The 115,343-nt window shown below is 34.9% G+C and carries 114 protein-coding genes and 3 tRNA genes (1 of these 117 running past the window's edge); 53 read left to right on the forward strand and 64 right to left on the reverse strand.

Going from position 1 to position 115,343, the window contains the following annotated elements:
* The first annotated feature begins 242 nt into the window (after nt 1–242).
* Nucleotides 243–1,211, forward strand: coding sequence for an IS110 family RNA-guided transposase (locus NAT50_RS00005; RefSeq protein WP_250590212.1), 969 nt, complete (start codon nt 243–245; stop codon nt 1,209–1,211).
* A 137-nt stretch (nt 1,212–1,348) separates the two neighbouring features.
* Here NAT50_RS00005 and NAT50_RS00010 read toward each other — a convergent pair whose 3' ends face one another.
* Nucleotides 1,349–2,269 carry a glycerophosphodiester phosphodiesterase family protein gene (locus NAT50_RS00010; protein WP_250590214.1) on the reverse strand — a complete coding sequence of 307 codons (921 nt, stop codon included), beginning with the start codon at nt 2,267–2,269 and terminating at the stop codon, nt 1,349–1,351.
* Between the two features lie 137 nt (nt 2,270–2,406).
* Entirely contained in the window at nt 2,407–2,961 is a 555-nt protein-coding gene (locus tag NAT50_RS00015) for a hypothetical protein (protein WP_250590216.1), read from the reverse strand.
* Between the two features lie 338 nt (nt 2,962–3,299).
* On the opposite strand from NAT50_RS00015, the gene NAT50_RS00020 reads away from it, so the two are divergent.
* The 4 genes from NAT50_RS00020 to NAT50_RS00035 all read left to right on the forward strand — a co-directional run bounded on the left by NAT50_RS00020 (nt 3,300) and on the right by NAT50_RS00035 (nt 9,514).
* Nucleotides 3,300–3,704: a hypothetical protein gene (locus NAT50_RS00020; RefSeq protein WP_250590218.1), complete on the forward strand. Its 405-nt coding sequence runs from the start codon at nt 3,300–3,302 to the stop codon at nt 3,702–3,704.
* Nucleotides 3,705–3,793: 89 nt separating this feature from the next.
* Nucleotides 3,794–4,882, forward strand: a complete 1,089-nt coding sequence (locus NAT50_RS00025; protein WP_250590220.1) for an efflux RND transporter periplasmic adaptor subunit — start codon at nt 3,794–3,796, stop codon at nt 4,880–4,882.
* Nucleotides 4,883–4,902: 20 nt separating this feature from the next.
* Nucleotides 4,903–8,091, forward strand: a complete 3,189-nt coding sequence (locus NAT50_RS00030) for an efflux RND transporter permease subunit (protein ID WP_250590222.1) — start codon at nt 4,903–4,905, stop codon at nt 8,089–8,091.
* Nucleotides 8,078–9,514 carry a TolC family protein gene (locus tag NAT50_RS00035; protein WP_250590224.1) on the forward strand — a complete coding sequence of 479 codons (1,437 nt, stop codon included), beginning with the start codon at nt 8,078–8,080 and terminating at the stop codon, nt 9,512–9,514. The genes NAT50_RS00030 and NAT50_RS00035 overlap by 14 nt, the downstream gene beginning before the upstream one ends.
* Nucleotides 9,515–9,645: 131 nt before the next feature.
* Here NAT50_RS00035 and NAT50_RS00040 read toward each other — a convergent pair whose 3' ends face one another.
* Nucleotides 9,646–9,894 carry an endonuclease V gene (locus NAT50_RS00040; RefSeq protein ID WP_250590226.1) on the reverse strand — a complete coding sequence of 83 codons (249 nt, stop codon included), beginning with the start codon at nt 9,892–9,894 and terminating at the stop codon, nt 9,646–9,648.
* 610 nt (nt 9,895–10,504) lie between these two features.
* Here NAT50_RS00040 and NAT50_RS00045 point away from each other — a divergent pair.
* From NAT50_RS00045 to NAT50_RS00055, 3 genes are all read left to right on the forward strand, one after another.
* Nucleotides 10,505–10,768: a hypothetical protein gene (locus tag NAT50_RS00045; protein ID WP_250590228.1), complete on the forward strand. Its 264-nt coding sequence runs from the start codon at nt 10,505–10,507 to the stop codon at nt 10,766–10,768.
* Between the two features lie 64 nt (nt 10,769–10,832).
* Nucleotides 10,833–11,627, forward strand: coding sequence for a GLPGLI family protein (locus tag NAT50_RS00050; protein ID WP_250590230.1), 795 nt, complete (start codon nt 10,833–10,835; stop codon nt 11,625–11,627).
* 69 nt (nt 11,628–11,696) lie between these two features.
* Nucleotides 11,697–14,309, forward strand: coding sequence for a carboxypeptidase-like regulatory domain-containing protein (locus NAT50_RS00055; protein ID WP_250590232.1), 2,613 nt, complete (start codon nt 11,697–11,699; stop codon nt 14,307–14,309).
* 9 nt (nt 14,310–14,318) lie between these two features.
* Here NAT50_RS00055 and NAT50_RS00060 read toward each other — a convergent pair whose 3' ends face one another.
* From NAT50_RS00060 to NAT50_RS00075, 4 genes are all read right to left on the reverse strand, one after another.
* Nucleotides 14,319–15,002, reverse strand: coding sequence for a response regulator transcription factor (locus NAT50_RS00060; protein WP_250590234.1), 684 nt, complete (start codon nt 15,000–15,002; stop codon nt 14,319–14,321).
* Nucleotides 14,995–16,368, reverse strand: a complete 1,374-nt coding sequence (locus NAT50_RS00065; RefSeq protein WP_250590236.1) for a sensor histidine kinase — start codon at nt 16,366–16,368, stop codon at nt 14,995–14,997. The genes NAT50_RS00060 and NAT50_RS00065 overlap by 8 nt, the downstream gene beginning before the upstream one ends.
* Before the next feature lie 292 nt (nt 16,369–16,660).
* Nucleotides 16,661–17,053, reverse strand: coding sequence for a hypothetical protein (locus NAT50_RS00070; protein WP_250590238.1), 393 nt, complete (start codon nt 17,051–17,053; stop codon nt 16,661–16,663).
* Nucleotides 17,054–17,441: 388 nt separating this feature from the next.
* Nucleotides 17,442–18,116, reverse strand: a complete 675-nt coding sequence (locus NAT50_RS00075; RefSeq protein WP_250590240.1) for a hypothetical protein — start codon at nt 18,114–18,116, stop codon at nt 17,442–17,444.
* 498 nt (nt 18,117–18,614) lie between these two features.
* On the opposite strand from NAT50_RS00075, the gene NAT50_RS00080 reads away from it, so the two are divergent.
* The 8 genes from NAT50_RS00080 to NAT50_RS00115 all read left to right on the forward strand — a co-directional run bounded on the left by NAT50_RS00080 (nt 18,615) and on the right by NAT50_RS00115 (nt 26,673).
* Nucleotides 18,615–20,093, forward strand: coding sequence for an amino acid permease (locus NAT50_RS00080; protein WP_250590242.1), 1,479 nt, complete (start codon nt 18,615–18,617; stop codon nt 20,091–20,093).
* The gene (locus NAT50_RS00085; RefSeq protein WP_250590244.1) at nt 20,093–21,220 is read left to right on the forward strand and encodes a methionine aminotransferase; all 1,128 of its coding nucleotides are present in this window, start codon (nt 20,093–20,095) and stop codon (nt 21,218–21,220) included. The genes NAT50_RS00080 and NAT50_RS00085 overlap by 1 nt, the downstream gene beginning before the upstream one ends.
* A gap of 174 nt (nt 21,221–21,394) precedes the next feature.
* Complete coding sequence (locus NAT50_RS00090; RefSeq protein ID WP_250590246.1) at nt 21,395–22,159, forward strand: ParA family protein; 765 nt, start codon at nt 21,395–21,397, stop codon at nt 22,157–22,159.
* Nucleotides 22,160–22,174: 15 nt separating this feature from the next.
* A complete protein-coding gene (locus NAT50_RS00095) occupies nt 22,175–23,074 on the forward strand; it encodes a ParB/RepB/Spo0J family partition protein (protein ID WP_250590248.1) in 900 nt (299 codons plus the stop codon).
* Nucleotides 23,074–23,631: a DUF5683 domain-containing protein gene (locus NAT50_RS00100; RefSeq protein WP_250590250.1), complete on the forward strand. Its 558-nt coding sequence runs from the start codon at nt 23,074–23,076 to the stop codon at nt 23,629–23,631. The genes NAT50_RS00095 and NAT50_RS00100 overlap by 1 nt, the downstream gene beginning before the upstream one ends.
* 6 nt (nt 23,632–23,637) lie before the next feature.
* Nucleotides 23,638–24,339, forward strand: coding sequence for a 4-hydroxy-tetrahydrodipicolinate reductase (gene dapB / locus NAT50_RS00105; protein ID WP_250590252.1), 702 nt, complete (start codon nt 23,638–23,640; stop codon nt 24,337–24,339).
* 91 nt (nt 24,340–24,430) lie between these two features.
* Complete coding sequence (gene lepB, locus NAT50_RS00110) at nt 24,431–25,996, forward strand: signal peptidase I (protein WP_250590254.1); 1,566 nt, start codon at nt 24,431–24,433, stop codon at nt 25,994–25,996.
* A gap of 62 nt (nt 25,997–26,058) precedes the next feature.
* Entirely contained in the window at nt 26,059–26,673 is a 615-nt protein-coding gene (locus NAT50_RS00115) for a WbqC family protein (RefSeq protein ID WP_250590255.1), read from the forward strand.
* A gap of 31 nt (nt 26,674–26,704) precedes the next feature.
* On the opposite strand, the gene NAT50_RS00120 is transcribed toward NAT50_RS00115, so the two are convergent.
* The 7 genes from NAT50_RS00120 to NAT50_RS00150 all read right to left on the reverse strand — a co-directional run bounded on the left by NAT50_RS00120 (nt 26,705) and on the right by NAT50_RS00150 (nt 34,286).
* Nucleotides 26,705–27,757, reverse strand: coding sequence for an endonuclease/exonuclease/phosphatase family protein (locus NAT50_RS00120; protein ID WP_250590257.1), 1,053 nt, complete (start codon nt 27,755–27,757; stop codon nt 26,705–26,707).
* Between the two features lie 56 nt (nt 27,758–27,813).
* A complete protein-coding gene (locus tag NAT50_RS00125; RefSeq protein ID WP_250590259.1) occupies nt 27,814–28,698 on the reverse strand; it encodes a rhomboid family intramembrane serine protease in 885 nt (294 codons plus the stop codon).
* 46 nt (nt 28,699–28,744) lie between these two features.
* Nucleotides 28,745–29,557 (reverse strand): rhomboid family intramembrane serine protease, encoded by an 813-nt coding sequence (locus NAT50_RS00130; protein ID WP_250590261.1) that lies wholly within the window; start codon nt 29,555–29,557, stop codon nt 28,745–28,747.
* Entirely contained in the window at nt 29,554–31,410 is a 1,857-nt protein-coding gene (gene mutL / locus NAT50_RS00135; RefSeq protein WP_250590263.1) for a DNA mismatch repair endonuclease MutL, read from the reverse strand. Before mutL ends, NAT50_RS00130 begins: the two co-directional genes overlap by 4 nt.
* A 121-nt stretch (nt 31,411–31,531) precedes the next feature.
* The gene (locus NAT50_RS00140; protein ID WP_250590265.1) at nt 31,532–32,377 is read right to left on the reverse strand and encodes an alpha/beta fold hydrolase; all 846 of its coding nucleotides are present in this window, start codon (nt 32,375–32,377) and stop codon (nt 31,532–31,534) included.
* 34 nt (nt 32,378–32,411) lie between these two features.
* A complete protein-coding gene (locus NAT50_RS00145; RefSeq protein ID WP_250590267.1) occupies nt 32,412–33,188 on the reverse strand; it encodes a zinc ribbon domain-containing protein in 777 nt (258 codons plus the stop codon).
* 3 nt (nt 33,189–33,191) lie between these two features.
* Nucleotides 33,192–34,286 (reverse strand): Nif3-like dinuclear metal center hexameric protein, encoded by a 1,095-nt coding sequence (locus tag NAT50_RS00150; protein WP_250590269.1) that lies wholly within the window; start codon nt 34,284–34,286, stop codon nt 33,192–33,194.
* Nucleotides 34,287–34,364: 78 nt separating this feature from the next.
* Between NAT50_RS00150 and lpxK the strand changes: the two genes are divergently transcribed.
* Nucleotides 34,365–35,396, forward strand: coding sequence for a tetraacyldisaccharide 4'-kinase (gene lpxK, locus NAT50_RS00155; RefSeq protein ID WP_250590271.1), 1,032 nt, complete (start codon nt 34,365–34,367; stop codon nt 35,394–35,396).
* Nucleotides 35,368–36,180, forward strand: coding sequence for a purine-nucleoside phosphorylase (locus tag NAT50_RS00160; RefSeq protein WP_250590273.1), 813 nt, complete (start codon nt 35,368–35,370; stop codon nt 36,178–36,180). Before lpxK ends, NAT50_RS00160 begins: the two co-directional genes overlap by 29 nt.
* On the opposite strand, the gene NAT50_RS00165 is transcribed toward NAT50_RS00160, so the two are convergent.
* From NAT50_RS00165 to recF, 12 genes are all read right to left on the reverse strand, one after another.
* Entirely contained in the window at nt 36,177–38,372 is a 2,196-nt protein-coding gene (locus tag NAT50_RS00165; protein ID WP_250590275.1) for a tetratricopeptide repeat-containing hybrid sensor histidine kinase/response regulator, read from the reverse strand. The two genes, NAT50_RS00160 and NAT50_RS00165, sit on opposite strands and share 4 nt — an antisense overlap.
* 34 nt (nt 38,373–38,406) lie before the next feature.
* A complete protein-coding gene (gap, locus tag NAT50_RS00170; RefSeq protein WP_250590277.1) occupies nt 38,407–39,408 on the reverse strand; it encodes a type I glyceraldehyde-3-phosphate dehydrogenase in 1,002 nt (333 codons plus the stop codon).
* On the reverse strand, nt 39,401–40,270 hold the full coding sequence (locus NAT50_RS00175) for a cation diffusion facilitator family transporter (RefSeq protein WP_250590279.1): 870 nt from the start codon (nt 40,268–40,270) through the stop codon (nt 39,401–39,403). The genes gap and NAT50_RS00175 overlap by 8 nt, the downstream gene beginning before the upstream one ends.
* A gap of 14 nt (nt 40,271–40,284) precedes the next feature.
* Entirely contained in the window at nt 40,285–41,157 is an 873-nt protein-coding gene (gene lipA, locus NAT50_RS00180) for a lipoyl synthase (protein WP_250590281.1), read from the reverse strand.
* Nucleotides 41,158–41,290: 133 nt separating this feature from the next.
* Nucleotides 41,291–42,112, reverse strand: coding sequence for an energy transducer TonB (locus NAT50_RS00185; protein ID WP_250590283.1), 822 nt, complete (start codon nt 42,110–42,112; stop codon nt 41,291–41,293).
* A gap of 288 nt (nt 42,113–42,400) precedes the next feature.
* Nucleotides 42,401–42,949 carry an RNA polymerase sigma factor gene (locus NAT50_RS00190; RefSeq protein WP_250590285.1) on the reverse strand — a complete coding sequence of 183 codons (549 nt, stop codon included), beginning with the start codon at nt 42,947–42,949 and terminating at the stop codon, nt 42,401–42,403.
* Complete coding sequence (locus tag NAT50_RS00195) at nt 42,940–44,052, reverse strand: glycosyltransferase (protein ID WP_250590287.1); 1,113 nt, start codon at nt 44,050–44,052, stop codon at nt 42,940–42,942. The genes NAT50_RS00190 and NAT50_RS00195 overlap by 10 nt, the downstream gene beginning before the upstream one ends.
* Nucleotides 44,053–44,113: 61 nt before the next feature.
* Nucleotides 44,114–44,731 (reverse strand): FMN-binding negative transcriptional regulator, encoded by a 618-nt coding sequence (locus NAT50_RS00200; RefSeq protein ID WP_250590289.1) that lies wholly within the window; start codon nt 44,729–44,731, stop codon nt 44,114–44,116.
* A gap of 75 nt (nt 44,732–44,806) precedes the next feature.
* Nucleotides 44,807–45,820 carry a UDP-N-acetylmuramate dehydrogenase gene (gene murB / locus NAT50_RS00205; protein ID WP_250590291.1) on the reverse strand — a complete coding sequence of 338 codons (1,014 nt, stop codon included), beginning with the start codon at nt 45,818–45,820 and terminating at the stop codon, nt 44,807–44,809.
* 81 nt (nt 45,821–45,901) lie between these two features.
* On the reverse strand, nt 45,902–46,576 hold the full coding sequence (locus NAT50_RS00210) for a DUF2461 domain-containing protein (RefSeq protein ID WP_250590293.1): 675 nt from the start codon (nt 46,574–46,576) through the stop codon (nt 45,902–45,904).
* Nucleotides 46,577–47,272, reverse strand: a complete 696-nt coding sequence (gene trxA / locus NAT50_RS00215; RefSeq protein WP_250590295.1) for a thioredoxin — start codon at nt 47,270–47,272, stop codon at nt 46,577–46,579. It lies immediately after the preceding gene.
* 29 nt (nt 47,273–47,301) lie between these two features.
* A complete protein-coding gene (gene recF, locus NAT50_RS00220; RefSeq protein WP_250590297.1) occupies nt 47,302–48,381 on the reverse strand; it encodes a DNA replication/repair protein RecF in 1,080 nt (359 codons plus the stop codon).
* Nucleotides 48,382–48,511: 130 nt separating this feature from the next.
* On the opposite strand from recF, the gene NAT50_RS00225 reads away from it, so the two are divergent.
* The 3 genes from NAT50_RS00225 to rluF are packed head-to-tail and all read left to right on the forward strand — an operon-like array spanning nt 48,512 to nt 50,655.
* On the forward strand, nt 48,512–49,303 hold the full coding sequence (locus NAT50_RS00225) for a tetratricopeptide repeat protein (RefSeq protein ID WP_250590299.1): 792 nt from the start codon (nt 48,512–48,514) through the stop codon (nt 49,301–49,303).
* A 56-nt stretch (nt 49,304–49,359) separates the two neighbouring features.
* Nucleotides 49,360–49,848 carry a 6,7-dimethyl-8-ribityllumazine synthase gene (gene ribH, locus NAT50_RS00230; protein WP_250590301.1) on the forward strand — a complete coding sequence of 163 codons (489 nt, stop codon included), beginning with the start codon at nt 49,360–49,362 and terminating at the stop codon, nt 49,846–49,848.
* 42 nt (nt 49,849–49,890) lie between these two features.
* Entirely contained in the window at nt 49,891–50,655 is a 765-nt protein-coding gene (gene rluF, locus NAT50_RS00235) for a 23S rRNA pseudouridine(2604) synthase RluF (RefSeq protein WP_250590303.1), read from the forward strand.
* 92 nt (nt 50,656–50,747) lie between these two features.
* On the opposite strand, the gene NAT50_RS00240 is transcribed toward rluF, so the two are convergent.
* The 8 genes from NAT50_RS00240 to rpmH all read right to left on the reverse strand — a co-directional run bounded on the left by NAT50_RS00240 (nt 50,748) and on the right by rpmH (nt 56,580).
* Nucleotides 50,748–50,821 (reverse strand) — tRNA-Thr (locus NAT50_RS00240).
* Nucleotides 50,822–50,851: 30 nt separating this feature from the next.
* Nucleotides 50,852–50,925: transfer RNA gene (locus NAT50_RS00245), tRNA-Thr, on the reverse strand.
* 80 nt (nt 50,926–51,005) lie between these two features.
* Entirely contained in the window at nt 51,006–51,272 is a 267-nt protein-coding gene (locus NAT50_RS00250; RefSeq protein WP_250590305.1) for a hypothetical protein, read from the reverse strand.
* A gap of 50 nt (nt 51,273–51,322) precedes the next feature.
* Nucleotides 51,323–52,294, reverse strand: a complete 972-nt coding sequence (locus tag NAT50_RS00255; RefSeq protein ID WP_250590307.1) for a type I phosphomannose isomerase catalytic subunit — start codon at nt 52,292–52,294, stop codon at nt 51,323–51,325.
* 56 nt (nt 52,295–52,350) lie between these two features.
* The gene (locus NAT50_RS00260; protein WP_250590309.1) at nt 52,351–52,761 is read right to left on the reverse strand and encodes a 6-pyruvoyl trahydropterin synthase family protein; all 411 of its coding nucleotides are present in this window, start codon (nt 52,759–52,761) and stop codon (nt 52,351–52,353) included.
* Complete coding sequence (gene idi / locus NAT50_RS00265) at nt 52,758–53,285, reverse strand: isopentenyl-diphosphate Delta-isomerase (RefSeq protein ID WP_250590311.1); 528 nt, start codon at nt 53,283–53,285, stop codon at nt 52,758–52,760. The genes NAT50_RS00260 and idi overlap by 4 nt, the downstream gene beginning before the upstream one ends.
* Nucleotides 53,286–53,412: 127 nt before the next feature.
* Nucleotides 53,413–56,265, reverse strand: a complete 2,853-nt coding sequence (gene carB, locus NAT50_RS00270) for a carbamoyl-phosphate synthase large subunit (RefSeq protein ID WP_250590312.1) — start codon at nt 56,263–56,265, stop codon at nt 53,413–53,415.
* Nucleotides 56,266–56,418: 153 nt separating this feature from the next.
* Nucleotides 56,419–56,580 (reverse strand): 50S ribosomal protein L34, encoded by a 162-nt coding sequence (gene rpmH / locus NAT50_RS00275; protein WP_026979292.1) that lies wholly within the window; start codon nt 56,578–56,580, stop codon nt 56,419–56,421.
* Between the two features lie 157 nt (nt 56,581–56,737).
* Here rpmH and NAT50_RS00280 point away from each other — a divergent pair, with 157 nt between their 5' ends.
* Nucleotides 56,738–57,253, forward strand: coding sequence for a DUF2892 domain-containing protein (locus NAT50_RS00280; protein WP_250590314.1), 516 nt, complete (start codon nt 56,738–56,740; stop codon nt 57,251–57,253).
* 153 nt (nt 57,254–57,406) lie between these two features.
* Nucleotides 57,407–58,105 (forward strand): TlpA family protein disulfide reductase, encoded by a 699-nt coding sequence (locus tag NAT50_RS00285; protein WP_250590316.1) that lies wholly within the window; start codon nt 57,407–57,409, stop codon nt 58,103–58,105.
* On the opposite strand, the gene NAT50_RS00290 is transcribed toward NAT50_RS00285, so the two are convergent.
* From NAT50_RS00290 to NAT50_RS00300, 3 genes are read right to left on the reverse strand one after another with little or no spacing between them, the layout of a single operon-like run.
* Nucleotides 58,102–58,473 carry a sulfite exporter TauE/SafE family protein gene (locus NAT50_RS00290; protein ID WP_250591384.1) on the reverse strand — a complete coding sequence of 124 codons (372 nt, stop codon included), beginning with the start codon at nt 58,471–58,473 and terminating at the stop codon, nt 58,102–58,104. The genes NAT50_RS00285 and NAT50_RS00290 overlap by 4 nt on opposite strands.
* Before the next feature lie 11 nt (nt 58,474–58,484).
* Nucleotides 58,485–59,330 (reverse strand): lytic transglycosylase domain-containing protein, encoded by an 846-nt coding sequence (locus NAT50_RS00295; protein WP_250590318.1) that lies wholly within the window; start codon nt 59,328–59,330, stop codon nt 58,485–58,487.
* A 2-nt stretch (nt 59,331–59,332) separates the two neighbouring features.
* On the reverse strand, nt 59,333–60,007 hold the full coding sequence (locus NAT50_RS00300) for an alpha/beta hydrolase (RefSeq protein ID WP_250590320.1): 675 nt from the start codon (nt 60,005–60,007) through the stop codon (nt 59,333–59,335).
* A gap of 133 nt (nt 60,008–60,140) precedes the next feature.
* On the opposite strand from NAT50_RS00300, the gene NAT50_RS00305 reads away from it, so the two are divergent.
* Complete coding sequence (locus NAT50_RS00305) at nt 60,141–60,425, forward strand: GNAT family N-acetyltransferase (RefSeq protein WP_250590322.1); 285 nt, start codon at nt 60,141–60,143, stop codon at nt 60,423–60,425.
* A gap of 61 nt (nt 60,426–60,486) precedes the next feature.
* Nucleotides 60,487–60,825 carry a hypothetical protein gene (locus NAT50_RS00310; RefSeq protein WP_250590324.1) on the forward strand — a complete coding sequence of 113 codons (339 nt, stop codon included), beginning with the start codon at nt 60,487–60,489 and terminating at the stop codon, nt 60,823–60,825.
* Nucleotides 60,826–60,883: 58 nt separating this feature from the next.
* On the opposite strand, the gene mtaB is transcribed toward NAT50_RS00310, so the two are convergent.
* The gene (mtaB, locus tag NAT50_RS00315; protein ID WP_250590326.1) at nt 60,884–62,212 is read right to left on the reverse strand and encodes a tRNA (N(6)-L-threonylcarbamoyladenosine(37)-C(2))-methylthiotransferase MtaB; all 1,329 of its coding nucleotides are present in this window, start codon (nt 62,210–62,212) and stop codon (nt 60,884–60,886) included.
* Between the two features lie 516 nt (nt 62,213–62,728).
* On the opposite strand from mtaB, the gene NAT50_RS00320 reads away from it, so the two are divergent.
* Both NAT50_RS00320 and NAT50_RS00325 read left to right on the forward strand, forming a co-directional pair.
* Complete coding sequence (locus tag NAT50_RS00320) at nt 62,729–64,003, forward strand: HTTM domain-containing protein (protein ID WP_250590328.1); 1,275 nt, start codon at nt 62,729–62,731, stop codon at nt 64,001–64,003.
* A 3-nt stretch (nt 64,004–64,006) separates the two neighbouring features.
* Nucleotides 64,007–65,716, forward strand: coding sequence for a DVUA0089 family protein (locus NAT50_RS00325; RefSeq protein ID WP_250590330.1), 1,710 nt, complete (start codon nt 64,007–64,009; stop codon nt 65,714–65,716).
* A 71-nt stretch (nt 65,717–65,787) separates the two neighbouring features.
* On the opposite strand, the gene NAT50_RS00330 is transcribed toward NAT50_RS00325, so the two are convergent.
* Nucleotides 65,788–66,960, reverse strand: coding sequence for a GlmU family protein (locus NAT50_RS00330; protein ID WP_250590332.1), 1,173 nt, complete (start codon nt 66,958–66,960; stop codon nt 65,788–65,790).
* 136 nt (nt 66,961–67,096) lie between these two features.
* Nucleotides 67,097–67,348: a type B 50S ribosomal protein L31 gene (locus NAT50_RS00335; RefSeq protein ID WP_250590334.1), complete on the reverse strand. Its 252-nt coding sequence runs from the start codon at nt 67,346–67,348 to the stop codon at nt 67,097–67,099.
* Nucleotides 67,349–67,571: 223 nt separating this feature from the next.
* Between NAT50_RS00335 and NAT50_RS00340 the strand changes: the two genes are divergently transcribed.
* From NAT50_RS00340 to NAT50_RS00360, 5 genes are all read left to right on the forward strand, one after another.
* Nucleotides 67,572–68,090 carry a DUF4199 domain-containing protein gene (locus NAT50_RS00340; protein WP_250590336.1) on the forward strand — a complete coding sequence of 173 codons (519 nt, stop codon included), beginning with the start codon at nt 67,572–67,574 and terminating at the stop codon, nt 68,088–68,090.
* On the forward strand, nt 68,091–69,050 hold the full coding sequence (locus NAT50_RS00345) for a glycosyltransferase family 2 protein (protein WP_250590338.1): 960 nt from the start codon (nt 68,091–68,093) through the stop codon (nt 69,048–69,050).
* 21 nt (nt 69,051–69,071) lie between these two features.
* Nucleotides 69,072–70,799, forward strand: coding sequence for a phospho-sugar mutase (locus tag NAT50_RS00350; protein WP_250590340.1), 1,728 nt, complete (start codon nt 69,072–69,074; stop codon nt 70,797–70,799).
* Complete coding sequence (locus NAT50_RS00355) at nt 70,799–72,631, forward strand: ABC transporter ATP-binding protein (protein WP_250590342.1); 1,833 nt, start codon at nt 70,799–70,801, stop codon at nt 72,629–72,631. Before NAT50_RS00350 ends, NAT50_RS00355 begins: the two co-directional genes overlap by 1 nt.
* A 65-nt stretch (nt 72,632–72,696) precedes the next feature.
* Nucleotides 72,697–73,398 (forward strand): hypothetical protein, encoded by a 702-nt coding sequence (locus NAT50_RS00360; RefSeq protein ID WP_250590344.1) that lies wholly within the window; start codon nt 72,697–72,699, stop codon nt 73,396–73,398.
* Nucleotide 73,399: 1 nt separating this feature from the next.
* Here NAT50_RS00360 and NAT50_RS00365 read toward each other — a convergent pair whose 3' ends face one another.
* Genes NAT50_RS00365 through NAT50_RS12330 form a run of 3 tightly spaced genes read right to left on the reverse strand, consistent with a single transcriptional unit; the run spans nt 73,400 to nt 78,298 of the window.
* Nucleotides 73,400–74,104 (reverse strand): hypothetical protein, encoded by a 705-nt coding sequence (locus NAT50_RS00365; protein ID WP_250590346.1) that lies wholly within the window; start codon nt 74,102–74,104, stop codon nt 73,400–73,402.
* Nucleotides 74,105–74,143: 39 nt separating this feature from the next.
* On the reverse strand, nt 74,144–76,603 hold the full coding sequence (locus NAT50_RS00370; RefSeq protein WP_250590348.1) for a TonB-dependent receptor: 2,460 nt from the start codon (nt 76,601–76,603) through the stop codon (nt 74,144–74,146).
* 3 nt (nt 76,604–76,606) lie between these two features.
* Nucleotides 76,607–78,298, reverse strand: a complete 1,692-nt coding sequence (locus NAT50_RS12330; protein ID WP_317236663.1) for a M23 family metallopeptidase — start codon at nt 78,296–78,298, stop codon at nt 76,607–76,609.
* A 187-nt stretch (nt 78,299–78,485) separates the two neighbouring features.
* Between NAT50_RS12330 and NAT50_RS00380 the strand changes: the two genes are divergently transcribed.
* From NAT50_RS00380 to rny, 3 genes are all read left to right on the forward strand, one after another.
* Nucleotides 78,486–78,776 carry a hypothetical protein gene (locus NAT50_RS00380; RefSeq protein ID WP_250590350.1) on the forward strand — a complete coding sequence of 97 codons (291 nt, stop codon included), beginning with the start codon at nt 78,486–78,488 and terminating at the stop codon, nt 78,774–78,776.
* 8 nt (nt 78,777–78,784) lie between these two features.
* On the forward strand, nt 78,785–79,081 hold the full coding sequence (locus NAT50_RS00385; protein WP_250590352.1) for a cell division protein ZapA: 297 nt from the start codon (nt 78,785–78,787) through the stop codon (nt 79,079–79,081).
* 206 nt (nt 79,082–79,287) lie between these two features.
* Nucleotides 79,288–80,850 (forward strand): ribonuclease Y, encoded by a 1,563-nt coding sequence (rny, locus tag NAT50_RS00390; protein WP_250590354.1) that lies wholly within the window; start codon nt 79,288–79,290, stop codon nt 80,848–80,850.
* Between the two features lie 474 nt (nt 80,851–81,324).
* On the opposite strand, the gene NAT50_RS00395 is transcribed toward rny, so the two are convergent.
* Nucleotides 81,325–81,398, reverse strand: a tRNA-Met gene (locus tag NAT50_RS00395).
* Nucleotides 81,399–81,547: 149 nt separating this feature from the next.
* Between NAT50_RS00395 and NAT50_RS00400 the strand changes: the two genes are divergently transcribed.
* Together NAT50_RS00400 and NAT50_RS00405 are read left to right on the forward strand one after the other, a co-directional pair.
* On the forward strand, nt 81,548–81,940 hold the full coding sequence (locus NAT50_RS00400) for an START-like domain-containing protein (RefSeq protein ID WP_250590356.1): 393 nt from the start codon (nt 81,548–81,550) through the stop codon (nt 81,938–81,940).
* Nucleotides 81,941–82,003: 63 nt separating this feature from the next.
* On the forward strand, nt 82,004–82,813 hold the full coding sequence (locus tag NAT50_RS00405; protein WP_250590358.1) for an aminotransferase class IV: 810 nt from the start codon (nt 82,004–82,006) through the stop codon (nt 82,811–82,813).
* Here the strand turns inward: NAT50_RS00405 and NAT50_RS00410 are convergent.
* The 5 genes from NAT50_RS00410 to NAT50_RS00430 form a co-directional block, all read right to left on the reverse strand.
* Nucleotides 82,810–83,370: a YqgE/AlgH family protein gene (locus NAT50_RS00410; RefSeq protein WP_250590360.1), complete on the reverse strand. Its 561-nt coding sequence runs from the start codon at nt 83,368–83,370 to the stop codon at nt 82,810–82,812. The two genes, NAT50_RS00405 and NAT50_RS00410, sit on opposite strands and share 4 nt — an antisense overlap.
* A 117-nt stretch (nt 83,371–83,487) precedes the next feature.
* On the reverse strand, nt 83,488–83,763 hold the full coding sequence (locus tag NAT50_RS00415) for an HU family DNA-binding protein (RefSeq protein WP_250590362.1): 276 nt from the start codon (nt 83,761–83,763) through the stop codon (nt 83,488–83,490).
* A 180-nt stretch (nt 83,764–83,943) separates the two neighbouring features.
* Nucleotides 83,944–84,894 carry a methionyl-tRNA formyltransferase gene (fmt, locus tag NAT50_RS00420; RefSeq protein WP_250590364.1) on the reverse strand — a complete coding sequence of 317 codons (951 nt, stop codon included), beginning with the start codon at nt 84,892–84,894 and terminating at the stop codon, nt 83,944–83,946.
* The gene (locus NAT50_RS00425) at nt 84,894–86,792 is read right to left on the reverse strand and encodes a RecQ family ATP-dependent DNA helicase (protein WP_250590366.1); all 1,899 of its coding nucleotides are present in this window, start codon (nt 86,790–86,792) and stop codon (nt 84,894–84,896) included. Before NAT50_RS00425 ends, fmt begins: the two co-directional genes overlap by 1 nt.
* Nucleotides 86,793–86,864: 72 nt before the next feature.
* Complete coding sequence (locus NAT50_RS00430) at nt 86,865–87,407, reverse strand: AAA family ATPase (protein ID WP_250590368.1); 543 nt, start codon at nt 87,405–87,407, stop codon at nt 86,865–86,867.
* A 137-nt stretch (nt 87,408–87,544) separates the two neighbouring features.
* Between NAT50_RS00430 and NAT50_RS00435 the strand changes: the two genes are divergently transcribed.
* The 4 genes from NAT50_RS00435 (at nt 87,545) to NAT50_RS00450 (ending at nt 90,770) form a co-directional block, all read left to right on the forward strand.
* Nucleotides 87,545–87,832 (forward strand): DUF493 family protein, encoded by a 288-nt coding sequence (locus NAT50_RS00435; RefSeq protein ID WP_250590370.1) that lies wholly within the window; start codon nt 87,545–87,547, stop codon nt 87,830–87,832.
* On the forward strand, nt 87,833–88,543 hold the full coding sequence (locus NAT50_RS00440) for a DUF4290 domain-containing protein (protein ID WP_250590372.1): 711 nt from the start codon (nt 87,833–87,835) through the stop codon (nt 88,541–88,543). It abuts the gene before it with no gap.
* 59 nt (nt 88,544–88,602) lie between these two features.
* A complete protein-coding gene (murA, locus tag NAT50_RS00445) occupies nt 88,603–89,913 on the forward strand; it encodes a UDP-N-acetylglucosamine 1-carboxyvinyltransferase (RefSeq protein ID WP_250590373.1) in 1,311 nt (436 codons plus the stop codon).
* Between the two features lie 86 nt (nt 89,914–89,999).
* Complete coding sequence (locus NAT50_RS00450) at nt 90,000–90,770, forward strand: sulfite exporter TauE/SafE family protein (RefSeq protein ID WP_250590389.1); 771 nt, start codon at nt 90,000–90,002, stop codon at nt 90,768–90,770.
* On the opposite strand, the gene aroQ is transcribed toward NAT50_RS00450, so the two are convergent.
* Entirely contained in the window at nt 90,767–91,180 is a 414-nt protein-coding gene (aroQ, locus tag NAT50_RS00455; RefSeq protein ID WP_250590392.1) for a type II 3-dehydroquinate dehydratase, read from the reverse strand. The genes NAT50_RS00450 and aroQ overlap by 4 nt on opposite strands.
* Nucleotides 91,181–91,252: 72 nt before the next feature.
* Nucleotides 91,253–91,792 carry a porin family protein gene (locus NAT50_RS00460; RefSeq protein ID WP_250590394.1) on the reverse strand — a complete coding sequence of 180 codons (540 nt, stop codon included), beginning with the start codon at nt 91,790–91,792 and terminating at the stop codon, nt 91,253–91,255.
* 291 nt (nt 91,793–92,083) lie between these two features.
* On the opposite strand from NAT50_RS00460, the gene NAT50_RS00465 reads away from it, so the two are divergent.
* The 3 genes from NAT50_RS00465 to xerD all read left to right on the forward strand — a co-directional run bounded on the left by NAT50_RS00465 (nt 92,084) and on the right by xerD (nt 94,461).
* Complete coding sequence (locus tag NAT50_RS00465) at nt 92,084–92,674, forward strand: porin family protein (RefSeq protein WP_250590396.1); 591 nt, start codon at nt 92,084–92,086, stop codon at nt 92,672–92,674.
* Nucleotides 92,675–92,855: 181 nt separating this feature from the next.
* A complete protein-coding gene (locus tag NAT50_RS00470) occupies nt 92,856–93,482 on the forward strand; it encodes an outer membrane protein (protein WP_250590398.1) in 627 nt (208 codons plus the stop codon).
* Nucleotides 93,483–93,558: 76 nt separating this feature from the next.
* A complete protein-coding gene (gene xerD / locus NAT50_RS00475) occupies nt 93,559–94,461 on the forward strand; it encodes a site-specific tyrosine recombinase XerD (RefSeq protein ID WP_250590400.1) in 903 nt (300 codons plus the stop codon).
* 45 nt (nt 94,462–94,506) lie between these two features.
* Here xerD and hisS read toward each other — a convergent pair whose 3' ends face one another.
* Complete coding sequence (gene hisS / locus NAT50_RS00480; protein ID WP_250590401.1) at nt 94,507–95,931, reverse strand: histidine--tRNA ligase; 1,425 nt, start codon at nt 95,929–95,931, stop codon at nt 94,507–94,509.
* A 255-nt stretch (nt 95,932–96,186) separates the two neighbouring features.
* On the opposite strand from hisS, the gene NAT50_RS00485 reads away from it, so the two are divergent.
* Nucleotides 96,187–97,428 carry an ABC transporter permease gene (locus NAT50_RS00485; protein ID WP_250590403.1) on the forward strand — a complete coding sequence of 414 codons (1,242 nt, stop codon included), beginning with the start codon at nt 96,187–96,189 and terminating at the stop codon, nt 97,426–97,428.
* 139 nt (nt 97,429–97,567) lie between these two features.
* Here NAT50_RS00485 and prmC read toward each other — a convergent pair whose 3' ends face one another.
* Nucleotides 97,568–98,422, reverse strand: a complete 855-nt coding sequence (gene prmC / locus NAT50_RS00490) for a peptide chain release factor N(5)-glutamine methyltransferase (protein ID WP_250590405.1) — start codon at nt 98,420–98,422, stop codon at nt 97,568–97,570.
* A 1-nt stretch (nt 98,423) separates the two neighbouring features.
* Nucleotides 98,424–98,909: a GNAT family N-acetyltransferase gene (locus tag NAT50_RS00495; protein ID WP_250590407.1), complete on the reverse strand. Its 486-nt coding sequence runs from the start codon at nt 98,907–98,909 to the stop codon at nt 98,424–98,426.
* 28 nt (nt 98,910–98,937) lie between these two features.
* Here NAT50_RS00495 and ribD point away from each other — a divergent pair, with 28 nt between their 5' ends.
* Genes ribD through NAT50_RS00510 form a run of 3 tightly spaced genes read left to right on the forward strand, consistent with a single transcriptional unit; the run spans nt 98,938 to nt 101,189 of the window.
* Nucleotides 98,938–99,942, forward strand: a complete 1,005-nt coding sequence (ribD, locus tag NAT50_RS00500) for a bifunctional diaminohydroxyphosphoribosylaminopyrimidine deaminase/5-amino-6-(5-phosphoribosylamino)uracil reductase RibD (RefSeq protein ID WP_250591386.1) — start codon at nt 98,938–98,940, stop codon at nt 99,940–99,942.
* Nucleotides 99,939–100,547: an HAD family hydrolase gene (locus NAT50_RS00505; RefSeq protein WP_250590409.1), complete on the forward strand. Its 609-nt coding sequence runs from the start codon at nt 99,939–99,941 to the stop codon at nt 100,545–100,547. Before ribD ends, NAT50_RS00505 begins: the two co-directional genes overlap by 4 nt.
* Nucleotides 100,548–100,589: 42 nt before the next feature.
* Nucleotides 100,590–101,189: an IMPACT family protein gene (locus tag NAT50_RS00510; protein ID WP_250590411.1), complete on the forward strand. Its 600-nt coding sequence runs from the start codon at nt 100,590–100,592 to the stop codon at nt 101,187–101,189.
* Here NAT50_RS00510 and NAT50_RS00515 read toward each other — a convergent pair.
* Complete coding sequence (locus tag NAT50_RS00515) at nt 101,186–101,587, reverse strand: acyl-CoA thioesterase (protein WP_250590413.1); 402 nt, start codon at nt 101,585–101,587, stop codon at nt 101,186–101,188. The genes NAT50_RS00510 and NAT50_RS00515 overlap by 4 nt on opposite strands.
* A gap of 199 nt (nt 101,588–101,786) precedes the next feature.
* Between NAT50_RS00515 and dnaA the strand changes: the two genes are divergently transcribed.
* The 3 genes from dnaA to NAT50_RS00530 are packed head-to-tail and all read left to right on the forward strand — an operon-like array spanning nt 101,787 to nt 104,401.
* The gene (gene dnaA, locus NAT50_RS00520) at nt 101,787–103,214 is read left to right on the forward strand and encodes a chromosomal replication initiator protein DnaA (RefSeq protein WP_250590415.1); all 1,428 of its coding nucleotides are present in this window, start codon (nt 101,787–101,789) and stop codon (nt 103,212–103,214) included.
* Nucleotides 103,214–103,672, forward strand: a complete 459-nt coding sequence (locus NAT50_RS00525; RefSeq protein ID WP_250590417.1) for a low molecular weight protein-tyrosine-phosphatase — start codon at nt 103,214–103,216, stop codon at nt 103,670–103,672. Before dnaA ends, NAT50_RS00525 begins: the two co-directional genes overlap by 1 nt.
* A gap of 3 nt (nt 103,673–103,675) precedes the next feature.
* Complete coding sequence (locus tag NAT50_RS00530) at nt 103,676–104,401, forward strand: SAM-dependent methyltransferase (RefSeq protein WP_250590419.1); 726 nt, start codon at nt 103,676–103,678, stop codon at nt 104,399–104,401.
* On the opposite strand, the gene NAT50_RS00535 is transcribed toward NAT50_RS00530, so the two are convergent.
* From NAT50_RS00535 to dapF, 5 genes are all read right to left on the reverse strand, one after another.
* Nucleotides 104,398–105,042 (reverse strand): peptidoglycan-binding protein LysM, encoded by a 645-nt coding sequence (locus NAT50_RS00535; RefSeq protein ID WP_250590421.1) that lies wholly within the window; start codon nt 105,040–105,042, stop codon nt 104,398–104,400. The two genes, NAT50_RS00530 and NAT50_RS00535, sit on opposite strands and share 4 nt — an antisense overlap.
* Nucleotides 105,043–105,161: 119 nt before the next feature.
* Nucleotides 105,162–105,995: a DUF2279 domain-containing protein gene (locus NAT50_RS00540; RefSeq protein WP_317236664.1), complete on the reverse strand. Its 834-nt coding sequence runs from the start codon at nt 105,993–105,995 to the stop codon at nt 105,162–105,164.
* Between the two features lie 79 nt (nt 105,996–106,074).
* Nucleotides 106,075–107,100, reverse strand: a complete 1,026-nt coding sequence (mltG, locus tag NAT50_RS00545; protein WP_250590423.1) for an endolytic transglycosylase MltG — start codon at nt 107,098–107,100, stop codon at nt 106,075–106,077.
* A gap of 10 nt (nt 107,101–107,110) precedes the next feature.
* The gene (locus tag NAT50_RS00550) at nt 107,111–107,644 is read right to left on the reverse strand and encodes a GNAT family N-acetyltransferase (RefSeq protein ID WP_250590425.1); all 534 of its coding nucleotides are present in this window, start codon (nt 107,642–107,644) and stop codon (nt 107,111–107,113) included.
* Nucleotides 107,645–107,662: 18 nt separating this feature from the next.
* The gene (gene dapF / locus NAT50_RS00555) at nt 107,663–108,445 is read right to left on the reverse strand and encodes a diaminopimelate epimerase (protein ID WP_250590427.1); all 783 of its coding nucleotides are present in this window, start codon (nt 108,443–108,445) and stop codon (nt 107,663–107,665) included.
* Nucleotides 108,446–108,670: 225 nt separating this feature from the next.
* Between dapF and NAT50_RS00560 the strand changes: the two genes are divergently transcribed.
* Nucleotides 108,671–110,062: a Do family serine endopeptidase gene (locus tag NAT50_RS00560; protein ID WP_250591390.1), complete on the forward strand. Its 1,392-nt coding sequence runs from the start codon at nt 108,671–108,673 to the stop codon at nt 110,060–110,062.
* 142 nt (nt 110,063–110,204) lie between these two features.
* Entirely contained in the window at nt 110,205–111,653 is a 1,449-nt protein-coding gene (locus NAT50_RS00565) for a glyceraldehyde-3-phosphate dehydrogenase (RefSeq protein WP_250590429.1), read from the forward strand.
* A 120-nt stretch (nt 111,654–111,773) separates the two neighbouring features.
* Here NAT50_RS00565 and NAT50_RS00570 read toward each other — a convergent pair whose 3' ends face one another.
* From NAT50_RS00570 to ffh, 4 genes are all read right to left on the reverse strand, one after another.
* Complete coding sequence (locus tag NAT50_RS00570) at nt 111,774–112,955, reverse strand: peptidoglycan endopeptidase (RefSeq protein ID WP_250590431.1); 1,182 nt, start codon at nt 112,953–112,955, stop codon at nt 111,774–111,776.
* Nucleotides 112,956–113,044: 89 nt separating this feature from the next.
* Complete coding sequence (locus NAT50_RS00575; protein ID WP_250590433.1) at nt 113,045–113,536, reverse strand: GNAT family N-acetyltransferase; 492 nt, start codon at nt 113,534–113,536, stop codon at nt 113,045–113,047.
* Nucleotides 113,537–114,418 carry a bifunctional 5,10-methylenetetrahydrofolate dehydrogenase/5,10-methenyltetrahydrofolate cyclohydrolase gene (locus NAT50_RS00580; RefSeq protein WP_250590435.1) on the reverse strand — a complete coding sequence of 294 codons (882 nt, stop codon included), beginning with the start codon at nt 114,416–114,418 and terminating at the stop codon, nt 113,537–113,539.
* A gap of 78 nt (nt 114,419–114,496) precedes the next feature.
* Nucleotides 114,497–115,343 carry the 3' portion of a signal recognition particle protein gene (gene ffh, locus NAT50_RS00585; protein WP_250590437.1) on the reverse strand. It continues 500 nt past the right edge of the window, so only the last 847 of its 1,347 coding nucleotides appear in the window; its start codon lies beyond the right edge, outside the window; it ends in the stop codon at nt 114,497–114,499.

The raw sequence follows: 115,343 nt of genomic DNA on the forward strand, positions 1-115,343 counted from the left end.
TTGTCATCCTATGTTTGTAAAAGGAAGTTCTTTGAAAATTTTATAAATTTATTTCAACAGAAGAAAGAGAAAGATAAAAGCTAAATTTTGTCATTGGTCAATTAAGACTGTTCAGCATGCTAGTTCCTTTCTCTCTCTGCTTTTGAACTTGGACAGTTCATTGGTCACAAAGACCGCATTTAGGATTGATAAGTCTCAAGCAGATTTCTTCCGTTTACTTTAATTTCCTTAAAAACAAATGTATGAAAAAAAGTAACAATTATGTTGGAATTGACATTTCAAAATTAACTTTTGATGTAGCTATTTCTAGTTCTGAAGACAAGTATAAGCATTTAAAATTTGCTAACAATCATGAAGGTTTTATGATGTTTTTAGAACATTTAAACGCCTCTGAATCAATTTGTATAATGGAAGCTAGTGGTCCATATTATTTAAAATTAGCCACTTTTTTGTCAGAGCAAGCAATAGATGTTTGTGTTGTAAATCCATTAATAATTAGAAGATTTTCTCAGATGCGAATGAGTAGAGCAAAGACAGATAAAAAAGACGCTATGCTTATTGCAGAATATGGAAAAACAGAAAAACCTGATTTATGGCAACCAGAAGCAGCCTATGTTTTAGAGCTTAAACAGATGCAAGCCTATTTAGAGCAATTAAATAAAAACAAAACAGCATTTACAGTTCAAAAAGAAGCTTTTAATCAAAACCCTATTAAAAGTGAAACACTTGATAAAAGTATTAATTCTGTTATAGAAACGATAGATCAAGAAATAAAGCAAATCGAGAAAAGAATGGAGTTAATAATAAAAACTCATCATCAAGAAATGTTTGATCAACTAAAAAGTATACCAGGAATGGGCAGTAAAACATCTTTACTTTTAATTGTGATATCTGGAGGCTTTAGTAAGTTTAATAATCACAAGCAACTTGCTTCGTATATTGGAATATCGCCCAGAATATTTGAATCAGGAACAAGTGTTAAAGGGAAATCTAAAATTTGTAAAATGGGTATGAGTAAAATTAGAGTTTTACTTTACATGTGCGCTTGGTCAGCAAAAAGATGCAATGAAACTTGCAAAGCATTATATGATAGATTGGTAGAAAAAGGAAAATCAAAAAAGCTTGCATTAATTGCAGTTGTAAACAAATTATTAAAACAAGCTTTTGCGATTGCAACAAAAAAAGAATATTATTCAGTGAAAATTAACTAAAATAAATTTGGAAATAAACACAGTTCATGCTGAACTCGTTTAACTTCGTTGAATCTTCGATTTCAGCATCTAGAAATAAAAAAACACCAACAGCAATGTTGGTGTTTTTCTTTTTTTTGGATATACTTCAAACTATATTACTTTCTAACTTTCTTAATAAAAGAAGATCTCAATTTATTTTTCTTGATGTAAAGATGCATCTGTTGGGCAACTTCCACTGGACGATCACTGGAAATAATCATAACTCCAGAATTTACAATATCTAAATAAACCTTATCCCCATTAGCCACAGCACTTTTATCGATATTCCCCATGGTTCCAGAGATACAAGTAATCCCTTTACTTTTCATATACTCCATAGTTTCTGGTTTTGGAAACGATGTACCCACAAAAGCAATCATGTTTTCAGCTTTTACGCCCATGCTTTCTAAACGTTCTACATCTTCTTTCCCTCTGGCCGAAACAGAAACCAAGAAATCAGGAGCCAAATGAGCCACTTCAGCCGCTTGATTAGCATTATAAGTGATAATAATCGAATAATTCTCTGCTTTATTCTTTCTCACAGCATCAACAACCAACTTAAAAGGAACGCCTCGCTTCACATCGAGGGTATAAACGACCTTCCCTTTCCCCCATTGTAAAATCGCATCCAACGTTTCTATTTTATATGAAGTAACATTCGCTTGATTGTCTTTCAACGTAAACTGTTGCAATTCCTGAAAAGTATAATTGTTAATATTTCCAGTTCCTGTCGTAGTTCTATCAAGGGTGTTGTCATGCATCATCACCAAAACAGAATCTTTAGTCATGGCAATATCCGTTTCAATGATGGCAGGATTGTATCGAATAGTATTGGCAAAAGTAGCAATACAATTTTCCGGAAAATGAGTAGTGGGACCTCCACGATGCGCACTTACAATAGGATAAAAATTCTCCTTAGAACGGAAAAAAGATTTAAAATCACTATTCTTCTTAAAATGGATTACATGAAATTTTTCTTGCCCAAAAACCAAAACCACTTGCACTAAAGCCACTAAAACAAAAAACTTCTTTCTCAAAACAGTTTAATTTAAAAATTTATGTCGTAAAAATACAAAATAGAATCCACGTCGTTTTTATTAACAACGATTCATACCGAATAAATCCTTGAAATGCGTTCTAAAGATTTTTTAACCGAGACTTGACAGTTATAAAATTAAATCTCTTCCACTGCCATGACACCTTCTAAAAAATCAATCCCTTTTACTTCTTCAAAAAAGTCGATTTCGGTTTCGTGAGGCAAAAAATCAGAAATAATGCGAACAATACAATCCTGAGGCTTTTTCAAATACATGAAGGTGTAATCTTCCATATTAACCACCGTTTTTTCGGCTAAATCGGTGGTTCGTACAAACTTATCGGAAGTCAAAGAAGACAAACACGGTAAGTTCAATCGAGGCGCATTGATAATCGGTTTGCCATTTTCAAACAAGCCGCCTTCATAACCGTAAAGGGAAGCATGGGTAATTTCGATAGGTTTTCCCAATTGTAAATAATCCGGTAAATGAGACGCTTTCCCTACAACTGCCGCAAAGCCCATCAATACACAAACAGCATGTTCGGGTAATTGCATCATCGCTTTTGCGGTACTTTCGCGTCCAATACCGGAAACGATGACTTCGTAAGTATGTTTTTTATTAGTTATTTTGGCAAGAGCTTCCAAAACTTTCTCTCGCTCAATCTCCATTGGGGTAAGGATAATGATGTTCAAAATGTTTTTGGGGCAAAGATAATTATTTACCCAACGCGCTAATCCTAAAAATCATAGTCTAAAACCCTTTAATACTTCCTCTCCTATTCTCTTATCTTGTTAATGGAATACGATTCATAAACATTAGCGCTTTTTCAGATGATTTTCATCTTAAATAAAACACACCTCTACCTCAAGCTATCATACTACAATACAAACACATAGCTACAAAATAACTTTATAAAATACAATTACCCCCAGATAAGATTAATCTAAATAGCTTTGAGATCAATTCATTTAACTTATTTTTTAAATTTCTAAGTCTATTTTTATTTAGCTTTGCATCGATGAAAAAACTGATGACCAAATATCATTTGTTGTTTTTTACTTTCTTTGTGTTAAGTTTTCCTTTTTGGGCAAACGCTATACGAATTGAAGGGGCTAATCCTATTTCATCCTCTGCATCAAATCCACAAGAGTATGTTCTTCCTCAAAAAATCAATAAGGAATTACTTACTGTAAAATCCATCTTCAATTCTGACTTACAACAAAACAAAGCGGACATTTCAGAAACAGAAATTGAAGAGGTTGATGTTCAGAGAATATCCTTTCCTTATTCTGATACATTTTATTCTGAGTACCTCAACACTCATTTCTTAAAGAATAATACAAACAATCAGAAGGAACTAAAAGCAGGAATTTATAACAATTTCCTAGCTTCAATTCTACCCATACACATTCTCAATTGCGTTTATAGAATTTGATTTTTTAAAATTTTCAAGCTACAAAATAGTTAATCTTCATTAACTACAATTTTCTATTGATCATTTTTAAAAAATTTCATTCTATTATCATGGCAAAAAAGATTTTTATGCTTTTGAGCTTAATTAGTACTTGGTTACTAATAAGTTGTAATTCACACAAAGAAGAAACGGAAGAAAAAGCAAAGTATTTGGTTTCTAACCCAATAAAAACCGACACGCTGGTGGAGCGTAAATATGTTTGTCAAATTCATTCCATAAAACATATCGAACTTAGGGCATTAGAACAAGGATATCTACAAAAAATATTTGTAGACGAAGGACAAAAAGTGACTCAGGGTCAACTGATGTTCAAAATCATGCCAAATGTTTATCAATCAGAATTGTTAAAAGCAAAAGCGGAAGCTAGCGCTAGCAATATTGAATACCAAAACACAAAAACGTTAGCAGAGAAAAATGTAGTCTCTAAAAACGAATTGGCAATTGCTAAAGCAAAACTTGACAAAGCATATGCTGAAGTAAAACTAGCTCAAACCCATTTAGACTTTACCAACATCAAAGCACCATTTACAGGAATCATAGATCACTTTCACGCAAGAGAAGGAAGTCTATTAGAAGAAGGCGAACTACTAACAACCTTATCCGACAATTCCAAAATGTGGGTTTATTTTAATGTTCCTGAAGCGGAGTATTTAAACTATATGACTAAAAAGTCTAAAAATGAAATGCTTAAAGTCAACTTAGAAATGGCTAATGGAGCCATTTTCAAACAGGAAGGAATTGTTGAAACCATTGAAGGGGAATTTAACAACGAAACGGGAAATATTGCCTTTAGAGCCACTTTTAACAATCCCGAAAGAATATTACGACACGGTGAAACGGGAAATATTATTGTGAAAAACGCTTATAAAAATGCTATTCTAATACCACAAAAAGCAACTTTTGAGGTACTAGAAAAAAAATATGTTTTCATTGTCGACAAAAACAATATCGTAAGACAAAAAGAAATTACAGTCGCAAAAGAAGAAATCCCTTATCTATTCATAGTAACTAAAGGATTAGCAGCAACAGATAGAATTCTATTAGACGGTTTACGCAAGGTAAAAGAGGGTCAAAAAATCGAAATTGACTATCAGAACCCTAAAAAAGTATTCTCAACATTACAGGTGGAGGCCGAATAATAACATAAAAAACACATCGTATGTTTAAGAGTTTTATCAAAAGACCAGTAATGGCGATTGTAGTATCGCTCATTATAGTATTTCTAGGGTTACTATCTATCAAAACCCTACCCATATCACAGTTCCCCGAAATTGCGCCACCAAGGGTAATTGTTACTTTAGCCTATCCAGGAGCCAGCGCCGATGTATTGGTAAAATCGGCTTTAATTCCGCTAGAACGCTCAATCAATGGGGTTCCTGGCATGAAGTATATGGTTTCTGACGCAACTAGTGCCGGTGAAGCGACCATCCAGATTGTATTTGAACTCGGTACCGACCCTAACCAGGCGGTGGTTAACGTTAAAAACCGTGTGGACAAGGTCATTAACAACCTCCCCCATTTAGTACAACTAGAAGGGGTTATTGTAAACGTGGTGCAACCCAGTATGTTAATGTACATTAATCTTTATAGCAATGACAAAAATTCTGATGAGAAGTTTTTGTACAACTATGCCAATGTCAATATCATACCTGAAATACAACGTATCAATGGTATATCGCAAGCGCAAATTTTAGGAAACAGAAACTATGCCATGCGTGTATGGTTAAACCCTGATAGAATGCGTGCTTACAAAATTTCTGTAGATGAAATTATGAAAGCCATGGCAGAACAAAGTATTATCGGTAGACCGGGTAGATTAGGACAAGCAACAGGGATAAAAGCACAAGCTTTAGAATATGTTTTAATTTATCAAGGACGTTATAATAAACCCGAACAATATGAAGACATCATTATTCGCGCCAATGCTGAAGGTGAAATCATCAAATTAAAAGATGTCGGGAAAGTCCAATTTGGTAGTGAATTCTTCGACATTTACTCAAATAAAGACGGGCATCCTTCTGCCGCCATTCAATTAAAACAGGTCTACGGAAGTAATGCCAGTGAGGTTATTGAACAGGTAAAACACAAAATGGAAGAACTAAAAGGTTCTTTCCCTCCTGGAATGAAATATGAAGTGAGTTATGACGTATCAACCTTCCTTGATGCCTCAATAGAAAAGGTGATTCATACTTTAGGAGAAGCCTTTGTGCTGGTAGCTATCGTTGTGTTTATTTTCCTTGGAGATTGGAGATCAACTTTAATTCCAATTATTGCAGTACCTATTTCATTAATTGGGGCCTTCATTTTCATAAAGATGTTTGGCTTAACGATCAATTTAATTACGCTATTCGCATTAGTATTAGCAATTGGAGTGGTCGTCGATGATGCCATAGTCGTCGTGGAAGCCGTCCATCTTAAAATGGAGGAAGACCATATTGGCCCATACAAAGCGGTACAACGAGTATTAGGTGAAATTGGTGGTGCTGTTGTTGCTATCACCTTATTAATGACCTCGGTTTTCGTTCCAGTCGCATTCATGTCAGGACCCGTAGGAGTGTTTTACCGACAGTTCTCCATTACCATGGCGTCTTCAATCGTATTATCCGGAATAGTCGCATTAACACTAACACCTGTATTGTGCGCCATGATTTTGAAAAACAATCACGGAAAACCTAGAAAAAAATCACCCATCAACATATTTATTGATGCGTTTAATAGAGGATTTGAAAAACTAACGGGGCGATACACAAATATTTTAACGAAGATTGTAGATAGACGAGTAGTAACATTCTTGGTTTTAGGTGGTTTTGCCTTAGGGACTGTTTTTGTCAATGAAACATTACCTGCGGGCTTCATTCCCAGTGAAGACCAAGGGATGATTTATGCCATTATTCAAACACCTCCGGGTTCTACATTAGAAAACACGAATGCGGTGGCTCGTAAATTACAAGCATTGACTAAAAAAGTAGAAGGCATTCAATCAGTATCTTCGCTAGCAGGATATGAAGTCTTAACAGAAGGAAGGGGTTCCAACGCAGGTACGTGTTTAATCAACTTAAAGCCTTGGGAAGAAAGAGAACATTCCGTTCACGAAATCATTGAAGAACTAGAAAAAGAATCCAAAGATTTTGGTGCTGTAATTGAATTCTTTGAACCACCAGCAGTGCCTGGTTATGGGGCTGCCGGAGGTTTATCCTTGCGTTTATTAGACAAGACAAACGGCGAGAATTACCATGAATTCGACAAAATCAATAAAGATTTCATGAACGAATTGGGCAAACGCAAAGAACTCACAGGATTGTTTACTTTCTACGCAGCCAATTATCCTCAATACGAAATCATTATTGACAATCAAGCGGCCATGCAAAAAGGAGTCTCTATAGGTAATGCTATGGAAAATCTAAACATTCTCATTGGTAGTACCTACGAACAAGGTTTCATTCGATTCAATAATTTCTTCAAAGTATATGTACAATCGGGTCCTGAATTCAGAAGATACGCAAGTGATTTACTGAATTATTACGTAAAAAATGATAAAGGCGAAATGGTACCTTATTCGGCTTTTATGACCTTGAAAAAACGTCAAGGCCCCAATGAGATTACGCGTTATAATTTATACAATTCAGCTGCGATTAGAGCGGTTCCAGCCAACGGATACACAACAGGAGAAGCGATTAAAGCGATACAAGAAGTAGCCGAAAAAAAATTACCTCATGGATATGATGTAGATTGGGAAGGTTTGTCTTTTGATGAAGCCCGAAGAGGAAATGAAGGAATCATCATTTTTGGTATCGTATTAATTTTCGTGTATTTCGTATTAGCTGCACAATATGAAAGTTTCATTTTACCATTGGCTGTGGTGCTATCCCTACCTGCAGGAATTTTTGGAACATTCTTATTACTTAAATTATTTGGATTGGCGAATGATATCTACGCTCAGGTAGGTTTAGTAATGTTAGTAGGTCTACTGGGTAAAAATGCCGTATTGATTGTCGAATATGCCGTCCAGAAGACGCAGCAAGGCATGTCAATACTAGAGGCAGCCATTGAAGGTGCTAAGGTTCGTTTTCGCCCTATTCTAATGACATCCTTTGCCTTTATTGCGGGGCTTATTCCTTTAGTAAAAGCTACAGGAGCTGGAGCAATTGGTAACAGAACCATTGGTACCTCAGCTTTAGGAGGAATGTTGTTTGGAACCATTTTCGGGGTATTATTAATTCCAGGCTTGTATTACATTTTTGGTAAAATGGCAGAAGGCAGAAAATTAATCAAACACGAAGATTTCAAACCATTAACGGAAGAGTATAATTATAGTGGTAAAGAAAAAGAGAAAAATGAACAGAAATAATGTATTAAAAGGTGTAATCGCAAGTGGCATGATACTCATCATGCACTCTTGCGGTGTACCAAAAGTTACGACTCAAGAGAGCAAGGTGAAGCTACCTGCTACTTATACCAATTCATCAAATGGTGAGGCGAGTACTGGAAAAATAAAATGGAAAGATTTTTTCGAAGACCAATATTTGCAACAACTCATAGACTCTGCATTGGTAAACAACAAAGAATTAAACATTTTGATGCAAAAAGTAACTATGGCTCAAAATGAAATTCAAACTAGAAAAGGGGAATATTTACCCACTTTAAACCTTAATGCTGGAGCTGACCTTGACAAAGTAGGAGAATTTACAAGAAATGGTGCCGTGGAAGAAAATCTTCCTATTAAAGAAGATACTAAATTTCCAGAGCCATTTACGAACTACAAATTCGGACTTTACAGTACTTGGGAAATAGACGTATGGAAAAAGTTGCGCAATGCTAAAAAAGCAGCGGTAATGGAATACATGGCTTCCCAAGAAGGTAAAAACTATCTAGTGACCAATTTAGTGGCCGAAATCGCTGCATCCTATTACGAATTAGTTGCTCTGGATAATCAATTAAAAAATATTGAGCAAAATATTGAAATTCAAAAGAATGCTCTACAAGTGGTAAAACTTTTAAAAGAATCGGCAAGAACAACGCAATTAGCCGTAAAACGTTTTGAAGCTGAAGTACAAAAAAATCAGAGTGAAATCTACAACATCAAACAAGAAATTGTGGTGGCTGAAAATAAAATTAACTTTTTAGTCGGTAGGACAGCCCAACCCGTGCTAAGAAGTGCTGATAATTTCATGAACACACAACCTAAAGTGATAAGTGTGGGGCTCCCTGCTGATTTGTTAGAAAACAGACCTGATATTAAAAAAGCCCAATTAGAATTAGAATCGGCAAAACTGAATGTCAAAGTAGCAAAAGCTAACTTTTATCCATCATTGGGTTTAAAAGCAGGTATAGGCTATGAAGCGTTCAAACCGCAATTTTTACTCAATTCGCCAGAATCATTATTGTATTCATTAGCGGGCGAGGCTTTGATGCCATTAATTAACAGAAATGGGATTAAAGCCCAATATAAAAACGCTTCGGCCAAACAAATTCAGGCAGTGTATGAATACGAACAAACCATTTTAAATGCCTATACCGAAGTCGTGAACCAATTATCCAATATTGATAATTTGGATCAATCTTTCAAACTGAAGAACGACCAAGTGACGGCCCTGAATGAGTCCATTGTCATTGCCAATCAATTATTTCAATCGGCCAGAGCGGATTATATGGAGATTTTATTAACACAACGTGATGCTTTAGAAGCTAAAACCGCTTTAATAGACACCAAAGAAAAACAGTTCTTAGCGGTAATCCATTTATACAAAGCATTGGGAGGCGGTTGGAATTAAATCTAACAATATCTCAGGGTTAGTTTTTTTTATTTTTTTTTGTTTGAAAAGGGTTGTCTCGAAAATGAGACAACCTTTTTTCGTTGTACATTATAAAAAGCCTAAAAATATATAGGAGGAGTTCACAAAACCTAATCGTTAATTTTAGTAATAGTATCCAATACTTTCAAGATAGATGGAATCCGAAAATCCCCATGCATATTTTGCAAATGAGTAACAGCCACAGCTCTTTCCATTCCTAGAACTGAAACATATAAAGGCTTATTACTATCACCTCGATACAAAGCCTCCACCGTTGACTTGTTACTATGAAATGTATTTTTAGCAACACCTATAACAGGGATTTTCTTTCCTAACAATTCCCATACATAACCGCCCAAACCATAGTGTAACGAATCCCACTGCTGGCGCGAGCGTCTCGCTCGTATAAAAATCAGTTCGTATCAATTTCTAAAGTAGGATCATTATCATTTCGATAATTTGTGCATTATTATATTTCCTACTCATAGATTAAATGTAGCTATTTTTTAATATATCCTAAAACTAAATGCTATTAAAATATTTTGTTTTACAAATTGGTAAAAGTAAGATCCTCACGCCACTATGGCACAGAATGCAATGCTGCGCTAACGATATCGCTTAGATTTTGTTTACGCATATCTAGGCGATCAGGTTTTTTTCTTTACTACTTTTCGGTATATTTATAAACGTCAGTAATAAAAAACCACCACTGACAGAAAGTCGGCAGAACGTTAGGCACAAGGTTGAAAAAAACCAACGCTCAAAACAGGCACAAAAAAAAACAAAAGAGCCTGTGCTGCCAACGCGGACACCAAAATCAAACCACCCAAAACACTACGACCGACTTCCTCTTTTTGGGATTTTTTCCCCGTCAATTAACACTTCTTAACACTAAATAACACTCGTTAACAGTTTTTTAATTTTTATATGCTTTGTTTTGAAGCATTATTAATCACAAATATCTAACCAATGAAAAAATTAGTTTTTCTTTCAGTATTCGGACTAATGTCCGTTGGGGCTTTCGCCTCAAATGGGGAAGAAGCTCTAAAACTTCCTGAAGCCAACGTAGAAACCATCGAAAACAGATTAGAAACTGTAGACTCAAAAACAGTAGATAGTGCTGTAAAAGCTCAAATTACAGTAAACTGTGAAGATGGCTCTTCTTACATTGTAAGTTGTGACACTTGCACCACTTCTCAGCTTATAAATATTGCAATAGCTTTGTGTAGCTAAAACTACATACCCGTCTCGGCTTTACCGAGACGGGTTTTATTAAATTAAAAACAATTACGACACTATGAGATTTTTGATAATTTTCTACTTTTTTGCTTCAATTTCAGTTTGTAATGCCCAAAGTCAGGGCATTGTTTATTATGGGCATATAGAAAGTCCCGGCAAAGGCGGTCCAGCAGGACTTGATTTCAACGCTTATTTAGCTTTTAACAAAGAAGCATCTTACTATGTAACGGCCAAAGATTCGCTTGAAAACCAATCTGAATTGGAAAAACAACAAACTAAAGAAGTAAACGGAAAAACCGAAATTTATCTGGGTAAACACACTTTACCACAAGGCAAACAAGTGTACTACAATCGGCAAAAAGACAGCCTTTGGTGGAATAAAAAATATAAGGAACCCGTTTACGGACGTGAAAAAAGAGAAAAAATAAACTGGAAACTAGAAACTGAAACTAAAACTTTTGGTGGACTTACCTGCCATAAAGCCACAGGATTTTTCAGGGGGAAAACCTATACGGCTTGGTATACAAAAAAAATACCATTGCCCTACGGGCCGTGGAAACTTCAAGGGCTTCCGGGACTAATTCTTGAAGCCTACGACGAGAAAAAGGAAATGTACCTTTATTTTAAATCGGTTGAATATCCTACTCAACTCAATTTAACAGTGGGGTCAATCGTTAAACCCAAAGAAGATCATAAATACAATTGGATTTCAATTGACGAATATAAAGAACTGCTTGAAAAAATAGTGGAAAAGAACAAAACCAAAGCTATATTGATTGCCAAACAAATTGGGAGCAATGTAGAGGTAAATTCAGGTGGTGTTGAGACGCTTAGCGTAGAGTTGTTTAACTAATTTTTAAATTATTTTAGATTGGTCAAAAACCCCATATAAGAGTGAGGCCTCATTTTTTACAGCTACTTTATGAAATCCATTTTGCTCCTTATTTTTCTTTTTATATCGGCCGGCAATTATGCTCAAACTATTGCTGTTTCGGGCTTAACAACCAATAACCAACTGCAACCGATTGAAAGTGTTGTTGTAATAGCCAAAAGCGAAGAAAATGAAGCATTGGGTTACAGCTACAGCAATGAAAAAGGATTTTATAAAATAGAATTTGAATTGGGCAATAGGCGATCGTTTTTGCTTGAAGTTTCAAGCTTAGGATATGCTACCATTGAAAGGAAAGTTAGCGTTGAGGACCAAACTACCACCTACAATATCAACTTTAAAATGGAAGAACAGACAAAATACCTGAAAGAAGTTGTTGTAAAAGCGCATCAAAAAATTAAAGTAAATGCCGACACTACTTTTATTCGGGTTTCGCAATACACCACCAAAACCGAGCAAACAGTTGAAGATGTGCTGAAACGGTTGCCCGGAATAGAGGTTTTACCTGATGGCAGTATAAAAGCTCACGGAAAACCTATTGAAAATCTTTTGGTAGAAGGAGAAAACATATTGGATAAAAACTATAAAATCCTTTCCAAAAATTTAGATGCAAAAACACTGGAGGAAGTCCAAATTTTGGACAACTACGAAGAAAATCCCATTTTCAAGAGTCTTTCCAATTCAGAAAAAGTAGCCATAAATCTAAAGTTGAAAAGTGATTTTAAAAACATCTGGTTTGGGAATGTTTCAGTGGGCTACGGACTTGAAAACCGCTACCAATCTGCATTAACTTTGGGCTTGTTGAAAAAACGTATAAAGTTATTGGAGTTCAGCAACATAAACAATACGGGGAACAAGGCGACCAACTTCTTACAAAACGAGAATATTGTGATTGATTTATCGCAAATGTTTCAAAAAATAGAGAAAAAGCCTTTTTCAATTTTTTCAATAGATAAACAAGAAGAAAACGTTTTCAATTCCCGAAGTATTTTCAATACATCAATGCTTCATTCACTTGGGTTATCTTCAAAAGTAAACGACAAATTGACTGTTAGGGGGTCTGCAAGCTTCATTTCGGACAAAACAGAACAAGATTATCAAGCCATAACCCAATACATTACAGGGGGAAACACCACAACTTTTTCGGAAATAAGCAATTACGAAAACAAGAACAGGATTGGTGCTACGGAATTGGAACTTAAATACGCTCCAAACGCTAAAAATTACATTGTAAATACTACGAAATACAACCGAAATCCTCATAATACAATCAATGGCATAATGTTGAGCAATGTGGACGTTTCACAAGAAAACGATGCTTTCTCAGAAACGTTTTATAACCATTTGGAACACACACACCTTTTAACAAACAACTCCACATTGTACAACTACTTGTATGCTGGATATGGTATTTCGCACGAAAATGCCGAAATATCACATCCTTTATTGAACGATTTGTTGGAAACGGAAAACATAGAGCCGTTTTTTCAAGATGTCAATAACAAATTCAATTATTACGGCCTGCAAAGTACAATGCTAACCAAGCGGAACAAATGGGAAAACCAACTGAAATTTCACGCCCATTTTGAAAATGAAAATGCATCGAGCCGGCTTTTTACAGAAAATGAAAATAGCTTTGACGACTATATGAATAATTTGAAAATCGACAACAATTTTCTCTCGATTTCAGAAGCATTAAAATTAAAACTGAAACAGAACAATTATATAAAAGGAAGCCTTACGTTCACACAAAATTGGTTCAACAATAATGATTATTTACTGAAAAACGCTTCGCTTACGTTTAGGCAAAAACTGAATGATATAGGTGTAATTAGATTAAGCTATAACTATAAAGAAGATTTACCCAAAACCCAAATGCTCTTATCGGGTTTTGCATTAAACTCATACCAAGATTTTGTAAGCGGTACAAATGAGATAGTAAAACTGAAAAACTCTGTTTTATCATTTAATTACAGTCTTTATAACGATGTTAAAGGGTTTTCCATAAACAGTTCTGTGCTTCATACTATTACCCATTCGGGCTATGCACCAAACACTTACACTAACAGCAATTTTATTTTTAACGGTTTAATGTCATACGCAGGAGGAGAAAATACGCTGGCCAATGCAAGCCTGACCAACTATTTCAGTACGTTGAAAATAGCCACCAAATGGGAAACCGACCAAAGTTTTATTCAGTCGCCCTTTTCGGTCAATAAATCTGAAATTACCAATCTTAAAAACTACTCGGGAAGCTATGCTTTTTCTGCAAGTTCTTACTTTAAAAAATGGTTTAATTTTTCTGGTGGTGTTTCGTATCGTTTTTCATCTTCAAAAGTGGAAGGCAATTTGAATTCTTTTGAAGCCAAAAAAGCTTTTTTGGATTTCAACTTAAAAATTTCGGAATCGTTAAAAGCTACCGTAAACAACGAATATTACATACTGGACAACGAGAATTACACTTTTTTAAATGCAACTATTAACTACGAACCCAAAAAGAGCAGGTGGTCTGGAACGCTTTATTTCAACAACCTTTTAAATGAAGAAGAATACCTTGTTCAGCAAATCAATACTTTTACATCTTATGAAAAGCGTATAAAACTAATGCCTGCTTATGTGCTTTTCAATATAAAATACAGGTTCTAATTTTGTTAATTACACAACCAATTTATAGCCTACACCCCTTACATTTAGTATTTTAATGGATTTGTCTTTGGATAATCGTTTTCGTAATTTACTGATGAACACGTCCATACTTCTGGCCGAATAAAAATCGCTGTTGCCCCACAATTGAGCCAAAACTACATTTCGGTCTATCGTATCGTTTTTATGCCGGGCCAAGTACAACAACAACTGACTTTCCCTACTGGTAAGGGTTTCTTTTTTTTCTTCTCTATATTGAAGGGTTTGGTTTTTTGGACTGAACATGTAATGACCAATTAAAATGTCATTGTTTTTATTGGGTGTTTTTCGATTATTCAACAGGTTTTTTATGCGAACGATAAGTTCTTCAATGCTGAAAGGTTTTTTCAAGTAATCGTTGCCACCGGTATTAAAGCCCATTACCACATCGTGGGGTTGCGATTTTGCGGTAAGGAAAATAATAGGCGTATCATCATCGTTTTTCCTAATTTGTTGTGCTAAGGTAAAACCATCCTTTTTGGGCATCATAACATCAAGCACTAAGACGTCGGGTTGGTTGGCTTGGTACAATTCAAAGGCTTCTTCCCCATTGTGGCAAAGTTGTACAACAAAATCGCGGGTTTCAAGGCTTTCTTTCAAGATTTGCCCTAGAGCGGTTTCGTCTTCTGCCAACAATATGTGTGTTTTTTTATTCATTAGGTATTGAAATAGTAAAAGTTGTGGCGTTGTTTTTTAAAGATACTTTTGAGGTACCGCGATGTTTTTCAGCTATTTTCTTCACGTGATATAAACCAATTCCAGTACCTTTAACATCGTGGATATTGCCCTGTGGCACACGATAAAATTTTTCAAAAACTTTTGTTGCTTGTTCTTTGTTTAGGCTATTTCCGTTGTCGGATACAGAAATAGAAAAAGTTTCTTTGTTTTCAACCGAAATTTCTATTTGGTCACCACCATATTTTAAAGCATTGTCCAGCAAAGCACCAAAAGCATTCTCCAAATGAAACGGGTCAATAAAAGCTTCCTTTTTAGAATTATCATAAAAATGTAAGACGATGTTTTTTTCAGCGGAATTTAACTTATAATTTTCAACAATGGCAGTTGCCCAATCTTTTACATCGATAGTTTGCCTGTTTAGCACCCAATTGTTGGTATCCAAAAGGGCTGTATCCATAAGCTTATCTACCATTTTGCCAAGTTTTTCCAATTGCTGGTTGGAATAATCCAAATACCTATTGGTTTTTTCAATGTCATTATTTGCATTGAAATTCCGAATACTTTCCAATGCCGCCCCAATGGTAGAAATTGGCGTTTTAAACTCGTGGGTAATATTGCTAATCAAATCATTTTTTATTTCTGCAAGCTGTTTTTGTTTTTTCATTATCCAAAGCATATAAAACAACGCAAAAAGGATAGCAATCGTTAATAAAAGTGAAAGAAAAACACTTAACAAACTCTTTTTAAGTATGATTACTACTGCATCTGGAAATTGTAGTTCAATGCGCTCGCCTGTTTTTAAATAAGTGGATTTTCCATTTATAGAAAAGTGTTTTGAAAATGAAGTTCCTTTGTTCGCAGTTGCAAAAAGCGAGTCTTTTTTATAATAATTAAGCGTGTAGGGAATAGCATACCCTTTTCTGTTCAGTTCGCCATCTAAAAGTGTCTTCAGTTTTTTAAAATTGATGGAATCTTTAGTAACAGATATGTAGATGTCTTTTATTTCATCTATCATTTTAAGGCTATCGGACAGTTTATTTACATTTATTTCATTGATACTTTCCGGACGGATTTTATCAATAATTTTTTTGGGGTTATTTCCCGTTACATTTATTATACTCGATTCGGTTACAAGCCCTTTTTTAGCTTTAACAGAAATCGAGCTTTCTTTTGTGAATGCTACAAAATAATTATCAAGGGCAACATCTAAAGCCTGTTGAATCTCACTTTTGAAACCCGCACTGTTTTTTTGGTACTCAGAATATCCCCAAAACAATTGCATTGCTATTGTGATAATAACAACAATGGTCAATAAATAAGGGATTCTGCGATAAAGTTTTTCCATAAACCTTTCAAAGATAGTGAATTCCTGATTTTTGCAAAAGGTATCCTGAACAACCTATGGATATTGTGAGAGCAAACTACCGCAAGCACATTGTTTTTTCCTAGCACATCCCCTCGCTGTCGCGCGAAAGGATTCGCATGGGAGCGGGTGATAATTTTATGCATTACTATATTCCCTACTCATAAATTAAATGTAGTAGTTTTTAATATGTTTTGAAATTAAATTCTATTATTAAAATATTTTTTTATTCCAATTGACACAAGCAAGATGCTCGTGCCAACTGGGATAACAACTAGCTAGGTATTTCTAAATCTTGCCTTAAAGGAAGCCCCTCTGGAAAAGGAAAATTTAAAAAAGGCATTCGTTCTTCCCACATAGATTCTATCTCAGAAATTGGTAAACGAGCATGATATGTGTCTCTATCCACTTGTTTCGCTTCTAATATACCAACATCAATACTTGGACGAACATCCAATAATACAAAACCCTCATTAATTCCATTGTACAATGCTTCATATCCTCGAATTTTAACCCATTTTCTTGTTTTATATGCATAGTCTATCTCTTCAGTATTTAAACCTCTTATGCTTGGATACATTTCTAAGTTATATGAAAACAAATTAGCTTTACCTTCATCTAACTCTAAGCTGTATTTTTTTCCTTTATAGATTGTGATATTGTCCATTTTAACTAATTACAAACTTTTTCAAATCTGAACTATACTTACCTATTAATTGTTCTAACCCCGATAGTGCAGATTTACAATCCGCGTCCACTCCAATAAATCAAATATAATAACTTAATATTCATATTTTAAACCCACATCGATAGCGCGGATTACTTCAAGTAATTCTAAAGACAAACGGTTACTTAACCTGAGCGAGCATCTCCCACAAGCTTTAAATAATTATCCTTAGCTTTTATTAAAAGGTTCTTTTGACCCCAAAATCGATACTTACTGCTCATTTTATACCCGTCAGGTTTTTAAAACCTGACGGGTATAACTCTTACTTAAAAACAATCCGCATTGGCTTGAGTACCCAAATTAGAAATTGATTCCTTACTAATAGCAATCAAACCACTTCCAAAACCTCCATCACGCCACAATCATCACCTCGCAAAGGATACCTTTGTCCATTAACTTCCTGATAAAACAAGATGCGCAACATAAAAAAACGAAAACCTTGCGGACTAGGCAAATCCGGCAAACGCAAACACAACGACATCGGAGTTGCGTCAGTAGCAATGTGTGACGCTTCACTCACAAACAACTGATGCGAGGAATCTGCAAAATCAAAATCATACCCCAACAACTGTATTGCTACATGGCTTGCCCCAATCGGACACTTCAAATGTTGCGCTGGCTCAAAATGAGGAATCCCAAACGTCACTGTTGTCGCATCCCAATTAAAGTCGGTCAACAAAACATGTGACAAACACAAATGCTTCGTAAACGAAAAGCCTTTCACCAACTGTTTCCCTTCTAGGGTTGCCAAACCCTGAGCAACCGTTCGTGCACCGCGCAAGGAAACGCCATCCAACAAAATCAACCGACGCAGTAAAGCATTCACACGACTATACATTCGGTTTTCAGCAATCCCTTTAGTATATAGTGCTAAAGGCTTCCTAAAGGCAGAACTCATCTTAGCCGCTTGCCCCATCTCCTTACCCGCATCGCGAAACGATTGGTAATTGGGAGCCTTTTGAAATGTCTTCTTAGAAATATCCCGTTTTTTCCTCGCAATCACTTTTCCCTCCATTCGATAGAAGGTAATTTCTCCCAAAGTGCCTTCCAATTGCACTATACCTTTAACTTTTGCCATATAACATAAATACCTAACTAGCAATTCAAATATAAGAAAAATCTTTATTTATAGTATAGTTATCATATAGTTGTCGTATAATTATAGTATACATACTTAAAGCTTTGGCTAAGGAAGAAGACGCTCCTCTTCACCAAAACAATACAAAAAACACTATCCCAACACGTCCAACCAAAAGCTCATAGCGAAAATATTTCTACAAGAACAATTACAAACCATTAATTTTAGTAAAATATTCTACCATTAAACATTTCAATGGTTTTATTTCCAAAAAACAAATGAATTTTTGAAAAAAAATGCACCACACGCCTCTATTCACCGATAGAACATCTACATAACGTCAAAACACTCTATTTTTTTATAAATACTTTTGCGAAAAATTGAGGCATAACACTAGGATTTTAAAAAAGTGTATCTCAAAAAATGACAAAAACAGACATAACGATGCTAAAAAAATCAATAGAAGCACTACAACGAGAAGCTTCAGAAAACAATGCCGGAAGCCTTAAAAGAAGTCTAGGCGGATTCAATTTAATCATGATTGGAATTGGAGTGATTATTGGCGCTGGACTATTTTCACTAACCGGAATCGCCGCCGCAAACAACACTGGACCTGCAGTAATCTTATCTTTTGTCGTAGCCGCCGTAGGATGTGCCTTCAGTGCCTTGTGCTACGCAGAATTTGCGTCAATGGTTCCCGTTTCAGGAAGCGCCTATACCTATGCTTATGCAACCATCGGAGAACTATTTGCTTGGATTATAGGATGGGATCTTATCCTAGAATATTCCGTAGGAGCGGCAACCGTAGGAATTAGCTGGTCGCAATACTTAGTCAAATTCTTGGAAAAGTTTCACATCTACATTCCTCCTCAATTAATCATGTCTCCGTTTGAAAAAGCCATAGGCCCCAACGGGGAAACCATAACCGGAATCATCAATTTGCCGGCAGTACTGATCATCGTCTTTATTTCCTTGATTATTATGCGAGGAACCAAAAGTTCTGCATTCTTCAACGCTATAGTGGTAACCCTAAAAGTAGGAGTTGTATTATTATTCATTGGGTTAGGATGGCAATACATCACACCAGAAAATTACTACCCATTTATCCCTGAAAATACCGGAAAGTTTGGAGAGTTTGGTTGGTCGGGCATACTACGCGGTGCCGGAGTGATCTTTTTTGTATTCATAGGCTTTGATATCGTTGCAACGATGGCACAAGAAACAAAAAATCCTCAAAAAAACATGCCTATCGGAATCTTAGGTTCCCTTATTGTTTGTACTATATTGTTCATCGCTTTCGGATATGTTATGACCGGATTGGCACACTATTCAGAATTCAAAAACAGTGCAGCTCCCGTAGCTATTGCCATTGCTAAAACACCATACCTTTGGCTGGCTACGGCGGTTATCATAGCCATTTTAATTGGATACACTTCTGTAATCCTAGTAGATTTATTAGGACAATCCCGCGTATTTTATGCAATGAGTAAAGACGGATTACTCCCTAAAATGTTTTCGGAACTTCATCCCAAATTAAACACTCCAATCAAATCCAATATCGTGTTGTGTATTTTTATCAGCCTCTTTGCCGGATTAGTCCCTATCAGTGTTGTAGGCGAAATGACGAGTATCGGAACGCTTTTGGCCTTTGTCATGGTGTGTGTCGGAATATTAATCTTACGCAAAAAAGAACCCAATGCACCTAGACCCTTCAAAACACCTTGGGTTCCGGTAGTGCCCATACTAGGAATAATTACTTGTTTACTAATGATGGTTTCCCTACCATTAAGCACTTGGATCCGATTAATTGTCTGGTTAGGAATTGGAATCGGAATCTATTATCTTTACGGGAAACAAAACAGTAAATTAGGAAAACAAAAGAAAGAAGACGCCTCGCTATAATGTCAAAGTTACCCAACAATTCCGCCAGTATATTCTCTGTGATGTCGCAATTAGCAAATCAGCACGGAGCCATAAACCTTTCGCAAGGCTTCCCGAATTTTCCGGAAGACGAACGATTATTACAGATCTCCGAACGCATCATCAGAGAAAATATTCACCAATACACTCCAATGGCTGGTTTACCCTCGCTATTGGAAAAAATTGCCTTGTTAACTCAAAAGCAATACGGAAGAACCGTAAATACCAACACCGAAATGTTGATTACTGCTGGGGCAACACAAGGAATATTCACTACGATCAATGCGTTGATTGGTGCGGGAGACGAAGTACTGATTTTAGACCCAAGCTATGACAGCTATGAACCTTCAGTCTTAGTTGGCGGCGGTATCCCGGTTAGGGTAGCGCTTAACGAAGATTATACTCCCAATTTCAATCGAATTGAAGAAGCGATTACCCACAAAACCAAAATGATTGTGGTAAACAATCCTCATAATCCAACCGGAAAAATTTGGACCTCACAAGACTTCGAAGCATTGGAAACCATCTTGGAAAAACATCCTCAAATTCTCGTGTTAGGAGATGAAGTTTACGAATACATCACCTTCTCACAACCGCATATCTCATTTCATACCCGAGAAAAATTAAACCAGAGAACCATCATTGCTTCTTCCTTTGGAAAATCACTACATGTAACTGGCTGGAAAATAGGATATCTAATAGCACCAGAACACCTGATGCAAGAAATAAAAAAAATCCATCAGTTTTTGGTGTTTAGTGTCAATAGCTTTTCACAACACACCATAGCACAATACTTAGAGGTAGTCGATTTTAGTGAAGTGTCTAGGATGTATCAAAAAAAGCGCGATTTGTTTCAATCCTTACTAAAAGACAGTCGCTTCGAACTCATGCCTTGTGACGGCACTTATTTCCAAGTAGTAAATTACAAGAACATCAGCACAGCCAACGATGTTGAATTCGCCAAAGAATTAATCCTAAAACACGGAGTAGCGGCCATCCCTATTTCTGTATTTTACAAGGAAGCCACAGACAGGCAGATGCTTCGCTTTTGTTTTGCGAAAACCGATGAGACACTTATCGCAGCGGCACAAAAACTCTGTCAAGTATAAATCGGATCCCATTTCCGAAATTTCCGATAGCGCAACTACATCGTTAGTAAGGTCAAAATAGCAAAATCACTGAGGCTTAGGTCATAAGTTACAACTTTGTTATTTTGTTAACAAAATACATTTTCATATCCCATAATAAATTGTATTTTTACGGCTCAAAATTTCAGAAATCAAATGGGTAAAATCATTGCAATTGCCAATCAAAAAGGTGGAGTAGGAAAAACAACTACCTCTATTAATTTAGCGGCCGCTTTAGGTGTTTTAGAGAAAAAAGTGTTACTAATTGATGCTGACCCTCAGGCTAATGCTACTTCGGGTCTTGGTATCGACGTAGAATCAGTAGAATTGGGTACATACCAGATTTTAGAACACAGCGCGACACCGGAAGAAACAGTAATCAAAAGTTCGGCTCCTAATGTAGATGTTATCCCGGCTCATATCGACTTGGTGGCTATCGAAATTGAGTTGGTCGACAAAGAAAACCGCGAATACATGCTTAAAACAGCATTGGAAAGCGTAATCGATCAATACGACTATGTGATTATCGACTGTGCGCCGTCATTAGGATTACTAACATTAAATGCCCTTACTGCGGCTAATAGTGTGGTGATTCCTATTCAATGCGAATATTTTGCTCTGGAAGGTTTGGGAAAACTACTGAACACCATCAAAAGTGTACAAAAAATCCACAACCCGGAACTAGACATCGAAGGTTTATTACTAACGATGTACGATTCTCGTTTACGTTTGTCAAATCAGGTAGTGGAAGAAGTTCAAAAACACTTCAACAATATGGTTTTTGAAACGGTGATTCAACGAAACATCAAATTAAGTGAAGCCCCAAGTTATGGTGAAAGCATCATCAACTATGACGCAACAAGCAAAGGAGCAGTCAATTACATTCATTTAGCAGAAGAAATTATTAAAAAAAACAGTTAAGATTTAGGAGGATTTATGGCACTGGCAAAAAAACAAGCAATGGGACGCGGATTATCGGCATTATTAAAAGATCCTGAAAATGATATCAAATCAGTATCGGATAAAAATGCAGATAAAGTAGTAGGAAATATTATTGAATTAGAGATTGACGCTATCGAGATCAATCCGTTCCAGCCAAGAACCAACTTTAACGAAGAATCTTTACAAGAATTAGCAACATCCATTCGCGAATTGGGCGTAATACAACCTATTACTGTCCGCAAAATGGATTTCAATAAATACCAATTAATTTCAGGGGAACGCCGTTTACGCGCCTCTAAAATTGTAGGATTGAAGACCGTTCCGGCCTATATCCGTTTAGCCGACGATAACGAATCGCTAACCATGGCATTGGTTGAAAACATCCAACGTCATGATTTAGACCCGATTGAAATCGCCTTGTCGTACCAACGCTTAATGGACGAAATTCAATTAACCCAAGAACAAGTAAGTGATCGCGTTGGAAAAAAACGCTCTACAGTAGCCAATTACATGCGCTTACTAAAATTGGATCCCATCATTCAAACCGGTATTCGTGACGGATTTATCTCTATGGGACACGGTCGTGCCATTATCAACGTTGATGATCACGATGCCCAAACAGAAATCTATCAGAAAATTGTGAGCCAAAACCTATCCGTTCGTGAAACCGAAGCATTGGTAAAGGCCTATCACGAAGGAACTCCTGAGAAACCAACAACTATAAAAACCTCAGGCGGAGCCTTTGAAGTAGATACCGAAGACAAGAAAACTTTCAACGAATATTTTGGTACCAAAGTAGACGTAAAAGTAGCCGCTAATGGTAAAGGAAAAATTACTATTCCATTCCATTCGGAAGAAGATTTCAATAGAATTATCAAATTGATTAAAGGTTAGTGAAATATTGGTTTTACATACTGCTTTTCTGTACTTCTTTCGGAAACTTTACCGGATTGGGTCAGGAAACGCTGAATATTACTGCGGCTGATACGATTACTAACACTATTAATCCGTTAGCTCCTTCTAAAGCTGCCTTTTACTCCGCCATTTTTCCCGGCATGGGACAGGTGTACAATAAAAAATACTGGAAAGCACCTATCGTTTGGGGTGCTATGGGAACCAGTATTTACTACTATTCTTGGAATAAAAACAAGTACGACAGTTACAGAACAGAATACAAAAAAAGATTGGCCAACGACATTAATCTGAATCCAAAATACGACAGATTAAGTAACAATCAATTAATTCAGGCTCAAAAATTCCACCAACGAAACAAAGATTTGTCTTTGCTTATTACCGTGGCTTTTTATGCCTTAAACATTATTGATGCCAATGTAGACTCCCATCTTAAACAATTCAATGTAAACAGTAAACTAACTGTTGCACCTGAAATTCAGCAAGATGAAATCAACTACAAACAAAATGTTGGACTTTCTCTAAATTACAGATTCTAAATTATCATGAAAATAGCGCTCTTAGGATATGGCAAAATGGGCAAAGTAATCGAAAGAATTGCTTTAGAACGTGGCCATGAAATTGTTTTACGCAAATCGAGTAACGATACCTTCGAAGGTTTACAACAGGCAGACGTAGCCATTGATTTTAGTGTACCTGATAGCGCCGTGAATAACATTTCAGAATGCTTAGCTTCTAACATTCCTATCATAAGTGGTACTACCGGTTGGTTAGAACAGTACAACGAAATGGTGGCTTTGTGCAATGAAAAAAAAGGAGCTTTCATTTATGGCTCAAACTTTAGTTTGGGAGTAAACATCTTCTTTGAATTAAATGCCTATCTAGCCAAAATGATGAGCCATTTGAAGGAGTATAAAGTATCCATGGAAGAAATCCATCATACGCAAAAATTAGATGCGCCAAGTGGTACAGCTATTTCTTTAGCTCAAGGAATTATTGAAAATTCGCATTATGCTTCTTGGACCATGGAAACTCCTAAAGATTCAGAAATACACATCGAAGCCAAACGCATAGAAAACATTCCAGGTACTCATAGTATTTTTTATGACAGCGACGTAGATCAAATCGAAATCAAACATACGGCCCACAGTCGTGAAGGTTTCGCTCTAGGAGCTGTTGTAGCAGCAGAATGGCTAATGGGTAAGAAAGGTGTTTTCACAATGAAAGACGTGTTAAATCTGACATAAAAGAGGAAACTCATCTTAAATTTATCATTACATTTCGAACAAAACCATTCAGATAATTAAAATAATATATTAACCGAATAAACGTAAAAAAATGACGGCATTACAATGGTTCATATTTTTCTTAATCCTTCAAATTATTCATGGATTAGGAACTTGGAAATTATACGAGAAAGCAGGAAGAAAACCAATGGAAGCTTTTATTCCGGTTTATAACGCTATCATTTTAATGAAAATTATAAATCGTCCTACTTGGTGGACTGCTTTATTGTTTGTTCCGGTAGTAAACCTTATCATGTTTATAGTGGTTTGGGTGGAAACCTTACGAAGCTTCGGAAAAAACACTACCAAAGACACCTTATTGGGAGTACTCTCTTTAGGTTTCTACTTGTATTATGTTAACTATACACAAAAAGTTGAATATATCAAAGACAGAAGTCTTGTGGCTACAACACAAATAGGAGACACTATTAGTTCTATTCTGTATGCAGTGGTCGTAGCGACGCTAGTACACACTTATGTGATGCAACCATTCAACATTCCTACTTCTTCTTTGGAGAAATCGTTATTAATTGGTGATTTCCTTTTTGTAAGTAAATTTCATTATGGTGCTAGAACTCCTAAAACAGCGGTTGCATTACCAATGGTTCACGACAGTTTAATGGTCGTTAAAGGAAAATCGTATTCTAGTTGGCCACAACTACAATCATTCCGTTTCCCTGGCATACAAGAAATCAAACGCAACGACATCGTAGTATTCAATTGGCCTGCCGATACGGTATATCAATTTTTCGACAGATCCGGAAGACACATCGACAAACCGTTAGACAAACGTTCTAATTACGTAAAACGTTGTGTGGGTTTACCTGGAGATAATCTTTCTATTAAAAATGGTGAAATTTATATTGATAACAAAAGGCTGATCTTACCGGAAAGAGCAAAACCGCAATTCTCCTACCGAATTACAACAGACGGAACACCTTTAGACAACTATGCACAATACCTTATCGGCGAATTAAAAATTACAGATGGTATTGGAGCTACGGATAATGCCAACGAATATTATTTTGCGGCAGTAACCGATGAAAATATTGAAAGAATAAAACAACTTCCGATCATCAAATCGGTAGTAAAAGATATAGAACCTGCGCCAAAAACGATTAATCGTTTTATCTTCCCTCACAACCAAAAATGGTCTCAAGACAATTTTGGTCCAATCTATATCCCAGAAGCAAATAAAACGATTGCTTTAAACAAAGAAACCTTACCTTTCTACAAAAGAATTATAACCGTTTACGAAGGGAATAAATTAGAAGAAAAAGGTGGTAAAATTTACATCAACGATAAAGAAGCCATTAACTATACGTTCCAACAAGATTACTATTGGATGATGGGAGACAACCGTCATCGTTCGGAAGATAGCCGTTATTGGGGATTTGTACCTTTTGATCACGTAGTAGGTAAACCAGTATTTATCTGGTGGAGTGTTGATCCGAATGTTCCTTGGAGCAAAGCAATTGATAAGATCCGTTGGGACCGATTATTTTGTACCGTTGGCGGTGATGGACAACCGGTATCGTATTTCAAATACTTTTTAATCGCTTTAGTAGCGTGGTTTGGCTACGACTGGTTTAAAAGAAGAAAAGCCAAAAAAGCTTAAAAAAATAAATAAAACAAATGCTAAATTGTAATCCAGTTTAGCATTTTTTATCAATAAAACAGATGAATAATATCCTCATACATCCAACTTATTTCCCTTCCATTAGTCACTTCGTAGCCATGGCACAAGCCAATTCGGTTACATTTGAAATGGAAGATAATTTCCAAAAACAAACCAATCGAAACAGAATGTACATTTATAGTCCAAATGGTGTACAACTCCTAAATATCCCGATTAAACATTCTAAAGAAGCACATCAGAAAACCAAAGACGTTCGATTGGAAACAGCTTTCGACTGGCAAAAACAACATTTTAAATCCTTGGAGGCGGCTTATAGAACATCTCCGTTCTTTGAATATTTCGAAGATGCGATCTCTCCAATTTTTACCAAAAAACACACCTTTTTAATGGATTTAAATCTAGAAACCATCGAGATTGTGAAAAAGTGTTTGGGAGTAACTTTTGAAGCTCAGAAAACTTCGGAATACTTTCATGAAGTACCCGGATTGTTAGATTTAAGACTGCTTGCCAATGGTAAAAAAGATACGTCTACTTTTGAGTCGTACACCCAAGTTTTTGAAGAAAAACACGGTTATTTAAACAACTTAAGTATATTGGATTTATTATTCAATGAAGGGCGCTATGCCAAAGAGTATTTGTTAGCACAAAGCTTATAATCGCTTTCTAAAGAATAGTTAAAGAACAATTTTATTTAATGGTGACTCTCGCCATAATTGGCATGTGGTCAGACTTAATAAAATCTGAGAAACTCTCAAAACTCTTAACTTTCATTTTTGTGTCTGCGAAAATATAATCGATACGAGCGGGATAATGCTTAAAATTATACGTTTTCCCAAAACCTATCCCCGCCTCCTCGAAAGAATCCTGCATATTACCTTTAATCACACGATAAACATACGAAAAGGCACTGTTATTCATATCCCCACAAACCATCATCGGGTATTTGCAGTCTTTTTTATGCTCCATGATAATTTCGGCTTGTTGTTGTTGCTTGGTAAAACCATCACTGATTCGCTTTACAATGAGCTTCGAATCTTTGCTTTTAATACTATCGACATTATAGCTTAAATCCTTAACATCAGGAGATATTTTTAAGGATTCCAAATGAATGTTATAAAAACGAACAATGTCCTTGCCGATTTTCACATCTGCAAAAGTGGCATTGTTATTAGATTTTGGAAAATCAATCTTCCCTTCATCTACGATTGGAAACTTAGAAAAAATGGCATTACCGGTTTTAATTTTATCCCCTGACATAAAAATAGAACGATAGGGATAAATCTTCAAATCAATTTTAGCAGAAGCCGAAGTAGAATACTCTTGAATACACAAAACATCGGGATTCTTTTCGTTGACAAACTCTAAAATATCCTCTGCTACATTTTCCTTCGGAATCCAATTAAAAAGATTCATCAAACGAACATTATAACTCATCACTAAAAAATCTTTATCGGAAGTTGGCAGTTCTTTGCCAGAAAACTTATAGTATTTATTAATGAAGGTAATTCCTAAAATGAGAACCAAGCCTGAAAGAGCCAATTGTCTTTTGATTTGTACCAACCAATAAAGAAAAAAAAGTACATTGACTATTATAAAAAAAGGCAGAAATAAAGTCAATACCGACAAGAATGGAAACCATTTTGGCGCCAGAAAGGGTAGCAAATAGGCAACAAACGTTAGTACAGTTACCACTGCATTAAAAAAAAATATTATTTTATTAAACCAAGACAGTTTTTTCATACGACATGCTCTTTCTAAAAATGGATACCCACATAACTTTTATACTGAAAACACCCTTATTTTCCAGCTTTAAACAAGAACTCTTTCTCTTCTTTCGTTAGACTATCATAACCAGACTGACTGATTTTATCTAATATTTCGTCTATTTGTTGTTGTGTTTTATCTTTTGTTACAATACGACTGCCTGAAGGTTGTGATTTTGGTTTTACATTGCGATGTACTTTCTTGAAAGGTGTTGTTTTTTTCTTTGAAAATAAGCTCATCAAAGTATCCAAAAAGCTATTCAAACCTGACGTTAAATCGATTCCTGACTTAAGAAACTGAATGTAAACAAAACCAAACAATGCACCACCTAAGTGTGCTATGTGTCCGCCGGTGTTATCAAAAGGCAACTGAATAACATCCAAAATCAAGAACACAAGAGCCACATGCCACAGTTTTACGTTTCCGAAAAACAACAAACGTAAATTATAATCCGGTTGATATACTGTAGTTGCCACTAAAATAGCCATTACAGAAGCCGAAGCACCAATAAGTGCAGTACTTTGTCCTTGCAAAGAAGGAATTGATTGATAACCTAACAAAAACAAAAGACCTCCAAAAAGACCACCCAAAAAGTAGAGTCCAAACAACTGTTTTTGAGTAAAAAAAGTGGTGAACAATCTTCCGGAAAAATGGAGCATCATCATATTAAAAATTAAATGAAGGACACTGTTATGAAAAAAAGAATAAGAAACTAAAGTCCATGGCTTTAAAACAAATAGGCTCCATAAACTGGGTACAGCGACGTAATCTTTATAATCAAAAGGTATATTTACTAGATACAATACAACAGCAATAAGAGAAGGAACAATAAAAAGAAAACTATTCCAAAAAATTAACTTAGTAGCCATATCGCCTACTTTGTACTGCTGCTTTAAATCCTGAAATATACTACTCATTGTTATTTAATTTTCGATATTTAAACAATACCCTCACTCCTATTTATTAGTTCCAACGGCGATCGTTAAAAGAATTTTTCTTCCAATACCACATCATCAAAAACCCTACCAATCCGCCTCCTATGTGCGCAAAGTGAGCTATTCCAGTTCCTCCTCCAAAAATTGAATTCCCTTTCAATCCTAAAAATAAATCTATTAATAATAATCCTGGTACAAAATATTTCGCTTTAATTGGAATAGGAATAAACATTAAAGCCAATTCTGCATTTGGAAACATAAAAGCAAAAGCAACCAACAAACCATAAATAGCTCCTGAAGCACCGACCATTTTATAATCCAACTTAATCGCAGAATCAAATAACGCTTTTAAATTATCATAATTGACCTTACTCCAAGAATCGGTTTGTTCTAAAATAGGTTTCACTGCATTTTCAAACAAATCGCCTCGATACATGGTTCCATCACTAAATTGAACATTTAACACTTGATGCAATGTCTCTTGCGATAAACCTAGATCTGATGCCATTTGCAATCCTTGTTGTAATTCATAGTAATTAATTCCCAATTGCAATAAAGCAGCTCCTAATCCACAAGAAATATAAAAAAACAAGAATTTTGTTCCACCCCAAAAATGTTCCAAAGACGATCCAAAAGAATACAACGCAAACATATTGAAGAATATGTGAGCCGGACCACCATGCATGAACATATGGGTAATAATTTGCCAAATTCTGAAATTATCACTTTGAGGATTATGCAACGCTAAAAGTTCTGTAGCCTGAGGAACAGCAAGCGATCCTACAAAGAAAAGAATATTAATAATCAGTAACTGTTTTACAGTTGGAGTTATAGGCATCATACGCTAAATTTTTTATCTATATCTTCTATACTTAAAGTAATAAAAGTAGGTTTTTGGAATGGAGAAACCGAGTTTTCCTTACATCCAAATAAGTTATTTACTAAATTTTCTTGCTCCTTCTCAGTCAAATAAGTTCCCGTTTTGACCGCTAAACTCTTAGCCATAGATTTTGCCATACTATCCATTTGACTAAAGCTACTCTCTGGAATTTCATCCTGCAAATCGGCCACCAATTGCTCTAGAACAATAGAGGCCTCACTTTCCGAAATAGTAACTGGAAGTCCTGAAATCACAAGAGAATCCGAATTTATTTCATCGAAAACAAATCCCGTGTTTTCCAAAGAAGGAATCAGTTCAAGTAACAAAGCCATTTCATTTCCAGAAAAATACAAAGTCAATGGAAACAACAATTGCTGGCTATTGGCCTGATGTACGGTAATATTGGTTAGAAACTGCTCGTACAACACACGTTGATGAGCCCGTTGCTGATCGATAATCAGCATTCCAGATTTAATGGGACTAACAATATATTTTTTGTGTATTTGATACGTTACCGTTTTGGGTTGTTCTACCTCAGCATCGGTAAACAAAGAACTAGTCACTACATCAGATTCGAACTGCATTTCCTGAGATTCGAAGGTATCTTTTAAACCGACATACAAACTTTCCCAATGAGGTTGTGCTTCTTTCCTTGGTTGAAAAGAGAAATTACTCCCCGAAGTTTTAGCATCGGATTTTTTTTCCTCCGCAAAAGGATTAAAAGTACTATCTATCTGAATAGTAGGGTAAGTTGCTTCTTTACCTTTGAAATCATAAGGTGTATCTAATGTAGCATCGCGATCAAAATCTAATACAGGAGCCACATTAAACTGTCCTAGACTATGTTTTACAGTCGAACGCAAAATCGCATACAAAGCCTGTTCATCATCAAATTTGATCTCCGTTTTTGTAGGATGAATATTGATATCGATAGTATGCGGTGGAACATTTAGATATAAAAAATAACTAGGTTGCGTTCCCTCTTTTAACAAACCTTCGTAGGCCGAAAGGATGGCATGATGCAAATAACCACTCTTAATAAATCGGTCATTCACAAAAAAGAACTGTTCGCCTCGATTTTTTTTGGCAAATTCTGGTTTTCCTATAAATCCATCAATGGTAACAATCTCAGTATTTTCTTTAACAGGCACCAGCTTTTCATTGGTTTTACCTGAGAAAATATTCACGATACGTTGACGCAAATTCGATTGAGGCAAATTAAACAACTCACTTCCATTGTGATACAACGTAAAGTGAATGTTCGCGTGAGCCATTGCTACTTTCTGAAATTCATCGATAATATGCTTAAGTTCTACAGTATCCGATTTTAAGAAATTACGACGGGCCGGAATATTAAAAAAAAGATTTTTTACCGCAAATGAAGTTCCTTTGGGCAAAACCGCAGGCTCTTGCTGTGTAAATTTACTTCCTTCAATAATAATATGCGTTCCTAATTCTTCTTGGTCTTGCTTGGTTTTCAATTCCACGTGAGCAATAGCAGCAATAGATGCTAAAGCTTCTCCACGAAACCCTTTAGTATGTAAATCGAATAAATCTTCTGCCTTTCGAATCTTTGATGTAGCATGACGCTCAAAACACAAGCGCGCATCGGTCACACTCATCCCCTTACCGTTATCAATAACCTGAATCAAGGTTTTTCCGGCATCCTTACAGATCAACTTAATATCCGTAGCTCCGGCGTCAATGGCGTTTTCCATTAACTCTTTTACAACAGAAGCGGGTCGCTGAACGACTTCTCCGGCAGCAATTTGGTTAGCTACGTGATCAGGAAGTAATTGTATTATGCTTGACATTGAATTAGTTTAGAGTTTTCTAGTTTCTAGATTCTGACAGAAGAATCGAACGTCAAAAATAAGGAAAAGCAACGGGTTTTTATAGCCAATAAATTCTTAATTATTGACAATTCTGAACAATTTACTGAATAAACAAAAACTCATAGATATTTTGGTAGAGCGCTTCATTGTGCATGCTATGCCCTAGTCCTTTAGTCTCAATATATTGCGCATCTTTCCAAGCCTGAGCTATTTTCAAACCTTCTTTAACCGAAACAACGTCATCATCGACATCATGAGCAATTAATCCTTTGACTTTAAGATGTGACGCAAATTTTTGTCCTGAAAAATCTTCTAATTGTTGCTGGAAAAATTCTATATATCTGGCTTCTAAATCAGCCACTATAGCATTACTTAAATCGAGAATTCTCGCAAAATTCTTAATTAGAATAGTAAAATCACTTGGAGCTCCCAGAATCACCATTTTTTGAATGCTATTATTGGGATACAAATACTGATAATACAAACACGTCTTCCCTCCAATTGAATGACCGATAAGGTATTGAGGCTGGTATTTTTCTACGGTTTTATGAATAAATTGTGCATACTGCGGAATACTAAAAATCTTTCCACCTGATAAACCATGAGCTGGAGCATCTAAGGCTACTATGGTACTCCCGGAACGTTGAAGAAACGGCAATAAATTTTCCCATCGAGAAGCATTACTTTCCCAACCGTGTACCAATAAAACCGTATTTTCGTTTCCTTCCCATACATAGACTTGAAAATGCGTTTCTTCCTCTGTAAAAGTCTCCGTAAAAGTATTTTTCAAAACTTTAGGCAACTTATCTTTGGATAATTTCCCTTCTCGAGGCTCACTAAAGAAACGATACGCCAGATAAGAAGCTCTTTTATGAGACAAAAAAGCGATGAGCTTGATATACCAAGCGATGGATTTAACCAATATGAAATAGGTAATTTTACGCATAAAAAAATCCCGAAGTTACTCGGGATTAAGTTAATTAAATATTTGCAAATAATTGCTCCATTTTTTCTCTTTCTTCATCTGCTAAAGCAGCATCTACTAAAATTCTTCCGCTGTGCTCATCAGTGATAATCTTTTTACGAGAGGCAATTTCCATTTGAGTTTGTGGTGGAATGGTAAAGAATGAACCAGCCGAAGCACCACGCTCAATCGAAACAACCGCTAAACCGTTACGAACACTTGAACGAATTCTTTTATAAGCATTTAATAAACGCTCTTCAATTTGCGCTTGGAATTCTTCAGATTTTTGAGTCAAGAATTTTTCTTCTTTCTCAGTTTCCGCCATAATAGCGTCTAATTCTGATTTTTTATGCTTCAAGTGAGTAGATTTTGCTTCTAATCTTTCTTTAGATTGAGTAATAGCTTCTTTTTTGTGTTCAATAGAAGCCTTCATCTCACGGATATGTTTTTCCGCTAATTGAATTTCTAATTCTTGGAACTCTATTTCTTTTGTTAAAGAGTTAAATTCACGATTGTTACGAACTTCTTTTTGTTGCGCCGTGTATTTCTTAATCGCTTCTTTATGCTCATCAATAGCACTTTTCTTTACTTTGATTTGCTCTTCGATACTTTCCATGTCCGTTTTAAGTTTTTCTAAACGAGTGCTTAACCCAGCAACTTCATCTTCTAAATCTTCCACTTCTAGAGGTAATTCCCCTCTTACGTTTCTAATTTCGTCGATTCTTGAATCTATTAATTGTAAATCATACAACGCTCTTAACTTCTCTTCAACGTTCAATTCTTTTGTTGCCATATTTTATAAGTACTTAACTGGATTTGTATTTATTTGTGATAAAACGATTGCAAAATTAGGAATTTTTTTCGTAAGATAATCAACTATATAGTTTTTTGTAAATCTTTCGCTTTCGAAATGACCAATATCCGCTAAGACAATTCTGTTTTCTGCTTCATAAAAATTATGATATTTCAAGTCGGCTGTCAAGAAAACATCAGCTCCTGCCTGAATAGCATTGGAAATAGCAAAACTTCCTGAACCTCCAAGTACGGCGACTTTGCGAATAGGATTTTCTAAAAATTCCGTATGACGAATACCGCCACAATCTAATTTTTGTTTCACCATTTGGAGGAACTCCAATTCGTTCATTTCTTGAGGTAAATCGCCAATCATTCCTAAACCAATATTTTGATGGGTGTTTTGAAGCGCATAAATTTCATAAGCCACTTCTTCGTAAACATGGTGTTTAAAAAGGGCTTTTAGAATTTTACTTTGCAAGTATTTTTCAAAGGTCACCTCAATCTTTATCTCTTCTCCTTCAACAAACTCGAAACGTTCTCCAATTTGTGGATGACTATTTTCATTACCTAAATAAGTCCCAATTCCTTTGGAATTAAAACTACAATCCTCATAGTTACCAATTTTTCCGGCCCCAGCATCAAACAAGGCATTGCGTAATTCTTGAAAATTTTCAGGAATTGTGTAAGTTACTAACTTATAAATAAAATTGGATTTTGGTATTAAAATCTTAGTATTGGTCAATCCTAAGGCATCACAAAATATTTTGTTGACCCCTTGCTGATGATTATCCAAAGCCGTATGCACCGCATAAATAGCAATGTCATTTTTGATGGCTTTCAATACGGAACGCTCTACATAATTCTTTCCCGTAATTTTTTTTATCCCCGAAAACAAGATAGGATGAAAACAAACTACCAAATTGCATTGTTTTTCAATTGCCTCATCAATTACCGACTCCAAAGCGTCATGACAGACCAATACTCCTGTAGCTTCGACTTCCGAATTTCCAACTAATAAACCTACATTATCAAAATCTTCGGCATAGGCCAAGGGAGCCATTTCTTCTAATATCGAAAGAATTTCTTTAATTTTCATAGCATTATTTTGAATTAACAAAGTAACGAATAAACCTCACAACTTTAATATAAAGATAAAAAATCCTACTTTCGTAACATGATTTTATTACGAAAAATACTGTTCCCATTTGCTGTGTTATATGATTTTATTACTAGCGTTCGTAATTTTTTATACGACAAAGGTTTTTTAAAATCCTATTCCTTTTCTGTTCCAACCATTGTTGTTGGAAATTTAAGTGTAGGAGGTACAGGAAAAACACCACAAATAGAATACCTCATTCGATTACTTTCTAATCAATACCGCATCGCATCACTGAGTCGCGGCTACAAACGAAATAGCAAAGGTTTTGTCTTAGCCGACAATACAACAACTCCAGAAATACTAGGCGACGAACCGTATCAGTTTTACCGTAAATTCCCGAATATTCAAGTAGCTGTGGATGCGCAACGGAAAAACGGAATAGAGCAACTGCTTTCTCAACAAGAAAAACCAGAGGTAATTTTGTTAGATGATGCTTTTCAACACAGAAAAGTAAAAGCCGGTTTGTACATCCTTCTAACCGCCTATGATGATTTATTCTGTGATGATTATATTCTACCCACAGGAAATTTAAGAGAAAGTCGTTCTGGAAGTCATCGCGCCGACATTATCATAGTCACTAAATGTCCACCAAACATTTCGGAAGCAAAACAAGAAGAAATTCGAAAAAAAATTAACCATTGGGTAAAATCAGAAACTCCAATATTCTTTACCTTTATAGAATATGACGATTATTGCTATTCCGAAACAGAAAAGATTTCGTTTTCTGATTTCCAAATTGTTGATAAGTTAATTGTTGCAGGCATTGCAAAACCTGAACCTTTTTTCAGATATTTGCAGGCTGCCAAAAAATCAACGATGGTTTTTCCTGACCATCACGAGTTTTCGGAAAAAGATATCGCATTGATTTTAGAAACAGCAAACGGAAAAAAAATTGTTACAACCGAAAAAGATTTTGTGCGTTTAAAAGGCAAATTACCTTCAGAACAATTATATTATCTACCCATAAAATCATCGTTTGTAACCAGTAGTAACCAATTTGACAAAAAGATTTTAGAGTATGTGGGAACAAGTACAGGAAACTGTTGATTACATCCAGAATAAAACTAATTTTTCTCCAGAATACGGAGTAATTTTAGGTTCTGGTTTGGGAGGATTTACCAATGATATAGAAATTGAATTCATCTTACCATATAGTGAAATTCCTAATTTTCCTATTTCTACCGTTGAAGGCCATAAAGGCGCTTTGGTTTTTGGAAATATAAACGGAAAAAAAGTAGTAGCCATGCAAGGACGTTTTCATTTTTATGAAGGCTACAGCATGAAAGAAGTTACTTTCCCGGTAAGAGTAATGAAATATTTAGGAGTTACAAAACTAATTGTATCCAATGCTTCGGGTGGTGTAAATCCAAATTATACAGTAGGTTCTATTGTAATTATCAAAGACCATGTTAACATGATGCCTGAACATCCTCTACGTGGCAAAAACGACGAGCGTTTCGGCCCTAGATTTGTCAATATGAGTGAGCCTTACAGCCGAAAAATGATGGCAAAAGCCAAAGAAATTGCTTCTGAATTAAACATAACGATACAAGACGGCGTTTATTTAGGATTGCAAGGACCAACTTTTGAAACTTTAGCAGAATACAGAATGGTTAAGGCTTTGGGATGTGATTGCGTTGGTATGTCGACTGTGCCTGAAGTTATTGTAGCCCGCCACATGGAATTGGAAACATTTGGTATTTCTGTAATTACTGATATGGGAGATGCAGAAAGTATCGATACAATTTCACACGAAGAAGTCCTAGAGGCTGCACGAGGAGCTGAACCTCATGTTCGTCAGTTAATTAAAGAATTAATCACACAATATTAGTATTCAAAAACCAAATTAGTCTCGATAATTTTATAAAAATTATCGGGATTAAATGGTTTGGTAATCACATCGGTCATACCGTAAGAAAGTAACATTTCTCTATTTTCGTTCAAGGATATAGCAGTTAAGGCTATGATAGGAGTCACTGCATCAAACGTTCTAATCTGTTCCGTAGCTATAGTACCGTTGATACCCGGCAAATGAACATCCATTAAAACCAAATCGTATTTATTTTTACGCATCATTTCGATAGCATCTTCTCCGGTTTCACAGATTTCGGCAATCATACGTTTCTTTTCAAGAATTTTCTTGGTAATCATTTGGTTGATCTTATTATCCTCTACCAATAAAATTCTCTTATTAATAAATACTTTTTCATCTATAATTTCATCCGCGTTCTTAGTCACTACTTCCTCTCCTATTTTAAATTCGAGATCAAAGTAGAAAGTCGACCCAACACCTACTTCACTCTTTACGCTAATTTGAGAGCCCATCAAAGCAATCAGTCTTTTCACAATGGTCAAACCAAGACCAGTTCCTCCATATTTTCTATTGATTTCGACCGATCCTTGTGAAAAACTATCAAAAATAGATTCTTGTTTTTCTCGCGGAATACCAATACCGGTATCTTGCACTTCGAAACTTAACTTACAATTTTCCTCGTCTTTACTCACTAATTTTGCCGCAACAATGATGCTTCCATTCTTGGTGAATTTAAGCGCATTATTGATAAGGTTGATAAAAATTTGCGACAGTTTTGTGGTATCACCAACCAAGAAGTCAGGAACGGCATCATCTATTCTTAAAACAAAATCATTGTTGTTTTGACTCGCTTGTTCTTTTAATGAATTTTGAATATTCTGTAGCAGTTCTCTAACATTGAAATTGATTTTTTCAATTTCGATATTATTAGATTCAATTCTGTTTATTTCGAGAATATCATTAATATAGGTAAGAAGATAATTTCCAGAGAACTTCAACGATTTTAAATATTCTATTTGACTCGCTTTCGGCCTATCTTCCAACAAGATATGAGTAATTCCGTTAATCGCGTTTAGTGGTGTTCGCAATTCATGACTTACGGTTGACAAGAATTCTGCTCTAGCTTGTGAAGCTTTTTCGATTCGCTCTTTAGCTTCTTCCAACTCTAAGTTTTTCTCCCGAAGCAACTCATTGGACTTGTTACGAATAATATTATTTTTATACAAGGATAAACTCAATAAGGACAAAATTGTAATTAATGCAATACTTAAAATATTAATCAATCTTGAAAATTTCCCGGCTTTTTCTTGCTCTCTTCGCTCTTTGTCCAGTTTTTCCATGTCGCGCATGATATCTCCCACTTTAACCTGTTCTGAAATCAAGGTTTTTTTCTGGTTTAAAGCTATAACATCAAGCGAATCTTTTAGTTTGGTATGAATTTTTAGATAATCTAGGGATTTATTCATTATCCCTATTTTTTCGTAAAGCTCACTCAGCTTTTTAGCTACTTTTAATTGTTGTTGTATATTTTTACTGGCAACACTAATATCAAAAGCTTTTATTAAATACTGTAATGCTTCTTCATTATCATTTTTAGCATCTTTGATTACCCCAAGTTGATAAAAGGCTTCCGATTGAAGATTGAAAGTATCCTTGCCTTTTGAAGGCATACGAACCAAGTTATTTAGAGCAGATTCGGCAATTTTAACTTCATTTTTTTCTAAATACAATAAAGCCTTTTGTAAATCTACCATGTTTTTACCATTGGTTAGATTCATTGTTTCATAAACCATATTGGCTTTATTGAAATATGATTCGGCTTTACTGAAATTACTCTTGTGCATATAACAAACACCAAGATTGTAATAAGAAAGCGCTTGTTTGGCACTGGGTTCCAAAGTATTGTATATAGAAACAGCCCTGATTAATTTTTCTATGGCTTCTTCATATTTTTTCAGCTCAACATAAACTATTCCTAGGGTGTAATAACTGTTAGCCAAACTAAGCTCATTAGTATGCTTTTTAGAATACACTATTGCCTTGTTGGCATTTTCAAGAGCTTTGTCAAAAATCTTGTTATTTTTGTAGTAAACCGCTGTTTCGGAATAATAATAAGAACTATCGATAGCAAAATCGTCTTCGAATTTATTGGCGGCAAACCCCAATAAACAGAATAGATTCATAAAAAAAAGTAAGGCCTTTTTAGACATATTTTAGCGATAGTACAAAATTCCTTAAATATAATTATTTTTTATTAATGTAATCAATTAAATCAATAATTCGAGAAGAATAGCCAATTTCGTTGTCATACCATCCAACTACTTTAACCATTTTATCGATAACAGAAGTTAACTGAGCATCAAACAAACAAGAATTACGATTACCTAAAATATCAACCGAAACAATTGGATCCTCGGTATAGGCTAAAATACCTTTTAAGGAATCTTCTGAAGCTGTTCTAAAAGCCTCATTGATCTCCTCAATGGTCACTTGTCGCTGCACATTAAACGTAATATCCGTTAGTGAACCATCCGGAACCGGAACACGAATTCCACATCCTCCAATTTTTTGTTCAAGTTCAGGAAAAATTTTAGTCAATGCTTTTGCTGCCCCAGTCGTTGTAGGCACTATCGATTGAGCTGCCCCTCGAGCACGACGTAAATCTTTGTGGGGTTGGTCATGTAAACTCTGATCGGTTGTATAAGAGTGCACTGTTGTTATGTAAGCTTGTTCTATCCCACACAATTCCTGAATAACCTTAATCATCGGAGCTGCATTATTCGTGGTACAGCTAGCATTGGAAACAATTAACTCGCTACCGTCTAAAATCGTTTCATTAACCCCTAAAACCACCGTTTTTATCTTTTCAACTTCAGCAGGAGCAGAAAGAATAACTTTTTTAGCACCGGCAGTAATATGCTGGTAAATTGCTTCGTACGTTTTGTGTTTTCCTGTTGATTCAATGACAAAATCGATATCTAACGATTTCCAATCTAAGTTTTTGATTTCTTTTTCATGAAAAAACACATAAGGCTTGTCATCAACGATGATAGCATTATCATTACAAGAGATTTGATTCGACAAGACACCATGAATGCTATCATATTTTAATAAATGAGCCATGGTTTTGTTATCGGCTATATCATTTATTGCCACGACTTCAATGGTGGGATGATTTAACAACAATCGAAAAAGATTTCTTCCGATTCTTCCGAAACCGTTAATTGCTATTTTTGTTTTATTCATGTGGTTCTATATGTATCAAAACATGTCCTAATTGAGGTATTTGATCTCTAAGAGTATCTTTGAGTTGGTGCGCAATATCATGCCCTTCCTTAACTGTAATTTGAGCATTCACTACGGCATGAAGATCTACGTGATAGACCATTCCGGCTTTTCTGACAAAACATTTTTCAGTAGTAACAATTCCTTCTACTTGTTGTGCCACCTTTCGAACATCTACAATTAAATCATCATACAAATGTTCGTCCATTATTTCTCCCAAAGCTGGTCTGAAAATCAAATAACTATTGTACAAAATAAAAAATGAAGCCAACAATGCCGCCCAATCGTCGGCCGCTTCATATCCTTTTCCCAAAAAGATTGCGATAGAAATTCCTATGATTGCTGCTACAGAAGTTATCGCATCGCTACGATGATGCCAAGCATCTGCTTTTAAAGAAGAACTATTGGTTTCTTTGGCTTTTTTCATCACCATTTGAAACGAAACTTCTTTCCAAACTATAATCACTCCTAAAACAATGAGTGTCCAAGATTTAGGCAAATCATGTGGCGTTTGGATATTGATAATACTTTCATGCGCAATAATTCCTGCGGAAGTTATCAAAAAGCCAACGACAAGAAACGTTACTAAAGCTTCTGCTCTTCCATGCCCATAGGGATGATTCTCATCGGCAGGTTTGTTCGCATATTTAAGTCCAAGTAGCACCAAAAAGGAAGAAAATATATCTGTTGTAGACTCTATGGCATCGGCAATAAGAGCATACGAATTTCCAAAAAAACCCGCCAAGCCTTTAACAACAGCTAAGGCCGCATTTCCAATCAGACTAAAATAGGTAGCCTTAATAGCTGTTTGCGCGTTACTCATCTCGGAAATTTGAATTATAAAATATGTTTTTGTGCATGGTACGAAGAACGAACCAAGGCACCACTTTCTACATGACGGAAACCTAACTCTTTTCCTATTTGTTCGTATTTTGCAAACTGTTCAGGAGTAATGTATTCTTTTACCGGTAAATGTTTTTTACTAGGTTGTAGGTATTGACCAATCGTAACAATATCAACATTAGCTTCACGAAGATCTTTCATGGTTTGAATTACCTCTTCTTCTGTTTCTCCTAAGCCCAACATAATACCAGACTTAGTTCTTCGGATACCTTTTTCTTTTAGGTATTTTAGCACCGCTAAACTTCTATCATACTTAGCCTGAATACGTACTTCGCGTGTTAAACGACGTACTGTTTCCATGTTATGCGATACCACTTCAGGATTGGCTTCAATAATACGATCCAAATGACGTTCGATACCTTGAAAATCAGGTATTAATGTCTCCAAGGTCGTTTCAGGATTCATTCTTCGAATCGCTTTAATTGTTTCTGCCCAAATAATAGACCCCATGTCTTTTAAATCGTCACGATCTACACTGGTAATTACCGCATGCTTAATCTTCATAATTTTTATCGAACGAGCCACTTTTTCTGGTTCATCCCATTCTACATCTTCAGGTCTACCTGTTTTAACACCGCAAAACCCACAAGAGCGTGTGCAGATATTCCCTAAAATCATGAAAGTAGCGGTACCTTCTCCCCAGCATTCTCCCATATTTGGACAACTTCCTGAAGTACAAATAGTATTCAGTTTGTATTTGTCGACTAAACCTCTGAGTTCTGTATATTTTTCTCCTATTGGCAGTTTAACTTTTAACCATTTTGGTTTTCCTACCGGAAGTATATTTGATTGCGTAGCTGTTTCCATATCGAAAATTTTGCATTGCAAAGATACGGATTGTTGTTTATTGAAAGATTTGTTTATAAGTTATATTTAACTTGATTTTAGAAAAAAAGCCATTCAACAATTAAGATCGAATGACTTCATAAAAATTTAAAAATTATTGCATTTGGACTACAATAGGTAAAGAATATTGTGTTCTTACCGTTTGCCCTTGATACATTCCGGGTTCCCATTTTGTTTTGATAGATTTTAACACACGAATCGCTTCCTGATCTAATCCAAATCCAGGATTTTTAGGTACGGTAATACCAGACAAACTTCCATCGCGTTCCACCACAAAGAAAACTACAACACGAACCGTTTTTCCTTCATCCATTTCAGGAGTTTTAAATCGACTTCCTACTATTTGCAAAAAAGCGTTAATCCCACCCGGAAACAACGGGCTTTTATCTACAGTTGCCGTAGTCATGATTTCAGGCGTTTTAACAGTCTCTCCAACAGAATCGGTACCTGAACCATTCACAAATGAAGCACCTGATCCTAGTGAAGCATTAGCATCTTCAGAAGTCGGTTTTCCTATATCTTGAGGTTTAGTAAACTCGACTTCGGGTGCTTGCGAAGCTTCCACCACTGTGGGATTAATCAAATTTTGTGTAGTGATTGGAACTTGTGCTGCAGCAGCTTTTCTTTTTACAAACTCTTCTTTCTTTTTAGGAATTTCTTTAATCTCCCTTAAATCTGCAACGACTATCCTTTCATCAATAATAATTTTTGGTTCTGGAATCACTTCTTTTTCTACAAATGAACTCAACAAAACGGGCAACAAAATCAGACTTGCTAAAAAAACCAAAGCAGTAAAAAATGCCTTAAGTGTTGTTTCTCCCTGCTCACGTCTTAACTGATAAGCACCATACTCCTTGTTTTTTCCTTCAAAAACAAGCTCTAACCATTCGGTTTTGGTAATGTTTAATTTTGACATAATTTCTCATTTTTATAGTTAATTAATAATCTTTCAACCTTATTATTAACCAAGTGAAAATATCATGCCAAAATTTTGTTAAAACAATTAAATATTTAAATAAATTAACAATTTTATTATTTTTAAAACAATAATATAGAAATTAATCTAAAAATATTGTGACGACAGACACACCAAATACTCGCTTGAGGCAGTAAACATCAGCATTAACAATGATTCTCCAAAAAGTTTTAAAAAATTATGGATTCAGAAAAATATTATGTTGCAACCCAAACAACAAGATAAAAACTATCCTTTAGAAATGATTTCGGCCAATAATTTTTTGGCTCTCAACAACTTAATTTTAACGTTGTTTAAGGGTTCTTGAAGTTCTTCCGCGATTTCCTGATACGTCATCTCTTGAAAATATCGCATTTGAATTACTTCCTGATAAGCAGGCTTCAGTTTCTTAATAAATTGCAGTAAACGATTTAGATTTTGCTCTGTGATAATTTGATCTTCGGCAGACGGGGTATCATCAGCCACTCCGTAAGCTATATGATCTTCTTCATCAGTAATGTCGATAAACAGACTTGATTTTTTCTTTCGAAGCAAATCGATATGAACATTTTTCGCTATAGCAATCAACCAAGTATTAAACTGAAATTCAGTATTATACGTAGCAAGTTTATCAAAAGCCTTTGAAAAAGTTTCAATAGTAATATCTTCGGCATCTGTTTCGTTTTCGGTTCGCTGCAACATAAAGGCATACACCTCATTCCAATACTTATCCAATAAGTACGTGAATGCCACTTGATCTCCTTTGATGGCTTTTTCGATATACTGCTTTATTTCCAAGTAACTGGTTTTGAGAAAAGATTTCTAAAAAAAACATTAATCTGCGTGAAGATAAGAATAATTTCCAATACCGGATACCAGTAGATTACATCTTTTTCATCCAATTTACCTGCTGAAAATCCGAGCGAAATCCAAGAAACTAAATATCGGAAAGCTATTGCGCTTAAAACAACAATCCATTCGAATTGCAATGCCAATAAAGGGATAGGAAGAAGATAAAAAAACAATTGTGTAAAATAGAATAATGACAATTGAAACTTATCAAAACTCTTATAATAAACAGCCGTTGAAGCATGACGACGCTTTTGCATAAACCATTCACCAAAAGTTTCTTTAGGTCGAGAATACGTAAAACCTTCAGGATTAAAAGAAATGGTTGTATTGTTTTTATGTGCCGCTTCATTGACAAACAAATCGTCATCACCAGAACGAATTTTCATATGATTGATAAATCCGTTTACTCTAAAAAACTCTTCTTTTTTATAAGCTAAATTACGTCCAACACCCATGTAAGGCTTGCCTACTTTTGCCCAACCAAAATATTGCGTAGCGGTTAGTAAAGTTTCAAAACGGATTAATTTATTTAAAAAACCAGACATTTTCTCGTACGCTCCATAACCCAAAACAAAGGTTTTATGCATCGTAAAATGCGAAGTCATTTCAGCAATCCACTCATTGGTAGCAGGATAGCAATCGGCATCGGTGAATAACAAATACTCATTCGAAGCTGCTTTAATTCCTAAAGTAAGAGCAAACTTTTTATTTCCCCAAAAGGCTTCATTGTTTTCAACTTTAACCAATTTTAAGTTGTGATGTGTTTTTTGAAATTCTTCAATCAAAAAACGAGTATCATCACTAGAAGCATCATCAATTACCACTACTTCATAACTAGGATAATTTTGATTTAGCAGTAAAGGAAGGTAATTTTTAATATTTTCTTCCTCGTTTTTAGCGCAAACTATTACCGAAACCGACAGGTGTTTTGGCGCTACTTTTTCACTTTTTGCAAATGAAAATTTACCAAAAACAAACAAATAATACACCACCTGAATGGTCACCACTGTTAAAAAAAAGATAAGTAAAACAAGTAAAAATTGCTCCATAAAACTCTCTGAAAAATGTGGTGCAAAGGTAATAAAAAGTTATAAGTTTACGGTAAGCCGTTTATAGATTTGTTCTGTTTTTTCGCATTTCGAAAGCCACTTTTTGATCATTACTATCTTCAGATTTTTCTAGATGGTGAATGATATTATTATAGTTTTTATCATCTCTGTTTTGCGATAATTTTTTCTGTGCTTGAATCTCAGAAATTTCAATTTCAAAAGCGAATACACCCAAGGCTTCTCGCATGGTTCTTGAGGACAAATCTTCTACTCGAATTGGTTTTTCTTGCTTTTGTTCATATTTATCGACCAACTTTTTTAAAGACTTTATCGTTTGTTCATGATTCAACGGTCGAAGTTTTCCGTAAACGTGAACAGCTAGATAATTCCAAGTAGGTACATTTTCATGGTCATACCAAGATGAAGAAATATAAGAATGAGGCCCGTTAAAAATAACCAAAACCTCTTGTTCTTCTTTGAAGTTTAACGCTTGAGGATTTGCTTTTGCTATATGTCCGCTTAGTATTGATTTTCCTTCTACCTTTTCTAAAAAAAGAGGCACATGTGTTCCCCAGAACTTCCCATCCGCCTGGTTAATCAAAATAGCAAATCCATTCTCATGAATAAATTCTTCTATTTCTGATTGGCACTCATTTTTATAAATATCAGGAATATACATAGGTAAGAAGAATTAATAATTACAGAAAAAGATCGAACTTAACACCTATCCATTGATAAGCAAAGAGTATTTTTTTTAAATAATATTTACTTCGGCTTCAATAGCTATTGTAAATTTGTCTAATACCGCTTTTTGAATTTCTTTAGAAAGATCAACAATCTCTTTTCCTGTAGCGTTACCGTAATTCACCAATACTAAAGCCTGATTTTTATGAACTCCTGCATCACCCACTCGGATTCCTTTGAAACCAGCCTGCTCAATTAACCAACCTGCAGGCACTTTAATTTCATTTTCGGAAACTTCGTAAAACTTCATGTCAGGAAATTTCGAATGAACCTTATTAAAATGATCTCGACTTATAATAGGATTTTTAAAGAAACTACCACTGTTCCCTAATTCTTTAGGATCAGGTAATTTGCTTTGACGAATAGCAATAACAGCGTTACTCACATCCTTGAGAGTAGGCGTTGTAACGCCTTGTTTTTCTAATTCTTTCTGGATATCACCATACCCGACATTAATTTTATGGTGGCGTTTAGTTAATTTAAACATTACCGAATTAATGATGTATTTACCTTTGAGTTCCTGCTTAAAAACACTTTCTCTATACCCAAAATTACATTCTTCTTTAGTAAATACTTTAGTTTCCTGCGTTGCAATATTCACCGCTTCACAGGAAACAAAAGTATCTTTAATTTCAGCACCATAGGCTCCGATATTCTGCACTGGTGTTGTCCCAACATTACCGGGAATAAGCGACATATTTTCTAAGCCTCCGAAATTATGACCGATGGTATGTAAAACAAACTCATGCCAGTTTTCCCCGGCATTAGCTTTTATCCAAACAAAATCTTCGTCTTGTTCTACTATTCGGATACCTTTTATAGCAACATGAATGACTAAAGCATCAATATCCTGAGTTAAAAGCATGTTACTTCCTCCGCCAAGAATAAATTTTTCTTTGGAAGCGTTTTCTTTTAGAACTTTCTTCAATTCTTCAACGGAATGAACCGACACAAACTCTTTTGCTTTGGCATCAATTCCGAATGTATTGTAATTTTTAAGAGAAAAAAAATGTTGAATTTCCATTATATTAATCTGATCTGAAAGCTCTAAAAGAAAAGCAGAGATCTTACTTTTTATTTAAAATACTAATATTAAAGAACTGATTTATTCTTCGGTTTCTAATGCTCTGTTTAAAAATTCATTCAGAGGTTTGATATGAATCAATTTTTGAGCGATTTTCGAAGCAAAATCTTCATCAAAAAACAATTGATCTTCAATTTTCTTTGACACCGTAAAACTCTTCAATTTCAAAAACTCAATTGCCGGGTGATCAGAGTCATATCCCTTAGGTGCCGATTTTAAAACATTACCTTCTTCAATATCAAAAGTTCCAAATTCTTTTTCAAAAACCTGATCCTGAACTACCGATTCTAAATCCTCATAAAAAAAAGCGATCTCTTTTCTGATTTTTTTCAAATCTTCTGGTTCAGGACACCAAATCCCTCCTGCAATGAACGAATTCCCTTTTTCAAAATGAATGTAATAACCGGCTCCATTTTTACGATTCCGATTAGTACTCAGCCAAATCCCCATATTTGTTTTATACGGCGACTTATCTTTTGAAAAACGAATATCTCGATTGATTCTGAAGGTACAATTTTTAACCTCCAAAGGTTCTAAAGAAGAATCTAATGGTTTCATAGATTCTAGAACTTTTTCAATAAGATGGTGATAGTCTTTTTTATAAGCTTCATAACGCTTCTTATTGGCATGCATCCATTCCGTAGCGTTATTAAATTTTAAGTCTTCCAGAAATTGAATCGATTCTTGGGTAAACATTTACAGTTTTTTCTTTAAATCTTGTTCTGATATATAACCTAAATGTTTCCAAACTTCTTTACCGTCTTTATACAATATAAGTGTTGGCAAACCTTCAATTTGTAACTGAGTTGCTAATTCTTGACTTTGGTCAGCATCTACTTTTAAAATCACCAACTCCCCTTTCATTTCCTCCTTCATTTTTGCTAAATAAGGAGCCATTTTTTTACATGGACCACACCATTCTGCGTAAAAATCAACCAATACTTTTTTGTCCGATTGTATTGCTTTTTGGTAATCTGCCAAAGTCATTCCTCCTTTGTTTACAGGTTTCCCTAAACCTTCAGCATTCCATCTAGTAATACCTCCAGCCATGTTGTAAACTTCTTTGAAACCCATTGAAGCTAATTTATCAGCAGCTTTAGCACTTCTTCCGCCGCTCAAACAATACACATAAACCGGTTTGTTTTTGTCCAATTGAGCAGCTTGAGTCTCAAAATTAGAATCGTTAATATTGATATTTTTAGCATTATCAAGATGCTGGTTTCCATATTCATCCGGTGTTCTCACATCGATTAACTGAACTCCAGGATCAGCAACCTTCTCTGCAAAAGCTTTCGGCTCTATATTTTCATTAATACCTTTTCCATTTTGCCCTTTGCAACTAGTTAACAACAAACTTGATGCAAAAAAAACCATTAAAATTATTCGTTTCATGTTGTATAAATTTTTAGCTAAGATATGAATTAAATATTGAATATTTTATAACTCTGATGCGTCTGTTTGACAATCTTTTCGGTTCTTTCTGGATGAGTATCTGAGATAAATAACTGACCAAAATGATTACTATTGACCATGGCCACAATCTTCGACACGCGAATTTCGTCTAGTTTATCGAAAATATCATCAAAAAGCAAAAGAGGTTGCTCGCCGCTTTGTTGTTTTACAAATTCAAATTGCGCCAATTTTAATGCTATTAAAAAAGACTTTTGTTGACCTTGAGAACCAAATTTTTTAATCGCATGATTTTCGATCTCAAAAGACAGATCATCTTTATGAATTCCGACACTAGTGTACTGTAAAGCTCTATCTTTAGCTATATTTTCTTTCAATAGAGTTAATAAATCCTTTTCAAGCAATTGACTTTGATAAACTAGCTGCACCGTTTCTGAAGAATTCGAAATATCCTGATAATACGAATTAAAAACAGGGATAAATTCTTCTAAGAAAGCTTTCCTTTTATTATGAATCGCCGTGCCTAAATCCGCCAATTGCTCATTATAAATTTCAAGCGTTTCCTGCTCATAAACTCTGTTTAATGCAAAATATTTTAAAAGTGCATTACGCTGCGCCAACACTTTCTGATAATTGATTAAATGATGCAAATACAAATTATCCAACTGCGAAATAACACTGTCTAAAAATTTTCGGCGAACTTCACTTCCCTCTCGAATCAAATCAGCATCTGTAGGTGAAATGATAACCAACGGAATCAACCCGATATGATCTGAAAATTTCTCATATAGTTTTCCATTTCTCTTCAGGATTTTTTTTTGTCCCTTTTTCAAACTACACAAAATTTGTTCCGTGCGGTTTTGCTTTTCAAACTCACCATCAATCACAAAAAAATCTTCTCCATGCTTTATATTCTGAACAGAAACCGAATTAAAATAGCTTTTACCGAAAGCCAAATGGTAAATAGCATCCAACACATTGGTTTTACCAACTCCGTTTTTTCCTACAAAACAATTGATTTTGTGTTCGAAATCGAAACTGACCTCTTCAAAATTTTTAAAATTTAAAACTGAAATTTTTTTTAAGTACATGAAATACGCATCATTGAGAGTTTGCAATAAATATTGCTAAGGTGCACGCAAATTATTAAAAATATAACGAAAACATGTTTTGTTTTTCAATAAAAATTTTATTTTTGCACCTCACTAATTTAAAATTTAAATGGCAACTTACAATAAAAGAGGATACAAAGCTCCGAAACCGGAAGCTGAAAAAGTGGAAAACGTAGCTGATTTAGAACAAGATGTTACTATAGATGAAAAAGACAGCACCACCGCTAACGTATTTAACACTTTAGATGAAACTGCTTCAAAAACTGAAGAGTTTGTTGCTAAAAACCAAAACATCATCCTAGGAGTTGTTGGTGGTATTGCTTTATTAGTAGCAGGTTATATAATGTATCAAAAATTTGTTGCTGGTCCTTCTGAAAATGAAGCAGCAAGCGATATGTACCAAGCACAAAAATATTTCCAACAAGCTGTTGATGCTACAGAAAAAAATGACTCTCTTTACAACCTAGCTTTAAATGGTGGTGAAGGAAGACAAGGTTTCTTAGATATCATTAAAAACCATTCTGGTACTGACGCAGGAAATTTAGCACATTATTATGCTGGAATCGCTTATTTAAACACTAAGCAATTCGACAAAGCTATTACTCATTTATCCGATTTTTCAACTAAAGATGAATTTGTAAATGCTATCGCAATCGGAGCTATTGGTGATGCAAAATCAGAGTTGAATAAACCTGAAGAAGCACTTGAATCTTACGTTAAAGCTGCTCAAAGCACTAAAAACGAAGTAACGACACCTCGTTTCCTATTGAAAGCAGGACAAACTGCTTTAGCGCTAGGAAAAAAAGAAGAAGCTTTACAATATTTCACAGAAATTAAAGAAAGTTTCGAAGATGCTCCTGAAGCACAAAACATTGATGCTTTAATAGGACTAGCTCAGTAATTTTAGACCAAAGTGTTAAGAGTTGAAAATACTCTTAATCCTGCAATCCCATAAAGATGGCTACAGAAAATAAAAACTTATCGAATTACGATAAAAACACAATCCCAAATGCGAAAGATTTTCGATTTGGGATTGTTGTTTCAGAATGGAACGATACCATTACAGAAGATTTATACAGAGGTGCAGAAGCAGCCTTGCTTGACTGTGGAGCAACCCCTGAAAATATTATACGTTGGAATGTACCTGGAAGCTTCGAATTAGTGTATGGAGCCAAAAAAATGATCGAATCACAAGCTGTTGACTGCGTGATCACGATTGGTTGCGTTATCAAAGGAGAAACCATGCATTTTGAATTTGTATGTGAAGGCGTAACACAAGGAGTTAAAGACTTGAATGTACAAACAGATGTACCAGTAATTTTTTGTCTGTTAACCGACAACAACATGCAACAATCGATTGATCGTAGTGGCGGAAAACACGGAAACAAAGGTACCGAAGCTGCTATTGCTGCGATTAAAATGGCCGATTTAAGAAGAAAGGCTTAATTATTACACCCTCCTTTATCCTTAAACACACTTTTTTACCGTATGGAAGAGAATAAGACACGTATTAATAAATTCCTATCGGAAACAGGCTATTGCTCCAGACGAGAAGCCGATAAACTATTAGAACAAGGCCGAATTACCATTAACGGAAAAGTACCCGAATTAGGCACCAAAGTTTCCCTTGAAGACGAAATACGTGTAGACGGTAAATTAATTCGTGAGAAAACCTCTAAACCAGTCTATTTAGCCTTCAACAAACCGGCAGGAATTGAATGCACTACCAATCAGAATGTAAAAAACAATATCGTTGATTACATCAATTACCCCAAACGTATTTTCCCTATTGGTCGTTTAGACAAAGCCAGTGAAGGGCTTATTTTTATGACCGATGATGGTGATATCGTTAATAAGATATTACGCGCCAGAAATAACCACGAAAAAGAATATATTGTTACGGTTAACAAACCCATAACCGAACGTTTTATTCAGCGTATGTGGAATGGTATTCCTATTTTAGATACAGTTACTAAAAAATGTAAGGTAGAACAAATTAGTAAATTTGTTTTTAGAATTGTATTAACTCAAGGTTTAAACAGACAAATCCGTCGAATGTGTGAATATTTAGGTTATGAAGTTACCGCCTTAAAACGCATTAGAATCATCAATATTTCATTAGATATTCCTGTAGGTCGTTATCGCGATTTAACGGATGCAGAAATCAAAGAATTAAACACTCTAATTGCTCCTTCAAGTAAAACAGAAGAAGCTAGTTTACCTAGAACAACTGTAAACAGAAACAAACGTTAATATACAATAGTAGAAAGAATCTGGTTGTGATTTACAACAGCTCAAAAAAAGCAATAAAAAAACTCCTAAATAACATTTAGGAGTTTTTTTTGAGCCGATGGAGGGACTCGAACCCACGACCTGCTGATTACAAATCAGCTGCTCTAGCCAGCTGAGCTACACCGGCAAAGTGTATTTACAGTATTTTTAAATTTTGAGCCGATGGAGGGACTCGAACCCACGACCTGCTGATTACAAATCAGCTGCTCTAGCCAGCTGAGCTACACCGGCGACTCAATTCGGGTGCAAATATAATAGAGTTTTTTAAACTTCCAAAGACTTACACCCTAAATTTTATCTATTTTTTACTACTATAAAGCGTTGATTTTATCAACCAATTGGTTAGCAGCAACTTCCAAATCTTTATTAACTTGTTTTAAGTGAGCTTTTCTATTCTCTACTTTTTTATCATTTACTTTTTGAATTAAAGCATCAAATGTTCCAATTGCTTCTTCAATGATAGCATTAGTAGCATCAGTTGGTTTACCAGTAGTAGTCATTTCATACAAATAAACTGCTTCAATAATATCACCAATTACAAAGTTGATGTCTTTTTTTAAGTTTTTTACACTTGCCATAGTTTCCTATTTATAAATTTTTGCAAAGGTACTATTTATCTTGAGATATCCTAGTAAGGAATAAATATTTCCAAAAGAGAAGCTTCACCAATTAATTGGTAATCAGTAATTATAGCCGGCAATAAAACGGTATCTCCTTTTTGAAACGAATACGTTTGATTATTCACCCGAATATCGACATTTCCATCCGTACACATATAAACCACAAAAGATTCATTAGTCTTATGCTTTGAGACAACTCCTTCAAGCGGTAACACATTGGTTTTAAAGTAAGGACAGCTCACCACCGGATTACTTTTATTCAGTGTTTGACTGTATTCTTTTTTCGCTTCAACTGTATTATAATTGATTGCTTCTAGGGCCAAATCTACATGTAGCTCTCTTGTATTTCCGTTGGCATCTTTCCTATCAAAATCATAAATACGATATGTAATATCTGATGTTTGCTGAATTTCGGCTATAACGATTCCCGATCCTATGGCATGAATTGTTCCTGTTTCTAAAAAGAAAACATCTCCTTTTTGGGCAGGGATTTCATTCAGAATCGAAACTAGTGTTTTATCCTCTAAATGCTGTAAATATTCTTCTGGTGAAGATGGATTTTTGAATCCTACGATAATGCGTGAATCAGGATCTGCTTGCAACACGTACCACATTTCTGTTTTTCCGAACGAATTATGGCGTTTTTGAGCCAATTCATCGTTGGGATGTAACTGTATCGACAAATCCTCTCGAGCATCTAAATATTTAAACAACAAAGGAAACTGTTTCCCAAATTGTTCGTATACTTTTGTTCCTAAAATTTCTGAGGGAAATTCATCAAGAAGAACATCTAGCCCCTTACCTTGAAAAGCTCCTTTGGACACCACACTCACATCACCGGGAACGGCTGAGAGCTCCCAACTTTCTCCTGTAGTAGTATTGGGAATATTTTTATTTAAAACTGATTGCAATCGAGTTCCTCCCCATATGCGGTCCTTAAAAATAGGCTCAAATAATAAGGGATAAAATTCATTCTTCATTCAATAATGTTTTCTTGTTGTAGTTGTTGAAAAAATCAAACTACCACATTCTTTGATTATTCTCCTTTGTAGGACACAAAATTACGAGGAGTTTCGTACAAAACAACCTCTAAATCATTATTTGCCGCTATACGATTTCTAATTTTATTCCAAATCACCACTACAATGTTTTCAGCGGTAGGATTTAAATCTTGAAATTCAGGCACATCTAAATTAAGATTTTTATGATCAAAAGGAAGTTCCACCTCTTCGTAAATAATGTCAGCCAGATCTTTAATATCCATCACATAACCCGTTTCAGGATCGATATTTCCCGTAACACTAACAATCAATTCATAATTATGTCCGTGAAAATTTGGGTTATTACATTTCCCAAAAACCTTTTGATTTTGTTCATCGCTCCAATCTTTACGATACAAACGATGTGCCGCGTTAAAATGTGCTTTACGACTTATAGTTACTTTCATAATTTGTGCTCTTCAAGATAATGATAAAACTCATCAAATATTATTTTAAACCAAACGGTGTAAGAATCGGGATTTTTCTCTATGTCAGTCTTTACCGCATCAATCGCCATCCATTTCCAACTTTCTACCTCATCACTATTAATTTTTGGCTCTCCGTCATAATAACCAATCATCACGTGATCTAACTCGTGTTCGGTAAGACCATTATCGAACGGAGCTTTATAAATAAAATGAAAAAGTTCTTTCAAATCGGTCGTAAATCCCATTTCTTCATACAAACGTCGGGTTCCCGCTTGAATATTACTTTCACCTTCGCGCTGATGACTACAACAAGTATTGGTCCACAATAAAGGAGAATGGTATTTATGATGTGCACGTTGCTGCAACATAATCTCATTATTGCTATTTAACACAAAAACAGAAAAAGCACGATGCAATACCGCTTTTTCATGAGCTTCCAACTTAGGCATCAGTCCTATTTGCTCGTCTTTCTCATTAACCAATATTACTTTTTCTTCCGTCATACGTTTTTATTACCGGGTAAAAATACGAAAAGCATTCTTAAAAAACCTTCTGTTAACTTTACATTATCAAATGTTCTGCACAGAAACAATATTACAACAAAAATCCCGAGCAGTGCTCGGGATTCATTTATTTAGTTAAGTACATTTTCCTTCTGGAATACAACTCATAAAATTGGTCGTCTTTTAAATCCTCAATGAACAAAATACTCTCTCCTGTAGATTTCATTTCTGGCCCTAGCGCCTTATTCACATTAGGGAATTTATTGAACGAAAACACTGGTTGCTTGATCGCATAACCGTCTAATTTAGGATTGAATGTAAAATCGGTTACTTTATTTTCACCCAACATCACTTTGGTTGCAAAATTAACATAAGGTTCCCCATACGCTTTTGCAATAAACGGTACCGTTCTTGAAGCTCTAGGATTAGCCTCTATAATATATACAATATCATCTTTGATAGCAAACTGTATGTTGATAAGTCCAACAGTTTTAAGAGCCAAAGCAATCTTTTTTGTATGATCCTTGATTTGCTGCATCACAAACTCACCAAGATTGAATGGCGGCAAAGTAGCATTACTATCGCCCGAATGCACACCACAAGGTTCGATGTGTTCCATGATACCGATGATGTACACATTTTCTCCATCACATATAGCATCCGCTTCTGCTTCAATGGCACCATCTAAATAGTGATCTAGCAACAACTTATTATTAGGAATATGTTTTAAAATTTCAATAACATGCTCTTCTAACTCCTGCTTGTTAATCACAATTTTCATTCCTTGACCTCCTAAAACATAAGAAGGACGAACTAACAATGGAAAATCCAATTCATCGGCCAGTTTAACCGCTTCTTCTGCATTTTCTGCCACTCCGAATTTCGGGAAAGGGATATTTAACTCTGTTAATAATTCAGAAAAACGCCCTCTATCTTCTGCTAAATCTAAAGCTTCAAAACTAGTTCCTATAATTTTAATTCCGTATTTTGATAATTTTTCAGCAAGTTTTAAAGCCGTTTGACCTCCCAACTGTACAATTACTCCTTCTGGCTTTTCGTGCTGAATGATATCGTAAATATGCTCCCAAAAAACAGGTTCAAAATACAATTTATCTGCAGTATCAAAATCAGTTGAAACGGTTTCAGGATTACAGTTAATCATGATGGTCTCGTAACCACATTCTTTAGCAGCTAAAACTCCGTGAACACAAGAATAATCGAATTCTATTCCTTGACCAATTCTGTTAGGACCAGAACCCAAAACCACAACTTTCTTCTTATCTGAAACAATACTTTCGTCATGAACGTATTTTGTTCCATCAATTTTTTCGATTTCGGCTTCAAAAGTAGAATAATAATAAGGCGTTTGCGCTTTGAACTCGGCTGCACAGGTATCTACCAATTTGAAAACACGTTTGATATTTTGATCTTCTCTAAGCTTATGTACTTCGCTTTCCAAACAATTTAAAGTATGTGCGATTTGTCTATCGGCAAAACCTTTTTGCTTGGCTTCTAGCAATAACTCTTTTGGAAGGGTATTGATGGTATATTTTGCAATTTCTTTTTCAATCAAGAACAACTCTTCATATTGTTTCAGAAACCACATGTCGATTTTGGTAATTTCATGAATTCTAGACAACGGAATTCCCATTGCAATGGCATCATAAATCACAAAAACTCGATCCCAACTAGCATGCGTTAGTTTATCTATAATTTGCTCGTAGTTTTTATACCCTTTACCGTCGGCACCAAGACCGTTACGCTTAATTTCTAAAGATTGAGTAGCTTTGTGAAGTGCTTCTTGGAAAGAACGTCCAATACCCATTACCTCTCCTACAGATTTCATTTGAAGACCTAAAGTTCTATCAGCACCTTCAAATTTATCGAAATTCCATCTTGGTATTTTAACAATCACATAATCTAGAGTCGGTTCAAACAAAGCCGAGGTTGACTTTGTAATTTGATTTTCCAATTCATCTAAATGATATCCCAAAGCTAGTTTTGTAGCAATTTTAGCGATAGGATATCCTGTAGCTTTAGAAGCCAAGGCAGAAGAACGAGATACACGTGGGTTAATTTCGATAGCTACGATATCCTCTTTTTCATCAGGTGAAACTGCAAACTGAACGTTACAACCTCCTGCAAAATTTCCGATACTGCGCATCATCAAAATGGCCATATCGCGCATTTTTTGAAAAGTAGTATCCGATAAAGTCATGGCTGGCGCCACTGTTATACTGTCACCAGTGTGAATCCCCATAGGATCCATATTTTCTATGGTACAGATAATTACAACATTATCGTTTTTATCACGAAGTAATTCTAATTCGTATTCTTTCCAACCCAAAAGCGCTTTATCTATTAACACTTCATGAATAGGAGAAGCTTCTAAACCGCGTGTCAGAAGTTCATCAAAATCTTCTTTCTTATGCACAAAAGCTGCTCCAGTTCCTCCTAAAGTAAAAGAAGGTCGGATTACCAACGGGAAACCAAACTCTTGCGCAATCTCTTTTCCTTTCAAGAAAGAATTAGCCGTTTTAGCCGGAGCAAAAGGAACATTTATCTTCGTTAATAATTGTTTAAACTGCTCACGGTCTTCGGTAATATTAATAGCATTAATATCGACTCCTATTAAACGCACGCCAAAATCCTTCCAGATTCCTTTGTCTTCCGCTTCTAAACATAAATTCAATGCCGTTTGTCCTCCCATGGTGGGTAAAACAGCATCGATTTGCGGATGTGCTTTTAGGATTTCTATGATAGATTTTGTAGTTAATGGTTTCAGATAAACATGATCCGCCATAGAAGGATCTGTCATAATGGTTGCTGGATTGGAATTAATCAAGATAACTTCAATCCCTTCTTCACGTAAAGATCGAGCAGATTGAGAACCTGCGTAATCAAACTCGCAAGCCTGACCAATAATTATGGGACCTGACCCAATAATAAGAACCGATTTAATTGAATTGTCTTTTGGCATTATAAAGTGTGTTGTTGTTAAAAATGCTATTCTTATGCAAAATTAAGAAGGTTGTTTAAGAGTAGCGAGGAATTATTTGTTTTTTATGAACATTTTAAAAAAAAGGCGTTACCTTTAAAAGTAACGCCTTGCTTTATGATTGTTCTTAAATCATTATTTTTTGTGTCTTGGTTCAGAAGAAACAGTTAATTTATGTCTTCCTTTCGCGCGACGACGAGCAAGAACTTTTCTTCCGTTAGCAGAAGCCATTCTTTCCATAAATCCGTGTTTATTTCTTCTTTTTCTTTTCGATGGTTGAAACGTTCTCTTACTCATAACTTTGTATCTTTAAAATCTTGTATAAATATCTAACTTTTGGGTTTTCTGAAAACCGAGTGCAAATATACAATGATTTTTTTTTCTTGCAAGAGGTTTTATAAAAATAATTTTAATTCTTTTTCTATATTTGCAACACAATATAAAAAACACTAGTATGTTTCATAAAAATATCAAACTAATTATCGCCGGATTATTATTTATTACTGGGATTTGGCAATTTACGGAAAGTAATATCGGAAACGGAATTTTTTTAATTCTATTAACCATCATACCTATATTCTTATACTTTAGAAACGAATATATTTTATTAGCTTTTCTAAAATTAAGAAGTCAAGATTTTGCTGGTGCTAAAAAATGGTTAGACAAAATCAAAAATCCAGAATCGGCTTTAATCCAAAAACAGCAAGGTTATTACAATTATCTTAACGGATTGATGGTTTCTCAAACAAACCTAAACCAAGCTGAAAAATTCTTTAAAAAAGCAATTAGTTTAGGATTGTCAATGGATCAGGATTTAGCCTTAGCTAAATTAAATTTGGCAGGAATTGCTATGAGTCGCAGAAGAAAACTAGAAGCTACTTCGTTATTGAATGAAGCCAAGAAACTAGACAAACACAATATGCTGAAGGATCAGATTGCGATGATGAAAGAGCAATTAAAAAAAATATAACTACCTTATTTTATATTTTAAAAGGCCGTACAATAAGTACGGCTTTTTTCGTTAAATTAAAATAAGAATATTAGTGTTATTCCTCTGTGAATTGAAAAAAAATACTAATTTTATAGTCTATGAATTCATTTTTCATATTTTGGGGAACACATCATGAGGAAACTTTACAGTATTTATATATTTCTTCTTTTTAGTTTTTCTGGATTAAGTCAGAATGACACCCTAAGTTTCCCTGAAGCTTTAAAAATTCATTTAAGAAAATACAACATCCAAAGCGATGATGCCTACAATAATCGAGATCTAGAACGTGGTCAGATTCTTTTTGATTCTTTAGTTACCCATCACTTGGTCGGTACGCAATTTGAAGATTACACCTTAAAAAAAATCAACAAGAAAAAAATCAAACTAAGTAGTTTTAAAAAACCGCTTTTTATATTAACCTACGCCACTTGGTGCATTCCTAGCGAAGGAGAGATCCCTGCTTTGAATAGGTTAGCTCAAAAATTTTCTGATGAAGTACAGTTTATTGTTTTATTTTGGGACAAAAAACATTTAGTACAAAAAGTAGCCCGAGAATTCGATCAACATATTACGGTGTGTTATGCGAATGAATCTTATAAAAACGATGCAGTTATTGTGGCTCATTTGAAACACACGCTTGGACTTCCCACTTCATTTTTTTTAAACGAAAATCTACAGGTTGTAAACATTCGAAGAGGAGGCGCCCAACCCGACAGTAACAGTTCTTACGACAAAGCGTTTTCTATGAATTATTCCATTTTCAGAAATGGATTGAGCAGCTTATTGATCAACAGAAATTTAGACGATGATCCCGACTACCTGCAAAATTAATTTTTAGACAACAACATCTTTCCTGCGACAAATATCAAAATTACAGCAAAAATCTTTTTCAGCATTTTTTGATCTATATTCACCGCTAATTTACTGCCGAAATACCCTCCGATTACAAAAAACAAAGCGATAATTGCGGCGTAACGCCAATCTACATAGCCTTCTTTGTAGTAATTATAAACTGCTGCTGCGGTCACTGGTACCACCAAAACCGTTAAACTTGTTCCCTGCGCTTGATGTTGATTGAAACCCATGAAATAAATCAATAACGGCACCATCACAATACCTCCTCCTACTCCTACCAAACCACTAAGAATCCCCGCTAAAACACCAATTAGCGCTAATAATAAAATCATATTTGCTGTCATCTTTTTCATTTTTAGTTTATTTGAGGAATCTCAATTTCATAATTCTTTTTGGTTGGATTATCCAATTTTTTATCACGAAGCCAAGGATTATGATACTTTAAAGTTTTATAATTGATCCCTTGTATTTTTGAGAATTTAGCCAAATCGGTTACCGTACTATCTACTGTGATTTTTTTGACAGGTATAGTCTGATACAACTGACTCTCCGGTACTATAAAATTATATTTTCTAGGATTTCTCATGATTTCTTTCAAAGCAATAATTCTGAAAACATAACGAGAAGTTTCTTCGTTGAGCAACAAATCATAATAATCATTTACTCCTTGAAAATCAATTTGAGATTGTAATCCACTCATTCCACCATTGTAAGAAGCGGCTGCCAAAGTCCATGATCCGAACTTATCTTTTGCAGCAATAAGATACTTACAAGCGGCTTCCGTCGATTTTTCAAGATGGTAACGCTCATCTACCGTTTCGGATACTTCTAAGCCTTTTTCCTTCGCAGTTTGCGGCATAAATTGCCATACACCGCGAGCTCCGGCTGGAGAAACCGCATTAACTAGAGCGCTTTCGATAACTGCTAAATATTTAAAATCGTCAGGTACGTTGTATTTTGCTAAAATTGGTTCTATAATTGGAAATACTTTGTTAGCTCTCTTAAGAATTAAAATGGTAGAACCGTGCATTTGCGTATTTACTACTAATTCCCTATCCATTCTTTCTTTCACATCCGGAATACGTAAAGGTACTTCTTCTCCGGCAAAATCTAATCTTTCAGGAAATTCGAAATCAGTTTTAGCATTCATAAATAAGCCTAAAATGGCAATGCCTCCCAATAATAAAAAAATCTTTTTCATAATCAATCATTTACATTTTCTCCTAAAATAATTTTTGGCAATAAAGTATTCAAACGGCGGTAACGAGTAATAATCATCACATGCGTACCTCCTTTTACATTAATATAATTTTTGATGTATTTCACAGGAAAAACCTCATCTGCATCTCCATGAATATGAACCACTTCTGGATCAACCGTTGCTCGTTCCCAATTAATAATTTGTTCTATAGACCAATCGAGATACTCTTTTTCTCTTCGTGTCATAAAAACTTTATACATCTCTAATCGCTGTTTAACAATTTCCGTTCCAAAAGCATATTTAGCCAAGGCATCAATGTTTTGAGCCAAACTTGTCGGTAACAGTTTATAAGCCTTGGTTGCCTTTGCAATTTTCATATGAATCGGCAACTCTTGATTGCTTTTCACACTCGAAATAATAATTATTTTTCTTGGATTTAAAAACCGTTTCATTTCTTGTACCAGGATTCCACCAAAAGAAACTCCAACCAAAACAGCATTTTCATGTTTGACTTCCTTTGCCATTCGTTCGGCATAATGTAGCAATGTTTCCTTTTTTTCAGGCATAACCCAATCCAACATATGCTTTTCGAAATCAGTTGAAGGCAGCTCAATTTTTTCGAATATTAACGAACTCGCTGCCATTCCAGGCATAAAATAAACATGAATTTTAGACATAAAAATTATTTACAAATAAGATTTTCCCGAAATTTGCATAAAAGTAATTATTTCCCTGCGTATAGAATTAGTCACTTCTTAAAATTATCAATTTTTTAAGATTAAAATAGCAAAGAAAATTTTAGTATAAACTATGGAGATTAAAGACAATACCTTTTCCAGACAATTTGAAGCCAACTCAGCCAAAGGTTTGGTTAGTATAGAATACACGCTTCAGGAACGAAAACTGTTTCTAACCCGAATCAATATTCCTGAAAATTTTGAAGACGAGTCGTTTATTGATAGTTTTTTAACTACAATTTTGGATTTAGCCGAAGAAAAAAAATGGAAAATTGTTCCGATTTACCCAAGAGTAGCGAGTTTCTTTAGAAAAAACCCGAAATACAAAACCTTTTTACCTCCGGGTATTAAAATTTAGTTTGTTCCTCTTTTTTACAAATCTCTTTCCTTTACTGTGGCAGAATTTGTATTTTTAGAACATGAATTCAGAGGAAACAAGACAAGAAATACTAGATTTTTTCGAGACCATTGAAAAATACTATGGCTGCAAAACAGAAATTACCGAAGGTCTTTGTAAATCTTCTAGTTTTAATCCTGATTTTTCAACTTGGAATTTGTTCGAATTTCACTTGATACGATCCGCCTATAGAACTCAAGGAGATCGATTCATGTTGGAAGGAAACGGTATGTATTATGAAATGGATGCCGGTTCTATCGTTGCACTGACCAAAACCGGCAGAAATAAATTTGAATTCATCGAACAATTAGGAGATACTATTTTTAGAATTACTAAAATTCGATTTCACTATAAATACTAATTGATTTATCATTTGGATCAACCCACATTTTGTAAATCATTAGAATTCAATTGCTTTTTTAGACTAAAGCATTAAGAAATTCAATACGCACGCTTCCATCTTCATCAATTTTAGTCAAATTAACCTCATTGAGCGTATTAACTAATTCTGGATTCCAAGGAGTTTTTACCTTCACATAATTTTCGGTAAATCCATGAATATATCCCTCTTTGTTTTCTCCTTCAAACAATACGGTTCGTTGGGTACCAATTTGACTTTCATAGAAAGCGCGGCGTTTTTTCACGGACAATCCTCGTAACATTTTACTTCGCTTGGCACGAACGTTCCCCGGAACTACATCTTCCATAGCAGCAGCTTCAGTATTGTCACGTTCTGAGTAAGTAAAAACATGAAGATAGGAAATATCTAATTCGTTTAAGAAATTATAAGTTTCTAAAAACAACTCATCCATTTCTCCTGGAAAACCAACAATTACATCTACACCAATACAAGCGTGAGGCATGACCTCTCGTATTTTAGCTACACGATCGGCATAAAGTTCACGCAGGTAACGGCGCTTCATTCTTTTTAAAATTGTATTACTTCCTGATTGCAAAGGAATATGAAAATGAGGTACAAAAGTGCGACTTTGAGCCACAAACTCTATCGTTTCGTTTTTTAGTAGATTAGGTTCGATGGAAGAGATTCGCAAACGTTCAATACCTTCTACCTTATCCAAAGCTTGGACTAACTCTAAAAATGTATGCTCATGTTTTTTATTACCGAATTCTCCCTTTCCGTAATCTCCTATGTTTACTCCGGTTAAAACAATTTCTTTGATTCCTTTTGCAGAAATCTCGGCAGCATTTTTCATGACGTTTTCCATCGTATCGCTACGAGAAATACCTCTAGCCAAAGGAATAGTACAATAAGTACATTTATAATCGCAACCGTCTTGAACTTTCAAAAAAGCACGAGTACGATCTCCGAAAGAATAACTCCCTACATAAAAATCAGCCTCTTCAATTTCACAGGAATGTACTTCTCCCATGTCATTTTTCGTCAAATCATTAATATAATCTGTGATTTTGAATTTTTCAGTAGCACCTAATACTAAATCAACACCATCTACAGCTGCCAACTCCTCTGGTTTTAACTGAGCGTAACATCCCACAGCCGCCACGAATGCTTTATCGTTAAGCTTCATCGCTTTTTTGACAATTTGCTTGAATTGTTTATCTGCATTATCTGTTACCGAACAAGTATTGATAACGTAAATATCAGCTACCTCTTCGAAATCAACGCGATCAAAACCTTCGTCCTGAAAATTACGGGCAATAGTAGAAGTTTCAGAAAAATTTAATTTACAGCCTAAAGTATAAAAGGCTACTTTCTTTTTGTTTACCATAGAATAGCTCAATTAATGAAATCGTTGTCAAAAAATTGAGGTTGCAAATTTAACTATAATTTTGAAATTAAAGACACCACAAATTCGTAAATAATATTGCTTTATTTGTTTTTAGCCTTTTACTATTTTGTTTCATATCATTTAGACTAAAGATATGGGTAGTAAAGTTTCAATGATGCATGTAATTGAAAGTTCGTAAAGAACAAAGCATAAAGAAGCAAACTACATAGTAGAGATGGATGGTATTGGTTATATTGTAACTAAAGAAATTTATACTGACGTAGATATTAAGACTACACTTGAAATGTTAGTGGCAATCGAAAAAAAACCAGAAAAGAAAAAAACATAGAATTATTTGGTAAACTTTATTGAGCCTTTTTTTACCATTTAACTGTACTTCTAATTGACCATATTTTTGAAGTTAAAAAAATTTAAATAAAAATAATACTACATTTGTGAAAAGTTAAAATATTTATACTTTTATTGTTTTCTTTTTAAAAAAATTAGCGCTATAAAATGCAAAAAACCAAAAAATTAGTCTCTTCAAGATATATAAGTTATTTCAGACTTGCATTTTCAGTTCTAATGATACCTCAGATTTATAATCTTGTACCTCATATTCATGAATTAGAAAATTCTTGTATTGTATTTCACTACCCAGGATTAGATTTTATTGAAGCTTATAGTCACACCTTTATTGACATAGTTGCTGGAGTATCTTATTTAAGCGTCTTTTTACTAGGATTAGGTAAATTTCCAAGATTAGGAGCAATGGGCTTTTTAATAACCTTTAGCTATCTCTTCTTAATAGATATTTCTTTTTACAATAACCATTATTACCTATGGTGCTTGATAGCCTTTTTATTTCTTATAGTTGATCAGAAAAACTGGTTACCGATATGGAAATTTCATAAAAAAGAAGATCTTGCATTTCAAACAGACATAAAAAATTATGTCGTTTTTGGCTTGCTAATTTCAATTGTATATTTTTATGGTGGAATCGCAAAAATAAATATGGATTGGTTACAGGGATATCCAATGAGATTAATGACATCTTCAAAGAATTATCCTTATCCTGACTTTCTTGGTTACTTCTTTAGCTATTTTGGATTAATATTTGACTTATCAATTGCTTTTTTATTGTGGTATATTCCAAAAAATAAATTACTTATATTTATTGTAATAAGTTTTCATTTATCTAATTATTTCCTATTTAATATTGGGGAATTTCCTCTAGTAATGCTAGCAACTTGGCCGTTATTTTTAGTAATTTCAAAATTCTTGAAAAAACACTCATTTATAGAAATGATTGGACCTATAAAAATTAACTCCATTAGATCGATAACGCTATTTTGTTTTTTTACTATCCAAATTATTTATCCCCTGAGACCCATTATCTTCGGCAAGGATGTCGCTTGGAATCGTCAAGGTTACAATTTCACTTGGCGTATGATGCTAAATAATTATAAGCCTATCTATTTTCAATTTTTAGTTTCATTCGAAAATCCCAATTTAAACTATCATGTAGATTTTTCAAAATTATTGACTTATAGACAGTTTTATCATGCTTACCATGATCCCTACTTAATTTGGCTTTTATCTCAAAAATTAAAAAAAGATGCTGTTTTAAAATACGAAGATAAAGAGGTTAAAATCTACTGTAAATCATTGTTTGAATTAAATCAACACAAACCTCAAGAATTAATAAATAGCAATATTGATTTATCGGTAACAAAATACAATCACTTTAAAAAAAATAATTTCGTCAACAATTTTAACCAAGATTACTAATTTATGAAAAAAAATACCCTATTAACCTTTATGCTTTTAACTGTCCAAATGATAACTGGACAAATTTCTAATAATCAAATAAATTATGAATTAAGAGTTGACCAATGGAGGCAAACTTGTGATAATGATGTTTTAAGCACCGATGATAACGAAGTTCGAATTGGCCTAACATCTGATAATAATACTGGTGGCACAGCAAGTTGGACTAGTGGCGGCAATGGAGCAACATGTGGAGGTAATAACTATGTACGTAGATGGCAAGCTGATGCTCCTTCAACTGTAACAAATAGCAACACATTACTTTATAGTTGTCTTGACAGGACTAATAATGCAAATTCATTCACAATTAATCATAGTTCTTGGGAGGAAGATGGTAGCTATGATTGCGATCCGTCTGGTGATGCATGTCAATCCTTTGGTAATTGGGATATTACATTTAAAAGTGCTACTAAAACACCAAATCGATTTTGGGCTAATAACGGAACTGTCAATGTGGCAAGTTTTGTAACTGGCCAAAGTGGAGATTTTTCAGCCAAAACTGTCTGGAGGTATACAAACGGCAACTCCTGTGAGAATGCCCTTGATTTTGGTACTCTGACATCGGGTGTCATAAAAACGCATACTAACGCAAATCTTGCACCACCAATAGGAGCTAGTGCTAATATGGGTTATACTAATTTGCTTGGTAATACTGCACCTGATGTTTATTACCGATTTACCGTTACTAAAACTAGTACTGTAATTATTTCAACAGCTAACGCTGGAACTAATTTTGACACTTATTTAAGATTGTATGATTCTACTTCTTGTGGCACACAAATAGCATTCAATGATGACTACGGAGGTGGAATTACTTCAACTATTAATATAATACTATGTCCAGGTACATATACTATCCTTGTAGAGGGATTTAATGTTAATGCGGGAGATTTTGCACTAAGCGTATTGGCTACTAATTCTCCATTAGTTGCAAACACAATTAGCGGTATCTCAAATGCAACTACAGTTTGTGCTGGTTCAGATCCTGGTAGTTTTGACACCTCTGTAGTTTCTTCTGGTGGTAATCCAACTTTGGCATACCAATGGGAAGCCTCTATAACAAGTAATAATTCAGGGTTTGCTTCCATTGCAGGTGAAACATCTTCAACCTACGACCCTTCAACAATCTCTCAAACAACTTGGTTTAGAAGAAAAACAACAGATGCCTGTGGAACCATAGTATATTCAAATGTTATTCAAGTCGTTGTGAATCCTATCGATAATAATATCACACAATTGACTGGTGTTTTAACTGCTAATCAAACTGGTGCAACTTATCAATGGTATGAATGCCCAAATACTTTACTAACAGGCGAAACTAATCAAGATTTTTCACCAACAACTCCAGGTGATTACAAGGTAAAAATAACTGTAGGCTTTTGCGTAACTGAATCAGCTTGTGAAACTGTGACAGTTTTAGGAAACGAATATTTTACATTAAATAATGATTTTATGATATATCCTAATCCAACAAACGAATTTATATATATAAATTCAACTTTTGATAGTCAAATTATCATTGTAAATCAATTAGGGCAAACCGTAAAGTCTATAATGGTAAAATCAAACATTGAAAATAAAATAAATGTAGAAGATTTAGCTGATGGAATGTATATTGTAAAAGGATTAAATGGTTCCATAATTCTTTCAAAAAAATTACTTATCAAAAAATAATTAAAGATTTTAAAAACACAAAAAATGCTAGCTTTTTAAAGCTAGCATTTTTTGTGTTTTTAAAAATAACATTACTCCTTTCTATATTTCTTCGTTTCTTCAAAAACATGCTCTAAGATTTTCGCGTCTACTTCAGTAAAATCCACATTCCGACGTGACATTACTATTTTAGCTGTTTGAAAAGCTTTGCTAGTCATATATGTTGTGAATCCAGACGCACCGCCCCAAGAGAAACTAGGCACGAAATTTCTTGGAAAACCACTACCAAAAATATTGGCAGACACTCCTACTACCGTTCCTGTATTGAACATAGTATTAATACCACATTTACTGTGATCTCCCATCATTAATCCGCAAAACTGCAAGCCTGTTTTAGCAAATCCCTCGGTTTCGTAACTCCACAACTTAACCTCTTCATAATTATTTTTTAAATTCGAATTATTGCTGTCGGCACCAATATTACACCATTCACCCAATACCGAATTTCCTAAAAAGCCATCATGCCCTTTGTTCGAATACCCAAATAATACCGAATTATTAACCTCTCCTCCAATGCGACTATGAGGCCCTACTGTTGTGGCTCCATAGACTTTCGTTCCTAGTTTCACTTGCGCTTCTTCGCACAAAGCAAAAGGGCCTCTAATGACTGAACCTTCCATTATTTCGGCGTTTTTACCAATATAAATAGGTCCTGTAGAAGCATTTAAAGTCACAAACTCTAATTTAGCCCCCTCTTCTATAAAAATGTGTTCTGGCGCTATTACATTAACACTTTTCGGTATCGGCTGCGAAAATCTACCTTCAGTAATTAAATCGAAATCTTCACGAAGCGCAAGATCATTCTTAGAGAAAATATCCCAAGTATGTTCAATTCGGATACAATCTTTGGTGTAATCAATGATATCAAAGGTTTCAAAATCGATTTCCTGATTTTCTTTGCTGTAAAAAGCAATTACTTCGTCATTATAAAAAATCGCCTGATTTACCTCAAGGTTTTTGATCATTTCAACTAAAATATCATTGGGCAAAAAAGAAGCATTAATCATAATGTTTTCTTCCATTTCCACCATTGGATATTTATCCATCAAATATTCCTCCGTTAGCGTTGTAGTAGTATAACCCAAATGCTTTTCCCATTTCTCACGAATTGTTAAAATTCCCACACGGATATCAGCTACTGGACGAGTAAAAGTAAATGGAAGCAGTGCGTTTCTAACCGTTCCATCAAATAATATATAGTTCATTGTAATTCATTTTAAAGAAATCAAAAATAAGGAAATTCTGAAATACTCATTTGAAATCATTCGCAAATTTTGAAAACTAGATCAAATAAAAAAAGCCCTGCTATTGCAGAGCTTTAAAAATATTTTGAATTCCTTATTATTTTTGGAATTTAGCGTATTTGGTTTTGAATTTGTCGATACGACCAGCTGTATCAACCAATTTAGATTTACCTGTGTAAAAAGGGTGAGATGTTCTAGATATCTCCATTTTGAATACTGGGTATTCTACACCTTCGTGAACGATGGTTTCTTTTGTTTCTACTGTAGATTTAGTAATAAAAACGTCATCATTTGACATGTCTTTAAATGCAACTAATCTGTAATTTTCTGGGTGAATTCCTTTTTTCATGATAAATCTTTGTTATGTTTTGTTACCTTGGATCTTGATGCTTTTTTTCAACTAAAAGGTATCGATTTACAGTAACTTTTATTACACTTCTGTTTTAATTCAGGGTGCAAATTTACAACTATTTTTTAAATATCAAATCATTACGTCAGATTTTTTGATTTTACACACTCAATAAACAAAAGTTTATTTATTCCTATATTTGTAAGCTAAATGAAATTATCGCATGAACGAAATTATTAAGAAAAACGGAATTCTGTTTGGAATTATTATAGGAACTGTAGCTATTTTATTTCAAATAATCATTTACGTTTCTGGAGAAGCACTATACAAAAATGTTTATTTAGGTTTTTTATTTACTACTTTGTACTGGGTCATCCGAATCTACCAGGCCAACAAAACCAAAAAAGAACTGCATAATGTTATTACTCTCAAAGAAGTTTTCACTACTTTATTAATATCGACTTCTATTGGAATCTTAATTTCGGTGAGTTTCAACTACGTATTTTATAATTTTGTTGCAACTGATTTAAAACCTGAAGTAAATAAATTCATGAATTTAAAACAGTTAGACATTCAAAAAATGTTCAATAAAGGCAATCTCGATGAAGACCAGATTCTGAATTTCGACAATTTCGCCTTTGGCACTTTATTTAAAGGAGCTGTTTTTTCTATTTTAATAAGTTCAATTTTTAATTTAATTTTGGCAGCTATTTTCAAAACAAAAACATCAAATCAGTACTAAGTGAATATTTCCGTAATCATCCCTTTACTTAACGAGCAAGAATCATTACCTGAATTAAGCTCATGGATTACCAAAGTCATGGACGCCAATCATTATAGCTATGAAGTTATTTTTATTGATGATGGCAGTACTGACAATTCTTGGAATATCATAGAAGATTTATCCCGAAAAAATTCAGCATTCAAAGGAATACGATTTCTGAGTAATTATGGGAAATCTCAAGCCTTACATGCTGGTTTCGCCAAAGCGGAAGGAGACGTAATCATCACGATGGATGCCGATTTGCAAGACAGTCCGGATGAAATTCCTGAACTGTACAACATGATTATCCAGAAAGGTTACGATTTGGTTTCAGGCTGGAAGAAAAAACGCTATGATAGTGTTGTAGCCAAGAATTTACCTTCTAAATTATTCAATTGGGCTGCCCGAAAAACTTCTGGTGTTCAGTTAAATGATTTCAACTGTGGACTAAAAGCTTACCGAAAAAATGTGGTAAAAAATATTGAAGTTTCAGGCGAAATGCATCGATACATCCCTGTTCTTGCCAAAAATGCAGGTTTTAAAAAAATAGGTGAAAAAGTAGTTATTCATCAAGCCCGAAAATATGGTGAATCTAAATTCGGAATGAATCGTTTCGTTAATGGATTCTTAGATTTAATTACCATTTGGTTCCTTTCTAAATTCGGAAAAAGACCTATGCATCTTTTCGGACTCTTAGGAACCATCATGTTTTTTATAGGTTTTGTTTCGGCTGGTTATATTGGAATTATGAAACTTTGGAAATTATATGTTTCCAACCAAGAAACCATTTTGGTTACAGATAATCCATGGTTTTACATCTCACTGGCTACCATGATCATTGGAACTCAATTATTTCTTGCCGGTTTTTTAGGAGAAATTATACTTCGTACCAAAAACAATGAGGAACGTTATAAAATTTCGGAAGAAATTAATTTATAAATCATTAATGCTACGGTAAAAATGCACATCGATAAAGCAATCTTAGATAAAGTAAACATCTGGCTTTCCCCAGATTTTGATAATGAAACACAACAAATCATCAAGGATATGATGACATCGTCTCCCAAAGAATTGGAAGACAGCTTTTATAAAAATTTAGAATTCGGAACCGGAGGAATGCGTGGGATTATGGGTGTTGGAACCAACCGAATTAACAAATATACCCTAGGCAAAAACACACAAGGATTGGCAAACTACTTGAAGAAAAGTTTTCCTAACGAAGCATTACAAGTAGCTATTGCTTACGATTGTCGCCACAATAGCAACACATTAGCAAAAGTAGTCGCTGATGTTTTTTCGGCAAATGGAATTAAGGTTTATTTGTTCTCAGACATGAGACCTACGCCTGAATTATCATTCGCAGTGAGACATCTTAATTGTCATACAGGAATTGTACTTACTGCTTCTCACAACCCACCAGAATACAACGGATACAAAGTATATTGGCAAGATGGAGGACAAATTGTACCTCCTCAGGATGCAGAAGTTATTGCAGAAATAGAAAGTCTAGAATACCGCGACATTAACTTTAATGCCAATGAAGACTTAATTGAATATATCGATGTTGCTGTTGATGAGGCTTTTAGAGATTCTACTATCAAAAACGCGAGTTTCGACACCTCTGCCGAAGCGCGTAAAAACTTAAAAATCGCTTACACTTCATTACATGGAACTTCGATAAAAGCAATTCCAGGTGTTTTGGAAAAAGCCGGTTACACCGACGTGAATATCGTATCGGAACAGGCTGACCCTAATGGAAACTTCCCTACAGTGGTATCTCCTAACCCGGAAGAACCCGAAGCTTTAACGATGGCTTTGGAGCTTGCAGACAAAATCAATGCCGACATTGTTGTGGGCACCGATCCTGATTCTGACCGTTTAGGAGTGGCAGTACGTGATACTAATGGAAAAATGTTTTTACTAAACGGAAATCAAACCATGGTGGTCATGACCGCTTTCTTATTAGAACAATGGAAAAAACAAGGAAAACTGACTGGTAACGAGTTTATAGGTTCTACCATTGTTTCTACTCCAATGATGCTAGAATTGGCGTCAGCTTATGGTGTAGAATGCAAAGTGGGTCTGACTGGTTTTAAGTGGATTGCCAAATTCATTAAAGATTTCCCTAACCAAACGTATATTGGCGGTGGAGAAGAAAGTTTTGGTTTTATGGTTGGCGATGCTGTACGCGATAAAGATGCCGTAGCTGCTATCTTACTAGTTTGCGAAATCGCTGCTCAGGCAAAAGAAAAAGGAAGCACCTTATATCAGGAATTATTACAGATGTATGTTGATTTCGGGTTCTACAAAGAACATTTGATTTCGATTACTAAGAAAGGTATCGAAGGAGCCAACGAAATAAAACAAATGATGATTGATCTACGCCAGAATCCTCTGAAAGAAATCAACGGACAACGTGTGGTTTGCATAGAAGATTACCAATCGTCTAAAGGAAAGGACTTCATGAATCAGGAAGAATTTGAAATCTCCATTCCGAAATCAAACGTATTAATCTATTATTTGGAAGACGGAAGTAAAATTTGTGCCCGTCCGAGCGGAACCGAGCCAAAAATCAAATTCTATTTCAGCGTTAATTGTGCAGTAGATAGCATTGCCGATATCCCTGAAGCAGAAAAACAATTAGACACAAAAATTAAGAATATCATTGCTGAAATGCAATTGAACTAATGGACAACAATCTCAAAAAATTAATTCCCTTTGCGCTGGTTTACAAAAAAGACATTATTTTAAATATTGTCTATAACATTTTTTATGCGCTCTTTTCAACTTTATTGATGGTTTCTATGATTCCAACATTAAATGTGATTTTCGGTTTGAATAAAAAAATTACCACGGAGCCAACGTTTAGAGGAATTGGTGAAATTAAATCTTTTTCTGAAGACTATTTGAATTATAAAGTAACGCAGTTAACAGAAAACAAAGGGTTTGAATACGCGATAATCTTTGTGATTTCAATCATCATAATTACTGCATTTTTAAAAAATATCACCAATTATTTTGCTTCTTATCACGTAACACGCTTAAGAAATGGTGTTTTAAAAGATTTAAGGGAAAAATTGTATCATACTATTATTTATTTGCCTATTTCATACTATTCCGAAAAAAGAAAAGGAGATGTCATGTCCCGCATGTTGGGAGATGTAAACGAAGTCAAAAACTCTTTTTTTCAAGTATTAGAATTGGTCGTTCGAGAACCGTTGACCATTCTTTTCTCTATCGTAACTATGTTTGTGATTAGCGCAAAATTAACTTTGTTTGTATTCTTGTTTATTCCAATTTCAGGATTTCTTATTTCCAGAGTTGGAAAAAGCCTAAAATCAAAATCTACCAAATCTCAGGAAGAAAACGGTCTACAAATATCCATATTAGACGAAACTTTAAGCGGATTGAAAGTAGTGAAAGGCTTCAATGCAGAAGATAAATTCATTTCGAAGTTCAATGCTTCTTTAAACAAACTTTTACGTCTCTCTAACAGTATTGGAAACAAAAACAACTTAGCTTCGCCGCTAAGTGAATTTCTTGGCATTTTAACCATAACCGTTTTACTTTGGTACGGAGGACAATTGGTGATTGTTGATAAATCCTTAGCTCCCACTACCTTTATCGCCTACATTGCTTTAGCTTATACGATTCTAACTCCGGCAAAGGCTATTTCAAGAGCATCATACCAAGTAAAAACTGGTTTAGCCGCAGCCGAAAGGGTATTTAGCGTTTTGGAAGAGACCAATAACTTAGAAAAAAACTCTAACGCATTGATAAAGAACACTTTCGATGATAAAATCAGGTTAGAAAATATTAATTTTGCTTATCAAAATGATGAAAGTGTTTTGAAAAACTTTTCAATAGACATTCCTAAAGGAAAAACTATTGCATTGGTTGGTCAATCCGGTTCAGGAAAAAGTACCATTGCTAATTTATTGACTCGTTTTTACGATGTAAACGAAGGAACGATTAGTATAGATGGAATCAACATTAAAGACATCGAAATCCATTCACTACGAGGATTAATGGGACTAGTAACCCAAGATTCTATCCTATTTAATGATTCTATTAAAAATAATTTATTAATTGGAAAGTCCTCTGCTACAGATGAAGAAATCATTGAAGCTTTAAAAATTGCCAATGCATATGAATTTGTCAAAGAATTACCTGAGGGAATAGAAACTTCTATTGGTGATTCTGGAAGCAGGCTCTCTGGGGGACAAAAACAACGCTTATCGATTGCTCGTGCCGTCTTGAAAAATCCACCGATAATGATTTTAGATGAAGCGACATCGGCTTTGGATACCGAAAGTGAAAAATTTGTTCAAGTGGCCCTTGAAAACATGATGCAAAACAGAACTTCTATCGTTATTGCCCATCGTTTATCTACCATTCAAAAAGCAGACACTATTATTGTGATGCAAAAAGGAGAAATTGTAGAACAAGGAACTCATGATGAATTATTGGAGAAAAATGGTACTTATTCGAAATTAGTGATGATGCAATCCTTCGAATAAATTCAATTTAGCCTTGAAAAACTACATCTAAGTTTAAATTATTTTTTGTAATTTCAGAACTTAAAATGTATGTAAGCAATCCCAATATTCGTATTCCCGAAAATCCGGACACCATTGTTTGGAAGTACTTAGATTTATCTAAATTTTTAGACATTCTACTTTCGGGAAAAATGTTCATGTCTCGGTCCGATAAATTTGAAGATCAATACGAAGGAACTTTCAGCGAACCTACTTACGAGGAGATTAAAAAGATTGCTGAAAACAATCGTCCCTTTTTAAACAACTACAAACTAAATCGTGAAAAGGTAAGTATTAGTAGTTGGCATGCAAATGAATATGAAAGTTTTGCGATGTGGCAGATTTTCACCAAAAATAATGAGGGTTTGGCCATACAATCTACCATTGGAAGATTGAAAGAAGCCTTAGAGCCTGAAAGAACTTTCGAACAATATATTGGTGAAGTGAATTACATCGATTATAAAAAAGAATACATTCCTTTTGATGATGATTTTTTCCCTTTTCTTTTTAAACGAAAAAGTTTCCAATACGAACGAGAAATTCGGATAATCACCAATGTCTCCAAACACAATTTATCACTCAACGAAGGACTAAAGATTAATGTAGATATTAATACTTTAATTGAAAAAATATACATTCATCCCAAAAGTGAAAACTGGTATAAAAAACTAGTAATCGAATTGGTGGAAAAGCTTGGATTTGATTTTGAAATAGAAAAATCAGATTTAGAAAGTGATATCTTAATTTAAACTACTCGACTGGCGAATAATCTTCCACTTTCCAATCTTCAGAAGCTAAATTCACATAATGGTAATGCACTTTATCTTTCTCATCGAAAGCTCCATTTTTATTAATATCCTCAATCGTTCTAAAATACAAACGATTTAACGATTCTACGACATTCCAATCGATTAACTCCTGTAATTCACCTGAAAGTTTCTGAAAATTTAATCCGTTAATATTACTAACATACAATGATTTTATGTCGTTACTATCCATTTTACCATCGCGATTAGTATCGGTATCCACTAAGGAATAAATCAGAATCTGTTTTTTGGTTTTAAGCGCTATCGTATTTAGGTAGGTCGCAGTTTGAATTTGCATTTGTTTATCGGTCAACGGATGCAAAGCAGTGGAATCAATATGTTGGAATTTTATATTTTGAAAATAACCGGTCAATTCAAAGCTATTATAATTCGATAAAGCATAACTTCCAACATTCGTTTTTGCCGAACCATAATTTCCTCTCTCATACGCTACTTGTACATCTCCAATAGGATGCAACAAATACTTAGTACCTTCCATAAGAATAGGCAAATCAGCTACTTTAATTTGTGAAGAATCTTTTTTGGTCACTTTCTGAGTAGACTCTTCATAAATCACTTTAGGCTTTTCCTCTTCTTTGCAGCTCAATAATAACGATAGAAAAGGTAAGATATAGAATAGCTTTTTCATTGTTGACTCTGATTTTATATCAAATATACTATTTTCAATTTATAATTTAGCATTCAATTTCAAACTAAAAACCCGAGAAGTTAAGTAATTGGGCACGCCGTACTGTGATTTAGTATACACATCTCGAACCCAAGTATTGGTAATTGCATTTTGGTTATTAAACATATTGAATATCTCTAAACCAACCGACAAATCTTTGAATTTGTTCAACCAACTGTTTTTGTCCTTCGCTTGAATTTTATCCGTAAAAACATAAGAAAACCCAACATCGGCACGACGATAATCTCTCAAACGAAGTTGGTAATCATAAGCATCCGCGTAAGAAGGAGATCCTCCAGGCAAACCAGTGTTATACACTAAATTAAGATAAACTTTGCAAGCCGGAATATTTGGCATATAATCTTGAAATAGAATTCCAAATTTTAAACGTTGGTCTGTTGGGCGCGCTATATAGCCTCTGTTATCGATGTTTTCTTCGGTTTTCATGTAACCAAAACTCAACCATGATTCTGTTCCAGGAATAAATTCGCCATTCAAACGCACATCCAAACCTTGGGCATACGCCACTGCGTTGTTTTTCGCTTGGTAACGAATCCTAACATTATCTAAGGTATACGGATTGACATCGGTTAGATATTTATAATACGCTTCGGAAACCAATCGGAAAGGGCGCTCCCACATCTTGAAACTATAATCATTACCCAAAACCACGTGTATCGATTGTTGCGCATTAACATCAGGCTGCACCACCCCATCTTTATCTCTTAATTCCCTGTAAAATGGTGGCTGATGATACCATCCTCCAGACAATCGAAACAACATGTCTTTGTCCCAATTTGGCTTAATGGCAAACTGAGCTCTTGGACTAATAGTGAACTGACTTTTGCCAGAAATATCATCTCCGCTTACTTGCCACTGATGTCCTCTGATTCCCATGCTAGTAAAAACTTCATGTTCGCCCCACATGAAACGACGATTCCACTGAAAGTACCCCGATACCCTATCGATGTTTGTAAAATTTATAGCTCTTACACTATTATAAGGAGCCAAAGGACCAGTATACGAAGTATAAGGTTGTTCATTTACAGGATAATCTAATATAGGATTGTTCAGTGAAAATCCAGCCGAATCGATCACTTCCCATTCACGAATACGATCTCTGATATTTTCTCGGGTGTATTTTACTCCCCAATCCAATTGATCTTTATCTTTCTTGTAGCTTCCTTTTACTTCAGCATTATAAATAAGTGCATCAAGATCATTTCGAGCATGCGTTAATTGTGAACCAATCCCTCTTGTAAATTCTACTTCGCCAAAATTCTCATCTCCTAAATTACCATTCACCTCCCCTAAACGATATTGCCCTAAAATATCAAAATACTCTTGTTCTTGAGTATGATAAGCCGAGGTGATAAATTTAAGCACCAAATTTTCATTGATTTCAAAAATTCCTTTGTAGGCCCCAAAAAAAGTCGTGTACTTGTCTTTTTCTTGACCTTCATAATACACCAATAAAGCAATAGGGTCATTGAGCGTACCAAAATTAGTCTGACGCACCAATGGTTTATAATCGTACTTGTTCTGAGAAATATTTCCCAAGAAACTGTGCTGCCATCTTGTATTCGGGGTAAAAGTTATATAGGTTTGAATGTCTGCAAAACGAGGACGAAAATCAATTTCGGTTTGCTGGCTTTTCACTAGCATTCGGTTATCACGGTAACGAACTCCAGTAATGTATGTCCATTTCTGGTCTTTAGAAGCATTCTCCAAAGAAAAACTTCCACCTAAGAAACTAGCCTCTAAGGCCGCTCCAAATTTTGCAGGACGACGATAAGTAATATCCAAGACTGAAGATAACTTATCTCCATATTTTGCTTGGAAACCTCCTGCTGAAAAATCAACCGATTGAACCAAATCCGTATTCGTAAAACTCAAACCCTCTTGCTGTCCAGAACGAATCAAGAAAGGACGATACACTTCAATTTCGTTTACATACACTAAATTCTCATCATAATTCCCTCCTCGTACACCATATTGTGTACTCAATTCATTATTAGAATTCACCCCTGGTAACGATTTTAGTATATTTTCCACACCCGCATTGGCGCCTGGAATCAATCGAACTGTTTTGGGCGAAATAGTCGTCACTCCTTCAACCCTCTTCTTTCTATTGTTGCTTATGACTACTTCTCCTAATTGCTCGGTGGTATTTTTCAACACAATATTAAACTCATAATCTTCATTAGGCTTCAGTTGCAATGTGACTACCGCTGCTTTTAAAGAAACATGTGAAAATTTCAGATTTGATTTTACATTAGCCGGAATCGACAACGCATAAAACCCATTTTCGTTAGTCGTTGTTTTTTTGTCCTGAAAAGTGACATTTACCCCTTCAACAGGTTGTTGATTTTCATCAAAAACAATTCCTTTAATTCTGGCGGTCTGTGCCTGAGAAAACAGAGAAAAAAAGAAAAAAAATAAGGCTATTTTAGTTTTCAAAATTTATTTTTTGGTTTTAAAAAAATGTGACTGGAATGTTGCTACATTTCCCATTTGATCTTTTACTTCAATGGTAAAATCGTTTTTTCCGTTATCGAATATATCATCAGAAAAATTATGTGTCAGTCTTTTGAGCTTGGGTTCATATTCCATTAAAATCCATTTTCCATTCAAATAAGCATTGTATTCCTTGATTCCTGATAAATCATCGGAAATGGATATTTTTAAATAACCTAAAGTATCCAAATTGGCACCTTCTTTAAAGTTTGGAGCATAAATTTTTGGCGCTGTTTCATCTTTAGAAAGAAAGAATTTACCAAGTTTTTTAGTTTTAATAGAAAATTGATTCTCTTTTTTGAAAGTGTAATTAAACTCCGTTTTCTCACCGACTAGATTGGCAATAAACATTTTTTCTCTGGCTTCTGTTGGAATTTCAGAAACATCAAAAGTAATTTGAAACGGATTGTTAACAGCTACTTTGTCGTCATGCAACAGCAATTCCTTATTTACGACATCAAACTTCAGGAAAAAATCACTATAAAAAGTATCTTCAGGAAAAAATACCACAATCCCGTCTTTGGCATAAGCATTATCCTTTCGCGCATTAAGGAAATAAGGCGTTTTCTCGACTGGTAAAGGTTGTGCTATAGCTTTGTCATCATAGGCTACAGGAATATTAATCACTGTTTTATTGCCGTGAAAATCTTCCAAAACAACTTTATATGTAAAATTAAAACGGGAAGACAGATCCAAAATTCCTTTGTCCTTTATCGTCTTTATAATACTTGGGTACAAATGTCCAACAAAAAGTTTCTGATAGCGTTGGTGCAACTGTTTGTATCTAGGATAATCAATAAAATCGTTGATATACCTTGTCTCATCAAAGGAAAAAGTGTCAAATTCATACGAGTAGCACAATGTTCCATTGATAAAAGCCTCTAATTTATGAATCCCGTTTTTACCATAGCTGTCATTGGAAGTATCAAACGCATTCAAAGCAAAACCAATTTTACCCATTGCATTCACCTTATCGGCAGTGTAACTTCCATCTTTTTGCAAGGTGAAAGGTAAATTTACAGGTTTCAAAGAACCGTTTACAGAAGAAGAATCCGTTAAAGCATAAGCAATAACCCCGTTTAATTGCGGTTTAATATTGTCTTTAACCTGATCTCCGAAACCAAAAAACAATGGATTTATAATATTTTCTGTTTTTGTATCTCTAATTTCAAAGTGCAAATGAGGACCGCCAGAACTCCCTGTATTCCCTGAATAAGCAATTAACTCTCCTTTTTTAACCAAAATTTCGTTGGCTTTAGGAAAAATTTCTATTTCATATTTTTGTTTCAAATAATGTTCCTTATTCAAAATAGCTTGAATGGTATCCGAAGTTTTTTGCAAATGTCCATAAACCGTTGTAAAACCATTAGGATGGTCTATATATATGCATTTCCCCAAACCTGTGGTAGATATTTTAATTCTGGAAATGTAACCATCTGCCGCAGCATACACAGGCAAGCCTTCTTTTTTTTGCGTCCTGAAATCGATACCCGCATGGAAATGATTTGGGCGCAACTCACCAAAGGATCCCGACAAAGACAAAGGAATATCCATGGGTGAACGAAAATAATCTTTAGGATAATTATTTTGACAATGAGCCTGAACAAAAAAGAATAAAAAGACACCTAAAATTCTCATAAAAAACATTTGTGCTAATATAACGAATTTGTTTAATAAACAATCAGCCAACACAATATTGATAAGCCTAACAAGATGAGTGTATTAGAAAATAAAAATGATAAAAATTAATTTTTTTTAAAAACATTTTGCTATAATTAAATAGGAATACTAACTTTGTAAAGTACGTAATGAATTTTTTATTGCAATGAGTGACGTTGGTGGAATAGTTGATTCTCTTGAAGTTAAGATTCACAAACTTTTGAAAAACTTAGAAAGTTTACAACAATCGAATCAAGAATTGTTGTTGAAGCTTAACCAATCAGAGAAAATAATTCAAGAACAAAGTCAAGAAATTAGATCATTAAAATCTAATTTCGACTCGGTAAAAATTACAAATTCATTATTAGGTAGTGACGAATATAAAAGAGAAACAAAGCTCAAAATAAATTCTTTAATAAAAGAAATAGACTATTGTATAGCACAACTTTCTGATTAGAAAGCATAATGAGTGAAAAACAAAAAATAAAAATATCAATTGCAGACCGCGTTTATCCATTAACTGTAGACGCAAGCCAAGAAGAAGGATTAATCAATGCTTCGAAAAAAATAGATGCAATGATAAAACAGTTTGAACAAAATTATGCCGTTCGCGACAAACAAGATGTTTTAGCAATGTGTGCCTTACAATTTGCCGCTCAGGTTGAACAAAAGCAGATAGAAAAAACAACTATTGAAGGACCAACAAAAACAAAATTAGAGCGATTAAACAATTTATTAACGGAACATCTCGACAAACAATAAACGTTCTTTACATAGACTAACAATACTACCTACATTAGTAATAATTTGATAAACTCAACACTAACAAATTAAAATGAGTGAATCTTCGGTACTATAGCAGGCCTTTCAGTAGGAAGCTTGAACACTGAGTTAACTCAAAACTTGTCTTTACGAGTTTATACATCTCTTCTAATGTAGGTTTTTTTTATATATAACTCAAACAAACTATGGAAATTGTAACAATAATCATTGCAGCTGTAATAGGTATAGCAGGTGGTTTTGGAATAGCGAAAATCATTGAAAAAAGCAATGTTTCTAACTTGATTAAAAATGCCAAAAAAGAAGCAGCTTCTATTTTAAAAGACGCTAATTTCGAAGCCGAAAACATCAAAAAAGACAAAATTTTACAGGCTAAAGAAAAGTTCATTGAACTAAAAGCCGAACACGAACAGGTAATTATTGCCCGTGACAGAAAAGTAGCTGAAGTTGAAAAAAGAATCAGAGACAAAGAATCTCAAGTTTCTAACGAATTATCGAAAGCTAAAAAAATTAACGATGAGTATGTAGCCAAAACTGCGGAATACGAATCTAAAATTGAAAATTTAGAGAAAAAAACTGCAGAAGTAGAAAAAATGCACCGTGCTCAAGTAGAACAACTAGAAGCTATTTCTGGTCTTTCTGCAGAAGAAGCCAAAGAACAATTGATTGAAAGTCTAAAAGCCGAAGCCAAAACAAGCGCTATGGCTCACATTCAGGAAACAATTGAAGAGGCGAAATTAACGGCTCAACAAGAAGCAAAAAAAATCATCATCAACACTATTCAACGTGTAGGAACCGAAGAAGCCGTAGAAAACTGCGTATCGGTTTTCAATATTGAATCTGATGATGTAAAAGGAAGAATCATTGGTCGTGAAGGCCGTAATATTCGTGCTATTGAAGCGGCTACTGGTGTAGAAATTATTGTTGATGACACGCCTGAAGCTATCATTTTATCATGTTTCGACCCGGTTCGTCGTGAAATTGCCCGTTTAGCATTACACAAATTAGTAACCGACGGACGTATTCACCCGGCACGTATTGAAGAAGTAGTTGCAAAAACTCAAAAACAAATTGAAGACGAAATTGTAGAAGTTGGTAAACGTACTGTCATCGATCTTGGAATTCATGGACTACATCCTGAATTGATCAAAATTGTAGGTCGTATGAAATACCGTTCTTCTTACGGACAAAACTTACTACAACACTCTCGTGAAGTTGCCAAATTATGTGGTTTAATGGCTGCAGAATTAGGTTTGAACGTAAAGTTAGCTAAAAGAGCCGGATTATTACACGATATAGGTAAAGTTCCAGATACAGAAAGCGATTTACCACACGCATTATTAGGTATGCAGTGGGCTGAAAAATACGGTGAGAAAGAAGAAGTATGCAACGCTATTGGAGCACACCACGACGAAATAGAAATGAAATCGTTGTTATCACCAATTGTTCAGGTGTGTGATGCCATCTCTGGAGCACGCCCAGGAGCTAGACGTCAGGTATTAGATTCTTACATTCAACGTTTGAAAGATTTAGAAGATATTGCTTACGGCTTTGGCGGAGTAAAAAGCGCTTACGCAATCCAAGCAGGTAGAGAGCTTCGCGTAATTGTAGAAAGTGAAAAAGTTTCCGATGAAATGGCTGCCAAATTATCTTTTGACATCTCACACAAAATTCAAACGGAAATGACGTATCCTGGACAAGTAAAAATTACTGTAATCAGAGAAACCAGAGCTGTAAATATTGCAAAATAAAACAAGCTTAATCCAATATAAAATAGACCGCGATTGCGGTCTATTTTTTTATAAGAAACCCAATAGATTATTCCATACCCAGCAAACTTCTTTAATCTATTATCTTTACAATTTGATTTTGCCATTATACAGACTCATAGAAGAATGATTTTCTTTCCGAAATACTATTTTTAGTTCGGCATAAATTAAGACGCAAATTTAAGCCTAATTATTTCTCTTATTTAAAACATACCGCATATTCCCTAAAAAAGCCTATAAAAAGCAAAAAATAGCCTTCTGAATATATTTTGAAAACCTTTAGCGGGAAAGAATAAAAAAAATTTTAAATTAAAAACAGAGAAACAATGCCTCACTCTCAAACGCAATCGATTGACTGAGAACATTATTTGATAAACCATGAATTTATAAATCATAGAAAAAGTATAAAAACAAAAAAAACCTAACTAATTAAATAGTTAGGTTTTACTTTTTTTGTAGCGAAGACGGGAGTTGAACCCGTGACCTCAGGGTTATGAATCCTGCGCTCTAACCAACTGAGCTACCTCGCCAAATGTTGGTATCACATCCTTGCTGAATGCGGGTGCAAATATAAGACTAAAATTGTTTGTTCCAAATTTATTTTAAGAAAAAATATTTATTTCTAAAATATTTTTTTTTGATAAGTAATTTCTATATATTTCCAAAAAAAATAACATCTATGGATAGTAAAATACGTTACGAATTGGAATTTCCAATCCACTCATCGCCTCAATTACTATATCAATATATTTCAACTCCTTCAGGGTTACAGGAATGGTTTGCAGACAATGTTAACTCTCGAGGTGAGTTCTTCACTTTTAGCTGGGATGATTCTGAAGAAAAAGCGCGTCTTTTTTCAAAAAAAACAGATGAAAAAGTTAAATTCAAATGGATTGATGAAGACAACAAAGACACTGAATATTTCTTCGAATTACGAATCCTCGAAGATGACATCACTAAAGATGTATCATTAATGGTAGTTGACTTTGCTGAAAAGGATGGTTTAGAAGAAGCTAAAATGCTTTGGGAAAACCAAATTTCAGACCTAAAACACGTTATTGGTTCTGTATAGGATTTCCAAATATTAAAACTTAAATTTGTCCCGCTTTGTTCAAACAACGAAGTGGGATTTTTTATGCAAACCGACTCATTACAAAATAATAGAGGATTTTTATTTGGAGATGCCGTTTTTGAAACGGTAAAAATCGTAGATCAAAAAATACTTTTTGTAGAAGACCATTATTTCAGACTCATGGCCTCCATGCGTATTCTGCGAATGGAGATCCCGATGGATTTTACTCTGGAACATTTTGAAAACATTATCTTAGAAGAAGCTCATAAAAATGATTGTGCGGCTTCTGCAAGAGCTAGAATCACGGTGTTTAGAAAAGGAGACGGTTTATACTTACCCGAACAAAACGAAGTTGATTTCATTATTTCGGTTAACAAAATCGAGAATCCAATGTATCAGTTGCACAATGAAACCTACGAAGTTGATATCTACAAAGATTTTCATGTCTCAAAACAGTTAATTTCTACCCTAAAAACTACCAATAGAATCATTAATGTAACAGGTAGTATTTATGCGAAAGAAAACGGATTAGACAACTGCATTTTATTAAATGATGACAAAAATGTGGCTGAAGCTTTGAATGGAAATATTTTCATCTTAAAAGACAACATCCTTAGTACTCCACCTCTTTCAGAAGGCTGTTTGAACGGAATTATGCGTAAACAAGTGTTAGCCATCGCTAAAACTATCGAATCTATTGAAGTTAAAGAAGCTATAATTTCTCCTTTTGATTTACAAAAAGCTGACGAATTATTTATAACAAATACTATCAGAGGAATACAACCCATCACAAAATATCGTAAAAAGGAGTTTCAGACTGCTTTGGCCGAAAATCTGGTTATGAAAATAAACGCAAAAATTCGTCTAGGCTAATTATACATTGGATTTTCTGGGGCATTAGACCAAATCAGATAATCTCCACCCTGCTCCATGATTTTTTGTCGCCAAAAGTCCGTTGGAGATTTAGCGATGATTTTATTGCGTAAATTATTTACAGAAATGATCCAGGAATTAGATTCTAATTCATTTTGTAATTGCTCTGCATCCCAACCTGAATAACCTAAGAAAAAGCGAATATTGTTACGCCCTATTTTCCCTTCGTTAATAAGGCTCTTAGTCAATTCAAAATCGCCACCCCAATAGATTCCTTCTGCAATTTCTATGCTCCCGGTGATTAAATGCGGTATATTGTGTATGAAATACAAATTATCCTGTTCAATTGGCCCTCCGTTATAGATTTTAAAGGTAGCCTTAATCTCAGGAATTAATTCATGGAGAGTATAATTAAGGGGTTTATTCAGAATGAAACCAACTGAACCTTCATCGTTGTGATCCGCCAGCAATATCACTGATCTACTGAAAGATAAGTCTCCCACTATTGAAGGTTCCGCAACTAACAAATGTCCTTTTTTTGGTTTTACAGCTATCATATCGCTAAATTTTAGAATTAAATTTAACTATTTTTTAGTAAAAAAAACAAATTAAATCGGTAAAAGGCATAAAAAAACCACGCAATGCGTGGTTTTCTATAACTTTTCAATAAACTATTATTTGTTTACTGCACCTTCTAATTCAGCACCAGCTTTGAATTTTACTACGTTTTTAGCAGCAATTTTGATTGTTTTACCAGTTTGAGGGTTTCTTCCTTCTCTTGCAGCTCTTGAAGAAACTGACCAAGATCCAAATCCTACTAAAGATACTCTACCACCTTTTTTCAAAGTACCTTCAACATTTTCCAAGAATGATTCTAAAGCCAATTTAGCAGCAGCTTTTGTAATACCTGCATGAGCAGCCATAGCATCGATTAAATCTGATTTGTTCATAATAATTGTTATTAATGATTGGTTAATACTAATTGTTAGCTTTACAAATTTAGCAGGATTTCCTTACTAGACAACACCTTAGCGCTATTTTTGCTTATTTTGTTGATAACTTCGGATTTTTGTTGATAAAATTTCATGTTTCCACAACAAAACTTGATTTTTTTAAAGATTATCAAGCTATTAATAGGCTTTTACATCTTCAGAAAACACCATCCCATTAAGCAATTCCTGAATATTCATGCGCTTTTTTCCAGGAAACTGTATAGACAAAACTTTTATAAAGCCTCCGTTAACTGCTATTTTCATTTCCTTTTTGGTAACAACTACTTTTCCGTTTTCTAAAGAATGAGATTCTGATACTTTTTCAGCCTCATAAATCTTGACATTCCAATCCGAATCACCATCTTTAAAATTACAATAAGCCGCAGGGTAAGGCGACAAACCTCTAATTAGATTAAAAATCTCTTCCAACGATTTAGAAAAATCAATTTTGCAATTCTCTCGGTCTAATTTGTAAGCCGTTTTAATATCCGGTGTATCTTGCTGAATAGTACTTGTGGCTTTACCTTCTGAAATAAGTTCCAAGGTTTCCAAAACAGTTTCACAACCAAGATTCATTAATCGGTCATGTAACTGACCCGCACTTTCTGTTTCTCCTATTGGAGTTTCCTTCTTCAAAATCATGGCTCCCGTATCTATCTTATCATCAATAAAGAAAGTAGTCACACCCGTTTTAGTTTCTCCGTTAATAATAGCCCAATTGATTGGCGCTGCTCCTCGATAATTAGGCAACAACGAAGCATGCAAATTAAACGTTCCGAATTTAGGCATTGCCCAAACCACTTTCGGCAACATTCGAAAAGCTACGACAACTTGTAAATTAGCTTTTAGAGAAGCTAATTCAGACAGGAACTCTTCACTTTTTAAATTAGTAGGCTGTAATAATGTTAATCCGTGAGCAAGCGCGAATTCTTTTACTGCTGAATATTTAATTTTTTGTCCACGTCCTGCTGGCTTATCCGCCGCAGTAATAACTCCTACCACTTCATGTTTTCCTTGTTGTACAATTGAATCAAGAATTCCCACGGCAAATTCTGGAGTTCCCATAAAAACTATTTTTAACTTTTCCATTATTTCTGTAATGTAAACTGATTTTTTGTATTAATCGATACCAAATGATTTTCCAACATTTGTTTCAAAGTATTTAGAACTTCCTTTTCATCAAATGAAAGAGTTGCAACAATTTCTCTAGACGTCAAATCTTTTTCCAATAAAAGATTTTGAATCCGCTGTTGTAAACCTTGTTCCGGATTTCTACTCTTATTAGATTGCAGACAATATGAACATTTCCCACAATCTTCCGCGATTTGTTCCCCAAAATACTGTAACAACAACTTGCTTTTACAATGCTGTTCGTCTGAAACATAATGAATAACCGATTCTAGCTGTTGCTTTTTAACCTTATTCTGTTTTTCAAGGTATTTGGCTACCCTATTAATTGTCCTATCATCTTCTCGAACTTCTAAAAATGTGATTTTAGATTCGTTTTGTTGAGAAAAATATTCTAAAAGCTGTATTTGTCCCAATTTTTCAAGCAAAGTTAAGACTTTCGCTTCGGTTACATTTGCTTTTTTTGCTATAAAAGCCGTGTTTATATTGGTTTGAAGATCAAAAATACCTGGATAAGCCCTTAAAATAGCTGTAATAATTGGTTCTTCCTCGGGATGCAAACTAATGTAGCGAATTACTTCTTTAGATTCTAAAAGAAATCGTATTTGTACCTTCTCCGAAACCTCATTAGACAAACCAATTATTCCTTGACGATCTAAAAATTGTAACGCATTAAATGTTTTGAGTACCGGAAACTGATATTTGACACAAAACCGATTTAAACTAAACGAAAACTCTTCGTTTATTCCCTCTCCAAAAGCAATTTGGAAATAATTACACAACTTCACATAAACTTGTTTCAAGAAAAGAACATCCGGCAAAACATCTAAAAACTGATTTTCCGCACGTAAAACATCTTGTGGAGAATGAATCAGAATTGCGAACGCTTTAGACCCATCTCGCCCTGCCCTTCCTGCTTCTTGGTAGTAACTCTCCAAGCTTTCTGGCAAATTCACGTGAATTACCGTTTTAACATTAGGCTTATCGATTCCCATTCCAAAAGCATTAGTAGCAATCATGATTGGATTTTCTTCTTTCATCCAAGAATTCATATTGGCTTCTTTTTCTTTCAGAGGTAAACCTCCGTGGTAAAACGTAACATGGAATCCGTACTCTTTTAATTTTGAAGCATAATCGTGACAACTTTTTCGATTTCTAACATAAATAATGGAAGGCTGAGGATTCTTTTTTAAAATTTGTTGAATTTTATAGAGTTTATCTTCAGCTTTCAAGATATGATAGCCTAAATTTTCTCTAGCGAAAGACTGTTTAAAAACTTTAGGTTCATTCAAGCCTAATAAGCCAATAATATCCTCTTGAACCTTTGGAGTAGCTGAGGCAGTTAAGGCAATGAATGGAATTTCAGGAAAAAAAGTTTTAAGATTTTTAATTTTTAAATAAGAAGGTCTAAAATCATTCCCCCACTGGGAAACACAATGCGCTTCATCGATAGCAATGAGTGAAATAGGTAAGGCTTTGATACGTTCTAAAACCCAATCCTGCTCTAATCGTTCAGGCGATAAATAGAGAAATTTGTAGTTCCCAAACTGACAATTATCTAGCAATTGAATTAAATCGTCAGACTTTATACCTCCAGTTAACGCAATGGCTTTAATATCTCTCTGTTGCAATTGAGTCACTTGATCCTTCATTAAAGCAATCAAAGGAGAAATAACTAGACAGATTCCATCAAATGTTAACGCGGGGATTTGAAAACAGATAGATTTTCCTCCGCCAGTAGGCATTAGTCCAAAAGTATCATGACCTTCTAAAACAGATCGTACAATACTTTCTTGAACAGGTCTGAAATGAGTGTAACCCCAATATTTTTGAAGATTTTTTAAAGCTTCTTCCCTCATTTAAAGTGTATCGTTGTTATTTGAAGTCAGCAAGGTAATTAATTTCACTTTTAACTTCCAACTTTACGGCTTTTAACTTTCTTGTAAATGCTTTAAAATATAATGAATTCGATCTTCCACAGTACCTGTTGGCACTTCGGTTAGGTTATAACCGTATTTAGCATAGGTACTTTTAAGATGATCGTAGATTACTTTTGCCTGTTCGAAGTTTTCATAGCGAGCTTCATCGCTTTCGTATATCTCTTCCCAAGGTGGTAAGACAAAAACTTTAGAATAACGGCATTCTTGGCAAGAATGGTCAAAATGATCCGGGTAATCATCACCAATAAAATGCATATAAGCCAAAATATCTGGAACCCCTCGGTCGATAAAAACTAAAGAACTAGATTCTTGAAGAGCGTTTTGATACTGCTTTAACCTTCCATCCAATAACATTTGACTGAATAAGAGAGGCTCTGTTAAAAACAACTGGTCTACTCCTTGTCTTTTTGCCTCCAAAGTTACTTCACGCGATATTTCAGGATAACACGAGTATCCTTTTTCGATTAACGCATCGATTATTGTAGATTTACCGGTACCGGGACCGCCAGTGATAACAATTATTTCTTTTTTCAAAACCCGAATTTCAGGGTGCAAACTTAAATAAACTATTTGGTTTTTGAAAATTGAATTAAAATATTAGCATTTCAAATCCACAGAAACAACTTAGTTACGTCAAAAAACGTATATTTGCGTTTATTTTAATGCGGAAGATGGATAAAAAGACTACAGAATTTTACATTCGTTTAAAAGAAGAATTAAATACCGTTAACAAAGTTTGGCCTTCTAAATATTTATATAAATTTATAGTCCCTACCGATAAGGAAAAGATTCAGACGGTTGAAAAAGCATTTGACTGTATGGGAGCAATTATAGATACACGCCAATCTAAAAATGGTAATTTTACCAGTATTTCGGTGGATGTAATCATGCCAAGCGCAGACGAAATCATTAAAAAATACCAAGAAGTTTCAACTATTGAAGGTATAATCTCATTATAAATGGTTACACAATATACTAAAGAAAACGCCAATGATGTGGTAGAGCATTTGGAATACAATGCGGAAAGAAAACCGCTAATTATTCCTGAATATGGCAGACATTTGCATAAATTAATCGATCAAGCGGTTGAAATGAAAGACCGTGACGAACGAAATAAATTGGCAAAATATATCATTTCGGTAATGGGAAGCATGAACCCACACCTACGTGATGTTCCAGATTTCCAACATAAGTTATGGGATCAGCTATTTATCATGGCAAACTTCGAATTAGATGTTGATTCACCTTACCCGATTCCTTCTAAAGAGGTGTTGCATCAAAAACCGGAGCCTTTAAAATATCCGCAAAATTTCCCTAAGTATCGTTTTTATGGTAATAACATTACTTACATGATCCAAAAAGCGAATGAATGGGAAGAAGGAGAAATGAAACAAGCTTTAGTGAGAGTGATTGCTAATCACATGAAAAAATCCTACTTAAGCTGGAACAAAGACACTGTTACCGATGCTGTAATTTTTGAGCACTTGTATGAACTTTCACAAGGCAAGTTAAATTTAATGAGTACCACCGAAGAATTATCGAATACTCAAGATTTAATGCGTACCAACAAACGCATGTCTAACAAAATTCAAACCAATAGCGGTAAACAAAAATTTATTCCGAAAAATATCGGAAAAAAACCATTTAATAAAAACCAAAATAAACAATAAAGTTTAATTAGATTAGGTCATATTGTAACCAAATTCTAATTCAAAATTTAAATATACGCATGGGTACTTTTAAAATAGAAGGAGGAAAACCTCTTAAAGGAGATGTATATCCGCAAGGAGCAAAAAACGAGGCATTACAAGTATTATGTCCCGTGTTATTAACATCGGAAAAAGTAAGAATTACTAATATTCCAGACATCATTGATGTTAACAAACTTATTGTTCTTTTAGGAAACTTAGGGGTAAAAATCCAAAAAAATGGTCCTGGAGACTACACGTTCCAAGCAGACGAAGTTAATATAGATTATCTTAAAACCGAAGCCTTTAAAAAAGAAGGAGGAAGCCTAAGGGGATCAATCATGATTGTAGGTCCTTTATTAGCTCGATTTGGTTGCGGTTATATTCCAAAACCGGGAGGAGACAAAATTGGCCGTCGTCGTTTAGACACCCATTTCGAAGGTTTCATCAATTTGGGAGCAAAATTTAGATACGAAAGAGAAGATCACTTTTACGGTGTTGAAGTCGATGGACGTCTAAAAGGAACCTACATGCTTTTAGATGAAGCATCGGTGACAGGAACCGCAAACATTGTTATGGCTGCTGTTCTTGCTGAAGGTGTAACAACCATCTACAATGCGGCATGCGAACCTTATCTGCAACAATTATGTAAGATGCTAAACGCAATGGGTGCCAAAATCACCGGGGTTGGATCTAACCTATTAACAATTGAAGGAGTTGAAAGCCTTGGAGGTTGCGAACACAGAATCTTACCAGACATGATCGAAATAGGTTCATGGATTGGTTTGGCGGCAATGACCCGTAGCGAAATTACCATCAAAAATGTGTCTTGGGAAAACTTGGGAATTATTCCAAATGTATTCCGAAAATTAGGAATTACTCTTGAAAAGAGAAATGATGATATCTACATTCCAGCTCATAATGATGGTTATGAAATTAAAACCGACATTGATGGCTCTATTTTAACTATTGCCGATGCGCCATGGCCAGGATTTACTCCAGATTTATTGAGCATTGTTTTAGTTGTAGCGACTCAAGCCAAAGGAGATGTACTTATTCACCAAAAAATGTTCGAAAGTCGTTTATTCTTCGTGGACAAATTGATTGACATGGGAGCTAAAATTTTATTGTGCGACCCGCATCGCGCGGTGGTAATGGGACATAATTTCCAATCGCAGTTAAAAGCAACCACAATGAGTTCTCCGGATATTAGAGCGGGTATTTCTTTATTAATTGCTGCATTGACCGCTAAAGGTACAAGCACTATTCAGAATATTGAACAAATTGATAGAGGATACGAACGCATTGACGAACGTTTGAGAGCTTTAGGCGCAAACATTGTTAGAGCTTAATTATAATTAAATGTATTAGTATAAGATTCCAAATTCCAGTTTTTACCGACTTGGAATTTGGAATTTTACTTTTAAAACCCAATCCAATGGAAACCTACATTATCATTTTTCTTTGCATGGCCTCATTTTTGGCAGGATTTATCGATGCTATTGCCGGTGGTGGCGGATTAATACAAACCCCTGTAGCCTTAATTTTATTACCTCACCAGCCCGTATCAAATCTTATGGGAACGTTAAAAATACCGGGATTTACAGGAACTAGTATTGCTTCTTTGCAATATTTGAAAAAAGTAGAAATGAACTGGAAACTATTACTGATTATGGCTTTTTTTTCTGGTTTGGCTGCTTTTTTAGGAAGTCATATTCTAACTCTAGTGAGTAATGACTTCATGAAACCTTTACTCTTTATAGTTCTGATCGGAGTAGCGATTTATACTTTTCTGAAAAAAGATTTTGGAACCCACCAACCCAAAGAACTTTCCGAAAACAAGATGATCTTTCTAGGAATCTTCATTAGCACTGTCATAGGGTTCTATGATGGATTCATTGGTCCGGGTACTGGAAGTTTCTTAATTTTGGCCTTCATCTCTCTCCTAGGGTTTGATTTTTTACATTCCTCAGCCAATGCCAAGTTAGTCAATTTGGCTTCCAATGTAGGCTCTTTGACCCTATTCATCATCAAAGGGAAAATCATCTGGTTGATTGCCTTACCGATGGCAGTGTGCAACGGATTGGGTGGATGGCTAGGAGCCAAATTAGCCATCAAAAAAGGAAATCAGTTCATTCGAATCTTCTTCCTGATTGTAGTAATAGGTACTTTAATCCGATTGAGTTACGATATTTTCTTTAAAAGTTAGAAAAAAGATTGAATGGCTAAATCATAACTTTGTAAGCCAAAACCAATAATCACGCCCTTGGCTTGCGGGGAAATATACGATTGATGGCGAAAACTTTCTCTTGAAAACGTATTGGATATATGCACTTCCACCACAGGCGTTTGAATGGCTTTTATACAGTCACCAATCCCTACAGAAGTATGGGTATATGCTCCTGCATTAAGCACAATTCCGTCATAACTAAATCCAACCTCTTGTAACTTATCGATTAACTCTCCTTCAATATTACTCTGATAATATTCTAACACTACACCTGAAAATTTCGATTGTAAAGTTCTGAAATACGATTCGAAATTTTGATTACCGTAAATTTCAGGTTCACGTTTTCCTAGTAAATTAAGATTAGGCCCGTTAATGATTAAGATTTTCATGCTGTTGATTTTTGGTAAAAATAAAAAAACCATTCGTATTTCAGAATGGTTAGTCTTCAATATTATATTAATTTAAAACACAAATCCTACGGATAACTGTCCTACGGAGTTTTTTGCATCAGCATTTTTAGAAATCTCAGTTAATCCCAAAACATATCTTCCTTGAATAAAGATTTTTTCAGTTACATTCACTGTTAAACCACCAACTCCCGCAAAATCAAACTCGTTAATATCGGTATCAAAATCGACATCTTTTGAAAGTAAATAAGAGAATTGAGGACCTAAATCTAAACTCACTGTTTTCCCCATGTGTATACGAGCCATTAATGGAAGAGAAACGTATCCCAATTTTGCTTTTACCTCTTCACTCAAATTATCATATGAAGCCCCTTGCGTCGAGTACATAATTTCCGGTTGTACGGAGAAAGAATCTCCTAATTTTATCTGCGCGCTCAATCCCGCATGATAACTCGTAATTGCATCTGTTTGTAAGTCGGAACCAGAAAAATTCGCATAATTAGCTCCGGCTTTAATTCCTATTTTTAACAACTGAGCCTGACCGATAGTGGAGCATGCCACTACCAACAATCCTGTAAAAATCCATTTTTTCATAACACTTGTTTTTAACAACCTTAACGAAAATAATGCCGAAAAAGTATTTTTATTGTATTTGATAAGGTAAAATTGACTTTCAAATTTAATTTTAACATAAAAAATCATTCAGAAAAATATTTACTCTTAAAAAAATCACCTCCTTAATTTTGGTGATTTTATCGATAAAATACCAATTATTTCGATGTATGACAATACCTGTTAAAATTGTTAATAACTTTGAAACAAGCTACACATCAAAGTCCTGAATTTTAGTATTTTAGCAGTACAATTTTAATATAAAAACAGACTATGAAAAAATTATTATTAACTGCAGCTGCAGTATTTGCATTTGGTTTTGCGAATGCACAAGATGTTAAATTTGGTGTTAAAGCTGGTTTAAACTTAGGAACTCTAACAGGAGATCTTGAAAATGCTTTTGTAAACTCAGACATGAAAATGAGAACATCATTTAATGCTGGAGGTTTTGCAGAAATAAAATTATCTGATAAATTTGCAATACAACCAGAAATTTTATACTCTGTTGAAGGTGGTAAACAAGACGTTAGTGGTGAAAGTGAAAAATTGATTTGGGATTTAGCTTATGTTAATATTCCAGTTATGGCAAAGTTTTATCCAATTGAAAAATTAAGCATCGAAGCTGGACCTCAAATCGGATTTCTAACAAAAGCTGAAGCTACTTTCGACGGTGAGACTGTTGCAGATTTTAAAGACGATTCAAAATCTACTGCAATCTCTTTAAACTTAGGTGCTGGTTATGATTTTACTAAAAATATTTTTGGTAGTATCAGATACAATTTAGGAATGACTAACATTATCGATGAGAATGATTTCGATTCAAAAAGTAATGTTTTATCTTTATCTGTTGGATACAAATTCTAATTAGAAATATTTCACAATGTATTAAAGGCTACCCAAAAGGTGGCCTTTTTTTTATCTAGAAAAGTTATAAACCTAACTAATTAAAAACACCTTAAAAATGTTAATAACTTTCTATTCCAAAAAATTATAAATTCAAGATCTTTTATACTTTTGCGGAAATTTATTTAACAATAATAAACTTATGAAAAAATTATTATTCACTGCTGTTGCAGTATTTGCATTTGGTTTTGTTAATGCGCAAGAATCTTCTGCAGAAGGTTTCGGAAAAGGTAGTATGTTTTTATCAGGTACTGTTTCATTTGGTACAAATGATTTAAAATCGTTAGATGCAAAAGAAACTTCTTTTGTAGTAGCTCCAAAATTTGGTTATTTTGTTTCAGAAAATATTGCAGTTGGAGTAGGATTAGGATTTGGCAACTCTCAAATCAAAGCAAACAGTAACAATCAAAAAATAGAAAACAAAACAACTTCTTTTGGTGCTTTTGGTAGATATTATTTGAAAACTTCAAAATTTGCTCCGTTTGCTGAATTAAATGTAAACTATGCAAATACTAATACTGAGTATGTTAGATTTTTAGGACAAGTAGCTCCTATTGGTGTTAACTCTCCAGATATTATCACTTTCTCTGCTAATGTAGCACCAGGTTTCAACTATTTCATTTCTGACAACTTTGCATTAGAAACTTCAGTTGGAATTATTGGTTATTCAAATTCAAAAATGGATGTAAGCGGAGCTAAAGCTGACAGCGGATTCAATATTGGTTTAGATTTAACTAATATCAACTTTGGTTTAGTTTACAAATTCTAATTTGTACATACAAAACAAACGAAATCCCGATTTTTTCGGGATTTTTTTATGCCTATCTTTTTCTTAACTTGCCCCTATGAATTGGAGTAGTTACATTAAAAACTTTGAAGCCTATTTAAAAATCGAGCGGGGATTATCTAAAAACTCCATTGAAAGTTATGTATTAGATGTAGAAAAACTTCAACACTACCTCATCGACAATGCTATCGAGGTATCACCGCTAAATATAAAAGAAGAAACCTTACAAGAGTTTATTTACCATACCTCAAAACAAATCAACCCCAGAAGTCAAGCACGTTTGTTGTCGGGACTGAAAAGTTTTTTTAATTACCTCATCTTTGAAGAGTATCGCCAGGATAATCCTCTAGAACTAATTGAAGCACCTCGTTTGGGAAGAAAATTACCGGACACGCTCAGTATTAAAGACATCGACAATCTTATTGGCGCCGTAGATCTTAGCACTAATGAAGGAGAGCGCAACCGCGCCATGCTCGAAACTTTATACGGATGCGGCTTACGGGTTTCGGAACTTGTTACTCTTAAAATTTCCGATTTGTTTTTTGACGAAGGTTTTATCAAAGTAACCGGAAAAGGAAACAAACAACGATTTATTCCCATAAGTCCGTTAACTCAAAAATATATAACGATCTATAAAAATGAAGTGCGGAGACATCTCCCGATACAAAAAGAATTTAGCGATACATTGTTTTTAAATCGAAGGGGAAAACAATTATCTAGAGCGATGGTTTTTACGATTATCAAAGATTTAGCCAAGAAAATCAACCTCAACAAGAACATTAGTCCACATACTTTCAGGCATTCCTTCGCTACCCATTTATTAGAGAATGGTGCCGATTTGCGTTCCATTCAACTCATGCTCGGTCACGAATCTATAACCACTACAGAAATATATATGCACGTAGACAGAAAACATTTGAACCAAGTCATGCAGACCTTTCATCCCAGAAACAAAAAATAAACACCAATACATGATTAAAATTTTCATGTATTGGTGATGCATTATTTATTTCAATAACTTTAATAACTCTTCAAAAGTAACCGTTTGTTGTTCTGCTGAAGCTAAATTTTTGATAGTGTAACGATTGTTTTCAACTTCCTCTCCACCTACAATTACAGCATAAGGAATACCACGTTTGTCAGCATACTGAAATTGTTTTCCAATTTTAGCTTGATCAGGATACATTTCAACCTTAACTCCTTCTGTTCGAAGTTTAGCAATAGCCTTCATAGCATATCTAGCCTCAGTTTCTCCAAAATTCAAGAAAATAGCTTTAGACGTTGATGTTACTGTTTCTGGGAATAAGCCCAACTCTTCTACCACTAGATAAATTCTATCTAATCCAAAAGAAATTCCAACGCCACTCATATTTTTTAAACCGAAGATTCCTGTTAAGTCATCATAACGACCGCCGCCGCCAATAGAGCCCATAGCCACTCCTGCAGGAGCTGCTACTTCGAAAATAGCACCGGTATAGTAATTCAATCCTCTTGCCAAAGTAACATCTAGGTCTAAATGAGCCGATTGCAATCCGATTTCAGCAACATTTTCACAGATAAACTTCAATTCCTCAACACCTTTTAATCCTTCTTGTGAAGAAGCCAATAACGATGAAAGTTGTTCTATTTTCTCTGCGATAGTCCCGTTAAAACCAAATAGAGGTTGAACTTTCTGAATTGCTTCTTCGGAAATGCCTTTGCCTAACATTTCATTTTTCACTCCCTCTTCACCGATTTTATCTAATTTATCTAAGGCTACAGTGAAGTCGATTAATTTATCCGATGCACCAATGACTTCGGCGATTCCCGACAAAATCTTACGATTGTTGATTTTAATAGTCACCCCTTTTAAACCCAAATCGGTAAAAACAGCATCGTACAATTGTACCAATTCAACCTCTTGCCATAAAGAAGTAGATCCAACCACATCCGCATCGCATTGATAAAACTCTCTGAAACGTCCTTTTTGCGGATTATCCGCTCTCCAAACCGGTTGAATTTGATAACGTTTGAAAGGAAATTCAATCTCGTTTTGGTGTTGCACCACATAACGGGCAAAAGGCACCGTTAAGTCATATCGTAATGCTTTTTCCGAGATACGACTAGTAAACCTATTGAGTTCGATGCGTTGCTCCAACGTAATTGTTTCTGCGGAATTGGTCTGTAATTCTTGGATAGAACTTGGTAGTTCTATTTTATTTTTATTGTATAAAAAGTTTCCTGAATTCAGGATTTTAAAGATAAGACGATCCCCTTCTTCTCCATATTTACCCATTAACGTTTCCGAGTTTTCAAAAGTAGGTGTCTCGATAGGTTGAAAACCGAAACATTCGAAATGTTTGCGAATGGTATTGAAAATATAGTTGCGCTTTGCCACTTCGGCTGGAGAAAAATCACGGGTTCCTTTAGGAATGCTTGGTTTTTGGGCCATTGTTCAGATTTTTAGACTAATTTAGTTTCTTCGAATTTTAGATAAAAAGGAAATGCGAGACGTTTGCCAACTAACCCTGATAGAGCCGATATCCTGTCATGTAATGACAGATTAAGGCGAAAGCAGGAAAAGGGACGGCAAAAATGCCCGGACTTTTCGTTCCTGAAATTCTTCGCAAATATCTTACATTTTGTACGAATACTAAAATTTTGAAACCGATTGTAACAAAAAACAAGAACTCGTGACTTATTATGTATGATTGGATTATTTAAAGAGAACGTAAAAATTGCTTTGGGCTCTGTTAGAGCGCAGTTGCTACGCACGATTTTAACCGTTTTGATCATTGCCATTGGAATTACTGCTTTGGTAGGGATTTTGACTGTGGTATCTGCCTTAGACAACACGATTTCGAAAGATTTTGCCTCGATGGGTTCCAATACGTTTACGGTAAATCAATACAGTAATTTGATACGAACTGAAGGTCGTGGACAAATAAAGAAAATAAATCCAATTATCTCTTACCCCGAAGCAAAAGCGTTTAGAGAACGATTTACTTATCCGTTTACCCACACTTCCATTTCTTTTACAGCCACAGCCAATGCGGAAGTAAAATTTGAAAATGACAAAACAGATCCCGAAGTATCTGTAATAGGTGTAGATGACAACTATATTCCTAATTCTGGACTTGAAGTGGTGAAGGGAAGAAACCTGAACTCTTTTGATATTGAAAACAATAGTTATGTGTGCGTTTTAGGCTCCGATTTTGAAAAGGAACTCTTGAAAGATGTTGATCCTATTAATCAGACTATTTCTATTCGAGGCGCCAAGTTTAAAGTTATTGGTGTTTTGAAAGCAAAAGGATCTACCTTTGGGAACAGTCAAGATTTAAGAGTTTTGATTCCGATTCAAGTCGCTAGAACATTGTTTACAGCACCGAACATTAATTACACAACGAGCGTGATGGTGGATCGTAAAGAACTCCTAGACGATGCCATTGATAATGCTACTATAACGATGCGAAAAGTACGCAAATTGAATCCTGTAGAAGAAGACAATTTTGCTATTTCTCGTAGTGATGATTTGATTAACAAAATATTAGGGATTACTCAATATCTAGGAATTTCAGCATGGGTCATCGGTGTTATTACCATTTTTGGTTCTACTATTGCACTAATGAATATCATGCTAGTTTCGGTAACTGAAAGAACCCGAGAAATCGGAACGCGAAAGGCTTTAGGCGCTAAAAAAAGCACTATTGCTATGCAGTTTTTTATTGAAACTATGGTTATAGGACAATTGGGAGGCCTTATCGGTGTAGTTTTAGGAATCCTTATTGGTTTTGGAATTGCTACTGCCATAGATTTTCAATTTACTATTCCTTGGCTTGCTATCCTTTCCGCTTTTATCGTTTGTTTTATTGTAGCGGTTGTTTCCGGTTCTTATCCTGCTATGAAAGCCGCAAAATTAGACCCTATTGAAGCATTACGATATGAATAGGCTTCTTATTGAGAAGTAATGTTCAAATCTACATTTACTACTTAAAATTAAGATTTCTAAAATTCAACTTTTTCCTGAGTGAAATACTTGAATTTTTAAAATATTGACCAGGAAACAAAAATTAATTATTCTAAACCGTTTACGCTAAAACACCCCGAATCATTCGGTCGTTACCATAGATATCTTTTCGCAATTCGATATTTTCAAATCCACTATGCTTTAACAAAGCAACCATGTCTGTTCCTAAATATTGATTGATCTCAAAATACAACTGACCCTTTTCAGATAAATTTCGAGTCGCTAATGCTGTAATTTTTCGATAAAACAACAATGCATCGTGATCTTCTACAAATAGTGCTAAATGAGGTTCGTATTGTAACACATTTTTCTTCATCATTTCTTTTTCCAAATTCCTTACATAAGGTGGATTAGAAACAATGATATCAAACACTTGTCCTAAGTCTTCGGTTTCTAGAATACTCTGATGCAAAAAAGTAATTTCGACTTTGTTTCGTTCGGCATTTTTTCGAGCGATATGCAATGCTTTCTCAGAAACATCCAAAGCAAATACTTGAGCATTAGCTATATGTTTGGCTAAAGAAATTGCAATACAACCGGTTCCGGTACCAATATCTAAAATCTTAATGTCTTTGGAATTGGATTGTTGGCTATGAGACAAAATCCACTCTACCAATTCTTCCGTTTCAGGACGTGGAATTAACGTATGCTCATTAACATAAAATGGTAATCCGAAAAACTCCGTTTCACCTAAGATATATTGAATGGGTTTTTCCTCTTTGAGTTGCGACAAAACCGTTTCCCATTGCAACAATTGTATGGCATCCAATTCTGTCTCCGGATTCAAGGCCAAATCAACCCGTTTCATTTGATGAAAGGCTTCCAACAAAATATAAAAAAAACTTTCTATTTCCTGTTCCTCATAAACCGAAGACAACTCTTTAAAGAACTGATTTTTATATGTTCTTAATAGCATTTTATAACTCTTTAATCATCCAAACGGGGCAACTCGAATGTCCAGTACTTCCTAGAGGTTCCTTCAAATATTCAAAACCCGATTTAACATAAAGTTTCTGAGCCGCTTCCATCATAGGTAATGTTTCTAGATAGCATTTTTTGAAACCAAAACTTCGAGCTCGATCCAGACATGTTTGCATCATCTTAGCTCCTAATCCTAGACCACGGGCCTGAGGTAAAAAATACATTTTTTGTAATTCACAAATTTCGGGCATGCCTTCTTCTAAAGCGGCCACACCAGCTCCTCCAATTATTTCTCCATCTTGTTCTATTACAAAATAAGAAGCACTGGGAACATCGTAATTTTCAAACATAAAATCCAACTGAGGATCCGCATAAGCTGTACCTACTTTAGGCGCTCCCAACTCTTCAAAAATACTACGAATTAAACGGGCTACGTGAGGGTTATCTTCTTTTTGGATTTCTCTTATTATAGGCTGACTCATTATAAATAGAAATAGTTATTTTTGTGTGGTGAAGATACATGAAAAATATATAAAACGCTGCATTCAATTGGCCAAAAATGGTTTAGGAACCACCTATCCTAACCCTCTAGTGGGCAGTGTTATCGTATACGACGGAAAAATTATTGGTGAAGGTTGGCACAAAAAAGCGGGTGAACCTCATGCTGAAGTTCATGCGATCAATTCTGTAAAAGATAAGTCTTTGCTCTCCCAATCAACAATTTATGTTAGTTTAGAACCTTGCAGTCATTTTGGAAAAACCCCGCCTTGTTGCGATTTAATAGTAGCTCAAAATATCCCTAATGTTGTTATAGGCACTCGTGATCCATTTGCCAAAGTAGCAGGAAATGGCATTAGAAAACTGATTGAAGCGGGTAAAAATGTAACCGTAGGTGTTTTGGAAGACGAATGTAACGAACTCAATCGACGGTTTTTCACCTTCCACAATCAGAAGCGTCCTTACATTATACTAAAATGGGCCGAAACAGAAGACGGCTATATTGCACCGGATAGTAAAGAAGAACAGAAACCTGTTTGGATTACCAATTCGTATTCTAGACAATTGGTACACAAATGGAGAACCGAAGAACAAGGAATCTTGATAGGTACGCAAACTGCCATAGATGACAACCCTTCCTTGACCGCACGCGATTGGAAAGGGAAGCATCCTGTTAGAATAGTTTTAGACAAAAAAGAACGAATTTCAAAAGAAAATGCTATATTTGATAGTTCGGCTCCTACGATTTTAATCACAGAAAAGGAAATAAATTTCTCGCAAAACCTTGCCAAAGAAGTCTGCGATTACCTTTTTAAGAAGGAAATTCAATCGGTTATCATTGAAGGAGGAAGTCGAACCATTCAAACTTTTATCGATGCCCAATTGTGGGATGAAGCAAAAGTTTTTAAAGGAATTACGCATTTTTCAAGTGGAACCATAGCCCCAAAAATCACTGGAAAAATAATAAAGGAACAAAAAATAGGATGTGACCAACTCTTAATTTATTCTAGACTATGATTAACACTATTATTTTTGATTTTGGCGATGTATTAATAAATCTTAACAAAAATGCTTCCCTGAATGCCTTACAAAATCTAGGCCTCCCTTCTTGGAACAGTGAATTGGATGAACTTAATATAAAACTCGAAAAAGGAAAAATAACAGAGTCTCAATTCATGATCGAAATGAAAAAGATGATGCCCAATGCATCCATTGATGACATCCGAATGGCATGGAATTCCATTTTGTTGGATTTCCCACTCTACAGACTCGAATTTCTTCAAAAATTATCCCACAAATACCGATTATTTTTACTCAGCAATACTGACGAAATTCACATTGCAAAATTTGAACACAAAGTAGGACACACCTTTGCACGAGAGTTTTATCAATGTTTCGAAAAAATCTACTTTTCCTTTGAAATCGGTTTACGCAAACCCGAACCGGAAGCGTTCCATTACATCATCAGAAAGCACGATTTATCCATGAAGAGAACCTTGTTCATTGACGATAAAAAAGAAAATACCGACATTGCTTCTTCTTTAGGAATGCACGTTTGGAATTTACAAGTTGGAGAGGAAGATGTCGTAGATTTGTTTTCCAAAAAAGAAATTCCTGTTTAAATTTTAAAAAATAAGTATTTTTGAAGCCGAAAAAGAACTTCATTGGATACCTACAAAACAATAGCGAGCGCTTCGACCGAAACATTATACAAAGAAAAAAACAGTAAGTTTTTCGGCTATGCTTTTCCTGTAACTTCCGAAGACGAAGTAAAACACCACCTTGAAAGACTAAAAAAAGAGCATTTTTCAGCCAGACACTGGTGTTATGCTTACCAAATAGGCACTACTAAAATTCAGTATCGAGCTAATGATGATGGAGAACCCAACAACAGTGCCGGAATGCCTATTTATGGACAAATTCAATCTTTTGGCTTAACGAATATCCTCATTGTCGTGGTACGTTACTTTGGTGGCATAAAACTAGGTGTTGGAGGATTAATTAACGCTTATCGTGAAAGCGCCAAGATGTCAATTGAAGCCTCTGAAATCATCGAAAAAACTATCGATGTCCATTTCCTTGTAACTTTTGATTACAAAAACATGAACAAAGTGATGCGTATTATTAAAGAGAAAAACCTCACAATAGTATCACAGAAAATGGAAGAAAACTGCCAGATAGAGATCGCCACCCGAAAAAAAAATGCCGAGATGGTTCTCGACATTTTTACGAATTTATTTGAAGTAGAAATTTCCGAAATTTAAATCCCAGCTAATTTTTCAGAAACATAATCCGGCGGCAAAGTTGGCCTCCCTGTTTTCATGTCTACGAATACTAACACTGAACTTCCAGTTGTTAATAACTCTTGTTCCTGATTGTAAATTTCATATTCAAATTCTATCTTCACCGACGTCTGACTTTTAAAGATTGTTCTTACCGTTAATTCATCATCATAACGCGCTGGTTTTTTATAATTCATCGTCAGAGAAACTACTGGAAGCATAATCCCGTTTTCTTCCATCCATTTGTAGGAAACCCCAAGATTTCTAAGCCATTCCACGCGACCCATCTCGAAATATTGAGCATAATTACCGTGATAAACAACTGCCATTTGATCGGTTTCAGCATAACGAACCCTAACTTTTAATTCATGTATTTTCATTAACCAAATATTTACTTTTTAATAACCTTTCGGAAACACCAATAAAACTCATTACGACATTTTTTCCATAAAATCAATACGAAAAAAATTTTTTTTTACACTTTTTATAATCCATATTTGCTATCCCAATCTACAAAAAATCTTGGCCTAAAATTCGCCAAGTAAAACCTTTAAAACTAACGATATAAGAATGCATACAATGAATAAAACTGCAGAATCAGTCTGGGAAAACTGTTTATCTTTCATAAAGGATAATATTCAGGAGCAAGCATACAAAACTTGGTTTGAACCAATCAAGGCTGTAGAGCTTACAGACAACGCACTTTATATTCAAGTACCCAGCAAATTCTTCTACGAATGGTTAGAAGAACACTATGTTAAATTATTAAAGGTAGCATTACAAAAAGAACTTGGTAAAAACGCGAAGTTACTGTATAAAATCAAAATGGAAAATACTTATGGTAATAAACTTCCATTTACAGAACAATTACCAAGTGCAACCCGTCAACCTGTAAAAACTCAGGAAATTGACGTTCCGGTTCAACAAAAAAATCCGGAATTAAAAAATCCTTTCATTATACCTGGTATTCGAAACATAAAAATCGAATCACAACTTAATGCAAATTACAGTTTCGACAATTTCTTAGAAGGGGACTCAAATCGTTTGGCTCGTAGTGCGGGTATGGCTGTAGCCAATAAACCGGGAGGAACTTCTTTTAACCCATTGTTAATTTTTGGTGGAGTTGGATTGGGAAAAACACACTTAGCGCATGCTATTGGTGTTGAAATTAAAGATAAATATCCTGAAAAAACCGTTTTGTATATTTCAGCTGAAATATTTACACAACAATATATTGATTCGGTTAAGAAAAATACCCGAAACGATTTCATCCACTTCTATCAATTAATCGATGTATTGATTATTGATGATGTACAGTTTTTATCTGGAAAATCAGGAACTCAAGATGTGTTCTTCCATATTTTCAATTACTTACACCAAAACGGAAAACAAGTGATTTTGACTTCAGATAAAGCACCTGTAGATATGCAAGATATTGAGCAACGCTTACTATCTCGATTCAAATGGGGATTATCAGCAGAATTACATCAACCGGATTACGAAACTAGAGTTTCTATCTTAAAAAACATTTTATATCGTGATGGTGTGCAAATGCCAGAAGATATTATAGAATATGTAGCACGCAATATCAAATCGAACGTTCGAGAACTCGAAGGAGCTATCATTTCCTTAATTGCCCAATCTTCTTTCAATAAAAAGGAAGTTACCATAGATCTTACGAAGCAAATTGTTGAGAAATTTGTTAAGAATGTAAAACGTGAAATTTCTATTGATTATATACAAAAAGTAGTTTCTGATTATTTTCAATTGGATGTTTCTACTTTACAATCTCAAACTAGAAAACGTCACGTAGTACAAGCTAGGCAATTGGCAATGTTTTTTGCCAAGAAATACACTAAAGCTTCGTTGGCTAATATTGGTTCACAAATTGGCGATAGAGATCACGCAACGGTATTACATGCTTGTAAAACAGTAGACAATTTGGTTACCACAGACAAACAATTCAAAAAATTTGTTGACGATATCAATAAAAAATTATCGTTATAATGTCAAAAAAAATACTCCTAGTCTGTTTGGGAAACATTTGTCGTTCCCCACTTGCTGAAGGCATCTTGCTTTCGAAATTAAACGATACGTTTCATATCGACTCGGCTGGCACTGGAGGCTGGCATGCTGGAGAATTACCCGATAAGCGTTCTATACAGATCGCTCAAAAATACGGGATTGATATTACTCAACAACGTGCTCGAAAATTTCAAAAAGAAGATTTCGACATTTTTGACTACATCTTTGTTATGGATAACCAAAATTACAAAGACGTAATAAATCTTGCTTCTAACGAAACACATCAAAACAAAGTTCAATTGATCCTTGAAGAAATTTTTCCAGGGGAAAGAGTCGATGTACCTGATCCTTACTATGGATCGGAAGATGGTTTTGAAAAAGTGTTTAAAATGTTGGATGAAGCTTGTGATAGTATTGCTAAAAAACTTCTGAATCCTTAATTTATGAAACCTATTACATTTTTAGGAAAGCTATATTTAATTCCCACCACTTTGGGCGAAATGAACCCTGAAGATGTTTTACCACAAACTATTAAGCGTACCATCGATTTTGTAGATCATTACATTGTTGAAAACGAAAAAACGGCACGTCGTTTCATTAAAAGTATTCATCCTGAAAAAAAACAACCTGAATTAAAAATATCGGTACTCAACAAGCATACTGAAAGCCATGAGTTTCAAGAATTCATTCAACCCTTACTGAACGGACAAAACGTTGGGTTAATGAGCGAAGCTGGATGTCCTGGTGTCGCTGATCCCGGAGCGGTAATCGTAAAACTTGCCCACGAAAAAGGAATTCAAGTGGTGCCTTTAGTAGGTCCTAGTTCAATACTATTAGCATTAATGGCGTCGGGAATGAACGGACAAAGTTTCGCTTTTAATGGCTATTTACCGATTGATAAGGGAGAGAAAAAATCGGCATTAAAAAATTTCGAGAAATTATCTTTTGACAAAAATCAATCGCAATTATTCATCGAAACACCTTACAGAAACAATAAATTGCTTGAAGACCTTTTAAACATATTACAACCGAACACTAATCTTTGCATCGCTTGTGACATTACCCTTCCAACAGAATATATCAAAACATTAGCGGTAAAGGACTGGAAAAAACAAAAGGTCGATTTACATAACCGACCTTGTATTTTCATCATTCACAAAAACTACTAATACGTGTAGTGTTTTGCTTTTGCTCTTTTATTTGCCTCTATAAAACTGGTATCGTAACCCGCAAATTCACGAAGATATTCGGTAACCGAAGTACCGTAACCGTCTACAAATTTTCTACGGCCTTCCGATCGTAAAAAACGTCTTACAGCTCCTGGTCCTCCTAAGTGAGCTGCAGCTAGAATACCTGATTCAGTAATAGTAATACCTCCTATGACGCGTCCGGAATATTTAGCAATTTCTTTGCGTAATTCCCATTTATTACGTGCCAAATAAGCTATGAAGGCTTTTTCCTGTAGTTTTCTACTCCTCAGGAATTTTTGTTCGTCATGAATCCCTAACTCTTCTAAAGTTTGGGTTCCAAATTGGTACTTACCAAGATAACCAAATGTATTCACTTTATGATACTTTCCTTGCGATTCACGCACAGCTAAACGTTGCTGAAAACCAACAAAAGTTTTTCCCGTGAAAGGAATATCAAAAAATGTTTGGCCAACTTCTACTTCGGTAGGTACTGTGTAGGTAATTTCCTTTTCAAATACATGAAACCAAGGAAATAATTCAGATTGAAATGGTCTAAAACCAGAACTTAATGTGATGATTGAGGCAAATAATCCAAGATAGAATATTTGTTTTTTTGTCATGATAATAATTTTCTTCTAACTAAGAAATCCGAACGTATTTTTAGGAATTTCTATCATCGCCAGAAAATTAATAGACAGCAAAGATACGACGTAAATCCTTAATAATCTGTTAATTTCGATTAAAAATAGCAACCGTAAAAGTCAACATCTCTGTCAGAGCCTAGTTTTACAGTAGGTGCGGGGATTTTTAAATTATTAACAATTGAGAATAAAGTCTTCAAAAAATGGGATTTCGTTTCGATTTTTGTCAAATCAGCATCAAAACTCAAATAAAACTGACGTTTCCTTTTTATGTAAGATAAATTTGGATCGTTACTTGCGAAATCCTCACCAAAAACCATTCCTTCGCCTCCGTATCCCAGAGCCAAGTTAAACCATTTTGGGATTTTCGAATTTTTAAAAAAAGAATGCAAATTGACCGACAACCAGTAGGTTTGTCCGTTATAATCTTTTAGTATTTGTTCTTGAAAAGATGCTCCCAGAACATCGGGACGCATGGCAGCGTATTGAGTAGTATGAAATGAAAATTTAGGCACAATTCGTTGCTCCTTCCACAATAATTCCTGAGAAACATATAATCCCGTTCCGGACAAATTAGCTATAATATCTCCCGGGGATGCGCCCCATTTTTCAGAAAAACCGTCAAAAATTTCAACGGTAGTCAAAAAACCTAGACTTAAAGCCGAACCGTATACCCATTGTTGTTTTTTTGATGCCCCGGCCCAATTCATGGTTTCACTGCCAATTCTGTTTAAATGATACGCAGAATAAAAATGGCCTAATTTATCCATTTGCAGCCATTCGGAATTGTCGTTGATAAAATGAAAATCGCTCCGAGGATAATCTTTATACCACAACTGATTCAAACCCACTAGAGCCGTCGTGGCCAAACCAATTTCTGCAATTAAAACCGTATTTTTTCTGGTTTTATTAATAGAATCCGACAGTTTCAAAAAAGAATTAATTCCGACTTGAGCACAGAGCGATACCGAAAAGAGCGATATTAGTATGTGTAAAAAAGTCCTCAAAAAACTATTCGATACCTAATTTGCTTACCCATTCCGCATATTTTCTAGCATTAGCCATGTGTTCTTCGTAAGAAGCCGTAAAATCATGATAACCGAATCGTTCCACGCTAGCGCAGAAATAGATATAATCGTGTTTTTTAGGGTTTAAAACTGCATCAATTGCAGAAATATCAGGCATTGCGATAGGTCCCGGAGGCAAACCTACATTGGTATAAGTATTATAAGGAGAGTTAATTCTTAGCATATCTCCTTTTACGCGTTTGATTACCAAATCTAAATTATTTGTCTGACGACGCATTGCGAAAATTATGGTAGGATCCGCTTGTAAAGGCATTTCAATTTTTAGACGATTCAGATATACTCCTGCTACTGTCGGACGTTCGTCGATTTTTACTGTTTCTTTGTGAACAATTGAAGCCAAAGTAATTACTTCGATTGGCGTTAACCCTAAAGCCTTCGCTTTTGCCTTTCTTTCATCAGTCCAGAAATTTTGAAACTCATTTAGCATTTTATCTCTGAACTTTTCTGCTGAAGTATTCCACTTAAATTGATAGGTATTGGGAATAAACATTCCAAGAACTGTTTCTTCATTAAAACCATTTTTAGCCATGAAAGCAGAATCTTTGATAGCCTTCATCAAACTCAAACTATCAGCTTCAATTTGGGAAGAAACTCGAGAAACCAATTTTTCTAAACTTTCTTGATTATTAAAGGCTAAATCTAAAGGCTGATTGCGGCGCAAAGCGGTTACCAAACCTAAACTTCCTGTTCCTTTCTTGAATAAAAATCGACCCGGAAAGACATTCTCATCGTACGAACGCAATTGAGCAATCATTTTAAAATTATCTACATCTTTCACATATGGAGAAATAATTTTCAACACATCCTCATAAGTGGAACCTGTAGGCACAAAAACATAAACCTGGTCTTTATCAAATTTTGTATTACTTAAAAAAAGTTTGCTATAAGCAAATACTGCCAATGCCACTGAAACAACAGCGAACACGATTAAGATTTTCTTTTTATTCAATGTTTTGTATTTAAGCGTTTGTATTAATTAACTGGAATAATGCTTCATCGAAAAAAACACCATTTCTATAATTCCAGTCTTTTTTCACTCCAATTTTTTGAAAACCAAAATTAGCAAAAAGCTTTAAACTTGGTTCATTTTGAAGACTAATATTTGCGTACAACTGATGTAAATTCAATTGGCTGAATGCATATTGAATCAACAGTCGCAAAGATTCGGTTCCTACACCGGAGTTTCGTTCTAAAGGATGGTGTATGAGAATCCCCACTCCTGCTCTTTTGTTCTGCGGATCAAAATCGAACAGATCGATCAAACCAATCGCTTCGAAAGTATTGTTTTTGCAAATTGCCAATCGCAACTGCTTCGCTTCATAGATGTCTTGGTGAGCGTTTTCAAGATACTGACGGATTAAGAAACGTGAATATGGTGTTTGCGTATTGCTTACTTCCCATATGGATTCATCATTCTCTATTCGATAAACAAATTCTAAATCTTCGGGTTCTAAGGCTCGCAAATAAATAAGTTCTCCTTTTAATGTAATCATAAAAATTTTACTTTGCGATTACAGATTAATAGTTCCTTCAAAAACAAACTGAGCTGGACCAATAAGATGTACGTCAGTATATTTTCCGTTCGCCGTTTTGAATGCTACTTCTAATTTACCCCCTTCTACATTAATTTTTATTCTGTCTGCATTTGTCTTACCTAAAGCATGCATCGCAATAGCCACTGCTGTAGCGCCTGTTCCGCAGGAAAGTGTCTCATCTTCTACACCGCGCTCGTAAGTACGTATAGCAAATTCATTGTCACCGATTTGTTTCACAAAATTAACATTACTTCCCTCCTTGCCGTATAATTCACCATAACGAATTTGAGCTCCTATAGTTTTCACATCGAGCTGCTCTAAATCGTCAACTAGTTGAACATGATGTGGTGAACCTGTATCTAAAAAAGTATACTCTTTTTCTTTTTTTATGTTGTCTACGTCCTTCATGTGTAACGACACGATTCCGTTTTCTCCAAAAGACGCATGGTGTAACCCATCGACCGCCATAAAAACCGCTTCGTTTTCTACAACATGTAATTGTTTTGCAAATGCGACTAAACAACGTCCTCCGTTACCACACATCGAGCTTTCATTGCCATCGGAGTTATAATACACCATTTTAAAATGAGTCGAATTGTCATTTTCTAACAACATTAAGCCATCGGCTCCAATGCCAAAACGACGGTCGCATAACTTTGCTATTAAGCTGGCATCTTTTTTGGGAAATGTTTCTAAACGATTATCAATTATGACAAAATCGTTTCCGGTTCCTTGATATTTGTAAAATTTATAGTTCATGAGAGGACAATATAGCTGATTTATAGCCCTGATGGCAGCGATACCTTGTAATAGCGGACAGCAGGAAGTTAGTATGTGATGGAACCCTATTCATGTGCTCCAAAACACAAAAATACAAAATATTAATGATACGTTAAATGTTGTTAAACGAGCGTTAAACAGTTTTTTAGCAGAACGGAAAATTATAATTTTACTACACAAACTATGAACAAAATGAATAGAAATATGAAACGATTTGGAAATTTATTTTTGGTTTCCTTATTAAGTGGAGCCACAACACTAGGGGCTTACAAATTATTAATCGAGAACGATCGCCCTAGCTCGAAATTATCTATTGCTTCAGAAAATTTTAACCGAAATGTGGGACTTGGCGCTGAAAATATAGACTTTACAACGGCTGCCGACAATGCAATTCACACTGTAGTACACGTTAAGAATGTTACTGTTTATAATGTTCCTAATAATCCTATTATGGAATTCTTTTATGGCTACCAAGGAGGTGGAACACAACAAAAACAAGTAGGAACAGGTTCCGGTGTCATAATTAGTGAGGATGGATACATTGTAACTAACAATCACGTGGTTAAAGACGCTACCGAATTGGAGGTTACTCTGAATAACAACAAGACCTACAAGGCTAAAATGATTGGTACTGATAGTAAGATGGATATTGCCTTGATTAAAATTGAATCTAATGAAAAACTGCCTTTTGCTACTTTTGGAAACTCTGACAACATTAAAGTTGGTGAATGGGTTTTAGCTGTTGGAAATCCTTACAATTTAACTTCGACTGTTACGGCAGGTATTGTTTCTGCTAAGGCGAGAGATTTATCGAACAACGGAATTCAATCGTTTATTCAAACCGATGCGGCGGTAAATCCTGGAAACAGCGGAGGAGCTTTGGTTAATATCCGTGGTGAGTTAATAGGTATAAACACGATGATTTCTTCTCCTACGGGAAGTTATGCCGGCTATTCATTCGCGGTACCTTCTAACATTACCCGAAAAATTGTTGAAGACTTAATGGAATATGGTAATGTACAACGTGGGGTACTTGGTGTTGAAGGTGGCGAGTTGAATGATGCTGCTTCGAAAGAATTTGGCGTGAAAGAAACACAAGGTTTTTACATTAATAAGGTATACAAAAATTCTGGAGCTGAAAAAGGTGGATTGAAAAAAGGTGATGTAATTGTACAGTTGGACAATCAGAAAATTAAAGGGTTTGCTGATTTAACTTCGTACATAAACACCAAACGTCCTAATGACCAAATACAAGTTGGAATTTTGAGAGGCAACGAAAAATTGACTTTACCGGTAAAATTAACTAAAAAAGAATTGGTTAATTACGAATACAATGGTTTTGAATTAGAAGATCTTGAAGCTGCTGACAAAAAACGCTTTCGATTGAATAACGGTGTTAAAATTAAAGATGTTACTAATGAAAAATTCATGGAGTACAAAAATGAGTTAGTCGGAAGTATCATCCTAAGTATAGATGGCATCAAAATCACGTCAATGGAACAAGCTTCAAAAATATTAAACTCTAAATCGGGATCCGATAAATTTAGAATTGAGATATTGACTCAAAACGGAGAACAAGTACGAATGTTATTATAAATTGGTTAAGTACTTATTTTCTGAAAAACCTCAGGCTATCCTGAGGTTTTTTATTTAAAAAAAATAACCCTTAAAAATTTTACGAAAACGTTTGAAATAACTACTTTTGCCTCATTAAAAAACAAAAAACATTTTCATAAAAATGAGCAACACAGCGACTTACGAAAAAGAATTAGCTTTTCAGGCAGACAGACGAAAGGCAGCCGTTGAATTTATAAAGATTGTGAGTGATTTATGGTACGACAAATCAATTGAAATGGTTCTTTTTAGAAACCAATTAATTGACCGAAATGTTGGTGATATCATGAATTTACATGAATATGCTGTTGAATTCGTTCAAAAACCAATAAATATCTTTGACTCTGTTGAAATCTTAAGAGCTATTCAAAAATTAGATTTACCACCTTCTCGTTTGGATATTGGAAAATTAACTTACGAGTACCACCTAGAAGACAACAAATACAATGATGCTACGGCTTTTGTAATTGACAAATTAAAAGACGCTAAAAACACTTACGAAATCAAACCTAAAGACGTGGTTCTGTATGGTTTTGGTCGTATTGGTCGTTTGTTGGCACGCGAATTAATGTCAAAAGTTGGTAAAGGACAACAATTAAGACTACGCGCTATTGTAACTCGCGATAAAAACGATGCGGTATTATTAGAAAAACGTGCTTCTTTGTTGCGTTACGATTCAGTGCACGGTGATTTTGATGGTTCAGTTCAAGCTGATCCTGAAAACAATGCTTTAATCATTAACGGAACTACTGTTCATATTATCACAGCCAATAGCCCTGAAGAAATCGATTATACACAATACGGTATCAATGATGCTTTAGTAATTGATAACACAGGTGCTTTTACAACAGAAGAGGCTTTAAGCCGTCATTTGACTTCTAAAGGTGTAGATCGTGTTTTATTAACAGCGCCTGGAAAAGGAGTTCCTAATATTGTATACGGTGTAAACCACGAAGATTACAACCCAGACGAAGTAAAAATCTGGTCAGCAGCTTCTTGTACTACTAACGCTATTACACCTGTACTAGCTGCTATGGAAGAAACCTTAGGAGTGGTTAAAGGTCACATCGAAACTATTCATGCTTACACTAACGATCAGAACTTAGTGGACAACATGCATAAAAAATACCGTCGTGGACGTTCGGCTGCCTTGAATATGGTAATCACTGAAACGGGTGCTGGAAGTGCCGTTGCTAAAGCTTTACCTAGTTTAGCTGGAAAGTTAACTTCGAATGCTATTCGTGTACCGGTTCCAAATGGATCATTAGTAGTTTTAAATCTTGAAGTTTCTAAAACAACTTCTAGAGAAGATTTAAACAATATCATGAAGCAATATGCTTTAGAAGGAAAACTAGTAGAACAAATTAAATATTCTCTAAACAACGAATTAGTTTCTTCTGATATCGTTGGTACTTCTTCACCAGCAATTTTTGATAGCAATGCTACTATTGTTACTCCTGATGGTAAAAATGTGGTAATGTATGTGTGGTATGACAACGAATATGGATACAGTCACCAAGTAGTTCGATTAGCGAAATACATTGCTAAAGTAAGACGTTACACTTATTATTAATAGGTTAGATAGAATCAATAAAAAAACCGCTTCTAAATAGAAGCGGTTTTTTTATGTTTATAACTCTCAAAAATTAAATACTTGTATTACTGTAAAACTAAATCGATTTTATAATTTTAATTATAGTACTCGGTTAATTTGAATAAATCTCTTAGCATAATAAGGCTCATTCAGAGAAGAAATAATCACGCCATTTGAAGTAGAAGAATGTATAAACTTGATATCGTTTTCCGTTACTTCTGTAATCATCCCTACGTGCCCTACACCACGTCCACGAGTGGCAAAAAAGATTAAGTCTCCCTTTTGCGCTTGACTTCTTTCAATTCTTACACCTGCGTTTGCTGCCATATCACGAGAAGAACGAGGCAAAGACATTTCTATGTTTTTGAAGGTTGCTATCATCAAACCTGAACAATCAAAACCTTCTGGAGTTGTACCGCCACTTCTGTAGCGAACTCCAATATTTTCAGACGCTTTCGCAATTAAAAAATCGGCTTTCATCATCGCCTCAGCAGAAAGAGAAAGCATCGAGGCTGGTGCATTCTCCGAAGAAGCAACGTCTAAAGCTCCTGGAACATTAGAACCAGAATTCGTTTCTGCTACCTCATTTTTCAATTCACCTTTAATAACAAGTACATCACCAATGCGTAAACCGTTTTTGGCTTGAGGATTTTTTTGTTCTAAATCAGCTATAGAAATTCCGTAACGCTTTGCGATACCGTATTTGGTTTCTTTTGCTTTTACAGTGTGGGCTATATTTTCAATTTCTTCATTTATAAGATCAGTTGCAACAGTTGAAGAAACCTCTTGAGTTTTATTTGATGGCAAAACATCTGAAACTACTTCTTTTTTGGCTGTCTCTTGTTGCAATTGAGCATACGTTTCTTCTGTAACCGGTATTTGCAACAACATTCCTATTCCAAGTCCTTCTTTTTCTACCTGAGGATTATTCTCCTTAATAGCTTCTACTGTAACTTTATATTTTTTCGAAATTCCGTAAAGAGTCTCTTTTGGCAAAACATTGTGGGTAATATTTTTTTGGTCAACTACTTTTTTTACCGTTTGAGTGGAAGTGATTGCAGTATTTTCTTTGGAAGGAATCCACAAAACCGACTTTAGAGACAAAACGGCTCCTTTTGCTTTCGGGTTAAGTTGATAGATTTCCGACACCTTTACATCATACTTCTTTGCTATACTATAAATTGATTCACCTTCAGAGACAACATGTTTGATTTTCTCTTGAGAAAACCCTTTAAACGTAAATAACAATAATAATAACAGAGAGTAAGGCTTCGAAAACATAGAATTGATTTTAATTATTGCAATATAGTTAAAATCAATCAAACAAAAAAAGATTTAACTATTTTTAGCAATTTCTTAATATTCTAAAACTATAATTCTTTCTCCATCACGTAGTCATCCATGATATATCCATGACCAATATCGATGACTTCTTCTAAGACTACGACAAATCCTTGACTCTTGTAAAATTCTTGGGCTTTATTGTATTTATTGACATTCAGAAACAAATGAGTATTCCCGTGCAATCGTGCTCTATTTTCGACTTCTTGCAATAACAATTTCCCAATTCCTTTTCCTTGTGTTTCGGGCAGAACATAAATTTTATGCAATTTCGTTTTTCCTTCCGTTTTACAATTAATTTGGTAGGCTGCAAAACCCAAGAAGTTCTCTTCTTCTTTTACCAACAAAAACACCTGACCATTATCAAATTGTTCTTCTAAAGAAGGAATGTTGTAAAAATTAAGCAACATATATTCGAGTTGTTCCGAAGACAAAATTTGACCGTAAGTATCCGGCCAAATCTTGTAAGCTAAATCTCGAATAATAGGCAATTGTTCTTTGGTTGCCGTAATAATTTCCATTTATTTGATTCTTTTTTGCTCTCGCGCTAATAACGTATTTTTTAACAACATTGCAATCGTCATAGGACCTACACCACCGGGAACTGGCGTGATGAAAGATGCTTTTTTAGACACATTTTCAAAGTCAACATCTCCTGTAATGACATATCCTCTTTCGTTTGTTTCGTCTGGAACTCTGGTAATTCCTACGTCGATAATTACTACATCATCCTTAACCATTTCTGCTTTTAAGTAATTGGGCACCCCAAGAGCTGTAATAATAATATCGGCCTGAGTCGTAATTTGACTGATGTTTTTGGTATGACTGTGAGTTAAAGTTACGGTAGAATTACCTGGAAAACCTTTTCTACCCATTAAAATACTCATCGGTCTTCCTACTATGTGACTACGACCAATAACTACCGTATGTTTCCCTTTAGTTTCAACATTATAACGCTCTAACAATTCTAGGATTCCGAAAGGTGTAGCCGGAATAAAAGTAGACATATCCAAAGCCATTTTTCCGAAATTTTCAGGATGGAACCCATCAACATCTTTACTAGGATCGATTGCCATTAAAACCTCCTGAGTATCAATTTGATCTGGAAGTGGCAACTGAACAATAAATCCATCGATATTATCATCCTCATTTAATTCCTTTATTTTTTTAAGTAATTCTGTTTCCGAAGTTGTGCTAGGCATTTTAATCAACGTAGATTCAAAACCCACTCTTTCACAAGCCTTTACTTTACTTCCTACATAAGTTAAACTAGCCCCATCATTCCCTACGATTATAGCAGCCAAATGAGGTACTTTTTCGCCCTTATTCTTCATTTCCTGAACCTCAGCGGCGATTTCATTTTTGATGTCTTCCGAGACTTTTTTTCCGTCTAAAATTTGCATTGTTGTGTTGTGTTGTTTATTATTAATTCTTATTTTTTGTACAATAAAAAAGGCGCGAAAACCTCCGCGCCTAAATTTTTATCTCATTCCAGGCATTCCTTTCATTCCGCCCATCATTTTCATTAAGTTTTTTCCGCCCGCTCCTTGCATCATTTTCATCATCTTACTCATTTGATCAAATTGCTTCATCAACTGATTCACCTCTTCAATCTTACGTCCAGAACCTTTGGCAATTCGATTTTTGCGTTTCACATCAATAATAGAAGGCTTACTTCTTTCTGCTGGCGTCATTGAGAAAATAATCGCTTCGATGTGTTTGAAAGCATCGTCTGGAATATCGATATCTTTTAATGCTTTTCCAGCACCCGGAATCATTCCTACTAAATCTTTCATATTACCCATCTTTTTTACCTGTTGGATTTGGGTAAGGAAATCATCGAAACCAAATTCATTTTTAGCAATTTTCTTTTGTAATTTTCGCGCTTCTTCTTCGTCATATTGCGCTTGGGCACGTTCTACTAACGACACAACATCTCCCATTCCCAAAATACGATCCGCCATACGTGATGGATAGAACACATCGATCGCATCCATCTTTTCACCCGTACCAATAAACTTGATAGGTTTATTTACTACCGATTTAATAGAAATCGCCGCACCACCACGAGTATCACCGTCTAATTTTGTAAGTATTACACCATCAAAATTCAAACGATCGTTGAATGCCTTCGCCGTATTCACAGCATCCTGACCTGTCATGGCATCTACCACAAATAAAGTTTCGTTAGGCTGAACTGCTTTATGCACATTCGCAATTTCGGTCATCATTTCTTCATCAACTGCCAAACGACCAGCGGTATCGATAATAACCACTGTAAAGCCATTTGCTTTGGCATGTTTGATAGCATTCAATGCAATTTCTACT

It is taken from the genome of Flavobacterium luminosum (assembly GCF_023635005.1).
GTDB classification, from domain to species: domain Bacteria; phylum Bacteroidota; class Bacteroidia; order Flavobacteriales; family Flavobacteriaceae; genus Flavobacterium; species Flavobacterium luminosum.

What these genes read in the sequence shown, in the direction of transcription:
- NAT50_RS00005 (WP_250590212.1), top strand. Translation starts at nt 243, where the DNA reads ATGAAAAAAAGTAACAATTATGTTGGAATTGACATTTCAAAATTAACT.
- NAT50_RS00020 (WP_250590218.1), top strand. Translation starts at nt 3,300, where the DNA reads ATGACCAAATATCATTTGTTGTTTTTTACTTTCTTTGTGTTAAGTTTT.
- NAT50_RS00025 (WP_250590220.1), top strand. Translation starts at nt 3,794, where the DNA reads ATGGCAAAAAAGATTTTTATGCTTTTGAGCTTAATTAGTACTTGGTTA.
- NAT50_RS00030 (WP_250590222.1), top strand. Translation starts at nt 4,903, where the DNA reads ATGTTTAAGAGTTTTATCAAAAGACCAGTAATGGCGATTGTAGTATCG.
- NAT50_RS00035 (WP_250590224.1), top strand. Translation starts at nt 8,078, where the DNA reads ATGAACAGAAATAATGTATTAAAAGGTGTAATCGCAAGTGGCATGATA.
- NAT50_RS00045 (WP_250590228.1), top strand. Translation starts at nt 10,505, where the DNA reads ATGAAAAAATTAGTTTTTCTTTCAGTATTCGGACTAATGTCCGTTGGG.
- NAT50_RS00050 (WP_250590230.1), top strand. Translation starts at nt 10,833, where the DNA reads ATGAGATTTTTGATAATTTTCTACTTTTTTGCTTCAATTTCAGTTTGT.
- NAT50_RS00055 (WP_250590232.1), top strand. Translation starts at nt 11,697, where the DNA reads ATGAAATCCATTTTGCTCCTTATTTTTCTTTTTATATCGGCCGGCAAT.
- NAT50_RS00060 (WP_250590234.1), bottom strand. Translation starts at nt 15,002, where the DNA reads ATGAATAAAAAAACACACATATTGTTGGCAGAAGACGAAACCGCTCTA.
- NAT50_RS00065 (WP_250590236.1), bottom strand. Translation starts at nt 16,368, where the DNA reads ATGGAAAAACTTTATCGCAGAATCCCTTATTTATTGACCATTGTTGTT.
- NAT50_RS00070 (WP_250590238.1), bottom strand. Translation starts at nt 17,053, where the DNA reads ATGGACAATATCACAATCTATAAAGGAAAAAAATACAGCTTAGAGTTA.
- NAT50_RS00080 (WP_250590242.1), top strand. Translation starts at nt 18,615, where the DNA reads ATGACAAAAACAGACATAACGATGCTAAAAAAATCAATAGAAGCACTA.
- NAT50_RS00085 (WP_250590244.1), top strand. Translation starts at nt 20,093, where the DNA reads ATGTCAAAGTTACCCAACAATTCCGCCAGTATATTCTCTGTGATGTCG.
- NAT50_RS00090 (WP_250590246.1), top strand. Translation starts at nt 21,395, where the DNA reads ATGGGTAAAATCATTGCAATTGCCAATCAAAAAGGTGGAGTAGGAAAA.
- NAT50_RS00095 (WP_250590248.1), top strand. Translation starts at nt 22,175, where the DNA reads ATGGCACTGGCAAAAAAACAAGCAATGGGACGCGGATTATCGGCATTA.
- dapB (WP_250590252.1), top strand. Translation starts at nt 23,638, where the DNA reads ATGAAAATAGCGCTCTTAGGATATGGCAAAATGGGCAAAGTAATCGAA.
- lepB (WP_250590254.1), top strand. Translation starts at nt 24,431, where the DNA reads ATGACGGCATTACAATGGTTCATATTTTTCTTAATCCTTCAAATTATT.
- NAT50_RS00115 (WP_250590255.1), top strand. Translation starts at nt 26,059, where the DNA reads ATGAATAATATCCTCATACATCCAACTTATTTCCCTTCCATTAGTCAC.
- NAT50_RS00120 (WP_250590257.1), bottom strand. Translation starts at nt 27,757, where the DNA reads ATGAAAAAACTGTCTTGGTTTAATAAAATAATATTTTTTTTTAATGCA.
- NAT50_RS00125 (WP_250590259.1), bottom strand. Translation starts at nt 28,698, where the DNA reads ATGAGTAGTATATTTCAGGATTTAAAGCAGCAGTACAAAGTAGGCGAT.
- NAT50_RS00130 (WP_250590261.1), bottom strand. Translation starts at nt 29,557, where the DNA reads ATGATGCCTATAACTCCAACTGTAAAACAGTTACTGATTATTAATATT.
- mutL (WP_250590263.1), bottom strand. Translation starts at nt 31,410, where the DNA reads ATGTCAAGCATAATACAATTACTTCCTGATCACGTAGCTAACCAAATT.
- NAT50_RS00140 (WP_250590265.1), bottom strand. Translation starts at nt 32,377, where the DNA reads ATGCGTAAAATTACCTATTTCATATTGGTTAAATCCATCGCTTGGTAT.
- NAT50_RS00145 (WP_250590267.1), bottom strand. Translation starts at nt 33,188, where the DNA reads ATGGCAACAAAAGAATTGAACGTTGAAGAGAAGTTAAGAGCGTTGTAT.
- NAT50_RS00150 (WP_250590269.1), bottom strand. Translation starts at nt 34,286, where the DNA reads ATGAAAATTAAAGAAATTCTTTCGATATTAGAAGAAATGGCTCCCTTG.
- lpxK (WP_250590271.1), top strand. Translation starts at nt 34,365, where the DNA reads ATGATTTTATTACGAAAAATACTGTTCCCATTTGCTGTGTTATATGAT.
- NAT50_RS00160 (WP_250590273.1), top strand. Translation starts at nt 35,368, where the DNA reads ATGTGGGAACAAGTACAGGAAACTGTTGATTACATCCAGAATAAAACT.
- NAT50_RS00165 (WP_250590275.1), bottom strand. Translation starts at nt 38,372, where the DNA reads ATGTCTAAAAAGGCCTTACTTTTTTTTATGAATCTATTCTGTTTATTG.
- gap (WP_250590277.1), bottom strand. Translation starts at nt 39,408, where the DNA reads ATGAATAAAACAAAAATAGCAATTAACGGTTTCGGAAGAATCGGAAGA.
- NAT50_RS00175 (WP_250590279.1), bottom strand. Translation starts at nt 40,270, where the DNA reads ATGAGTAACGCGCAAACAGCTATTAAGGCTACCTATTTTAGTCTGATT.
- lipA (WP_250590281.1), bottom strand. Translation starts at nt 41,157, where the DNA reads ATGGAAACAGCTACGCAATCAAATATACTTCCGGTAGGAAAACCAAAA.
- NAT50_RS00185 (WP_250590283.1), bottom strand. Translation starts at nt 42,112, where the DNA reads ATGTCAAAATTAAACATTACCAAAACCGAATGGTTAGAGCTTGTTTTT.
- NAT50_RS00195 (WP_250590287.1), bottom strand. Translation starts at nt 44,052, where the DNA reads ATGGAGCAATTTTTACTTGTTTTACTTATCTTTTTTTTAACAGTGGTG.
- NAT50_RS00200 (WP_250590289.1), bottom strand. Translation starts at nt 44,731, where the DNA reads ATGTATATTCCTGATATTTATAAAAATGAGTGCCAATCAGAAATAGAA.
- murB (WP_250590291.1), bottom strand. Translation starts at nt 45,820, where the DNA reads ATGGAAATTCAACATTTTTTTTCTCTTAAAAATTACAATACATTCGGA.
- NAT50_RS00210 (WP_250590293.1), bottom strand. Translation starts at nt 46,576, where the DNA reads ATGTTTACCCAAGAATCGATTCAATTTCTGGAAGACTTAAAATTTAAT.
- trxA (WP_250590295.1), bottom strand. Translation starts at nt 47,272, where the DNA reads ATGAAACGAATAATTTTAATGGTTTTTTTTGCATCAAGTTTGTTGTTA.
- recF (WP_250590297.1), bottom strand. Translation starts at nt 48,381, where the DNA reads ATGTACTTAAAAAAAATTTCAGTTTTAAATTTTAAAAATTTTGAAGAG.
- NAT50_RS00225 (WP_250590299.1), top strand. Translation starts at nt 48,512, where the DNA reads ATGGCAACTTACAATAAAAGAGGATACAAAGCTCCGAAACCGGAAGCT.
- ribH (WP_250590301.1), top strand. Translation starts at nt 49,360, where the DNA reads ATGGCTACAGAAAATAAAAACTTATCGAATTACGATAAAAACACAATC.
- rluF (WP_250590303.1), top strand. Translation starts at nt 49,891, where the DNA reads ATGGAAGAGAATAAGACACGTATTAATAAATTCCTATCGGAAACAGGC.
- NAT50_RS00250 (WP_250590305.1), bottom strand. Translation starts at nt 51,272, where the DNA reads ATGGCAAGTGTAAAAAACTTAAAAAAAGACATCAACTTTGTAATTGGT.
- NAT50_RS00255 (WP_250590307.1), bottom strand. Translation starts at nt 52,294, where the DNA reads ATGAAGAATGAATTTTATCCCTTATTATTTGAGCCTATTTTTAAGGAC.
- NAT50_RS00260 (WP_250590309.1), bottom strand. Translation starts at nt 52,761, where the DNA reads ATGAAAGTAACTATAAGTCGTAAAGCACATTTTAACGCGGCACATCGT.
- idi (WP_250590311.1), bottom strand. Translation starts at nt 53,285, where the DNA reads ATGACGGAAGAAAAAGTAATATTGGTTAATGAGAAAGACGAGCAAATA.
- carB (WP_250590312.1), bottom strand. Translation starts at nt 56,265, where the DNA reads ATGCCAAAAGACAATTCAATTAAATCGGTTCTTATTATTGGGTCAGGT.
- rpmH (WP_026979292.1), bottom strand. Translation starts at nt 56,580, where the DNA reads ATGAGTAAGAGAACGTTTCAACCATCGAAAAGAAAAAGAAGAAATAAA.
- NAT50_RS00280 (WP_250590314.1), top strand. Translation starts at nt 56,738, where the DNA reads ATGTTTCATAAAAATATCAAACTAATTATCGCCGGATTATTATTTATT.
- NAT50_RS00285 (WP_250590316.1), top strand. Translation starts at nt 57,407, where the DNA reads ATGAGGAAACTTTACAGTATTTATATATTTCTTCTTTTTAGTTTTTCT.
- NAT50_RS00290 (WP_250591384.1), bottom strand. Translation starts at nt 58,473, where the DNA reads ATGACAGCAAATATGATTTTATTATTAGCGCTAATTGGTGTTTTAGCG.
- NAT50_RS00295 (WP_250590318.1), bottom strand. Translation starts at nt 59,330, where the DNA reads ATGAAAAAGATTTTTTTATTATTGGGAGGCATTGCCATTTTAGGCTTA.
- NAT50_RS00300 (WP_250590320.1), bottom strand. Translation starts at nt 60,007, where the DNA reads ATGTCTAAAATTCATGTTTATTTTATGCCTGGAATGGCAGCGAGTTCG.
- NAT50_RS00305 (WP_250590322.1), top strand. Translation starts at nt 60,141, where the DNA reads ATGGAGATTAAAGACAATACCTTTTCCAGACAATTTGAAGCCAACTCA.
- NAT50_RS00310 (WP_250590324.1), top strand. Translation starts at nt 60,487, where the DNA reads ATGAATTCAGAGGAAACAAGACAAGAAATACTAGATTTTTTCGAGACC.
- mtaB (WP_250590326.1), bottom strand. Translation starts at nt 62,212, where the DNA reads ATGGTAAACAAAAAGAAAGTAGCCTTTTATACTTTAGGCTGTAAATTA.
- NAT50_RS00320 (WP_250590328.1), top strand. Translation starts at nt 62,729, where the DNA reads ATGCAAAAAACCAAAAAATTAGTCTCTTCAAGATATATAAGTTATTTC.
- NAT50_RS00325 (WP_250590330.1), top strand. Translation starts at nt 64,007, where the DNA reads ATGAAAAAAAATACCCTATTAACCTTTATGCTTTTAACTGTCCAAATG.
- NAT50_RS00330 (WP_250590332.1), bottom strand. Translation starts at nt 66,960, where the DNA reads ATGAACTATATATTATTTGATGGAACGGTTAGAAACGCACTGCTTCCA.
- NAT50_RS00335 (WP_250590334.1), bottom strand. Translation starts at nt 67,348, where the DNA reads ATGAAAAAAGGAATTCACCCAGAAAATTACAGATTAGTTGCATTTAAA.
- NAT50_RS00340 (WP_250590336.1), top strand. Translation starts at nt 67,572, where the DNA reads ATGAACGAAATTATTAAGAAAAACGGAATTCTGTTTGGAATTATTATA.
- NAT50_RS00350 (WP_250590340.1), top strand. Translation starts at nt 69,072, where the DNA reads ATGCACATCGATAAAGCAATCTTAGATAAAGTAAACATCTGGCTTTCC.
- NAT50_RS00355 (WP_250590342.1), top strand. Translation starts at nt 70,799, where the DNA reads ATGGACAACAATCTCAAAAAATTAATTCCCTTTGCGCTGGTTTACAAA.
- NAT50_RS00360 (WP_250590344.1), top strand. Translation starts at nt 72,697, where the DNA reads ATGTATGTAAGCAATCCCAATATTCGTATTCCCGAAAATCCGGACACC.
- NAT50_RS00365 (WP_250590346.1), bottom strand. Translation starts at nt 74,104, where the DNA reads ATGAAAAAGCTATTCTATATCTTACCTTTTCTATCGTTATTATTGAGC.
- NAT50_RS12330 (WP_317236663.1), bottom strand. Translation starts at nt 78,298, where the DNA reads ATGAGAATTTTAGGTGTCTTTTTATTCTTTTTTGTTCAGGCTCATTGT.
- NAT50_RS00380 (WP_250590350.1), top strand. Translation starts at nt 78,486, where the DNA reads ATGAGTGACGTTGGTGGAATAGTTGATTCTCTTGAAGTTAAGATTCAC.
- NAT50_RS00385 (WP_250590352.1), top strand. Translation starts at nt 78,785, where the DNA reads ATGAGTGAAAAACAAAAAATAAAAATATCAATTGCAGACCGCGTTTAT.
- rny (WP_250590354.1), top strand. Translation starts at nt 79,288, where the DNA reads ATGGAAATTGTAACAATAATCATTGCAGCTGTAATAGGTATAGCAGGT.
- NAT50_RS00400 (WP_250590356.1), top strand. Translation starts at nt 81,548, where the DNA reads ATGGATAGTAAAATACGTTACGAATTGGAATTTCCAATCCACTCATCG.
- NAT50_RS00405 (WP_250590358.1), top strand. Translation starts at nt 82,004, where the DNA reads ATGCAAACCGACTCATTACAAAATAATAGAGGATTTTTATTTGGAGAT.
- NAT50_RS00410 (WP_250590360.1), bottom strand. Translation starts at nt 83,370, where the DNA reads ATGATAGCTGTAAAACCAAAAAAAGGACATTTGTTAGTTGCGGAACCT.
- NAT50_RS00415 (WP_250590362.1), bottom strand. Translation starts at nt 83,763, where the DNA reads ATGAACAAATCAGATTTAATCGATGCTATGGCTGCTCATGCAGGTATT.
- fmt (WP_250590364.1), bottom strand. Translation starts at nt 84,894, where the DNA reads ATGGAAAAGTTAAAAATAGTTTTTATGGGAACTCCAGAATTTGCCGTG.
- NAT50_RS00425 (WP_250590366.1), bottom strand. Translation starts at nt 86,792, where the DNA reads ATGAGGGAAGAAGCTTTAAAAAATCTTCAAAAATATTGGGGTTACACT.
- NAT50_RS00435 (WP_250590370.1), top strand. Translation starts at nt 87,545, where the DNA reads ATGGATAAAAAGACTACAGAATTTTACATTCGTTTAAAAGAAGAATTA.
- NAT50_RS00440 (WP_250590372.1), top strand. Translation starts at nt 87,833, where the DNA reads ATGGTTACACAATATACTAAAGAAAACGCCAATGATGTGGTAGAGCAT.
- murA (WP_250590373.1), top strand. Translation starts at nt 88,603, where the DNA reads ATGGGTACTTTTAAAATAGAAGGAGGAAAACCTCTTAAAGGAGATGTA.
- NAT50_RS00450 (WP_250590389.1), top strand. Translation starts at nt 90,000, where the DNA reads ATGGAAACCTACATTATCATTTTTCTTTGCATGGCCTCATTTTTGGCA.
- aroQ (WP_250590392.1), bottom strand. Translation starts at nt 91,180, where the DNA reads ATGAAAATCTTAATCATTAACGGGCCTAATCTTAATTTACTAGGAAAA.
- NAT50_RS00460 (WP_250590394.1), bottom strand. Translation starts at nt 91,792, where the DNA reads ATGAAAAAATGGATTTTTACAGGATTGTTGGTAGTGGCATGCTCCACT.
- NAT50_RS00465 (WP_250590396.1), top strand. Translation starts at nt 92,084, where the DNA reads ATGAAAAAATTATTATTAACTGCAGCTGCAGTATTTGCATTTGGTTTT.
- NAT50_RS00470 (WP_250590398.1), top strand. Translation starts at nt 92,856, where the DNA reads ATGAAAAAATTATTATTCACTGCTGTTGCAGTATTTGCATTTGGTTTT.
- xerD (WP_250590400.1), top strand. Translation starts at nt 93,559, where the DNA reads ATGAATTGGAGTAGTTACATTAAAAACTTTGAAGCCTATTTAAAAATC.
- hisS (WP_250590401.1), bottom strand. Translation starts at nt 95,931, where the DNA reads ATGGCCCAAAAACCAAGCATTCCTAAAGGAACCCGTGATTTTTCTCCA.
- NAT50_RS00485 (WP_250590403.1), top strand. Translation starts at nt 96,187, where the DNA reads ATGATTGGATTATTTAAAGAGAACGTAAAAATTGCTTTGGGCTCTGTT.
- prmC (WP_250590405.1), bottom strand. Translation starts at nt 98,422, where the DNA reads ATGCTATTAAGAACATATAAAAATCAGTTCTTTAAAGAGTTGTCTTCG.
- NAT50_RS00495 (WP_250590407.1), bottom strand. Translation starts at nt 98,909, where the DNA reads ATGAGTCAGCCTATAATAAGAGAAATCCAAAAAGAAGATAACCCTCAC.
- NAT50_RS00505 (WP_250590409.1), top strand. Translation starts at nt 99,939, where the DNA reads ATGATTAACACTATTATTTTTGATTTTGGCGATGTATTAATAAATCTT.
- NAT50_RS00515 (WP_250590413.1), bottom strand. Translation starts at nt 101,587, where the DNA reads ATGAAAATACATGAATTAAAAGTTAGGGTTCGTTATGCTGAAACCGAT.
- dnaA (WP_250590415.1), top strand. Translation starts at nt 101,787, where the DNA reads ATGAATAAAACTGCAGAATCAGTCTGGGAAAACTGTTTATCTTTCATA.
- NAT50_RS00525 (WP_250590417.1), top strand. Translation starts at nt 103,214, where the DNA reads ATGTCAAAAAAAATACTCCTAGTCTGTTTGGGAAACATTTGTCGTTCC.
- NAT50_RS00530 (WP_250590419.1), top strand. Translation starts at nt 103,676, where the DNA reads ATGAAACCTATTACATTTTTAGGAAAGCTATATTTAATTCCCACCACT.
- NAT50_RS00535 (WP_250590421.1), bottom strand. Translation starts at nt 105,042, where the DNA reads ATGACAAAAAAACAAATATTCTATCTTGGATTATTTGCCTCAATCATC.
- NAT50_RS00550 (WP_250590425.1), bottom strand. Translation starts at nt 107,644, where the DNA reads ATGATTACATTAAAAGGAGAACTTATTTATTTGCGAGCCTTAGAACCC.
- dapF (WP_250590427.1), bottom strand. Translation starts at nt 108,445, where the DNA reads ATGAACTATAAATTTTACAAATATCAAGGAACCGGAAACGATTTTGTC.
- NAT50_RS00560 (WP_250591390.1), top strand. Translation starts at nt 108,671, where the DNA reads ATGAAACGATTTGGAAATTTATTTTTGGTTTCCTTATTAAGTGGAGCC.
- NAT50_RS00565 (WP_250590429.1), top strand. Translation starts at nt 110,205, where the DNA reads ATGAGCAACACAGCGACTTACGAAAAAGAATTAGCTTTTCAGGCAGAC.
- NAT50_RS00570 (WP_250590431.1), bottom strand. Translation starts at nt 112,955, where the DNA reads ATGTTTTCGAAGCCTTACTCTCTGTTATTATTATTGTTATTTACGTTT.
- NAT50_RS00575 (WP_250590433.1), bottom strand. Translation starts at nt 113,536, where the DNA reads ATGGAAATTATTACGGCAACCAAAGAACAATTGCCTATTATTCGAGAT.
- NAT50_RS00580 (WP_250590435.1), bottom strand. Translation starts at nt 114,418, where the DNA reads ATGCAAATTTTAGACGGAAAAAAAGTCTCGGAAGACATCAAAAATGAA.